We start from the raw sequence: 115,343 nt of genomic DNA on the forward strand, positions 1-115,343 counted from the left end.
CACGCGCAGTACCGATGTCCTGGCTGAGTTTTGGGCGAACCACCTTGGTCAGATGGGTCAACTCTTCTTCCAGGGCGCGAGCGCCCTGAACTGTCATTGGGTATTTGATCATGCCTTCAATCCTGCATGTAGATCCTGCAAGCGACGCACGGTCTTTTCCGGACCGAATTTCAGCGCTTCGCAGATAGCCTCGCCTGCAGCAATAGTCGTGGTGCAGTAGATTTTGTGCTGCAAGGCATTACGACGAATAGAGTAAGAATCAGCGATCGACTGACGCCCTTCGGTGGTGTTGATGATCAGCGTGACTTCGTCATTCTTGATCATGTCGACAACGTGCGGACGGCCTTCGGTCACTTTATTGACACGACGAACCTTCAGGCCCGCCTCTTCAATCAACTTGGCAGTACCGGCAGTGGCAACGATTTCGAAACCAAGGTTGATCAGGTCACGAGCAACGCCAGCCACCAAAGGCTTGTCGTCGTCTCGTACGCTGATGAACGCAGTGCCACCGGTCGGCAGTACTTCGCTGGCGCCCATCTGAGCCTTGGCGAATGCCTCACCGAACGTATCACCCACACCCATGACTTCGCCGGTCGACTTCATCTCAGGGCCGAGGATCGGGTCAACGCCAGGGAATTTGGCGAAAGGGAACACCGCCTCTTTCACGCTGTAGAAGTTCGGGATGATTTCTTTGGTGAAGTTCAGCTCTTTCAGGGTTTTACCAGCCATGACGCGTGCAGCGATCATCGCCAGGGAAACACCAATGCACTTGGAAACGAACGGCACGGTACGCGAGGCACGCGGGTTCACTTCGATGACGTAGATGTCTTCACCCTGCAACGCCAACTGCACGTTCATCAGGCCGACCACACCCAACTCCAGCGCCATCTTCTTCACCTGCTCGCGCATCTCGTCCTGGATATGAGCCGGGAGCGAGTACGGAGGCAGCGAACATGCGGAGTCACCAGAGTGAACACCCGCCTGCTCAATGTGCTGCATGATCGCGCCGATCACCACGTCAGTACCGTCGCAGACTGCATCGACGTCCATTTCAATGGCGCAATTCAGGAAGTGATCCAGCAGCACCGGGCTGTCGTTGGACACTTGAACCGCTTCACGCAGGTAGCGCTTGAGTTCGTCTTCCTGATAAACGATTTCCATGGCACGGCCGCCCAGTACGTAGGACGGGCGAACAACCAGCGGATAACCGATTTTTGCAGCTGCGCGAATCGCTTCGTCTTCGCTACGCACGGTGGCGTTAGGCGGCTGGCGAAGGTTCAGGCGCTCAACCATTTGCTGGAAGCGCTCACGGTCTTCAGCACGGTCGATAGCGTCAGGGCTGGTGCCGATGATTGGCACACCGGCCGCTTCAAGGGCGCGAGCCAGTTTTAGAGGTGTTTGGCCGCCGTACTGAACGATCACGCCTTTAGGCTTCTCGACACGGACGATTTCCAGTACGTCTTCCAGGGTTACCGGTTCGAAGTACAGGCGATCAGAGGTGTCGTAGTCGGTGGACACGGTTTCCGGGTTGCAGTTGACCATGATGGTCTCGTACCCGTCTTCGCGCAGAGCGAGGGCCGCGTGCACACAGCAGTAGTCGAACTCGATGCCTTGGCCGATACGGTTAGGACCGCCACCCAGGATCATGATCTTGTCGCGACCTGTCGGCGCAGCTTCGCACTCTTCTTCGTACGTCGAGTACAGGTAAGCAGTGTCGGTGGCGAACTCGGCGGCACACGTGTCAACGCGCTTGTAGACCGGGAACACTTCCAGCTTGTGGCGATGAGTGCGCAGGTTCTTCTCGGTAACACCCAGCAGTTTGGCCAGACGTGCATCCGAGAAGCCTTTACGCTTGAGGCGGAACATCAGGCTGTGATCGATAGCCGACAGACCCAGAGTCTTGACCTTCTCTTCTTCCTTGATCAGGTCTTCGATCTGTACCAGGAACCACGGATCGATCATGTTCATGGTGAAGATTTCTTCGACCGTCATGCCGGCGCGGAACGCATCAGCCACGTACCAGATACGCTCGGCACCCGGCACTGTCAGCTCACGCTTGAGGGTGCTCATGCTTTCCGGGTTGCTCAGGTCCAGCTTTGGATCCAGACCGCACACACCCACTTCCAGACCGCGCAGGGCTTTCTGCAGCGATTCCTGGAAAGTACGGCCGATAGCCATGACTTCACCGACCGACTTCATTTGCGTGGTCAGGCGAGCGTCAGCCTTGGAGAACTTCTCGAAGGCGAAGCGTGGCAGCTTGGTAACGACGTAGTCGATCGAAGGCTCGAAAGACGCCGGGGTCTTGCCGCCAGTGATTTCGTTTTGCAGCTCGTCGAGGGTGTAACCGATCGCCAGCTTGGCGGCAACGCGAGCAATCGGGAAACCGGTCGCTTTCGAAGCCAGTGCCGAGGAACGCGATACACGCGGGTTCATCTCGATCACAACCATACGGCCAGTATCCGGGCAGATACCGAACTGAACGTTGGAACCACCGGTTTCAACGCCAATCTCACGCAGTACCGCCAAGGAGGCGTTACGCATGATCTGGTATTCCTTGTCGGTCAGCGTCTGCGCTGGCGCAACAGTGATCGAGTCGCCGGTGTGGACGCCCATCGGATCAAAGTTTTCGATGGAGCAGACGATGATGCAGTTGTCCTTTTTGTCGCGGACAACTTCCATCTCGTATTCTTTCCAGCCGATCAGCGATTCGTCGATCAGCAGTTCCTTGGTCGGAGACAGGTCCAGACCGCGGGTGCAGATTTCTTCGAACTCTTCACGGTTGTAAGCGATACCGCCACCGGTGCCGCCCATGGTGAACGAAGGACGGATGATGCATGGGAAGCCCAGCTTCTCAAGCACGGCATTGGCTTCTTCCATGGTGTGGGCGATACCCGAACGCGGGCAGTCCAGACCGATGGATTTCATGGCTTTGTCGAAACGCGAACGGTCTTCAGCCTTGTCGATGGTGTCGGCGTTTGCACCGATCATCTCAACGCCGAACTTGGCCAGAACGCCTTCGCGCTCCAGATCCAGTGCGCAGTTCAGAGCGGTTTGGCCACCCATGGTCGGCAGTACGGCGTCTGGACGCTCTTTTTCGATGATCTTGGCAACCGTCTGCCATTTGATCGGCTCGATGTAGGTCGCGTCGGCCATTGCCGGGTCGGTCATGATGGTCGCTGGGTTGGAGTTCACCAGGATGACGCGGTAACCCTCTTCGCGCAGGGCTTTACAGGCCTGCGCGCCGGAGTAGTCGAATTCACAGGCCTGACCGATCACGATAGGACCGGCGCCGAGAATCAGGATGCTTTTAATGTCTGTACGTTTTGGCATGGGTTTGTCACTCAAATCCGTAGGTCAGTCGGCAAGCCGTCTTGAACTTCTTTGCAGCTGCCGGGCGGTCTTCGCCGGACGTTCATCCAGGTCCAGCCCAGCGCTGCGCGTTACATTCTCAAGGCAACCGTTCAGCGTCGCTTGGCCATGGTTTCGATGAAGCGATCAAACAACGGAGCCACATCAGTAGGACCCGGGCTTGCTTCAGGGTGACCCTGGAAGCTGAACGCGTCCTTGTCGGTACGCTCAATGCCCTGCAGGCTGCCGTCGAACAGCGACTTGTGGATCGCCTGAACATTGGCCGGGAGTGTTGCTTCATCCACCGCAAAACCGTGGTTCTGACTGGTGATCATCACAACACCGGTTTTCAGATCCTGCACCGGGTGGTTGGCACCGTGGTGACCATGACCCATCTTCACTGTCTTGGCACCGGAAGCCAGCGCCAGCAGTTGGTGACCCAGGCAGATGCCGAATACCGGGATGTCGGTTTCCAGTACTTCCTTGATCGCCTGAATCGCGTAGTCGCAAGGCTCAGGATCGCCAGGGCCGTTGGACAGGAATACACCGTCAGGCTTGTACGCGAGCACTTCGCTGGCAGGCGTTTGAGCAGGGACCACGGTCACGCGGCAACCGCGCTCAACCAGCATGCGCAGGATGTTGACCTTGACGCCGTAGTCATAGGCTACAACGTGGTACGGCAATTCGGACGCGGCGATTTCCGGGCAGCTGTCGGTCTTCAACGACCAGACGCTGGAGCGCCACTCGTACGCTTCCTTGACGCTGACGACTTTCGCCAGGTCCATGCCTTTAAGGCCAGGGAAGCCGCGCGCGGCGGCAATTGCAGCTTCTTCAGAAATGTTGTCACCGGCCATGATGCAGCCGTTCTGTGCGCCTTTCTCACGCAGGATGCGGGTCAGGCGACGGGTGTCGATGCCAGCGATTGCTACGACGTTGTTGGCTTTCAGGTATTCATCCAGCGACAGCTTGTTACGCCAGTTGCTGGCAACCAGTGGCAGATCACGAATGACCAGACCGGCAGACCAGACGCGATCTGACTCGGCGTCTTCAGGAGTGGTACCGGTGTTGCCGATGTGCGGGTACGTCAGAGTAACGATTTGCTGGGCATAGGAAGGATCGGTAAGGATTTCCTGATAGCCTGTCATGGCAGTGTTAAACACTACCTCGCCAACGGTTTGACCGTCGGCTCCAATGGCTTCGCCGCGAAAAATGCTGCCATCAGCAAGGGCGAGTATGGCTGGCTTAGTCAAGAAGACCTCCCGTAAGTAAAGCCTGAAAGGGCGTTCGCAGGTTGCAAAAAAGCGGAATGACGTAGTTACGTCACCCCGCTTTCTTATCGAATCATCTGCGCGCTTTTAGTGGACACACTAAAGCTGTAGCTTACAGAAAAAGGCTTTTTTGGTCTACCGCCAATGAGGCGAAAAGACGAGGGAATGCGACAGAAGTTCCCGAGAAAGGATAAAACAGAGGCGCAAACCCTGTATCTCACGGGTTGCGCCTCTCTTGCAGCGGTCAATCAGTGCAGATCAAGCACGTCCTGCATGTCATACAGACCTGCCTCGCGCCCTTCAAGCCACATTGCAGCTCTGACCGCGCCTTTGGCGAAGGTCATGCGGCTGGATGCCTTGTGCGTGATCTCGACGCGCTCGCCTTCGGAGGCAAACAAGACGGTGTGATCACCCACGACGTCACCCGCACGAATCGTCGCGAAGCCGATGGTTTCGCGATCACGAGCACCGGTCTGACCTTCACGACCGTAGACAGCGACCTTTTCAAGATCACGGCCCAATGCATTGGCAACCACCTCACCCAGGCGCAACGCAGTACCAGACGGCGCGTCGACCTTGTGGCGGTGATGCGCCTCGATGATTTCGATGTCGACATCATCACCCAATACCCGAGCAGCGGTGTCGAGCAGCTTCAGGCACAGATTCAGACCAACGCTGAAATTGGCTGCGAAGACGATCGGAATCTCTTTACCCGCCTCGGCGATACGCTGCTTCTCTTCAGCACTGAAACCTGTAGTGCCGATGATCATCGCCTTGCCAGCCTTGCGGCAGAACGCCAGATTCTTCAGGGTCACCGAAGGGTGCGTGAAGTCGATCAACACATCGAATTCGTCAGCCACCCGAGCCAGATCACCCGACAGCGGAACACCGATCCGACCCAGTGCAGCCAACTCGCCCGCATCAGCACCGACCAGCGTGCTGTCGGGCCGGTCAATAGCCGCAGTCAGGCCAGCGCCAGGCGCCTGCTGAACCGCCTCGATCAGAATCTTGCCCATGCGCCCGGCGGCGCCCATCACTGCAATACGTCGCATGTCCTGCTCCCGTTACAAGTCGCCGAAGAAACGCTTCACACCGTCAAACCAGCCAGTGGCTTTCGGGGAGTGAGAGCTATCGCCTTCAAGCGTTGAGCGGAACTCTTCGAGCAGTTCACGCTGACGACGACCCAGATTGACCGGAGTCTCGACAGCAACACGGCACATCAAGTCCCCCGCACCGCCGCCACGTACCGGCGCTACGCCCTTACCACGCAAGCGGAACTGCTTGCCCGTCTGGGTACCCTCAGGAATCTTCAGCTTGACGCGACCATCAAGCGTAGGCACTTCCAGCTCACCACCCAGGGCGGCATCCGTGAAGCTGATAGGCACTTCGCAGAACAGATGCTTACCGTCACGCTGGAAGATCGCGTGCTCGCGCACATTGATTACCACGTAAAGGTCGCCGGTTGGCCCGCCTTGCGTACCCGCCTCACCTTCACCGGAAAGACGAATACGGTCGCCGGTATCTACTCCAGGCGGCACTTTCACAGCGAGCGTCTTGTACTCTTCGACACGGCCTTCGCCGTGGCACGAGTCGCACGGATCGGAAATGATCTTGCCGTTGCCGTGGCAACGCGGGCAGGTTTGCTGCACCGAGAAGAACCCTTGCTGCATGCGAACCTGACCAATACCGCCGCACGTCGGGCAGGTAACAGGCGAGGAGCCTTTCTTGGCGCCTGAACCATCGCAAGGTTTGCAATTGACCAGCGTCGGGACACGGATATTAACCGAGGTACCGCGCACGGCTTCTTCGAGGTTAAGTTCAAGGGTGTAACGCAGATCGCTGCCACGCTGAGCGCCGCCACGACCACCGCCACCGCCCCGGCCACCGCCGAAGAAGTCACTGAATACATCGCCGAAGATATCGGAGAAGTTCGCACCGCCGGCGCCACCGCCGCCAAAGCCGCCGCCGCCCATGCTTGGGTCGACACCAGCATGACCGTACTGATCGTAGGCCGCACGCTTGCTCGCATCAGACAGAACTTCGTAAGCCTCGTTGGCTTCTTTGAACAGCTCTTCCGACGCTTTGTCATCAGGATTGCGATCAGGGTGATGCTTCATCGCCAGACGGCGATAAGCTTTCTTCAGATCAGCCTCGCTGGAGCCTCGCTCCACCCCCAAAACTTCGTAATAGTCACGCTTTGCCATAAATTCTTCCGCACTCTTGAGGACGTCCGGCAAAACCCTCCTGAGCTTTGCCAAACTCGTTGAGCCCCATACAGGCCCGGACCCAACTCACGTCAATTCAACGATCCTGGTCTTCATTTCACCGGCCAGGCTGACCGGGAAAGCGGCAGAACAAGCCGCCATGCAGGAGCATGACGACCTTGCCACAGCAGCTTGCGGTAGATACCGCAGGCCGCAAAAATTTCGTCTGTTCCAGACACGCCAACGCGGGAGCAAGCTCCCGCGCGGCGACATCCTACCAGCGACCGCCCGAAAACGGTCAACTGGCTTGCAAGTGAGCCTGCGCTTACTTGTTTTCTTTTACTTCTTCAAACTCTGCATCGACAACGTCGTCAGCAGGCTTGGTTTCTTCCTTCGCACCCTGAGCACCCGGTTGTGGTTGCTCGGCCTGCTCGGCGTACATCTTCTGAGCCACTGGCGCGGAGACCTTGGACAGCTCTTCGACTTTAGCGTCGATGGCAGCCTTGTCGTCGCCTTTGACGGCAGCTTCAAGAGCAACCAGTGCAGCTTCGATCGCCGTTTTCTCTTCCGCAGTCACTTTGTCACCAGCGTCGGAGATCATTTTGCGAGTCGAGTGAACCAGCGCATCGCCCTGGTTACGAGCGGTGGCCAGCTCTTCGAACTTGCGGTCTTCTTCGGTGTTGGCTTCAGCATCACGGATCATTTGCTGAATTTCTTCATCCGACAGACCAGAGTTGGCCTTGATCACGATCGACTGCTGCTTGCCGGTCGCCTTGTCTTTGGCGCCTACGTGCAGGATGCCGTTGGCGTCGATGTCGAAGGTCACTTCGATCTGTGGAACGCCACGTGGTGCTGGTGGAATCTCGGCCAGGTCGAACTTGCCCAGAGACTTGTTCTGACCCGCTTGCTTACGCTCACCTTGCAGCACGTGAATGGTCACGGCGTTCTGGTTGTCGTCAGCAGTCGAGAACACTTGCGACTTCTTGGTAGGAATCGTGGTGTTCTTGTCGATCAGAGCAGTCATGACGCCGCCCATGGTTTCGATACCCAGCGTCAGCGGGCTAACGTCCAGCAGCAGAACGTCTTTAACGTCACCGGCCAATACTGCGCCCTGGATAGCAGCACCCATGGCAACGGCTTCGTCCGGGTTAACGTCTTTACGCGCTTCTTTGCCGAAGAACTCAGTGACTTTCTGCTGTACCAACGGCATACGAGTCTGGCCACCGACCAGAATCACGTCGTTGATGGCGCTGATGTCGATACCGGAGTCTTTCAACGCGATACGGCAAGGTTCGATGGTGCGCTGAACCAGGTCTTCAACCAGCGATTCCAGCTTGGCGCGGGAAATCTTGACGTTCAAGTGCTTAGGACCGGTCGCGTCTGCAGTGATGTACGGCAGGTTAACGTCGGTCGAATTGCTCGAAGACAGCTCGATCTTGGCTTTCTCAGCGGCTTCTTTCAGGCGCTGCATGGCCAGCGGGTCACCTTTAAGGTTCATGCCGCTTTCTTTCTTGAATTCGTCAACGAGGTAGTCGATCAGACGGATGTCGAAGTCTTCACCACCTAGGAACGTGTCACCGTTGGTTGCCAGCACTTCGAACTGGTGCTCGCCATCAACTTCAGCAATTTCGATAACCGAAACGTCGAAAGTACCGCCACCCAGGTCATAAACGATGACAGTGTGGTCGCCCTTGGCTTTGTCCATACCGTAAGCCAGAGCGGCCGCGGTTGGTTCGTTGATGATACGTTTTACGTCCAGACCGGCAATACGACCGGCGTCTTTAGTCGCCTGACGCTGACTGTCGTTGAAGTAAGCCGGAACGGTGATCACCGCCTCGGTCACTGCTTCGCCCAGATAGTCTTCAGCGGTTTTCTTCATCTTCTTCAGGATTTCAGCAGAAATCTGAGGAGGCGACATTTTCTTGCCGTTGACTTCAACCCACGCATCGCCATTGTCAGCTTTGGCGATTTTATAAGGGACCATCTGAATGTCTTTCTGAACGACTTCTTCTTCGAACTTACGACCGATCAGACGCTTTACCGCGTACAGGGTGTTGTGCGGGTTGGTCACTGCCTGACGCTTGGCCGACTGACCTACCAGGATCTCGCCATCGTTGGCATAAGCAATGATCGAAGGCGTGGTACGAGCGCCTTCGGCGTTCTCCAGGACCTTGACGCTGCCGTTTTCCAGAATGGAGACGCAAGAGTTAGTGGTCCCCAGGTCAATACCGATAATTCTGCCCATCTGTGAATCTCCCGAAATTTTGAATTTGGTTGCCGCAACTGCGTTTACAAATTGCGGTAGCTCTTAAACGCTTGGCCTATAAATGGGGGCCAGACAGCTGATTTCAAGCCTGCTCATCAATTGATGGCTGAACAGGCGATGGTGCCTTGCTGACCACGACCATAGCCGGGCGCAGCAGACGACCATTGAGCTGGTAGCCCTTCTGGAACACTTTCAAAACACTGTTGGGTTCAACGTCTGCGCTTTCCTGCATGGCCATTGCCTGATGGTGCTCGGCATTGAATGGCTGACCATGCGGATCGATCGCTTCGAGGTGGTAACGCTTGAGCGTGTCGCTGAACATTTTCAGCGTCAGCTCGATACCTTCGCGCATTGGACGAATGCTTTCGTCGTCCGGATTGGACAAGTCCAGACCACGCTCAAGGCTGTCCACGATCGGCAACAAGTCACTCGCAAACTTCTCAAGCGCAAACTTGTGAGCCTTTTCCACATCCTGTTCTGCACGGCGGCGGACGTTCTGCAAATCCGCAGCCACACGCAGGGACTGGTCCTGTGCCGCGGCCAGTTGCTCTTCGAGCACTTGCACGCGGGTTACCAATTCTTCACCGGAGACTGCTTCGGCAGCCTGGTCCTGGGTCTGCGCATCCAGATTCTGTTCGTCAGCCATAGATTTCTCCTTTCCAATACGTCCGCGACCTCAAATCGCGCTTCTGCCCCCCTATATGGGAGCGGATTTTTCAGCTTCAAGAGCAAAATTCAGCAGATCGACAAAAGTCCTCACAAAAATTCCGGCCAAAGCCAAGCCCCTATCACGCTTGAACAAATCACCAATTGGACTAAAAAAAGCTTGCCTGCGAACGAATCGAGCTAAATGAGGGCATTGTCACCCACGAATAAAACACTGTATAAATAACCAGACTTATCGCTTGGGAGCCACTCCATGCTGGTGCACCTTTCCGTACATAACTACGCCATCGTTGAACACCTCGATCTCGAGCTGGACCGTGGCATGAGCGTGATCACCGGTGAAACCGGGGCTGGCAAATCAATCATGCTCGATGCCCTCGGCCTGACCCTTGGCGACAGAGCCGACAGCGGCGTGGTGCGCCCCGGTGCGGACAAGGCAGACATTCTCGCGACCTTCGATCTGGTCGACATTCCCGAAGCGCAAACCTGGCTGCAGGAGCGTGACCTCGACAACGACGGCCCCTGCATCCTGCGCCGGGTCATCACCGCCGAGGGTCGCTCGCGCTCCTACATCAATGGCACACCCTGCCCGCAAGGTGACCTGAAAGCACTGGGCGAGCTGTTGATTGATATTCACAGCCAGCACGAGCATCAGTCGCTGCTCAAGACCGACACACACCGTCGCTTGCTGGATGAATACGCCGGCGCGACCGATCTGGCCCGCCAGGTACAACTGGCCGCCCAGCGCTGGCGCCAGACCCGCCAGGAACTGGACAGGCTTGCCAACTCCGGCGACGAACAACGCGCACGCCACCAGTTGCTGAGCTATCAACTGGAAGAACTGGAAAGCCTCAGCCTTGGCGAGAATGAGCTGGAGCAGCTTGAGCAGGAACAGAAAACCCTGACCAACGCCGAAAGCCTGCTGAGCATTTGCCGTCAGGTTGTCGAGCAATGCAGCGAAAATGACTCAGGTAATGTGCTGAACGCACTAACCGCCAGCCTGCATCGGCTGGGCAGCGTCAACGACTCGCCGACCGCTCTGAGCGAAGCGACCAATCTGCTGTCCAGTGCACAGATTCAGGTAGAAGAAGCCGTTGGTGAGCTCAATCGCTTCCTGGATCACTTCGACGCCGATCCTGCGCGCCTGCAGCAGCTCGAAGAACGCCTGGACGCTATCTATACCCTGGCGCGCAAGCATCGCATCCAGCCGACTGAAGTCGCGACACTTCAACAAAAGCTACTGGACGAAATCGAAACGCTTAATGCCAACGACGAGGCAATCGAGCGCCTGGAAAATGAAGTGGCATCGTTCGCCCGTCACTATAAAGAGAAAGCCCGGGAACTGAGCGACCTGCGCCATCGCGCAGCGCCGGAACTGGCAGCTGCCGTAGAACACGAAATCCAGCGCCTGGGCATGCCCGGCGGGCGCTTCAGCATCGAGCTGAAAGCCAATCCGGAGAAAGAATTGCTGCCCAACGGGCTGGAACAGGTCGAGCTTCTGGTTAGCGCAAACCCGGGCCAGCCACTCAAAGCGCTGGCGAAAGTAGCGTCGGGCGGTGAGCTCTCAAGGATCAGCCTGGCGATCCAGGTGATCACCGCGCAAACCTCCAGGGTGCCGACACTGGTATTTGACGAAGTGGATGTCGGGATCGGCGGCCCAACGGCCGAGATCGTCGGCCAGCTATTACGTCGTCTGGGTGATCGCGGTCAGGTCATGACCGTGACGCACTTGCCGCAAGTCGCCGCACAGGGGCATCAACACCTGTTTGTCCACAAAGTCCGCGACAGCGAGGCCACGCGCACCGCTGTATCAAAACTGAGCAAGAACGAACGTATAGAAGAAGTCGCGAGGATGCTGGGCGGGATCGACCTGACCAAAGAGTCTCTGGCCCACGCGAAGAAGATGGTGGTGACAGCCAAGAGCTGAAGGCTGTCGCTTCAGTACAGGGCCAAACTCCCGAAGAGTTCGGTCTCAAAGGTTCACTGCCAGCTACGGGAAATGGACATCCCGTGGGAGCGAATTCATTCGCGAATGAGCCGGTACATCCGCCACATTTGCGTCGGAAGGAATGCCGTCTTCGCGAATGAATTCGCTCCCACATATTCAGCGCCCTCAGCCCCCAACACCTTTTCACATCCAAAACCGCACAAACGGGCCCCAGGGTGGAGGGATCCACCTGACCAAAGATTCCCTGGCCCACGTTAAAAAAATGGTGGTGACAGCGAAGAGCTGATGGCTGTCGCTTTCCGTGTGGGAGCTGCCGAAGGCTGCGAAGCAATGGCCGCCATTCGCAGCCTTCGGCAGCTCCTACATAATTCAGAACAGCTTCAAGACTCACCGACGACCTCAAACCCGTGGAAGGCTGGCCTGTAAGCATAATTCCCGTGGGAGCGAATTCATTCGCGAATGGGCCGGTACATCCGCCACATTTGCGTCGGAAGGAATGCCGTCTTCGCGAATGAATTCGCTCCCACAGATTTAGGCCCCTAACACTTATTCACCTCCAAAAACGCACAAAGGCGACCCTAGGGTCGCCTTTGCTGTTGCAACAAAAAGACTTAAGCCTTTTTATTGCGCACGTACAGCACCAGATTGTGATCCACCAAATCGAAACCGTGCCGCTCGACAATGGCTTTTTGAAGCTTTTCGATTTCTTCGTCGAAGAACTCGATCACTTCTCCGGATTCCACGTTGACCATATGGTCGTGGTGGCCGCCGTCAGCCAATTCGAATACCGCATGTCCACCGTCGAAATTGTGGCGAACCACTAATCCGGCAGCTTCGAATTGGGTCAGGACACGGTAAACCGTGGCCAGTCCGACGTCCTCGCTAGCTTCCATCAGTGCCTTGTAAACATCCTCGGCACTCATGTGGCGCTGCTCGGCGGAATCGAGCATCTGTAGTATTTTGACCCGTGGCAGGGTCACTTTAAGTCCGGCTTTTCGTAGTTCGCTATTTTCAACCATGGTCAGCTTTCTCGCAGACGCTGCTTCGCAGCTTCTCTTAATGCAGGTATGATCGGGGTTTACGTTGTCCCAGCCAAGATAGTGGAAGTCGCCCACCGATGCAAAACACCAAGCTCCTGCTAACCAGTTTCACCCTTGTGGGACTGCTCGCACTCGCCGGTTGTTCATTCCCCGGGGTTTACAAAATCGACATCCAGCAAGGCAATGTCGTCACGCAGGACATGATAGACCAGTTAAGGCCGGGAATGACCCGACGGCAAGTACGGTTTATCATGGGCAACCCTCTGTTGACCGATACTTTCCATGCCGATCGCTGGGATTATCTGTACAGCCTGCAGCCTGGTGGCGGTGAACGTCAGCAGGAGCGTGTCTCGCTGATCTTCAATGGCAACGACCAACTGGTCAGCCTGTCAGGCGACTTCATGCCGGGCGTGAGCCGTGATGAAGCCATCCTTGGCAACGACGGTGGCTCTACCGTCACGCCACAGCAGCCTAAAGAAGAACCTGCCAAGCCAGGGTCGCTGCTGGACCAGATCCAGAAGGACGTCGACAAAGTCGAGACCGTTCCTGTTCCGACTCAGGAACCACTGGAAGTGTCGCCGCAGTAACCCATACTGCAGCTACAAAAAAGCCCGGCATGCCGGGCTTTTTGCTGTCTGCGGGTTACAGAAAAAACAACGCGCCTAGCGCTCGCTGTCCTTTCGAGCCTTTGCGGCTTTGGCTGCCCGCAGGCGTCGGACCTCTTTGGGGTCGGCCAGCAGCGGGCGATAGATCTCAACGCGGTCGCCCTGCTCCAGCACACGCTCATGCCTGACCGCCCTGCCGAAGATACCCACAGGGCAATGAATCAGATCCAGCTCGGGAAACTCATTCCCTACGCCCGAAATCAGCAATGCCTGCTGAACTGTCGACCCCACCGGCACCTCAACAGCACGCAGTGACTGCCGGTCCACACCGGCGTGCACTACCTCGACCGTGATCAGAGCCTCAGCCATGCAATTGTTTCGCTCGCTGGCAGAACGCATCCACCAACGTGTTCGCGGCCTGGTTGAACAGCGGCCCAAGCGTGGCCCGGACGATGGGACCTGCGTAATCAAACGACAGATCGAGGCTGATTTTGCAGGCTTTCTCGCCCAGCGCCTTGAATGTCCAGACGCCATGCAGTTGCTCGAAAGGCCCCTCCACCAGATCCATCACGATGGATTGGCCCGGTACTAGCGTGTTTTGCGTTACAAAATGTTGGCTCAGGCCGCCCTTGGCGATTTCCAGGCTGGCACGCATGTGCTCCTCGCCCACCTCCAGCACTTTAGCTGCAGAGCACCAGGGCAAGAATTCGGAGTAGCGCTCTACATCGTTGACCAGGTCATAGAGAGCCTTGGCCGGGTAAGGCAAAAGAGCGGAACGTTGGATATGCGTAGTCATGTCAGCGTCAATTCCAAAGCTGAGCGGCAAACACAACATGAATGCCGAACGGCGCCACATAGCGCATCAAAAAAACGTCAAAGCAAGGAGCGCCAAGGCCCGTCACTCAACCTGCGGATACTGCAAACACGCCTCACCGCAGTGAACGGCGTGATGAACACATCGACCCTGGCAAGCCAGCATCGGTTCGAATGAAATAAAAGTCACCTTCGCCTCACACCCATAAATACGGCGCACAAGCAGGCGCATTGTCCGGGATTCAATCATCGTGCTCAAGCGTGCAGCTTCCGGACAGACCGTGTGAAAACGTAGCGAGCGAAGGCAGGCCAAGGCAAAACAGGCGAAAAACGGCCGGGGTCGCGTCCGACTCTAGTGTCTAAATGAGCATTTTTCGTCTGTTTTTAACGCAGTAATGTCGAGCGCAGTAGTTTTCGCACGGTCTGCGTAGCCGACTTTGAAGCGAGTCCCTATAATGCGTCGCCTATGGCTAAGCTCAAGAAACACCCTACAGGGACCATCGCGCAAAATAAAAAAGCGCGTCACGATTACTTCATCGAACACAAGTTCGAGGCCGGTCTGGTCCTGGCTGGCTGGGAAGTAAAAAGTCTGCGTGCCAACAAGGTACAGCTGGTCGACAGTTACGTGCTGCTCAAAGATGGTGAGGCATGGCTGATGGGTAGCCATATTTCGCCACTGACGACTGCCAGCACGCACGTCATCGCTGACCCGACACGCACCCGCAAACTGCTGCTCAATGCACGCGAGCTTGAAAAGCTGACCTCATCGGTCCAGCAAAAAGGCTATGCATGCGTCGCGCTTTCCCTTTACTGGAAGCAGCACTTGATCAAGTGCGAAATTGCTCTGGGCAAAGGTAAAAAAGAATACGACAAGCGCCATACCGAGCGTGAACGTGATTCTGATCGCGAGCTGCAACGGGCCGTGCGGACCAAGGGTAAGGATGATTAGGCTTAGCGCCTGATTCCCCTGCCCTGCTGGCTTGAACGGTAGGAGCGAATTTATTCGCGAAGAGGCCAGTACAGTCTAAATCTTCATCGGCTGTACGCACGCTTTCGCGAATGAATTCGCTCCCACTGGTTTAGCGTCAAATCACATCCCATTACGCCGCTCAGCCCGTGCCGTGCGCTGCACTTGCTGCCGAACCTCTTCCAGCACTTCCTGCACATACAACAGGTGACGACTGGAAATATCACGCGCGTCGTCCGCTCGCCCTTCGATAATTGCCGTGTAAAGCTCCTGATGCTGACGGATCAGCATGTCGCGGGTTTCGCTGCGCTGCTTGTACATCCCGCCGATATTGATCACCACGTTGCGCTTGAGCAGGTCGAACAGACCGCGAATGGTGTGCAGCAGAATAGCGTTGTGGCTGGCTTCAGCGATCGCCATATGAAAGCTCGCATCAGCAGCGCCCTCTTCTGCCCGGCTGACTTCCCCCTCACGGCCATAACAGTCCTGCAACGTATCGAAGGCCTGGCGTAGACGCTCCCGGTCTACATCAGTCGCGCGCATGGCCGCGTAATACGCACAAGAGGCTTCAAGCGTATGGCGGAACTCCAGCAAGTCGCGCTGAGCATCCGGGCTGCTCTCCAGCAAATGCAGCAGCGGATCACTGAAGGTCGAGCCGATGTTCTCGACCACATAATTGCCGCCGCCCTGCCGGCTGACCAACAAGCCTTTGGCGGTCAATTTCTGGATGGCTTCACGCAAAGAAGGCCGGGAAACACCAAACTGCTCCGCCAGGGCCCGCTCGGCAGGCAGTCGCCCACCCGCCTTGAGCGTGCCCTCAAGAATCATTCGTTCCAACTGCTCGACAATATCGTCGGACAAACGGCGCTGACGCACCTGATCAAAGCCCATCACTCTCACTCCACATCCCCGATCGCGTTACCGGGCCTGCGTATTCTGGCTGATTGCCGCCACTCGGACACCTGCCAGATGCCCCCTGAAATGGCGTATCAGATGCCGCTTTCATAGGGTTCTCCTACGAAAGTTGCACGACCGCAAATTGACACACCAATAGAGAGGCTTCTACGCTAGCGACTAGACATTGTAAATTGGTATTACCAATTATCCAATGCCAGCGTGAGTGGCTAACCTCTACTGCGCTGCAAGCACCTTTCGCAATGATGAAGGGCTTGAACTGGTGAGCTGTGCGATTCGTTCGTCAGCATCGGCACGACGTCAGCCACCCTGGGCGTCAGCTCGAAGCCTCGCACGTAAGACACGGAATACCGGGCCTATCCAAAAACAATTAGGGGCCACCCATATGCAAACCTGGCAACAGCTCTACACCCCCCTGGGCAGTCTTGGCCTTTCGGCCGCCGCTGCGCTCATACCGATTGTGTTTTTCTTTCTGGCGCTCGCCGTATTCAGGCTCAAAGGGCATGTCGCCGGGAGCATTACGCTGGTGTTGTCGATACTGGTAGCGATCTTTGCTTTCCAGATGCCTGCTGACATGGCACTCGCGGCCGCCGGGTATGGGTTTGCCTACGGGTTATGGCCTATCGCATGGATCATTGTCGCTGCGGTGTTTCTCTACAAACTGACGGTGAAGAGTGGTCAGTTCGAGATCATCCGCAGCTCGGTCATGTCCATCACCGATGACCAGCGCATTCAGGTGCTGTTGATCGCGTTTTGTTTTGGAGCATTTCTTGAAGGCGCCGCTGGCTTCGGCGCACCGGTAGCGATTACTGCCGCGTTGCTGGTCGGCCTCGGCTTGAACCCGCTTTATGCGGCAGGCCTGTGTCTGATCGCCAACACCGCGCCTGTCGCCTTCGGCGCACTGGGCATTCCGGTGATTGTGGCGGGCCAGGTGTCGGGCATCGACCCGTTCAAGATTGGCGCCATGGCGGGGCGGCAATTGCCATTCCTGTCAGTGTTCGTGCCGTTCTGGCTGATGTTCATGATGGATGGCGTCAAAGGTGTCAAAGAGACGTGGCCTGCAGCGCTGGTTGCCGGCGTGAGCTTCGGGATCACCCAGTACCTGACCTCCAACTACATTGGCCCGGAACTGCCCGACATCACCTCGGCGCTGGTGAGCATGGTCGCCCTGACCTTTTTCCTTAAAGTCTGGCAGCCCAAAAAAGCCGGGGAAACCGAAATCAGCCAGTCAGGCGGTGCAGCGGTCATGGGTAGCCCGGGCGGTTTTGGTCAGCCACGCACATCGGTTAAATCGCCCTACACCGTGGGGCAGATCATCAAGGCATGGTCACCCTTCCTGATTCTCACCGTAATGGTCACCATCTGGACGCTGAAGCCCTTCAAGGCAATGTTTGCCGCAGGCGGCGCGATGCAGGCATGGACGATGAACATTCCCATCCCGCATCTCGATCAACTGGTCATGAAAGTTGCACCTATCGTTGCCAACGCGACGGCTATGCCTGCGGTGTACAAATTCGACCTGATCGCCGCCTCGGGTACCGCGATCCTGTTCTCGGCCATCCTCGCGATGTTCGTACTGCGGATCACACCAAAGACAGGCCTGACCACGTTCAAAGAAACCCTCAAAGAGCTACGCTGGGCGATCATCTCCATCGGCATGGTGCTGGCCTTTGCCTTCGTCATGAACTACTCGGGCATGTCCTCGACGCTGGCGCTGGTATTGGCCGGAACCGGCGCGGCCTTCCCGTTCTTCTCGCCATTCCTCGGCTGGCTGGGCGTGTTCCTGACGGGCTCGGATACGTCGTCCAACGCGCTCTTTGGCTCGTTGCAGGCGACCACCGCGCATCAGGTTGGCGTCAGCGATGTGCTGATGGTGGCGGCGAACTCCACAGGCGGCGTGACAGGCAAGATGATTTCACCGCAGTCCATCGCGGTGGCTTGCGCGGCGACCGGACTGGTTGGCAAAGAATCTGACCTGTTCCGCTTCACCCTCAAGCACAGCATTTTCTTCGCCACGATTATTGGCTGCATGACCTACGCCCAGGCGTACTGGTTCACCGGCATGCTGGTGCACTGATGAAACGAGCGTCGGGCGCGCTCAGGTGCGCCCGACCTTCGCCCCACTTACTCGACGTTGTGAGAGCCCATGATTATTTCTGCCTCCACTGACTACCGCGCCGCAGCGCAACGCAAGCTGCCGCCCTTCCTGTTTCATTACGCCGACGGTGGCGCCTACGCCGAGCACACGTTGCGCCACAACGTCTCGGACCTTGCCAGCATTGCCCTGCGCCAGCGCGTGCTGAAAAACATGTCGGAACTGAGCCTGAATACCACGCTGCTCGGCGAAACCATGAGCATGCCCATAGCCTTGGCGCCCATCGGGTTGTGCGGCATGTACGCCCGCCGAGGCGAAGTACAGGCAGCACGCGCAGCCGCCAGCAAAGGCATCCCGTTCACCTTGTCCACAGTGTCGGTCTGCCCGATTGAAGAAGTCGCTCCCGCCATCGACCGCCCTATCTGGTTTCAGCTCTACGTGCTCAAGGACCGCGGTTTCATGCGCAACGCCCTTGAGCGGGCCAAGGCCGCCGGGGTCAAGACGCTGGTGTTCACGGTCGACATGCCGGTGCCCGGCGCTCGTTACCGCGACGCCCACCATGGCATGAGCGGCGCAAACGGCCCGATGCGCCGCATATTGCAAGCCATGACGCACCCTCAATGGGCGTGGGATGTTGGCGTGAACGGTCGCCCCCATGATCTGGGCAACATCTCCACCTACCGCGGCAATCCCACCGGGCTGGCCGACTACATTGGCTGGCTGGGCAATAACTTCGATCCGTCGATTTCCTGGAAAGACCTGGAATGGATTCGCGAAACCTGGGACGGGCCGATGCTCATCAAAGGCATTCTTGACCCCGAAGACGCCCGCGATGCGGTGAAGTTCGGCGCCGACGGCATCATCGTGTCCAACCATGGCGGCCGTCAGCTCGATGGCGTGCTGTCCAGCGCCCGTGCCTTGCCCGCCATTGCCGACGCGGTGAAGGGCGACTTGAAGATCCTCGCCGATTCAGGGATCCGCAGTGGCCTGGACGTGGTGCGAATGATCGCCCTCGGTGCCGATGCGGTGTTGATCGGCCGAGCGTTCATCTATGCCTTGGCCACCCACGGTGAAGCGGGAGTGAAAAACCTGCTCGACCTGTTTGAAAAGGAAATGCGCGTGGCCATGGTCCTGACTGGAGCCAAATCCATCAGCGAGATTTCTCGCGATTCACTGGTCCGTGAGCTGGGCGCTTAAGCCCGTACACCCTGAAGCAGCAAGCACGCGGCACGCCAGATGCTGCGGCACCCTAAAGCTGATTGCATGAGGAAGACCGTGTGAACCTCCCTGCCTCTTTCCTGAATGATGTCGCTCGGCTGATCCCCGCCGAGCGCCGCTTCGACGATCCGCTTTCAACGCTGGCATTCGGCACGGACGCAAGCTTCTACCGATTGATCCCCAAGCTGGTGATTCGCGTTGAGTCCGAAGACGAAGTGGTCAGCCTGTTGAAACTGGCCCAGCGGCAAAACGTGTCGCTGACCTTTCGCGCAGCAGGCACCAGCCTTTCGGGCCAGGCCATCAGCGATTCGGTGCTGTTGGTACTCGGTGACAACTGGAACGGCCGCGAAGTACGCGAACACGGCACACAAATACGCCTGCAACCGGGCGTGATCGGCGCACAGGCCAACGCCTGGCTAGCACCTTACGGGCGCAAGATCGGGCCAGATCCGGCGTCTATCAATGCCTGCAAAATCGGCGGCATCGTGGCCAACAATGCCAGCGGCATGTGCTGCGGTACCGCGCAAAATACCTATCACACCCTGGCCGGCATACGCCTGGTGCTCGCCGACGGTACGCGCATCGACACTGAAGATTTCAACAGCGTGGCTGCGTTTCGCACCAGCCACGCCGACCTGTTGGAGCAACTCGCCAGACTAAGCCGCGAGACCCGCGCCAATACCGAACTGGCCGCCAAGATTCGCCACAAATACCGTCTGAAAAACACCACCGGCCTGTCACTTAACGCCTTGGTGGATTTTGATGAGCCGCTGGATATCCTCAGCCACCTGCTAGTGGGTTCCGAAGGCACGCTGGGCTTTATCAGCGCGGTGACTTACGACACCGTCATCGATCATCCCAACAAAGCATCTGCCCTGATCGTCTTCCCGGATGTGGAAACCTGCTGCAACGCCGTCACCGTTTTGAAAAGCCAACCTGTAGCCGCCGTCGAACTGCTCGACCGACGCAGCATGCGCTCGGTGCAGGACAAACCCGGCATGCCCGCTTTCGTACGTGAACTGTCGGCGAACGCCTGCGCGCTACTGATCGAAGCCCGCGCCGCCTCGCGACCTTTATTGCACGAGCAACTGGCGCAGATCATGGCTTCTATTGCGTCTTTTCCCGTAGAGAAACAAGTCGATTTTACCGAAGACCCGCTGGAAAACGCCCGCCTGTGGGCCATCCGCAAAGACACCTTTCCGGCGGTCGGTGCAGTGCGGCAGACCGGCACCACGGTGATCATCGAAGACGTCACCTTCCCCGTTGAGCAACTGGCCAACGGCGTGCGCCGCCTCATTGCGCTGTTCGACAAACACTACTACGACGAAGCCATTCTGTTCGGCCATGCTCTGGAAGGTAATCTGCACTTCGTGTTCACTCAGGGCTTCAACAACCCGGAAGAAGTCGCCCGTTATCAAGCGTTCATGGAAGACGTTGCGCAACTGGTGGCGGTCGAGTTTGGCGGCTCGCTCAAAGCCGAGCACGGCACCGGCCGCAACATGGCCCCCTTCGTCGAACTGGAATGGGGCCACGATGCCTATCAACTGATGTGGCAACTCAAACGCCTGCTCGACCCCAACGGCATTCTCAACCCTGACGTGGTCCTGAGTGAGGACCCGCAAATCCATCTCAAGCACCTCAAGCCTTTACCCGCAGCCGATGAAATCATCGACAAGTGCATCGAGTGCGGCTTCTGCGAACCGGTCTGCCCCTCCAAAGGCCTGACCCTCAGCCCGCGACAACGCATCGTCATCTGGCGAGACATTCAGGCGCGCAAACGAGCGGGCACCATTACCGATGAGCTGGAAAAGGCCTACCACTATCAAGGCATCGAAACCTGCGCCGCCACCGGTCTGTGCGCACAGCGCTGCCCGGTAGGGATCAACACCGGCGAACTGGTCAAGAAACTGCGCAGCCAGGAAGCCAGTCATGCACAGGCTGCGGGCTGGATGGCCAATCATTTCAAGACAATGCTGCAAGGCGCACGCTTCACCCTGCATGCCGCCAATGGCGCACGCATGCTGCTTGGTGCGCCGCGTCTCGCCAAAATTTCCGCCGCGCTGAGCAAAGCCTCGGCCGGTCGAGTGCCGCAATGGTCCCCCGCCATGCCGCAGCCTGAACAAGCGATACGCTTCACCCCGCCCATCGAAGACCAACGTCCGCGAGTGGTTTACCTCGCAGCCTGTGTATCCCGGGTGATGGGGCCCGCAGCGGGTGATAAAGAACAAATGTCGCTACTGGATAAAACCCGTGGCCTGCTCGAAAAAGCAGGCTACCAAGTGGTATTCCCCGAAGATCAGGACAACCTGTGCTGCGGTCAGCCTTTTGCGTCAAAAGGTTACAAGGAGCAAGCCGACAGCAAACGGGAGCAACTACTCGCCGCGCTCGGCAAAGCCAGCCGGGGCGGGCTCGACCCCATCTATTGCGACACCAGCCCCTGCACCTTGCGCCTGGTTGAAAACCTCAAGGAAACCGGCCTTGATCTGTACGACCCCGTGCGCTTTATCCGCACCCATCTGCTCGACAAACTGACCTTCACGCCACAGCAAGAACCGATCGCCGTGCACGTCACGTGCAGCACTCAGCATCTGGGTGAAAGTCAGGCGCTGATCGAGCTGGCGCGCCTGTGCAGCATCAACGTCGTCATCCCTGAAGGCATTCATTGCTGCGGCTTTGCGGGCGACAAAGGCTTCACCACACCCGAGCTGAACGCCCATTCGCTGCGCACCCTCAAAGAGGCAGTCCAGCACTGCAACGAAGGCATCTCCACCAGCCGTACGTGTGAGATCGGCCTCTCACAACACGGCGGTATCGACTACCACGGGCTGGTGTATCTGGTAGATCGGGTCACACAAGCCAAAACTGCCTGATCGCGACATAACAGCGGTAATCGCCCCATTTTGGTGCCCTTATCGCGAAATATGGCTTTTTCACATGAGGATGAAAAAAAATAGAACCCCTGCGTTTGTGAGCAGTCAGTTTCTGTGAGCCCGCCAACTCTGTAGTCGGGCTTACTCACAGACCTCGGCGACAGGCCTCATCGACCGGCCACACCGAGTCCACAGGCTTAAAAGGAGATACACATGAAGCGCACAGCACTTACTGGATTGTTCCTCACCGCCGCCCTGTTGGGTTCCCCGGCTTTTGCCGCCGATGATCTTTGTGGTGCCAACTTGCAGGCCCTGAAGGATGCGCAGGTTTCGTCCGGTACTAACCTGGCCGCTGATACCAAAAAGGAAATTGCCGAAACCGAGGCTGCCGCACTGAAAGCGCAAAAAGCCGGTGACGACAAGACCTGTATCGAGCTGACCACAAAGCAGATCACTGAGCTGAAAAACACCGGCTCGGCCAGCGACAGCGCCAAGTAATTCCCTGCCACGGCTAGCCGCAAGGCTGGCCGTAGGCGGGTTGCGTCAGAAGGTCGACGCGAGGAACTCATTGGAGTACACTCCGCGGCCTGACTGCGAAAGCAGTCACCTGGGGCCGATTAGGATTCGACGCCGGTGATGAAACTTTAGGTGCATGCCGACTTGGTAACAGAAGTCGTAAATCCACTGTTGCAACTTTCTATAGTTGCCAATGACGATAACTACGGTGCTCAACTAGCTGCGTAAGCAGCCTAGCCCGCACTTCTGGTAGCTTCGGCTCCAGCAATCACTAGGGGATGTCTGTAAACCCGAAGTGATTGTCATATAGAACAGAATCGCCGTGCAGTACGCTGTGGACGAATCGGCTAAAACTTACACAGCTCGCCCAAAGCACCCTGCCCGTCGGGTCGCTGAGGGTTAACTTAATAGACACGGCTAAGCATGTAGGACCGACAGCGGAGTACTGGCGGACGGGGGTTCAAATCCCCCCGGCTCCACCAAATGATCAATCAAAGACGTCCACGGACGTCTTTTTTTGTGCCTGCAATTCAATGAATACGGGGCTTTCAGCGCCATCAGCGTCCACGGACTTCCAAGAGCAGCCACGCTTTATGGCATTCCAAATGGCATTCCAAGCCCAACAGTGCTAATTTTTGGAATGCCAACCCAATCCTGGAATGCCAATGTGCGCACAAGCGGTTCGCCTCTCTGAACTCAAAATCAAATCCGCCAAGCCTGCTGAAAAGGACTACGTCCTGTTCGACGGTGGCGGACTTCAAATGCGAGTGAGAAGTAATGGCTCCAAGCTATGGAACTTCAACTATCGACACCCCGTGACTAAGAAGCGGATCAACATGGGCCTTGGTACCTTCCCTGAAGTCTCGCTAGCGCAGGCACGAAAGGGCTCCATTGCAGCGAGGGAAATACTTGCCCAAGGCATTGATCCCAAACAAAAACGAGATGCAGCGCTGCAAGCAAAGCAAGCTGAAACCGAGCACACATTCCTGAGTGTCGCGACGGAGTGGTTTGAACTGAAAAAGGATGCGGTCACACCAGCTTATGCCGAGGACATCTGGCGCTCGTTGACGCTGCATGTGTTTCCGGATTTAGCCACCACACAGATTTCAGCCATCAGCGCCCCACAAGTCATCAACCTTCTTCGACCACTCGAAACCAAAGGTAGCCTTGAAACCGTTAAACGGCTGTCACAGCGACTCAACGAGATCATGACTTACGGGGTCAACTCAGGACTAATACACGCAAACCCACTCAGCGGGATTCGCTCCGTATTCAAGAAGCCGAAAAAGAAAAACATGGCGGCACTTGCTCCCGATGAGCTGAAAGAGCTCATGGTGGCAATTGCCAATGCCAGCATAAAAAGGACCACGCGCTGCCTGATCGAATGGCAGCTCAACACAATGACTCGCCCAGCCGAGGCTGCAACCACGTGCTGGGCCGACATTGACTTCGAGAAGCGTATCTGGACGATCCCTGCCGAGCGGATGAAGAAACGACGCATACATATCGTGCCGCTCACAGATCAAGCACTGGCATTGCTGGAGGCAATCAAACCCTACAGCGGAAACCGGGAGTACGTATTCCCCGCAGACAGGGACCCTCGAACCCATTGCAATAGCCAGACCGCCAACATGGCGCTGAAGCGCATGGGCTTCGAAGGTCGGCTGGTAAGCCATGGCATGCGCTCAATGGCTAGTACCATTCTCAACGAACATGGTTGGGAGCCGGAGTTAATAGAGGTCGCACTAGCTCACGTCGATAAGGATGAGGTACGCAACGCCTACAACCGAGCAGAGTACATCGAACGCAGACGCCCGATGATGGCCTGGTGGAGCGACCACATCCAGGAAGCTGCTACCGGCAACCTATCTGTGTCAGCCATCAGAGAAAATAGAGATAAAAAAGTCGTTTCAATACGATGACCCTCAGGGCGACTTGCGACCCAAAGCGGCCCTACGCACTGCGTTCGGTCTTTAGGTAGAATCCCAACTTCTAACCAGTACGCGCCAGGTTCAGGGAAATGCAGAACGCCTTGAGTGTGAAGATTAGCTTCAACAATGAACTGGCAGTTACCAGCATCCCGCTGACCGATTGGGCTCCGCCGCTGGTCGAACACCTGGGACGCTACTTTGACGTCAGCGAGGGCATACTTCAGCTGGACTACGCCCACCTGTCTGCCGAGAACACCAGCGATACGTACAATTGGCTAGGGATGTGGCTAACCGGTTGTGAGAACTTTGCGTTCGAATTCAAACACGCTGCACGGCTGGGACCCATAGCACTGCCCCTCGCAATCCTCGGGCACGGATCCACCGGGAATCAAGGGTTCATCGTCCATCCTGGACGAGGATGCCTATGGGTCTGCCGAGGAGGCCTTCAGGAAGGACGTGCTTCAAGGCGACTCCCGGGCCTTGCGCGAAACCATCATGTCGGTGATCGCGCCCCGTGAGATATGGGTGAGTTGGTTGCTTGACGCCCATTCATCTGAACGGTCTCGCTTTTTGGACGATCAGGAGATCATGGCGGCGCTGGTGGCCAGTACATCGAAGGATGATTGCATCGATAGCCTTCAACTAGTCGCGCCCAGTCACGGTCAGAATAACTGGGCCTTCGAGCAGATGGTCGAGCATCATTGGCAGCATGTAAGCGACTACTTGGAGACCCATGTTGGGTATTCAGGCTCAGCAGTGCCTAAACTCGTCTTCTCGCTGTTTGCGAACTCGCCGACGGTGCAGACGTCCCGGTGGGCCTGTGAGCAGGTTCTTGAACGAGCCGATCCGACGGTCTTTCCTCATCTGATCCAACATTGCCGCACGATCGTGGCGGACGATGTGCGCAACCTGATCCTACGCTGGCACATCCGTTCGAAGACCGAGAAGAAAGACAATTTTAAGGAGTGCGTTGCCAAAGCCTGCTCGACGTTTGCTACGTTGTTGGCGGACACCATGCCCTCAGACCTCGCGCTTGCAGCGGTCTGGCACGATTTCGGGAACTCAGCGCAGTCCGGCCAGCAAAGCGTCGCTGCAGGCCTAAGAGAATTGCCTTCCGGGGCGTGGGACCGAGAGGCAGGTCAACTAGGCCCCGCTGCACGCGAGGCTTGGCGGCAGGATCTTTTCGACCAGGCACCGGCTCACCGAAATGACACGTTTGCCAAAATCAAGGATGTGCTGACTCGGTTTACGACGCATGTCAGGCTCAGAATCTGATATCACCCAACAGCCGGATCAAGCCTCCGTTAAAGAGGAAGTCCTCGGTCCAGGCCACATTCATGGGCATGAAGTGGCCTTCAAGCCCCGGAAGATAGCGCTTGCGCGACCAGTTGTTGACGATATACCCCGGTGATCCATCGCCACCTACCGCCATGCCTCGCTCCAGGGTGAGCATTTCACCACCCACCTCCTGAGCCGGTGAAGAAAGACGGCTGGAGGCATCCTGCGCAGCAGGTTTGCGAAAATCACGCAGGGCTGGCGCGAACCAGTCGATAAAGCGTTGCGGGAAGTCACTCTGCTCGATCCGATACCCGCCATCGGGCCGTGCATAGGCGCGAAGAATCGAAAGGCCGCCGTTATTGGCAAAGAACAGATAGTGCTCGCCAGGCGCTTGCGGATTCTCGATCTGATTCAGCAGGCGTACGCCAGCCGGCGGGCTCTGCGGATCATCAATCAGCGCCAGAGGCGGTTTGAGAGGGTAACGTTCAGCTCTTTTCCACATGACTCACCCCTGGACAACGTGAACCGCACCGGCGCGCAAATAGGCGTCGAGCTCGAGTTTCTTTTTGTCGAAGCTGAACAATTCGACCACCCCGTACTGTTGCTGACTGCCTTCAATCAGATTCGCAGTCATGCCGTCTCCTCGAAAGTATTCGTTATTGCCCACTTGCATATGCATGCGCAGACGCTCCAGCAGAAGAATCCGGGTCTCGGGCTCCACGCTCCGGGTCACGAGAAACTCGTCGAATTGAATGTCGCTCAGGCGCCAGGCACCATTCCAGTGTGCTCTGGCCTCTGTGTACAAGGTCCGATATTGCTCCTGAAACTCCAGGGTCAGGATTTCATGAGTCAATTGCGGCGGATACAGGTCAGGCAATTCCTGATTGACGAACGCGCCGATTTTTTCAAAGGTTGCGCTCACACTGGTGGATTCGCAGACAGCCTGGGCCTTTTCCGAATCGATGACCAGCAGCATATATTCGCGGCCTTCGTCATATTCCAGCCCGAGCTTGTTGGCGATCAGTCTGTAATCGCTGTCAGCGTCCTCAATCTGGCCGAAGCTGGTGTTCCAGTATTTGACGCCAACCCCGGACGCCCCTTCAAAGGCCATACCCATGAAGCCGCCTTTGCCGTTGTCGCCAAAATATTTGCGCTCCATAAAACGCACCTTGTAACGCGACTGGGCGACCGTATCGGTGTGAGACAGTGCGCGAAGGTCCTCATCGCTGAACATCGGTTGATAACCCTTGTCGTCGATACGCTGCCGGGCATCCTTGATGCGGTCATGCACGCCCTCCACGGTCAGCGGTTCCTGATCGCGGCGGGCTTCCCATGGGCAATGTGCAATGAGGCAGCGATCCATTTGCTGCATCATCATGTGCAGTTTCTGCTCAGCGAGTCGGCCTGCCTCATCCCTGGCGTCATCTCTTGACCGTTGCTGACGCTCCAGTTCCCGGCTTTTCTGCGCCAACAACCCCAGATAACGAATCCGCAAAGCCTCGGGCAACTGATCCCAGCCGACCAGGGCGATGAGTGTCAGAATGCCTTCGAGGTTTTCCACATTCAGGGTTTGCTCGATCTCCACAATCAAGGCTTCGATGCGCTCCAGATCACGCTTGAACCGGTCGCTGCCATCGGTACGCGGATAGCTGATGACACCGCTCAAGACTCACCTCCGGCACGGTGCCTGATCAAGCCTTGCAGTAGCGCTTGAGGTGCTTCGTCGAGCGGGCGGTAAAGCGACTCGATATCGTCCCAGACGCCCACGGCCAGCGAGGCGGCATTCGTGCGCTGGAGCAGATCGGGCAGCAGCTCGGCCAATGCGGCATCGACGCTGATCGCATCACGCTCAAGCTGTTGCTGGAGCAAGGCCAGGCGCGTCGAGAAGCCTTTGCTCGCCATGGCCGGATAACGCTGCTGCATGCTTTGCAAGGTCTGATAGGCCCCTGCGGTCAGACGCACCTCATCGCCCTCGATGATCAGCATGCCGCCCTCCTCCATGGCTTCAAGGGTTGCACCCAGCGTCGAAGGCCGACCGATCCGCAACTGGTCAAGACTGTCCATCATCTGCCCAAACGCCGGATGCCCCGGTTCAGGCAGACGAAAATCAAGCTCGAAATCCGACTCTTTCAGCGCACTCAGCACGGCCTCATAGTCGCCAGGTTGCAGATAGTGCGAGCCTTCATGGGGCAATTCATCGAGCCAGCCCTGCTGTTCCACTACCTGCATGTCGAACTCTGCCCATACCGGCAGGCTAAAGTGCTTCAAATGCATACTGGCTTTCTGCAATCGGGCATCCTCATGCTCTGCCGCACGACCGATCCGAGCAATAAGCTTCAATAAGCTGGCGGCATCGCCTCGCTGTCCAACCGGGCAACTGTCCAGCCGCTGCTGGTAGAGACCGATCTGTTGTTGATCGATGGTCAGGCGAATATCGTCGTGCGCACTGTTTCCCATCAGAAGCTTCCTTCATAAAGTTTCTGCAGCAATTGCATGGTGATGCCGGGCTTTATCCCCAGGGTCATTTGCGCAAGCTTGAGCACATCAGAGGTGGAACCACTTGGCGCAGAACGAGTGATCACCGTGCACGACGGTTCAGCCATGCTCCAGCGGGTTGAATTTCCTGCCGTCGAGTTGCTTTCAGCGCTTCGCATCTTCTTCAGCAGCTTGTCTTTGAAAGAGGCCAGGCTTTCGCTCGAGTCGCCTGCAATGCGGCCCTGGAACTGCTTGCCGGCAACCGTCAGATGAGCGCCAAGGTGCTCAGCCTCCATGGCTTGATGACGTCGTTTGACCGAGTCGGACAGCACGTCAAGAATGCCCATGCGGACACGCCCCAAGGCCGCGCTGGACAACGACTCTCCTCCTGGCACCAGCAACTGCGAGTTCAGCAACGACTCAAGTTCAGGCGGCACGGCATGAGGCTGCAGCGAATCGGCCTGGCACTGGATGCGCACCAGAACATCCACCAGTTCACGAAACAGTTCGGCTCGCACTCTGGAAGTGTCGATGCCTGCACGCCGCTTGCGAAAGGACGCCCGCTCGGCCTCAATCTGCTCGACCACATCGGCCTTGAGCTCGTTTTTCAGCTGTTTGAGCAGCTTTTCATGAGCCTTGACCGCCTCTATCTGAAAGCCTTCTTCAATGGCTTCACGAGTAATTGCACTCAGGCGCACACGACTCATCCTGGCTCGCACAAGAGGCTCGTTGCGAAACTGCATGCTCAGGTGCCAGGCAATGGTTTCCCCGACATAATCGTCATCCGTCGCCAGAATAATCTCTTCAAACAAAGGCGCTTGCTGGCGGATTCTTTCGACCAGAGCATGGGCATCGGGCTTGAGTTTATAGCGCAGCCTGAAACCGGAAGCGATCAGCTTCTGCAAGTCATAGCAGGAAGCCTCCACCTCCGTGATGCTTCCGCCAGTCACCCACACCTCATAGTCAGTGCCCAGGTACTCGGCCAGTGCTTTCTGCTTGCCACCGGCCTCGATAATCACCAGCCGTTTCGGGAACAACCGCTCACAACGGCGCATGCCATTACTGCCCTCGAAACTGGCATGCCCCAGGTAGTACCCCATGTAGCGAGCCGAGTTCTTGCGCAATTCCTGCAGATCGACCTGACCATGATCAGCATTGACGCCATAGGTGTGCTCGCAGATAAACGCGAGAAAGCAGTCCTGCGCACGGGAAATGGCCACGTTAAGCAGATAGGGCTGATCCTGGAAGTAAGGCTGCCCCTGACTTTTTGAACCATGTACACCACTGAAAATCACGACTGGCTTTTCAGCGCCTTGCAGGGAATCGACAGTGCCGATGGTGACGCTCTCGATATCCGCGACAGTAAAGCCCGGCGGCTGCCCAATCTTGAGTGACACGTCCAGCAATGCCTGACGCAAGACCCCTACCTGCGGCTTGAAAGGCGTGACCAAGGCAATCAACTCGGCTGCGCCACGCTGGGGCTTGTTCCTGGCCTCATCCTTCCGGCGGTAGAAATCGAAAATTTCCGACCAGCGATCAGCCAGAAAACCCGCAAGCAGACGGGCCTCATCCCTGCTTATCCGAGAGCCTTCAGACGACTCGTTGATAAAGTCCGAATGCACCCAACTGAATGACGGCAACGGCCCACGCTCGATGGCATCGTGAGGCATGAACATCAGCTTGCTGTTGTAAACCATCTCGTTGCAGCACTGAATGATGTTGGTCTGGCAACGATAATGACCGCGCAACATCAAGCCTTGCCCTTGGTGGGAATAGCGCGAAGCCCGGCGAATCAGGGCCAGCATGCTGCCGTTGCGAGTCGTGATCCGGCGCTGGAGTGCATCGATGAACGCTTGGGGGCGATAGCCGAAGGCGTGATAGGCATGGGCCTCATCCACCATGCTGATATCGGTGATGACCGGTTGCAATTGGTCGACATCGCCCACGACCAGTGCCTTGCGGGTCAGGCTCAGCAACGGCAGGGCCAGCCGCTGCTGGGCCTGGCCACTTTCATCCATGATCAGGAGATCGGCCCTGGCCAGCAGAAAACGCTTGCCCGACTGAGCATTGCCTTCCAGCCCGAACAATTGCGGCAATTTGTGCAGCGTCGACACCAGGCAAGGTGTGAGCATGCATAAACGCCTCAAGCCTTTCTCGACATTTTTGGCCGTACGGGTGATCAACAGCTCTTCGGAGCACTCCTGCAAATAGCGACCTTCCCAGTAACGCGCCGCCATATGGAAGGCGTACGGACGCAAGGTCAGATCCAGCAGGCGGTCGATCAGCAACACTTTCGCATCACTGGCCAACTGCTCGAAAGCCGCATCGTCCAACTCATCGAGGTTCAGGGCCTGATCGGCAATCCGCTCGCGCAGTACTTGCCGTAGCAATGCGCTGCGTTTTTCACGGGATACACCAAACAGCTCATGCAACTGGGCGGCAGTCATGAATGACTGATCACGCTCAAGCTCCCGGTTATCGGGATAACCCGGTACCAGATCGGCCAGCAACGCATGCAAGTCGGTCAGCTTGCGTGCTTGAGCCAGGGTGTTTTCCACTTTCAGGGTGGTGGTAGCGATATGCGCCCGGCAACGCTCGATCGCGTCCTCAAGCTGCAGGCCTGGCTGGCCAAAAAAGCGTTCGGCATGCCCCACGTACTCGTTGATATGAGCCTGCAAGCGCGTGATATCGGATGCAGGCTTGTCCTTTTTATTGCTCCATTCAAAGACTGTCAGGTCGTTAGGAGCGCTGAGCTTGCCGAGAACAAAGTTCTCAAGCTGCCCTTTGGCTTCAAGGTCTTTGTAAGCTTTGCCAGAAGGGAAATAGGTGCCATAGCTTTGCGGTGCCGAAAACCAGCGCTTGAAATACAGAAGGTGCGCAGGCGGATCGGATTCAGCGCGATACAGCACGGCGGGGAACGCCCCGATCACGTTCGTCACCGACTGGTTGGTCGACCCTACCGCCACGGTGATCGGACACGACTCACCGTCCAGCGCAGCCTGCACCCATTGATGGGCAACCACGCCCTTGAGCATGGCGGTCTTGCCTGAGCCAGGAGGACCATTGACCGCCAGAACGTCGCCCACCTGGCAGCGAGCCAGCTTTTCCAGTACCAGCCGCTGGCTGTTATCCAGCGCAAACATTTCCCGATGCGACAGCCTATCCAGGCTGACCGCCTTCTGCTCATCCATATGACCCAGCAGATAACGGGTATTGCTTTCGATATCACTCGCCAGCCGGTCTTCTTCACTCGCCGTAACGCCTGGCAGGCCGTCATGAATGGCCATGACATGCGCCAGCGGCGTCTCGACCAGCATGTCATCGGGAATCTCTTCCAGAGCGTTGTAAAGATCCAGAATCCCGCTGATCGCGTTATTGTCTGCTTCGTTGTAGGTCGCCAGTTGCGCACTCAGGGTAAATGAGCGCTTGTAGCGGGCCTTCAACAAAGCGAGCAACTTATTCAGTTCACAACCTGTAGTGGCCAGACAAAGTTCAAGGGCATATTCGTGCCAGACCGACCAGGCATCGGTAATCGGAGGCAGATTCTGCTGTTTGAAATCGACGCAATCCTGCTCCTGTCCCAGCACGATATCGGGTTCGGCCTTACTGTCGTGCTCAAGCAGTTGAGTATTGAACAGCACCGGCCATTCCAATACTGGCCTGAGCGTGTAGAACTCCGAACTCGCTGAAAAAGGCCCGCTGCCAATGATCCCCGGCACCGCCAGAAAGGGTAATGACGGATGCCCGGCGGTTTCGAGTTGATAAACCAGGTACACCGGCTGAAAAACCATGCCTTGGGTATCATTTTTTTTGGCGGGTCTGGTTACCGCTGTGACGAACCGGTCATAAAGATCAGGCTCGGTCGGGATCTCGAAAATAGCCTCCGACAATTGATCGGAGCGCTCGATATCGCGGATGCGTGTACCGGTAACCGGCACAATCTTGTCAAAGCCGGGTAGTGCACACAGGTACTTGAGCAGATTCAGATAACGGCGCGAATCAGACATCGACACTTAACTCCACATTCAATACCTTGCTGACCTGATGCTCAGCGTTGAAACGTTTGAGGCGAACGACAAACACAGCCCCCTCAAGGTTCGGGACCCTTTTCAACTGGTGTTGCCCCGGATACTCGCGATAGCGGACCAGTGTGCCAGGCGCAACACCCGGCGGTGCTGGCTTCATCAGCTCCAGCTCATACTCACCCTCGGACTTCTGACTAACGTATCGAGCGCGATACTCTTCACTCTGTTGACCGGCAGGCCGCTCGTACAAGGTGGTACACACCAAGGCAAAGCCATATGGGTCATCGGACTGACGTACAACGTAATCAAGCGTCAGGCTGCCGCCTTCGCTCAGGGCCAGGTAGCCTGCCTTGCTCAACAGGCCAGGCGACAGAAACAGCGCCAGGGATACCTCGGATGTGGGTTGGGCAACGACAATCGCACCGCTGCGGTAGAAGTCCGGCAAGGCGTCGGCATAGGAAGACTTTTCAAAGCAGGACCAGCTCCAGAGCGCCTTGAGCGTCATTTCAAGGCCCTGGCGCATCATGATCTTGCGTGTCAGGTCAGTGTTGATTGCCTGTAAATGCCAGTGCGGGAACGATTTCTTGCCCATGCTGCGTTGCTGGTTTTCGATGACGCACTCCAGGCTGAAACCCTCGCGCAAACCGGCAATCCCGAAACGCAGCCACTCCTTGAGCTCAACCCGGTAAAGCAGGTCACTGACCGCCTTGCCGCCCTCAAACAGTTGCAGATACAACGCCTGAGGATCAGCGCCGACACGGACCTTGAAAAGGCCTTCAAGCCGGGCTCCCGTTTCGTCTACGGCATATTCAAAAGCACATGTCTTGGTGCTGAACACCAGCGGCACACGCTGAGGCTCTGTGCCTTTATATGCGACGTGATACATGGACTGCTTCTGCTTGAGACTCTGCTCGACAATCAGCTTCCCCCGGCCTCTGACCTCGATACGGACCTTCTGCTCCTGAGCCGCCGCGTCATCGTCAGAGCACCCGTCCTCGACAAGCGCCACATCCGCCCAGTACGGCCCTTCGGTATCGGGCTCGAAAACCCTGGCCTTGAATTGGGACTTCCCATCGCCTTCACTGACCTCGATCCTGACCCTGAAGGGCCTCAGCGCTGAAGGCTCAAACTCGACGAAACTCGCCCAGGTCTGGCAACTGAATACCAGACCATGACAACCCGGTAACGGGCTTTCCAGCAACAACAAGGGTTTCGCGTCGGCGCGCGTTTTCAATGCAACCAGTTGCAAGCTCTGCTCACCCGTCGGTAGCAAAGGATCAATTCCGGTTACTTCGTAACGCTGCTGCTTGGCCGACCATTGCGCGGTCACCGGCAGGCTTACCTGCCCTATTGCAGAGAAATGATCGATGCATCGAGTCCATAGCTTCGGGCGTGGTAACAGGCAGGGCAATGAGTAGCTGCGGCCCGTATTGGCATCGAGGTACTTGAGCGTGCCCTGATAATTCCCTTTGTCTTCATTCAAGTCACTGAGCACTGCGCCGGACAGCTTGAATCGGGTGAAATCGCCAGGCTTGATCTCGAACTCGCTCTTGCCTTTACTCAGGCTCACGGTTTGCAGCAAGTCCTGATCAATGGCCCAGGCAAACTCGGTGGCGAAGGAAGAATCCTTGAGGAACTGCAGGGTGCGTTGCTGCCCCTCGAAGGCAAGCCTGAGCAGCAGACAGGAATCCGTATACGTGCTGCTGATAACATGTAAAGGTTTATCAAGTGGCAAACAGGCGGGCAACAGATCGGTGACCTTGTAGTGCTCGCCCTGACGATTGCGTAGCGCCAACAGTGGTTCCTGATAATCGTCCTTCACCAGCTTTGCTCCACGCAATGTCTGCTGATCGATCATTTCAGTGGACTGCCGGTCCTTGTAACGCCATTTGAATACCGCTCCCGTTGCATCGACTTGCAAACGGGCTTCATCCTGAATCAGCATAATGTTCCTCTTTGTACCAACCCTCCCATGAATGAGGCGCGACAGGCTGGATAGTATTTTCCAATTCAGGTATGAGCCTGAAGCGAAGCCAGTTTGGCCTCAATCGTCAGACAGGCTGATCGGGTTAAAAGAGGCAGTGTAAACGGCGTGAATTTGCCTTGATGCCTTTGTGAATTTATTCTTATCAGGCCCCTGCCAGGGCCGCCGGCAGCCCCCCCGATCGTGCCATGTACTCATGCATGATCCTGTATTCAGGCCACACAGCGTCCGTTCAAGATACCGTCTGAGAGACTCCAGTCTGCTGGCTGCCTGGCCTCAAGATCAAGCCCGCTTTTTGACCTCAGGCTTGTTGAACATGGCAAACAATGCGGCCTTGGCTGTCCGCATTTCCTGGGCCGCCTTGAGGTCAGTTTTCTGGCGGGCTTGGACCTCCAAATCTTTGAGCGTGATGCCCTTTTTGAACGTCACCAAACGCTTCTTGCTGAGGACTGCCAGGCAGTCCAGCAGGGTCTTCACATCGGCGTGTTTGTAGACCTTTTTGATCTTGCCTTTGTCACTCACCACCTCGGTGGCAAACAGACATGGGCGGTGCATGTTGAGCCACGAATTGAAAGTGTTGGCGAAGAACTTGTTGATCGGTTTGGCATACTTTTGCGGGATGTGGCTGTAGCCCATATGTTGCCTTACCACGCTGTTGTTTTTTCTCTCGGCCAGGGCGTTATCGTTGCTCTGTCGGGAGCGTGATTTGGTCTGCTCGATGTTCAATTTGTTGAGCAGTTCGGCCCCCTTTTTGTTGACATACTCCGATCCATTGTCAGAGTGAAATCCTTTGATCACAAAAGGAAACTGGCTCAGGAAAAATTCCAGCACCGGTAGCAAAAATGCCTTGCTGATGCCCTCTACACAGGCCTCGACCTGCCACTGGCTCACAGCATCTACGCAGGTGATGTGGTAGACACCCTTTATGCCGTCCAGGTCCCCCAGGTGAACGCTGTCAATACGCACCCAGCCAGCGCGTCAGTTGGGACGTGGCGCCTTGCGTACACCGATCGGGTTGCAGACCGTTCGGGTCTTGGTCAGGGTGACGCGCAAGGCCTGATAGCCACTGCTTTTGCGCAGGTTGTAAAGGTGCGACACGGACAGGTTCAGACTCTTGAAAACACTGGACATGATCGAACTGCGTCGAGGGCGATAGCTGTCTGACGCGACCGTCTGCTTGGGTTGGTTGCTACCAGCGTGTCACTTCGGTTTGATTGGCCTAACGGTGTGTAATGGCATCGCACTTGACCACCCATTTGCATTCCTCCTGCCCAGCCGCTTGCATCAGAATTGACCAGCACGGCACTGATTGACGAACGGCTGCAAGGTGCCAAAACTGGACGTCTGATCAACGGTGTCTTAGCCGATAGCTGTCTGTCACGAAGAGCTGCAGACAACCAAAACGGGTGACTATTCCGAGCATTTGCGCCTTCTTGTGGCTAGGTAGGTACTGCATTTGTTTGAGGCTGTGAGGAGATGGCGCCGCTGCTGGCGGGCGCGCCCCCCCTTACATTTTTTTCATTGCGGCTCAAAGCGAGTACTCGGCCTAGCTACCCTCTTGCCGGTCGGCACCTGAGGTATTACCTTCCAATGGTTTTGGGCATGGCATAAAGCCTCTATCGTAAGGATTTTAACGAATTCGCGGATTCTGCGGGGAGGAGTGGGATAAGATTATCGTCATGCCAAGCCAGTGCTGCTCTATGTAGTGTGCGACGGTCTTTTCGTTTGACTGCCACCCATTAGGCACAACCCAATCTTGGCCGGTGGTATTGTCATGGGACCCAAAAGCCTGAGTGTGAAACACTCATGGGCAGCCCTTAACATGACGTTAACGGCAATATTTAACAGCCTATCAATGGATGGAGATGCTGGATTGTTTGATTTTCTTTCACGACTGCTGAACGTGCTTGAGCCTTCTCATACAGAGCGTAACTCTCGGCCGGAGCGCCCAAATCGTGCAGCTACTCCCATTCGTCCAGCGAGAGAAAAGAGTACATCGATTGGCAGGGAAAATTGCGGCAGGGTCGTCGTAGGCAGCGTGGTAAAGATTTTGCCAAAATCCGTGCTGGTCAAGTATCAGGACACATCTGTCTTGATTCCTCAGCATGAATTACTGAGCACAAACGCCAAGGTCGAAAACCCGATAAGCCTATTTAGCGTGGGCGACAACGTGGAGTTCGTATTAACCAGCCTTGATGAGAAGGGCTGGAAGGGAAGTGTCCATGCGCTTGCCGAAGCTCGGCTACGTAATGCTTTGGGCAGTCTGCAACCAGGCGCAATCGTGAGTGCACAGGTAGAGAATTTTGACGATCGAGGAGCCTGGCTGATGGCCGGGCAACTGCGTCTTTGGGTGCCACTCGCCGAGATCAGTTGGAGCTGGATTGATCATCCTTCTGAGGCTCTGAATTTCGCTCAAGAGCACAATGTGCAGATCAGCAATCTTCTGCTCGAGGGGAATTGGCTGACTGACAAACGCGCCCGCAAGGGACGTGTTACCGCGAGCATCAAGGCTTGCTTGGTACGACCTGAGTCGCCGCGCATCACGTTGTATTTTAAGGCAATGGAATTTCTGGTACGCACATTTGCGCGGGTGCCCAGACGTTGTGACGCCGTAGGGCTTTTTGTCCTTGAGGCACTGAATCAACAACTTAACGTAAATGAAATCGCCGAGCTGACTGGCTTGCCGTTGATTTCGGTCCAAGACATCGTTGAGTTGCTTGTAGAGGAAGACCTGGTAGAAGGTCAAATCATCACCCGGTCCGGCGAACGATTGTTGGCAGGCGTGGCTATCTCAAAACTGCTCAATGACTCTGACGTCGGTGGATTGTTTGCAAGCGCAGCGCCTGCAGATCAGCAAATTCACCCAAGTCATGCAGTGGCTCAGACATACCCTCGCCATCTTCCAGCGCCTGTATTCAGCCACAAACAGCAGAAGCGCTTCATGCGCTTAAGAGGCGACGAACTGCCGGATGGTTTGCTGGCGCGTGCTCAAATCAGCGAGGCGCAATGCGAGCAATTGACTGCCATGCTTCGAAATCCTCACGTTCGTGTGTTCCTATCGCAGACCCCAAACTGGAAAGCCCTGGAACTTGATGTGCCGCTGCATTGGGTGCTCGCAGGTCTGTGGAAAAACTTTCAACCGGTTGGAAGACCACCTTTCAGGCCTGCACCCAAGGAGAAGGGATGCGATGCGCTGCTTATGGTTCGTTATCTGGAAGCAGGGCAACAACTTTTTTGGGAGCCTGCAACCCGCACCGTATGGATACCAAGGGATGGTCGCATTAAAGCCCAAGAGGCTGACGTGTGTGAGGAGGACTTCACTCAACACATGTCCCCTGACATCGCCCAGCGCTTGGCAAAGTCAGGTCCTGGGACATGGTGTTGGGTACAGCTTTGAAATGGGAAAGTTATGAGCACTCAGATACCAAGACATGCGTTCTACTTTACAAAAACCTTCATATCCGCTGCCAGCCGACATGGCATTTCAGAAGGCCTGAAAAAAGCGTCGGCCGGTGCCAATCCGGTTTTGATGAGCATCGAAGCAGCATCAGCGGTATTGGGAGCTATCGACTCTTACTTGAAATTGCGCCAAGCCCGGGCACACCGAGACGGTCTTAAAGCTTTGATTCCCAGGGAAGAAAAACGACTCGAGCTTGAGCGCGAAGCGCTGGCCCAAGACATTAACCTGGCTCGAAAGGAGATGGAGCAAGCAGCAAAGGTTCGCCAGGTAGTGGGGCGGATGACGCTTCGATGCGTGCAACTGACACGTCATTGTTTGGATGAGTTGTCGTTGATAAGGAGTAGTGATTTGCCAGATGCCCGGTCATTTGACTCAGCGTTTGAGCGTTTGATGGAAGCAGACCAAGGGCTGCGCCGCAGTGTGGAATATTTCAATACCAGTGTTAATTGAACGGAGTCTTAGCCATGTCCAATGAGCGATTCAAACTGCCGCCCAGCCTCGCCAAACCCAGCGCGGGTAGTAAGTCGAGCGATGCCCTTGACCTCGCCAAGGAAAAAACATTGCAGGAACAAATCAAGCGTGAGACCGCATTTAGTGGGGATCGCGCCCAAGTGCTGACTGAAGGCATTGGGCTACTTCGCGACCTAGTTGGTGTGTTGCAATCAGCTGTGGAACTTAAAAAGACGTCTACTGAGTGGAAGCAACGCGTCAAGTTAGCTGAAAAAGAAGTGCAGAAGGCTCAGGCAGACCTCGAAAAAGTCAAAGCGCAGCAAGCGCCTGAGCTCCAGCGATTGAACCAGGTTGACGGTGTCCTCACGCCGGTTCTGAAAGCCTTCGAGAAACTCGAAGCGGTCATGGACCCCTCGTTGATCGACGACGACCATCAACGACAGATTCGGGCAAGCATTGAGGTCATGGTCGGTCGCATGGTCGACTTGGTCCAGCCAGGGAAGCGTTAATTAATGTTCATGCTATTGCTGGCGGGCATCACCTTAACCTCCACTGCCATCAGCTGGTGGAATGGGAAACGTCTGGACGACGTTAACACCGAGATTGAAGCGTTGGAGGCTGAACTGGCCGCCATTCACGCGATGCATGAACGCAAAAGCGCTGCCCTTATTCGCCCGTACCTGGTTCAGCTCGTAGAGATGTTTGAAAGTGAGTTGGCGATGCGCGTGGAAATCGCCAGTGAGCTGGAGCGGGCACACGCTCGTGCAAGGTACATATTGAGAAATCAGTTCGGCGCTCGTGAGTCCGCCAATTTTCGTCGGATGATGCTTGAAATCGAACTCGCCCGCGGGCGCATTACAGCTGAGCGCGCCTACCTCCAATTCACAGCACAATATATTCGTACCCTGTTTGGTGAGGTGCCAGCGCAGTTGCCGACCGTTGCTTGGCTCGAAATGCCTGCGGATTATCCCTGCGAGGGTGCAGTAGTTTCGCTGCCACAAGGTTTGCCTGGACGCCTCCAAAATTACATCATTGAGTCTGAAACATTTGACGGCCGAGGGGTATTTTACGCGGTTGATCATGAGACACGCTTCGCCCGCATTGGCAGCGACAAGGTGAAACTCTTGGATGCGGCGACAGCAAGCGGTGGCGAGACGTTGACAGGTACGGTCGTGCGCCTGGACAACAATGAAGCCCAGTTGCAGATGGATGATGTCATCCTGCGTTTGCCACTTGGCAGACAAGAAGGACAATGGATAAGACCCGGCATGGAGCTGCAAGTGTTCGCTGATGGCTGGACACTTACTGACGTACTCGGCGACTCGCAGTCCCAAAATTTGCTCGTGAGATTGCACCCCCGCATATCAGGGCTGGAGGAGTACTGGTGGCCGGTCGCGCTTGGCATCAAAGATGATCAGATAGCGCTGATCCAACACATGTGGGGCTATTTTCAAACGCCAGCAATCCAGGATAGGCCTTGGCATATTTATGAGAACGATGACGGCCGTCTCGTCTTTCAGCTGGGGCGCTATGCCTTGGTCACCGAAACCGATGCTCAGCAGCGATGTTTTCGATTGCTGCATGTACTAGAGGATTGTGAGTCGCCTGAAGAGGTTTTACGCAGCTACGTCGCCCTTTCCCCTGTTTTGATAGGGGGCGAGGATGACGAATTGACCAAACGCAATCGCTTCCAGTCTTTTGTGTGTGCCTTGAATGAAGAGCGGCTTGGCCAGCGAAACGCTGCTCGTCAACGAGAGGTCGCCTTGCATTTACGCAAGCTGTCATTGGTGTACCGTGAGCAGCAGCTTTACCTGGAGCAGAGCGCAAGCTGTGGTTTTCTTCCCGGCCAAGTCGAGGAGAATGGACGCAAAGTGACAGGTTTGCTGAGTTCGCAAGGCATTCCCATTTGGTTGAAAGCTGCACTGAGCGAGCAAGGTGCACCTCGTTTGCGGGCCGTCGGACGAGACCGTGTATGGCCTTTGCAATCGTTCAAGCTTCTAGATCCCCAGCTTGGTATTTGCGAGTTTACGCTGGCCCCGTATAAGCGGATGAATGAAGCTGAGATCAATCCCTTCGATTTGTTTCGGCTTGAACTAGTCAGGGAAGGCAGTCAAAAGGAAACACTCTCCAAAGCACTTGAAAAGGCGATTTCCGGCGATTTTGTAGCACCTTCAGTACACAGTGCAATCTTTACACTTGACCCTGAGCCCGTCGAAACGTCGAACCTGGGACAGGAAGCGGTGCTCCAAATCTTGGCGTCAAATGAGCCCGTACTGGCAGTCTGGGGCCCCCCGGGGGCTGGGAAGACCACCACTTTGGTGCAGTGGCTCAAAACCCTGTTTCCAGAACAAACACCACATCTCTGGCCACGCATACTGATCACCGGCCCTACTCACGTAGCGGTAACCAAGCTGATTGAAGATCTACTCAAGGCCGCAGAGTACTTGCGGCCTGTCACGGTACGCTACGGCAAGAAGGACAAGATCAGTGAAGCGCTCGAAGCCAACTGGCATCAAATCAACATCGATGCACTGAGCGCAGGAGATGCGCAAATCAATCCCCAGCTGCACGATACCTGGTCGTCCCTCCTGAAATCTCGCAAGGGGCGCGAAGCGGCAAGTCGCTGGACGTTCCGCGACAAGTTGATCCACGGTGCCACCTGTACAGGGATGGCGCGTACTGACTTTGCTTTGATCAAGGAACCGTTCGATTGGGTGATAGTGGATGAAGCAGGCAAAGCCTTTGCTGCCGAGCTGATGATCCCGGCTGCCATTGCTCGGCGGATAGTCCTTGTCGGGGATCACAACCAGCTGCCACCCACAGTGACTACCGATGTGTTGGATGAGCGCATTGGCTATACATTGCCTCTGTCGGAGGTGGAAACGCTACTGCGCAAAAACTTCTTCCAGGAGCTGTATGAAGGGTTGGAACCGCAGGCCAAGGGAATGCTGACCGTACAGTACCGGATGCATGAAGATATCGGTGACTTGGTCAGCGCGCTATTTTATGAAGATCAACTGCAATCGCACCGCAAGGGTGGTACCTGGGCGCTGACGGCTGCCCGCGCATTATTTGTAGACTTTTCCAATATGCGGAATTATCGGCACAAGAAGGCAGGTACAGGCGACTCTCCTTCATCTCTGGTCAACTCCACCGAGCGCGCTGCGCTCTACCAACTGCTGAATGCGCTGCACAAAAAGGTAAGAGCAGCAAAAACTCCCTTGAAGCTATTGGTTGTGTGCCCTTACAAAGGACAGTTAGAAATCATCTCCCAAGATACGGAAGGCAAGCAATACGCATTCGAATTGTCTGTCGCGACTGTCGATGCCGTACAAGGGGGAGAAGCCGACATGGTGATGCTGCTGATGACCCGCGCAAGCGGAGACACTCAGTTTCTCCTGGATCGCCATCGCCTGAATGTGGCGTTATCAAGGGCTCGTGATTCAGTCATTATCCTAGGTCACCTGGATTGCCTGGCCGGCGATGGTCAAGGCCCGGTTGCGGAGCTGGTCGCGGTGGGACGAGCAAAGAAAAGCTTGAAAGTCATTTCGTTGCCAGATGAGGCAAAATTTCACAAAGACCTAGTGCCGGCGGTATTTCCGAGCGCAACAGCTTAGGCGATTTATTTCATTTCCAAGGGATCTCGCACTGCCTAAGCAACAGCAATGCCCCCAGTCAATTCGTTCGACCTTGTGGGGCGTGCAAAAGGGTTGTGCCTGCAGATTGGATTGGCGAAAACGAAGAAACACGAACTAGGTGACGCAATGGCACTACAGCGGGAGCAACGGATCTTTACTGCTGAGGATTCACAATGGCATGCCCGCGAAGTCGTTCACCACGACCCCGCAACGCGTCGTGCCTTTTCGTTTGTTCCTCTAGATGGACTGGCTGCCGACGCTGGTGTCGCAGCACTTTCGACCCAACTCAAGACGCTACCTGCAAGCATCCGGAATGCTCTGGCCAATGCTGAATCGAGCGCTGCTCATATCAGCGAGGATCGGTTGCAAGGTCTTGCTGAGCTCATTCAAAATGCCGACGATCTCGGTGCAACATCTGCAGAGTTTGTAGTTGATGTGAACGGGGCGCGCCTCATGTTTCGGCACAACGGGGCCGGGCTTACTCTTCACGATGTGTGGGCACTCGCGATTCCCTGGCTAAGCCTCAAACTCGACGATCCGAACCAGTTGGGTCGATTTGGAATTGGCTTGAAAACGCTTCATGCGCTGTCAGATATCCTTGAGGTCCATCAGGGCTATTTTCGCGTTCGTTACCAGGCAAACGATCTGTCGGTTGCCAAAAGCGATGTGACGTGGCCGGACGAAGAGCCAACGGACGCCATGACCACGTTCGTGATCCCATTGGAGGCTGACGTATCAACCGCAGCGATCGTGACCCAGTGGCTGAAGCATTGGAGTGATGCCGGATTGGTTTTCTTGTCCTCTCTGAATACTGTGACGTTGCGAGGGGCTACTGGTGATGTGCTAGCCCGACTTCACATGGATCGCACCGCTCCTGAGACTGTAAAGAGCACGGGTGGTGAGATGACTCGGCGTATTGCCAAGGCCTCCGACTCTCGCGAGTGGGTCATCTATTCGCGATCAGTCCCTGTGCCCACAGGCTATGCTAGGGCACGCAAAGCCCACACGCGTTACACACCCATCGCTGTTGCGTTTTCTCTCGTCGGGTTAGACGCCGGACATTTGCATGTTGGCCTTCCGGTACGTCCAATCGGCCTGCCATTTCGAATGATGGCCCAGTTTGACCCACTGACCAGCCGCCGAGACATCTCTGATGATCCCTGGAATCACGCATTAGTTGAGCCGCTGAGTGCGCTGTGGCTTGACGCTGTGCTGGAACACTTTGAGCGTAATCCTGCTGCCGCATGGGCTGCGATTCCCCTGAACAGCGACTTGGATGACGACGGACAAACAATTGGACGACTGCGGGCTGAAATTGACCGTCATTTGATGGAAAATGCAAGAACGACATTTGCCAATAAAATTACTCTACAGGATGGTCAGCAGCGCTATCACCTTCATGAGCTATCGTACGAAGTCCCTGAACTTGAGCATGTCTTGACCCCTCACAATGTCAAGACCGTCGCAGGCACCGCTGGAACAGTTACCGCGGCAGTAAGATCAGGCGACAAGCGTTGGCGAGATGCCCTTGAAGAGCTCCGCGACATCGGAGCGCAAGCGCCAACACTCGTCGAAGTGGTCGACGCCCTTCAACTACTCGACGACGTCCATTGCGATCCTGCATTCGTGGCCGACCTTGTCGCTATTGCTGTAGAGAAAAACTCCACAAATGAACTGGAAAATCGTTCCTGCCTCGTTCTGAATGACTCCGCCCGAATCACCCCCATAGACGTCATTGGACTTGGCTTGCTGTTGCCTGAAGAAGCCGCGAATTTGTGGGACATTCTCGACATCGGTCGACGACTTCATCCGGCATACAGGGAGCGGCCGGGATGGAAGAGCGTGCGAGAATGGCTTCACAGAAGTGGCCGGCTTCTGATCGAGGCCACCGATAAGGTGGCATTGGGTGTGCTCGCGAAAGCAGGCAACAACGACGTTGAACTCAATACACCACTAACCGACGAACAGGCTGACGGGCTACGAAAAGCGTTTGAGCAACTGTCAATTGGCGATCGCCAAACGTTGGGAGAGGGTATCGGTCGGGCGGTCCGATTCGCTGCTATCACCTACGACGAGGCCGGAAAGAAAATACTGACGGCGGCGAGGCCGAGTGAGGCCTACATCATCGAGCGTGAGACGAACGCATGGAAAGTGGCCGCGGGCAAAACTCCCGGCCTGATCTGGCTCCACAGTCGATATGCGGAGCAGTTTCGCGCCGAGTCCGGCCGTGAAGGGATCGGGGCTCAGCGTCTGTTTCGTTACTTGGGGGCTGAGACTGCTCCCCGGCTGGCCACGCATTCAGCGCACGTTCATCGTTATGCATACACCGAACCGGGAGTCCGTCACATCAGCACGAGCTCACCGCAACGCAGAAATCTCCAGATGAAGGATGCCGGGGCAACCTATACGCTGGCGGATCTAGTGTCACCCCACCTGGATGCAGTGCTTTCGAATATTGCTAGTGAAAAGAAAACCACCGACAGGGTACGGCGCGCAAGCGCCGTCTTGAACAGCCTTAATCGAGCTTGGGACCGTCTCGTCTCAGATACCAAAGTGCGCGCGGCCATCGATTACCGCTCCTGGCAAATTAAGGGTCATGTCGATGCGTGGTGGGTGGCGAAGGCCGCTTCGATTCCTTGGCTCACCTCGGCCAGCGGGGCCGCTACCGCACCTGATCATCTCCGGATTCGGACGGCAGCTACAGAGGCCTTTTTCGGAGCTAACCCTGCTGGATACCTAAATGGCCAGCTCGACAATGTCGCGTACCAGGAAGTACTAACCACTCTAGGCGTTGCGGGTGATCCGCGTCCGGACCAACTCCTCGATAAACTACGCGCGATTCGGGACGAGTATCCTAATGATGCAACCGCCACTGCGGACCATGCAGCACCTCTATATCGCGCGCTTGCAACTCAGCTCTCCGGTCGAGGATCATCCCGGCGACCTGGCCAATTGACCCTCAGCGCACTGCGCTCAGAGTTCGGGAAGGGTGAGGGGCTGATTGCAACCAATGTCGGGTGGCGGCGGCCGTCAGTCGTCCGAAGTGGGCGCGCAGTGTTTGGACCAATGCTGCCGTTCGTTCCGGCCATCGACGGTACAGATCCGCTGTGGAAAGTGCTGGAGATCCGCCCACCGGATGTAACAGACGCAAAGGAGACGCTCCGTAAGTTAGCCAAGCGAAATACTCTTACGGAAGACCAACGGCTCGTGATGCTAGAAGCATTGCGCATTCTTGCTGGAGCAGCGATAGATCAACGAGGAAAGCTAGCTAGAAGCCCTGTGTGGGTAGGCGATCGCTGGTTGTCGGTGCGCCCCATCTTCGCAGTTGAAAATCCGCTTATCGCTGGCGGTTTGGCGGGCCAGATACCGGTCTGGAGCCCAGGCGGGGCGCTGGCGCAACTAGAATCGTTGGTCGAACCATACGGGCTTACGCGTATCGACGCCTCCCAAGCTTGGGTCAAAGGAGCCGAGTATGCGGAATACGACCCCGAACTCACCCACTTATTCTCTAATGCGGTTTCCAACCTGCGTAGAGACCTGGCGTTGAGCGACTCCTGCAGTGAAGCCAGCATACGGGTTTCATGGGACGCGCTATCGCGATTCAATGTCTGCGTTAAGCACGACCTAACCGTTGAATTTGCCGATCTTCTACCCGGTAAAATCTTGTCCTTCAAACCGAAGGCTTGGATTGACAAGGATGCAGCGACGTTTTACATCTCCAATCCGGAAGATCTCGGTGATCCGGACTCAGGTGCGTATGCAATCGCAACAGTCTTTGCCAGCGATATGCGGCGGATGGCCCATGATTGGCTCGCTGCTTGGGCAGCTTCGAAAGCGGGGCATCGAGCGGAAGCGATCAAAACAGCCGCGAGCCTCGAGTCTGAGCAAAAGCAAGCGCGGGCCGAGCGAGAGGATGCTGCTGGTGTCGTGCTTTTAAAAATGTCAGAACTGTCGGAGAGCCGTCGTCAGAAGAAATTGAGCACAAAGCTGGGAGGCAAGCAGGCTGAGAGTGCGGAAGAAGAAAACGCACGCAAGCAGTCTCCCAAAACTCTGGTAGATCTCTCGAAACTGAAACTGAAAAATCCTGCCGGGCAGATTGTCGAAGGATCCAACTCGAAAGGCGATGTGCCCCCGGACAACCAGACAAAGGACAATCCTTTGCTGCAGGATGTCGACAGAAACAGGCCAAAGGCGAAGCGAAAAGCAGGAGCTGGGGCACCTGCGCGTAACTATACGCAAGAAGAGCAGGAGAGCCTCGGTGCGGATATCTGTCGCTGGGTTCTTGGGCTCGATGAAACCGAGATCGTCGACATTCGCAATCAACATAACGTCGGAGCAGATGCGATCGACATGTTTAACAATTTCTATGAGTACAAGGTGTATGCGGGCGCCATTCCGGACGTGATTCGACTCGAGCCCAGCCAGATCGAAAGGGCTCGGACTACACCAAATTTTTTTCTCGTCGTGATTGGGAATCTTCAAGCTGGGGTAGGTGATCCTGAGGTGCGCATAATCACAAATCCTTTGGACAAGCTCGCATTGCGGCCAACCGCATCTGTTCAGTTCGCCGGCGTGCTCGCTGCTAAAGCGCTGACTTATCGATTCACATCAGAAAATAGCGGCGAGGAGTAGGGTACGCCGTTGAATCCGCACTTCCGCATATCCCAGAAGTCGTGACCTTCGTGACAACACATGTCATGAGCCTTGTTCATTGACCGCCAAAACTACATATCTTTGACACTATTGTCCGACGATGTTGCGATCACTTCTTGCAACATCGTCGAGCATTTATGCCGACGCCCACTTCCGAGGCTGGCTATCGAGCGTGAGCAACCCAAACTGGAATGACTGCTTTTGGCCGTTTTCTGCCTGTCGCCAGTGATCGCTTATGACCAAGGCAGGCATACAAACTTACAAACAGATGCAGCGCTCGAAACAGAGCAATATCTCTTCCTCATCACACAGCCCAAGTCTATTCACTAAGCGAAAGGGCACGGATTTGACGTAAAAGTATGACTTCAAAAGGGCATCTGCGTTTTTACATAGCCTGGGCCGACTTCTGCTGATAAATCATCGCTACGATAAGTCGCTTTATACCGTACCGGACGCATATTCGACTCGAAAAAATCTCAATCACACATCACTGCATTGACATCCCACCATGGAGCTTCGAACCATGTCATTGCATTGCCCGCGCTGTCACTCCCTCAAAGTCGCTTCTTTCCATCACGCAAGGAAAATCGGCGCAGCCATTGGCACCCTCGGCGGCGCAGCTCGGGGCGTCAGCGCCGCACTTGCTGCCTGCCAGGCAGGGGCGCTAATCGGTACTGTCGCCGGGCCTGTCGGCATAACCCTCGGCTCGGTATCAGGCGCAATCCTCGGTGGCCTGGCCGGCAGTGTCGGCGGCTGTGCACTCGGCGCTCAACTGGGTGACTCGCTAGATCGTCACGTACTCGCCCACAACCTCTGCTTGCTCTGCGATCACCGCTTCAACCTACCTGCCTAAACCATTTCACCTCACTCATTAATCACGTCCGGAAAGTGCTGCGCGATGCGCAGCATCTATGCCGGCTTGCACCCTAAGGAATCGTCAACATGGCTCACCAAATCGAAAACATGGCTTACATCGGCACGACTCCTTGGCATGGCCTGGGCAGTCGTCTCACCGAAAAACAACCGCTGGAAGTCTGGCAACGTGAAGCTGGGATGGACTGGCAGATTCAGGAAAGCCCGGTTCATTTCAAAGCGGACGCTATCGGCCATATGGGCAGCATTCACTCCTTCCCGGAACAGAAGGTACTTTTTCGTTCTGACACCAAAGCCCCTCTGTCCGTCGTGTCACAGCGCTACCAAGTGGTCCAGCCCCGTGAGGTGTTGGAATTTTACCGAGACCTGACCGAGCGCTCAGGCTATGAGCTGGAAACCGCTGGTGTGCTGAAAGGTGGCCGCAAGCTCTGGGCACTGGCCCGCACCGGACAATCGACAGCGCTCAAAGGCAATGACGTGGTGAATGGCTACTTGCTGCTGGCCACCTCCTGCGACGGCACACTCGCCACCACCGCAACGCCGACCACCATTCGCGTGGTCTGCAACAACACACTGACAATTGCCATCAATGGCGCCAGCCAGGCGATCAAGGTGCCACACAGCACGCGCTTCGATCCTCGCACCGTCAAACAACAACTGGGCATCACAGTCTCGCAATGGGACGACTTCATGTACCGCATGCGCACACTCGCCGCCCGCCCCGTAAAAGACCATGAGGCCAAGGCGTATCTGCGCAGTGTGTTATGTGAAGTGCAGACCGATAAGCCTGAGCACACCGGTCTTTCGAATGAACGTGCCTTAAACAAAGTACTGAGCATGTATGAAGGACATGGCCGAGGCGCCGAGTTGGAATCCGCCAAGGGCACCGCCTGGGGTTTGCTCAACTCAGTCACCGAGTATGTCGATCACGAGCGACGGGCGCGCAGCAATGAGTACCGCATGGACGCGGCGTGGTTTGGTCAAGGAGCTGTTATCAAACAACGCGCACTCGAAACTGCTCTTCGATTGGTAGCCTGACGCTGCTCTCCACCACTGCTGCTTGGGCACTCTCCGCTCAAGCAGTTTTTTGCCTGAAGGAAATCACGATGAATGTAATTCGCTTTATCGGCTTACTTTTTCTGTTTTTCGGAATACTGGCCAGCTGCGTCTTGGCAGTTTTGCTTGTGCTCATCTTGGCGCGATTTTGGCCATTGCTGATAGCTGTGGTGCTCTCGTGCCTGATATTTGAAGTAGTCGCAAGGAAGGCCGGGGCAAGGCACCTACAAAATTAGTTTGAGGGCTCAGCGAAAAGCAACTCATTCAGCCGACTCATTAGCTCCACGCGCCTGAGCGGATCAAGCTTATGAAACTTAGCCAGCAACTCCGCCTCATCATCCTCAACGGCATAAAAAAATGCTGCCGGTACGTTGAGCACCTTGCTCAAACGCTCGACAAAATCAGGAGCCGGGACCCGCTTTCCCAGCTCATAGCGATTCATGCGAGTACTCGCAGACATCTCATCCAGACCAGCATCCAAACCTAACCGCTCCTGCGATAAGCCTGCCTGCACGCGGGCCTGCTTTATGCGCTTTCCCAAGACTGACATGCACACAATCCATTTACCAAAGCGGCATCGTGATTGCTTGTCTTTCGCTCGATACTACCGTTTTGGTAGTATTGGGATGAGCTTCGCAGCTAGCGAGTCTCTGAGACGAGGTAAATCCCTCGAATATGCATCCAGACTTCGCTGATTTTTAACTTTGCAAGGAAGGCCCCATGAAACGCTCAACGCTTGCCCTACTCCCTTTTTTGATGATTCTTGGCAGCACGGTAAAAGCTCAAGACGATGTAGCAGCGTGCTCTCTAATTCGGATAGATCAGTACTACGGGCTGAAAGAGTGGGATTGCCGCGTTCCAAACACTCCAGTCCGAATTAGCAACATCTACACGGATAAGGAAGGTCAGAAACGTGTAGAGAGCATCAGCAGCCAGCAAAATGCTATGTGTGATGACCATGGAGTTTGTTCAAATTCGGAAAACTTTGCGGGAAATTCACCAGCGGGAAGTTATCACTACACTTTCGGTTGGTATCTGGGTACGGACACTCAAGGTAATCCAGTGTCGTATAGGAGTGGAACAGGGCCGGGATTTGGCGGAAAACACTTTGCAGCTGCTGAGGAATCTAAAGATACTAAATCAGTTAAGACTCTTCCCGATGTAATTTGCATGCCGACTGCGAGTTTTAACTGCTCAATTGATGGCACAGAAATAGAAGATAAAGATCTACCTAAATATCTTCCGACATTAGAAGAACAAGACGTCAAAAACGCTGGCGGAAGCTGCCAAAGCATCCCGCTGTGTTACGACAAAAGCATGATTCTTCTGGGACTAAATAAAAAATATTTCAACTAGCCCAGTTTAAAAAAACCAAAACTATACTCAGCGCTTAATAACGTCTGCTTGGCAGCCGTTATTAAGCGCTGAGTGATTTTTTCTTACTATGATGCCGTCTTTATCGCTAAGGGTAGTTTAAAAGTAGTCATAGACTTCTGGTCTGACCTTGGACACAGCTGGTTTTGAAAGTGGCGAGTCGACCAAACCACTCAGATCCAGAATTTGATTTACTTTTTTAACCTCAGCAAGCATACCGCAGCGGCTATTACCCCAATTACAGGCGCACTGCTCTATAAATACTTGCGAGCCATCCAAGGTTGGACAACGCAAACAGAGTCATCTACTGCCCCGTGTTATTGACCAGGCACGCGGAAGCGCATCTCCACAATACTGAACTTGCGCTTGATCACCCGGAACAGGTGCTCGACCGCTGCTTTACCTACGTCTTGGCTTTCCACGTGTACCTGACTTTGTACAGAACGCTGCGTTTGCCCAGTTTCGAGTATGTGCTACAACGAACGGCAATCTGTCATATGACCTGGAGATCTACATGCTTGGAGGCTTTCTCCACGCCAGCATGGGCCTTCATATCGAAACTTCATTGATTGCCTTTTTTCACCTGATGCATTTCCGGATAGCGCCTGCCCCCCCTGGCACTTGGCCGAACCCGGTGCATGAGTCATGCGTGACTTTGAAACTACTGACCCAGCGCAGCGACAGGCCGCAATCATCCTAAAAGGTATTAATCATGCCCTGAACTCCTACCGCCCGTTCGTGCTTTCCAGCAGGAGATGAAGTTGAAGATAGTGATTTCATCGGAAATGCGCTCCAGACTCAGCCCCGCAAACTGACGCAGAATAGTGGTCTCGTAAAGTGCCTCTTCCATCGTTGGATCGCAGCAGCCCAACCAGTTCTGCATCAGATGAACACGCAGCATCGCCACCAGCGGATATAGAAGTCGAATTTCCACCAGCGGCCGGCGGGGTGAGCCAATTCAAATACCATCAAACGCCCCTCCACACTGAAGCTGAGCTTGACTCCAGCTGATCATTCGACATCGCCATTCAAAAATGCGAAACATATTCACGCATCAGTCAGCGCCTTGCCAAATCGCTAAATACGGAACAGTTCGGGCAATCAGCACAACGGCATTGTTTTGGAAAACGAAGCCCGCGAATGATGGCTATAGCAGATATCGTGCTCGATCTTTGCAAAGGTTCCAGCTAGAATACCTTCCGCTAGGAGGACCTATCCCAATGATTGATGCAGTTGACCTTTTCTGTGGCGCTGGTGGCCTCACCGCTGGTATGCGCAACACCGGCATTACCGTGCATGCAGGGTACGACATCGAAGGCCAATGTGCGTACGCTTATCAGGAGAATAACCAAGCTGCCTTTGTCAAAAAGGACGTGCAGGAAGTAACAGCAGAGGAGCTGCTTGCCTGGTATCGCCCGGACCGCTACAGGCTTCTAGCTGGCTGCGCGCCTTGCCAACCGTTCTCGACCTACAACCAAGGCAAAGATACTCGGAATGACCGTAAGTGGCCGCTTCTCTACCACTTCAGCCGCCTCATCGAAGAAACTGAGCCACACCTTGTAACCATGGAAAACGTTCCTGACGTCACAAAACACGAGGTGTACCACGACTTCGTACAAAGCCTCAGGGAGCAGGGTTACGAGATCTGGGACGGGCGAGTGGCTTGCGTCGAATACGGCTTGCCACAGCAACGACGTCGCCATGTTCTGCTCGCCTCCAAATTGGGAATGCCTATAAGCATCATCCCTCCCACGCATCTGGATGCCCCAGTCAATGTCGAGGACGTCATCGGTGCACTGCCTCGCCTAGCGGCCGGAGATTGCGACCCGAACGATCCACTTCACCGGGCAGCAACACTCACCCCGATCAACATGCGACGCATCATTCACTCAAGGCCGGGCGGCACCTGGAAAGATTGGCCGCCAGAGCTAGTCGCCAAATGCCATCGCAAAGCGAGCGGCAAAACGTATCCGAGCGTATACGGACGTATGCGCGCAGATCGCCCCAGCCCGACGATGACCACCCTCTGCTATGGTTTCGGGAATGGCCGTTTCGGCCACCCTGATCAGGCCCGCGCTCTATCACTGCGTGAAGCAGCGATCCTACAGTCCTTTCCTAGAAACTACGTGTTCATGGAGCCAGAGCGGATCACCTTCAAAGCCGTCGGCCGCATGATTGGCAACGCAGTTCCGGTGCGATTGGGAGAAGTGATCGGAGAAAGCCTGATGCAACACATCAGGGACTATGAGGCAGTTCGCCAAGCGGAAGATCGAATTCAAGCCTGAGGCGCACCTCCAGCGCCTCAAGGCTCTTAGTTTCACATTCCCACATCACCAGCACACGCCAGCCTAATTCTCGCAATTGAGCTTCCTTCCGCGCATCACGCTCTACATTCGCTTCGAACTTGGGTAGCCAATACTCCTGCCTACTTTTAGGGGTAGTCGCGTAGCGGCAGTCAGAATGTCGGTGCCAGAAACACCCATGTACGAAGACCACCGTCCGGAATTTCGGTAGGACTATGTCTGGCGAACCGGGGAGATCTCGGCGGTGCAGACGAAACCTAAACCCTAAAGCATGTAGTGTCTGACGAACGATGATCTCCGGTCTTGTGTGGGCACGCTTGACTGCCCGCATGATGTCGCTTCGCGACGCGCCTGAACCCACGTGTACCCTGCCTCATATCGACTAGATGCGTCAGCATCGCAAGTTGAATAAGCACATCACCCACCAACAGGAACTATTACCCCTGTTATCGCCAAGGCCTCCAAATGTCGATGAAGCTGCTCGGGTAATAGATCACCAGAGACCAAGACCCCAGCCTCCATGTTCTGATCCATTGCGTATCCGGTCAAATTGGCACTGGTGATGAAGCAATATGCCCCATCTGCCACTGCGACTTTCGCATGCACACTGCCATTAACGAACGCAGCATCTTTGTCTTTCCAGACATAGAACAGTGCATCTGGAACTATCTTCTGCAGTTTACCGATAGGGTCGATGCTAACCTTGCCACCTTGCGCACTCGAGAGCTCCATCAGGAACTGGATCTTTACACCTCGCTTTGCCGCTGATTTCAGAGCCTTGGCGATCGACTCAATGTCGTACGCAACATAACTCGTGACGAACAATCGCTGCTGAGCGGCATCAATTACCTGGATCAAAGCCTGCTCGGTTCGCCGAGCAGGAACGAGCCCGGTGGTCGGCCCAGTCCAAACGAGCTCGACCCTTTGCCGATTCTCCGCATGGCGAAATGCATGAGCTGCGGCCAAGAGCATTGCAGCCAGGGTCTCTCCACTTGAGGGTGACGCCTTCCAAGCACTGATCATCACCTTGAGCGCATTGCTCGCCTTTGCAGACAACACTCCAGCTCCAAGATCCCCAGCTTTAGTTGCGTCAATTCCCCTGACCTTGGTCGCCAAAGCGGCAATACGGTCAAAGGAGACGATGGAAACCAACTCGGATATCGCGATAAGTAATTCGCGCACCTCAAGCACCCTCAAAGAATGCCGCCTTGGCATTCTCAAAAGTAGGTACAACCATCGCTCGGTCCAGATAACGGTTGCCACACTCGCACGAGGTTTCCGCGACGAAGGAACATGCATGGCAAGCTGCTGCATGGAGACTCCGGTCTTTCTGCGGATCATGCTCAGCGCACAGTGGATCGGAGGAGCAAATACGCGCACGCCGCAAAGCCTGGACCAGTAGACGTTCCAGATTTTCTGGCTTACCCAGCTCGACCAAGCCGCCCAAGGTTCCATCAGAGTCCGCGGCTGCCGTGTAGATGATGAAGCCGCACTGATTACCCTCTTCACTCACTTCAGCATAGATCCGCTCTCTAATGCTGGCTGCGTTGTATCCGCACTCCAACGCCAGCTCTCGGATAAGCAGATGGGCCAAGGTATGCAGCATCACGTAGCGGGCACCTGGGTATCCGTCTTCTGGCGGACGTAGGTGTCGGGAGTTCCGCCAACCTTTATGTCCGCCTCGCAGACTCACATCAGCAGCCTGAACCTCGGCACCCTGCTCCCACTCGGCGATCGACTGCTCATCGAACTGAATGAAGATACCTTCGCCGTGTACCTGGTTGGCTGGCACCCAATCAGGCTTTGTGCGTGACAGCGGTGCTTGGATCGGTCCAGTTCCACTACCGCCAGAGTCGTCAGGCGCCTCGACTCGCGTAAAGCCGAGCAAAGCGTTGACCTCGCGCAAGCGCTTCAGCAGCAACACCCTGGAGATCTTGCCTTGAAAACCATTGGGAACGCCTACCGCCTCGGACATGAAGTGCGGATAATCATTCACCGGTGACTGTTCAATCAGCACTCGCCATTCAGGCCCTTTGATATCAGCCTCGGTGACACCCTCATCTCCACCGGAACGGTACGCCTCAATGGCAGCCCAGATAGCCTCCGCGGAATACTGATCGATTCCAGGCAACGAACCAGTCTTCTTCAACAACTTGATGGTCAGGAGCACCTCTTCTGGCTCATCCAGGTCACCAAAGAAACTCCAACCATCTTCTACCAACTGCGCCAGCCCGTCTTTCGCCTGAGGTATCGCCAATGCAGACAAAGAAGTAGGAAACCAGCTGTTGGTAGCCCCCAACAGCACAGCTCGAGGTTCCGCATCGCAATCCAGCTCGAACTGATCAAGATGAGGATGTCGACCCCGGCAACCTGGCAAATTCTCCTTACCAATCCGCCCGAACGCTTGGGCCATGTTACGCGCGGCACCGCAGGTATCGCACTTCACCCAAAGATTCTCGGTCTGAAGGGACGCACCGCTTTCGTAGAAACGCAATGTCCCTATGCAATCACGAGGGCCACTGTGGACGAACCACTGCCAAGGGAAGTCATCCAGGTGGCCATTCTTACAAGCCAAAAGGAAACGTGCCGGAACGGCATCGGCATCTTTCGCAGGTTGATCCCCTTTGGAGCCTCTGCAACCCTGATGAACGAAACGCGTCGCCTCTGGGCGGTACCGACTTTCCTTGAGCTCGAACAGACCACTGTCATAGGGAGACAGCAGCCCACACTTCACACAACGCAGCCACCGGGGGAAAGGACGAACCGGCACCCCAACATTCGCTTCTGCAGAAAAAGGATCGACGGAGTCGCCCTTAGTGAATGGCGGCATACGTAGCGATTCGACCTGAGGGCCAAGCACCTTCTGCACCGCTGCGAGCAAGCGATTTTCGATCAACGGCTGACAGCGGTCCTTCTCCCAGACGTCGATTCCTGAGGTTATGACCGACACGTTAGGCAAATCGATTAGGGCACCTGGGCCATAAGTCCACAGAAGCTGACTCGGTCGTACCGAGCCAACAGGGGTCTTTTCGTTTGCCATACTCATTCGTCCTTATCGGCCGCCGCAGGGCGAGGCTTCCATTGAATATCGTCTTTTATTTTTGCCGAGTTCATGACCAAACGAACTCCAGGTTCGACCTCACGCATCGACATTGGTACCGTCCAGTTATCCCAAGTCTGCGCCCCTGGTGCCTTGATCAAGGCAACAGTTCTGTCCTTATCTGGCCCCCGCTTCTCATATGCCAAAATACGGTTACCCTGCATTACTTCGTTCACCCACTGATCTGCACGCTGCTTGAGCATGTCCCCTGCGAGCTTCTTCGCAGGAGCTTCCGCAATGTTGTCGGCACGCGTTTCGAGCACCTTCATGGCATCCAGCATTTCGGCCTGATTCGGCTGTTTGAGGCTCTGTGCTCCGTCGTTCGGCGCGAACTCATCGCTCTTGGCGCGGATAAGTGAAAGCATCGCTCCAGTCAAACCGCGATCCATGGCTCGCGGGGAAAATGGTGTAACCGATTGCGCTTCAACATGCTTGTAAAAGGTCGCGTGATAATGTTCGAAGGTCTCATAGTGCGATAGGTCGCGAGGCCTGGCCCATGTCAGCACAGTGCATACCAAACCAGGGAATTGACGCCCCACACGACTCGTCGCCTGGATATATTCCGCAGTCCCTTTCGGCTGGCCATTGACTGCCATAATTCCCAGCCGGTTAACGTCGACCCCGACAGACAGCATGTTGGTGGCCAGTACAATATCGATGGCTCGAGAATCTCCTTCCTCCCAACGGGTTACGAACTTACCTTTAATAGGATCCCACTCGGACTTGAACATCACCTCGAGCTGGTCGAGATACTTTGGAATGTCCTGGTTGGAAACACGAGAAGTCAGCTCACGGATGTTCATAACGCTGCGCTGGGCCAGACCAGGCCGCTGCACCATGCTCATTTGTACGCGGTACGCACGAGTCTGCACGTCATCCTCGGCCAGACGCTTCATACCACCCAACTCGCGTAGCGAGTTGAAGTACCCCACCATGGTCATGAATGGATCAGCAGCCTTGCCGAAGCGATCGAACAGTGCCTGGGCAGCAGTCAGAGCGGCTGTGTAGACCCGGATCAGCATCGCTGGCCGCGAGCTACCTGGAGAACAAATGCCTAAATAACGTCTCCCTGGTTTTTGCTCGATGGGGCGCTGCACCGAGAAAAAGTTGTCCTCGACATCCAAGCCATGCGGCGGGAAAACCGAGACCTGGCGCATGAATACATTGTTGACCTGTTGCTGCGCCTTACGCACAGTAGCCGTGGAGGCGATCACCTTCGGGCGAATCGAATCGTCACCCAGCTGCCAGGTGCACAATTCATCGACCGTACTCTCATACAGCCCAACCATGGTCCCCAACGGCCCACTGATCAGGTGGAACTCGTCCTGGATAATCAGGTCCGGCGGCCTTACTGGAGCGATAGCTCTGACCGACGCCGCTGCTCTACCGGCTACAGCCCTATGGCCGGTATTGCACTCAGAGCCCGGCCAGAGTAAGCCATGACGGGAGCACTCCTTCGAGACACGACCGAACAGGTTCCGTACCTGTCCACGCCACGCCATCATGGCGAACTTGTCGACAGTGGCGATCATCATGGACGGTGGGCGACGATACATCTCCTCGTCTACGACCATAACCGGCAAGCCAGGATGCGCCAGCTTGCTTGAGCGGCCACGGGAGAAGTCGCAGACACTGAGCTTGTCGCCACAGTAAATTGTCGTCCGCCCAACGATCTTGTCGACCTCAATATCTCTGCTCGGATCAATCTCCGTTCCGCACCATGGACACCCTGTAAGCTGTGCCGGCGATGCCATACCAGTCGGATTTCGGCCAGGGGTACGAATGGCTTCGATAAACTTGTGGCTATCCTCGGTGGTGCCCGGCGTCACCTTATTGCCGACCCAAAGGCCAATGGTGAACGCGCTATTACCTAAGGAGTTATCACCCGCTGCAAGCGCTTCTCTGCGAATATGCTCCATCGCACAGATCAACGCAGTAGCCCGCTGAAACTGTTGCAGAGTCAGCAGACGCAGGGTGTAGCGCATAATCACAGCCAGACCGCGAGATGCGTCGTAGCCACCCATATTTCCTTGCAAGCGGCGAATCGCCATGGTGAAAGCAGCGACACCAAGATACGCCTCAGTCTTGCCACCACCGGTGGGGAACCAAAGCAGGTCGGCATAGGCCTGTAGAGGCTGAGTACGATCCGTATGTTTCGGATCGGCCAGTCCAGGCAAGGACAGCAGGAGGAAAGCCAATTGGAAGGGACGCCAAGAGCGGTTCTTCGAAATGTCGAACTCTTCCAGCTTGACAGTGCGACCACGCCGACGCTGCAAGGCGAACGCACTATGCACACGCTGGATGGCCATCGCACGGTTGGCGAAACGAAATGCCGCCAAGGCCTTGTCATCTGTTGCCAGCAGACTCACACCCTCGCGCAGTCGAATCAGGATCAACTCACATTGTCCCAGAGCCTCATCGGCCTGCTGAGCATAGCCAATGGCATCGGTATCAATACGTGCTCGCTGGTCTTTGATCCAGGCAGCATAATCCTCAGTCAGTATTCCGAGTGCAGCAACGAGCTCGCGAGTCTCCAGTTCCGCTAGATGTTTCATATCCAGCAATTCTTCGTCGACCAGCCGACGCATAGCCGGGCGATCTTGCGAATCCAAACCCGGCGTTTCGGTGACCGGCACTTCATATTGCGGCATCACCACAGTACGTAGTTCGACTGCCCTCGCTACATCAGCACCGGACAACGCATGCACTGCAACACCATGACCTACCGCGAACTCGACTCGGTCGCGATAGATCATTTCCAGCGCCAGGCGCTCTCGCAAGTCGTCATCGTCCGCAGCGCCAACATTCGCTTCGAGGGCAGGACGACGGCGGAATATATCTTTCACCGAACCTACCTCATTGGCCCGCACGAGGATTTCCGGCTGGAACACCCAGGCTGTATCACGATTTTCCGGAGGCTCTTTCTGACCATTGACCAGAAACAGCGTAACCAAACGTTCTCCCTTCTCGTTTGGTGATCGCACCGTGCCCTGGATACGTACTTCCGGGCATGCAGCGTCCGGAACAACGGGGGAGATCACGCCATCGTTCAGTGCCAGCAGGAAGGCTCCACCAGAGGGTTTTCGCCGCCATACTTTGGCTTTGAGAACTTGCTCAATGGTCTTGATCACCCGGCCTTCGGTATCACGGAGCGCCTTCTTGACTACCTTTGCATGCACGGGATCATCAGAATTGAACCGCTCATAGCGGCCCCAGCTCGCCACGACCTCAAGACTTTCCGCATTGCTATCGATGCAGAAGGTGAACCCTAAACTAGAAGGTGCTAGCGATTGGTTCGAAGCAGTGTCCACTTCTTCTTCGGCTTCGGAATCACCGCCACCCGATTTCGGGGGAGAGTCGACTTTGTTCGACTGGGCCTTCGGTTCCAAGTCAGTAGGCTCGTCCTCCTCATTCGTCTCAGGAGGGGCTACATCCTCACCACGCTCGGCGTTTTCCATCGGCGCAAGCTTGCCGACAAGATAACGATCGCGGACGCTCATATCGACAATGAGCTCTTCCGGTCCACCGGCCGGCCCCAAAAGATCGTCCATGATGGCGCACTGCAGTAATTCGCGAACGTAAGCCTCGTTCTCGATCAGAGGTATCTCGGCAAGGGTGATGCCGAGGGCACGCGGAATAGCCTCAGCGAACTCGGTCCAAGGAGCTCGCACGACGCAACCAGTGATCGGAGGTAACAAACCAGTGCTGCCGACCCCGACTGCAGACTCGATAGTTTTGGCCTTGTCGAAGTATAACGAGGTGCCAACCGCATCGACTCGGATGCGCAGTACACGACCGATACGCACGATGCCACCAGCAGGGTTCAGAACCAGCACCCAAGCTCCCTCATGCAACGCGAGATGGCGTCCCTTCAGATAGACTCCCTTGTCGGCCAGGCGAGCATCATGCGCCAAACCACGATCAACGACGATCCAAGCCTCATAGCTACTCTCGTCCTTTCGCTCTTCCATGCTCACGCCTCAAGTTCTACTTCATCAATCTTCGATTCATCTCCGACACTCACGTCCGAAGCTCTACAACGACATAGTTCGACAGCGTAGCGTTGCTCCGTCAATTTTCATCTCCCGAACACCGATAACGCATACCACGTCGCTCACCTTGCCGCTCGACCAGACCGCGTGAAATCAGGTCATTAATCGCTGCATTCCATTGACCATCTGAAATACTGGCTGCCGTGATGATTTCGAGCTTGGCCAGCCAAGTTAATTGCCCACGCAAACACTTAAGTATGGCCTCAGTAGCACACTCTTTATCAATTTCTGAACGCACTGTAGTGACGGAGTCACCGAAATCTAAACCCCGTTGAGCGGTCGGCTCATTTCGGATACGGATAGCACGTGGGGCGCGGGGCGCAGTGGTACTCTCACGCAGGGCTATTTCCTCTTCGTAGCATTGCCGGTTTAGCTCTGAGAGGCGGCTTAGTATCTCAATGCGCGCTGCCTCGGAGACGGTGAAGCGCGTGCGGTCGTTTACGGGGAGGTAAGCGACCGCATGAAATCCATGCTCAAGATTTAAATCTTCCCAGCCGTAAGCTCGCGCAACAGCGAAATCAATATGCTGATGAAGGTCCCGCAATGCTGAGATTTTTGGATCTTGCTCAAGGGGATCATGGTACCGGTTGTACAGCTTAGTGAGACCACCCGAAATTTCCTTGCATAACTGGCGGCGCTTCACGTGAAGCGCGACCCCAAACTCTTGCAAAATCCTTACGTGCTCACCGGTTAGATTCGGGAATACAAATGTTTCAAGCAAGTCAGTCTGAGAATAACGCAACCCCACAACGCCGACCCCTCGCGTAGATCGGTAATTCCACGCCCACGCGTGATGAAACACTGAGTCTAATATTGCCTGCCAACTTAGATCTGGAGCTGCGACCACAACAACCTGATCTGACGCAATAAACCCTTCTTCCAACTGCGAGAAGGTCAAGAACTTTGATAACCGAGCAGTGCCTAATGGAATTGCTGTTTTTTGGCCTTGTAACCAGCCGTCCGGGTGACGCTCAAACAGATCACCCCGCCCCACTGCATGGTAAAGCGCAGGCCTTTTATCTGCGTATTGCCACCACCGCTCAGGCAGAGGCTTTCTAAGTGAAAAGTCCCCTTGTTCATTAACACGCTGGCGCTCGGGCTTAACTTTTTCAAGTATCCACTCGTAAGGGAGAGAATAAGTTTTCGCACGTTCTTCAGGCCAATCCCAAAAATTTATAACCCATCGACTGGGCTGCTGCTCAGTGTCGGAGTTCAGATCATCGCCGTTCAAGTAAGGAAAAATGACCTTTGAGTTGTTCTGGTCAGCTTCAAGCATGTGCAGCGCATCGCTACTTTTTAGAACAAACCCCATGCCCAGGACATAAGATCCAACAAATGCCTTGCCTTCGTTTATTTTCAGACGTTTCGGACTCCATTCCTCCCTGCCCGAGAGAAATGCCGAAATGTAGGTGGCCGGTTTACCAAGCAAAGTACGAGATCCGAGCCATCCCCCCTTAATTACATGCACGCGACTGGTCACTACCGCTGCTGCACCAGGCCAGGGTTCGTTAGGCCATGCGGCGTGAATTGTCGCTCCACTTTGGACAAGAGCCTCTAGCCCAATTTTCCGAGTATCACCCTCCGCAATAGTGTTAACGGCCAGCAATCCAAAGGAGCCCCCCTTCCTAAGGATGGCGTATGCCCGAAGGAAGAAATAGGCGACCAAATCTGCAGATCCGATTCTTCCCCCTGCAATCAACTGAACGAGCCAGTCTCTATAGAGTGCTCCAAAAACACCTGAAATACGCTTTCCGCCTAAAAAAGGAGGATTTCCTACAATTGCATTGAATCCACCATCCGCACTACGAAATACTTCTGGAAACTCTAGAGGCCAATGAAAGGGGGCGCGTATGGTACCTGCTGGCAAGTCAACAGAAAGAGATTGAGCCGCACGATCGACGAGCGCCTCAACAGGGGCTATATCACCATTAATGGCCTGAGCTGCCTGAATCGCCAGAGATGAAAGCTTATTCTCTTGGGCAGCTCCGCTGATGTTATTTGCAAAAATCTCTCCAATAAAAGCATCAGCGATTCGCTCAGGCACCTCAAGTTGGCGGCGGGCATCCGTATCCAGCTGTGCCATTGCTTCGACATTATGAATATCGCGTATCGGTATCTCGCGTAGTTGTAGTCTCCTCTCTATGGCTTCGTGTACCGCCTGCTCAATGTTCTTACCGAACAGGCGCTGCTGTCCCTTGCCATTGGGAATCATGCTCAGTTCGGTTAGTTGATCCAACTGGTGGATACCCAGCAGACTATCGCCACATTTGAGGTTATGGTCGAGGAAACCAAAAGGCCGGTCTTTGGCCAGTGTCACCAACCAGATAGAGAGTTTGGCTAGTTCCACCGCCAAGGGGTTCAGATCTACGCCGTAAAGGCAACGCTCGGCGACCAGGCGACGAGCGATTACCAACCTATCTTCGGGATTTGCAGGTATGCCTTCTAGAGCAGCAAGGTCATCCACGGCCACACCTTCGCTGGTGATATGCCGGCCGGCGCCCTCCTCCTCAAACCAGGCTTCGACGATCCGCTCGGCGAGCCAGCGGCAGACCTGTACCAAAAATGCCCCCGACCCCATGGCCGGATCGCAGATTTTAAGATCCAGTAGTTCCGTCGCCGACTTCAGACTCCATTGCTCGCGCGGCATACCTTCGGCGGGGCCTATATACGCGACCGGCTCAAGAGTGGTCTCGACGATGCATTCGGTCAGGGACTTGGGCGTGTAGTGAGTCCCGGTCTCGCGGCGGTCACTACCCGTGGTGACAATGAAGGCACCTTCTGGGTAGATCAGCGGATAGCCCCAAGGATCGGTGCGCAGCAGATTAAGGAACGGCAAAGCACGATCACGCAGCTCTTCGTCTCCAGCGCAGGCTGTGAGCAGGCGGTTGGCCTGGGCGGCATCAACCTGGTGCTCAAGATCCTTACGGATTGCCCCTGCGCCCCGCTTGATCGCATCGGCACCGGAAAGCGCATTGGTCAACGCCCCGTCACCCCGAAGGTGCAGCGCTTCGAGTTCCTCCAACCCATAGAGGGTCTTCTTCGCACCCTTTCCACCCTTTAGTTCGATAGTTATCCGCTCTGTGCGAGAGACGGTGCGCTCCAGTAGGCCTTCGTAGACGTAACCGATCTGCTCGACGTCCAACGCACGGTAAGACAGGGTGCGGCCTTCGTACTGCTGGATCGCCTCCAGCAAGAGCAGCACGGTACGGTTGTCGATAGGCAGCGGTCGAGCATCATTGAGTTTCCATTTGGAACCTTTGGCCCTACCTTCGAGGAATGGGAAACGATCGGGATCGAACAGCGAGCCACCTAAGGCTGGCAGACGCAGAGTTTCATGCTCAATGCCGCCGTATACCGCACGGAAGGTCGCCAGCAACCGTGACCAGGCATCATTGCGCCGCTCCAGGACCTCCTCGGTTTCCTGGCGCAGTTGCATACGCAGAGTGGAGATAGCGTAGTTGCTCTCGTACGCCTCCTCCCCCATCAGCAAGAGTCCACGCTCCTCTGCCGAGAGGATGAACACCAGACGCATCATGATGGTCAAGCCTGCTTCGTAGAGCTCGGTCGGTTCGACACCTTTCAGCAGTGCCCGCGAGCGCTCGCGGTCTTCTTTGTCCAGCGCCTGGATCAGCACCTCGACTGCTCGACGGACCTGCTCCCCCAGGGCATCGGTGACTTCTTCCTGGTGCTGAAGGGAGTCATCCAACATTGAGGGCAAGGTCTCATCGTCCGGACCGAAAAAGCGTCTGATACCCAGCAAAGTTAGGAAGGCCTGCAGCGTTAGCCGCTCCTGCCCCCAGAGGCGTGCATACCAACTGGCGAAAGTCGATACCGCTCCAACGGGAGCATCGACCAGCATCCAGCGCTCGCCATCGGTGACTAGGCCGAGGCGGCAGCCGCTGGCCCGGCAGAGCCGCTCCATGCGCTCAGCTGGGCTGGCGATCCAGCCATCGATTTTCAGGGCAGTTTGAAGATCCGTTCCTGCTGGGTATATCTGGACTAGCAGCTGACTTTTATCCCCCGAGACCAGCGCATAGTCAGGCACCAAGGTGACACCATGCTCAGGCAGAGTTACACGTAGTTCCGCAGGTATACGCTCACCACGAAGGAGATACTCACCGCTATCGGACTCGTCGTACTCCAGGCCACGGGCGAGCACTTCGTGAATCCAAGCTCGGTGCAGTTCGGCGAACCTAGGATCATCGTTGTCACGAGCCTCGCACCATTCGTCATAGGCCTGACACAGATATTGGCGAATACGCGGCTCGGCTGCCGGCAGACCGGTAGAGAAGACACGCTTCAGTACGGGCGTGGCGAGAAAAGGACCAGAGACCTCGATCAGCGACAACCATTCATCGTGGATATCGAGGGGTTTCATTGGCGGGCTCCCTGTACGAATGATGCGGGCACGATGAAAATGACGGCGACCGGGAAGGTGCGATCCTGTGGTTCTGCATAGCGTGCTTCGATGGCACTGGTTTCCTGCTCCCGCTCGCCTGGAATACGCGCAAGACGTGCCTGCAAGGCCGAATTGTCTCGGCGGACTTGGGTGCGCTCATCTTCACTGAACAAGGAAAACTGCTCAGGCAGCTCGTCCTTACCTAGCTCTTTGCGTATGGCGCTATCCAGTTCGTCAAGCACCGCACGAATATCTTCCGTTTCTTTATGCTTACGGGTTTCCAGAGTGCTGCCCAGATGCTCAAGGCGGTTGCGTGAGCGCGTCTTGAGGGTTTGCTGGATGGCTTCTTCGGCAGCGGCGAAACGAGAGCGCAATGTGTCGAACGTCACAGCATCAAGTAGACACGGCTGCGCTTCGCCCAGCCAAGATTGCACCCGAGTGACGCCATCCTCGCGCTTGAAGCCTTGCTCGCGCAGATAGCCGCCAGATACAGTCAGCTCTTCATGCAGGCGATGATGGTTACCCCCCGTGATCACCAAGCGTGACACAACCACGACAGCCGGGACCTCGAGACGATCGTCAGGCAACACTCGCACCGTCACACGGTGCAACCGCTTGTTGTCCTCCTGAGCCCAGACCTCGGCGCGGAGCAAACGCAAGCACATCTGTACCAAGCGATGATTTAGATGGATGAGCACCAGATCATCTCGTCCCTTGGCGACTTCATGGTCGAAGGTCACTGGGCGGGTCTTACCGGTAAAGGGATGTTCAAGCCCTTCGCGGCAACGCTCCCAAGCACCTCCCAGCGGTGGCAGTTCGAAGATGCTCCCCGGAGCGATACCTTCCACAGTCAAGGGCTTGAGAGCTGGCTTCTCGGCCAGCGCCAAGCCAGTCTCGACTGCTTTCAGGATGTGCTCGGGTGACAGATGAAAATCCTCCCGCGTCTCGACTAGGCGCTCATGCAGCTTGGCCACTCGATTGGTAAGGTCTTTTTCGGTACGGACGAAACGACGAGCCTGGGCGATCTTCGCGTCCGCCAGGCGGGTATCCAGATCGCGCAGAGATCCTTCGATAAGCCCGGACATCTGCGGTGCTATCACTGGGTTCACACTGCCCATATCGGCGCGCATGGAGTCAAGCTTGCGCAGCGCACGAAGGATGTCTTCCTTGTGACCACCGACAGCCCCTTCGTCCTCGCGAGCATCGACCGGGTGCCAGATCAACACCTCTTTTTCGCGTTGACCGTGACGGTCGATACGACCATTACGTTGCTCCATAACGTTGGGGTTGTACGGGATTTCCAGATGGATGAGGTAGTTGCAGTGATTCTGCAGGTCAATACCTTCGGAAGCAGCATCGGTCGCCAGCAGAATTCGCACGGGGGAAATATCCGGAGCAGCCTGAAATGCAGCCTTCACTTGCTCTCGATCTTCATGATCCATGCCGCCGTGCAGGATCATCAGGCGATCCCCACCCAAATCATGAGTCGCCAAAATCTGGTGCAACCAGTCGAGCGTGGTGCGGTACTCGGTGAAGAAAATCACGCGCTTGCCGTTCCAAACTCCATCGGTCTTGAGATACCGATTGATCCAGGCGAGCAGAGCTTTGGCCTTGGAGTCGGTCTGATTCATCGCTTGCTGAGCCCAATGCCTGAGTTCGTCGAGCAGGATGCGCTCTTCCGCGTTCAAGGAACGCGAGTGGCGCGTGGCTTCCTCGACGGCCTCTTGCTGCGCAACTTCGACATCCGCGTCGTTGGCGTAATCCTCTTCAGCACGCTGAATAGCCTTGAGCAAGATGCGCTCGGACAAGTCCGTCCGTGCCTTGCCGCTTCCGCCGTTCTCCAAAGTTGCGACATGTTTTTCAAGGGTCGACGCGAAGGCAGCTGGCGATGAGAACAAGCGCTTGCGCAGCAGCTGATTGACGAAGGAGGCTCCTGTCACGCCGCCCGATTCTTCATCCACAGTCTCCCGGCTGGCACAGAACTCTTGCAGCTTGCGGTGGATCTCTCTTTCTTTGGTGGTGTAGCTGACAGGCAATGCTTCCAGCTTGCGCTGGGCGTAGATCAGTTGCCCATCTTTGTCGGTAATTTCACTCTTGAGGCGGCGAATCATCACCTGGGACAGCTGTTTCTCTTCCGGGATGATGTTACGTGCGAAGCGCTGGTCATCAAGCAGTTCCAGCAACGAAGTGAAGGACTCGGTGTAGCCGTTGTGCGGCGTTGCGGTCAGAAACAGGTGGTGCTGAAAATGCGGGGCAATGGTGCGAATTAAACGAGTGCGCTGACTCTCGATGGCGTATTGCGCACTCGCTGCCGGCGCGACGTTGTGCGCCTCGTCGACAACCAGCATGTCGAACTTGCGTGGGTAGCTGACATGTGCCGGCAAAATATCGCGGAACGCACGCAGACCATCCCCTGCTTTGGCCCAATCCATTGACGTGATCAGGCGCGGGAACGAGGACCATGGATTGGCATGAATTCCGCGTTCACGTCGCATCTCCTTAATGTAAGTACCGTCGACGATGCGGAACTCTAAGCCGAACTTTTCCATCATCTCCACGCGCCACTTCTCTTGCAGCGACGCGGGACAAACGATCAATACACTACGAATACGATGGCGCAACAGCATTTCCTGGATGACCAGACCTGCTTCGATCGTCTTGCCGAGACCCACGTCATCGGCAATCAGCAAGTTGACGCGAGCCATGTCGATCGCGCGCACCAGAGGATCCAACTGGAAGTCCTGAAGGCTCACACCGCTACGAAACGGTGCCTGGAGAAAACCGCGATCGGCATTAGTAGCGGCTCCCCAGCGCACGGCATCGAGAAACGCTTCTAGCGTATTCGAATCGTCCTGCCCAGTGATTGCAGGCAAACCAGCACGTTCGATGACGTGCGCCCCCGGCTCGATTTCCCAGATGACCTGGAGCTCTTCGCCCAAAGCATCTTCATCAATGGAGGACAGAGTGATGGCGTTCTGTTGCACGATGCCCAATTTGGAAGCACTGACCTCCGCGACAACCCACTGCCGACGCCTGACCTCAACGAGCTGGCCTGGCTCCGGCAGACCGCAATGGCTGATGCTTTCTACAGGTTCGAGCATTCTAACTCCTCATACAGCGCTGCTGATTCAGCATCGCCGCGGAAAATCGCAAAACTCAGCTCAGATGAGCAACAAAGTCATCACGTTGGACATGATCAATTTTTAATGGAACACATTTTTTCAGGCTGAAGAATCGGCCTCACCCCGAGGAATGCAGCCCTCTGCAGGGCCCACCAATAGTGGCATTATGGATGATTTGTGATGAGGACTGTAAAGGAAGGGGCCATGCTTTATTATTCTGCTGCAAGCGTGGACTGTTCAGCCTGTCTCAATGCATGGCTCCGCACGCGACAAGTCATACCTGAAATGCGTTGAGAGAAAAAACTGAAATTCACTAAGGATTATTGATGATCACCTTAGCCCCCAAAGCGACGCCCCAGCACCTTTCGGGGCGCAGGATTGAAATCCTCGGAGTATTTGGCTCCGGAAAGACAACGCTTGCTAGACGGCTCATCACTGACGTCCAACTGCTACTGGCCGAACAACATGAACAAAACCCATTTTGGGGCACTGAGCGTCCGAACCAAATTCTGGGTTATCTTGCTTACGATCTTTCTTTTTTGATGCAGCATGCACATTTGGTAGCAAGTGCAACTGCTGAAGAAATCTATTTTTGTGATTGGTCTTTTAAGTCCGATCGGATTTGGGCGTCAATGCGGCTGGATAGTGATTTTTCCGCATACGACGCCGTATATCAAATCATTCAACAACGGCTTCCTTCACCTCTCGGATATCTTTATCTCAAACAACCAGCTGAAGTAATCGTACAGCGTCTTGGAGTACGCGGGAGGATTCCAGAGCAAAGCTTCATCGATTATGTACAAGCGGCTGTAGAAGAAATGGAAAAATTTATCTGCACTATGCCAACCGCTCAAGTACTAGAGGTCGCAGATGATACCCCGCTTAATGAGATTTTGGCCTGGCTCGAAAAATCCAGCGAAAACAAGGAGGTATGACGCGATGAAAAGCGCCGCTAGTGAGGCATTGAAATCCTACAGGGTAGATGGCCCACCTCTATACTTGATCGGCACATTCGATACGGGGGTGACTGTATTTAGCCAGCAAACGCGAGCTTTGAATCTGGCCTGGGCAGCAATCGAGTCGGACCTTGTGGGGACAACTCCAAATGATCCAAGCATCTCTGCCTGCAGAGGATATAAAATTGCAATTGTTGGGGCTGGATTTGCCGGGTTATCCGTAGCTGCCGGATTGATTTCAAAAGGAGCCGCCGCAGATATTACAATATTCGAACAGAGAGACACTCTCTTGCCACTTCAGCAAGGAAGCGATTCGCGCTGGCTGCATCCTCGCATCTACGATTGGCCTAGGGAGGGCAGCCAAGCAAGTGTGGCTATGCTCCCCGTTTTAAACTGGACAGCTGCTCGAGCCTCTGATGTCGTAGTTCAAGTTTTGGCTGAGTGGAAAAAGTTACTTTCGGACCCCAAACGAATAACCCCTACACTTTACTGCAATACTCGCCACCTACAGATTCACGAAATTGGAGCCGATACAACCCGATTGAAACTTGAATGGGTGGGCGAAAAAAGAACTGCAAAAGATGGAACATCTTCTCAGGAAAACACCCCAAACACGGTGGGACTGTCTGACGACTTCGACATGGTGATATTAGCAACGGGATTTGGGGTTGAGCGAGATGGAGCACTTTCTTATTGGCGCAATGAAACCATTGGCCAACCAAGTTTAGACCAATCCCGCCGTACCTTCCTGGTTTCTGGACAAGGGGACGGCGCCATGATTGATGTGTTACGCCTCCGAATTTCACAATATCGACAAGACCGAATTTTAGAAGAGCTTTTCAACGACAAAGTAAATCTCTTCAGCCTCATACAACAGCTACATATTAAATTCTCCAGCGCCGAACATAAAATCGGTCTTTTCTCCGATCTTGAAAAGCTAGCGCATGAAGAGAGCTCAAAAGATGAATTCAAAAAAGTAACAGAGGAGCTGTCACAGCGTTTGCGCCGAGACACGGATGTAATCATGCATCTAAAAGTTAAAAACCTATCCCAACTACTTGACCCCTCAACATCTAGAATTTCTTTTCAGAACAAATTACTTGTATTCTTTCTATACAAGTGCGGCGGCTTTGTTCCATCTACGTTAGCAGAAGAAAACCTTATAAAGCAGCACGGCATCCACGAGAACAACATAGTACGCCGCCACGGAACCTATCGGGATGAACAACTTAGCGCGATCTTATCTGAGGGCCTATACTCGAAAATTATAAATCACCGTAAAAGCCCTGAACCTGCACCATATGCTCAATCGGATAAGCCGCGCTGGCCAGGAGGTTATTTTGATATACCTGGCAAGATCGAAAATATTGATAAGGTTGACGACTCTCAGCGTGCCCACTGGCGCAAAGAGTATTTACCTGGACCAACGGAATTATTGGCTACCACCTTTTGCGCTGCGCTCGCAGGAGTCATATGCTCTCGTCACTCAGAAGCGGGGCGTTTACGTGTTACGCTACACCGCGCTATAGCCTTTGGAGATGAGGAGCTATTACAGCAGGCATGTGATTATCAGGGGTCGGATAGCGCGCGCGGGGAAAAAACGGCTGCAGCTCGTACATTTCCAGCAAACAACGGAACTATCGGACTTGCTTACAAGTGCCGCCAGATTGTTAGATCAAAATTATTAACTGAGTCAAAACAACTAAGCAAAAAAATGGAGTCATTGCAATTACATGCAGCCTCTAGAACAATGTCAAACAAGGTCAACTTTGTACTTGCGATCCCACTATTAGAGCCTGAGCAGTCTTCAGGATATACTTCACCATCGCCTGTAGCGGGGGTCATTTATATTGACAGCGAAGCTCCAGGATTTTTCATAGATGACAACGAACTAAAAGATCTAGTACGTATGACAACAGAGCTTCTCAACGCATTGATTCGGGCAAAAAAAAGGCCGTTCGATCGAATACGCAACATTGCAATGACAGGACTTAACACTCCAATCAAGGCCGCAGAAAAGTTACCGGAAAATGTTAGCGACACCCTCCAGCTTGTATCTGCTGTGAGACCGCCGCAAACTCTAGAGCCGCTAGATTTAAACTACGACCATTCAGATTTCTTTCCTGTTTTAGAGGCTAAAAAAATTGGACACTCATGAGCTCAAGAGCTGGCCTAAGTTTTTCAATCAAATAATTGCTGGACTCCGAATGCATGAGCTGCGCCGAAATGATCGCAACTTTCAAATCGGAGATCGAATTAAACTTTGCGAATTCGATCCAGACTCCCAAGCATATACTGGCCGGACATACGCAGTTGAGATCACCTCAATCACCTCGACCAAAGAGTCTTGCGCTGTATCTAAAGAGGCTCTACATCCTGAGTTTTGCATCATGAGCGTGAAGGCAGTATAAAATCTTTAGCTTTTATGCCCCTTGAAAGGCAAGCAACCTAACTTGCCTTTCGAGAAAAATCTGATACCGACACTTTTTTCCGTTATATATCGTGAGATTTTAATTTAGTCGCTAGCCAGCCACGACCGGATACCAACCATTCGTAGGCATCGAGCCCCCTGGGGCCTCAGGCGCAACAGCTGATTATCCTTTACCAAATAATGCATCGCGCAGTGAAGATGCAAACGGATCTTCCGATCGTTGCGAAGAATGACGCCGATTCCCAGTTTTTCTCCATATCTGTCCTTATCTTGGTTACAACTATCGAAATAGCCGTGCCCCTGCGTCACACGCCCCCATAGCTCACCAATCAGCCGCGCCTTGTAGATATCCCGGCAAACCTTGGCGCCATTGAAGAAAAACGCCGCGTGGATGTGATAGCCCCGATCCTGCCCCTGCTCCACTGCGCAGATATAGCCGGTCTCATGATCAAAGATTGGATTGCGCTCACGCTCGGCGATTAACCTGTCCAGATCATTAAAAATGTGCTCAACACGCAGCCTAGCTTGAGACTCCTTGTGGTAATACAGATTGACCCTGACCACAACGGTACGTGCGTAACGATCCAGCACGGCATCCGTGTAATCAGTGACCCTATCTTCCTGCTTCCTGGACTGATACCGACGATCATCCTTTCTACGGCGATACCGTTGCTCCCGAGTCAACTGATGGATCATCACGACCAGCAGATTCATGCTGCGGTGATGGTCCAGATAGGCCGTTCCCGCTTCATCCAAGCAGACAGGACCAGCAGGACTACGTTCCAGCCCAATATGCTGACAAGCCTCCCAGAAGGCTTGCAGGTGCTCGCTGTAACGGTATTGGGAACGATCATCAAACAAGTCGATCATTTGCTGGATGTAATCGAAGTATCGGGAGAGCATGGTCGGCATCATCTGCTCGAGACCCGAGCATGTACCTTTAAACCGGAATGCTGGCGTGTCGCTTTGTTCGACCGCCTTGACGAGTCGCTCGATCTGGATGGCAATAGCGGATTGTGAGAGATGGGTGTAAGCGTTGGTGCTGATCATGATTGTGTACCTGGCGGTTGTTCCTATACCAGATACCGCCTATGCATTTTTTAACCGGTGAGTTACTCCTAGGTAAGCCGTGATCACGGGATCGGAGGTTGATTGCTTTCTGTTCGCTTGCTTACTGATTGCTGATGACTTGATGACTACTTATTGATTACCTAGAAGCTATATAACTAGATGCAGCTCTGTCGCTAGTGAACCCTCCCGCCCAGACGGCCAAATCAGAGAGCTATTGCCAAGCCAGGCAGGAGATCGACCAATCGGCGCCATGGGGGAGTTAGCTGAGAACCGCCTGTTCATTATTCGGCATAAAGGCCAGGACCGTCTCTTTGGCGGTCCCGGCCTTTATGCTTGATAGTCCAACCCCTTCTCAAATCTCACACGCCCAGATCACGTGCCTCAATCCTGGCCAAGATCCAGTCGTACACTTCTCCTTCGACCCAGCCAACGCAGCGATCTCCCAGCGAGACTGATTTTGGGAAAGTACCTTCATCGATGTATTTGTAAATGGTAGACCGGGCCAGACCGGTCGAATTTATGACGTCTTTCAGGCGGATGATTCTCATGAACGGGGCTCCTCTGTTCGTTCAGAGGATTGGCAGGGACTGTAAAAAAGTACCGCCCACTGCCCTGCTATTTCGCCAGTAGCACCTGCCCGCGCACATCAACAGACAATTCACCGCCTGGCGGAGTCAGCAAGCCATACAAACATTGTTCTTCCTTAGATACCGCCGCTAAATCAGTAAATCCTCGAATCTCCACCCGATTAGAAGGCCCACGCTCGACTACATGCAGCGCTTCCGAAAACACTACGCCATTCCGAGGCAACACAAGAACTGCTCGCGAAGGGTAGAACCCCGCCCGCCCGAATTCCTTATTAGTCGCCTTCTGCACGGGAAGAAGTACGTAGTCCATTGCCTTGAAATCAATACCCGTGACTGGTGCAGATTTGCGCACAAACCAGTTAGCTCTGACACTTTCCGCCACGTTCCTTACCTGCTCACACAAATAGCGGACTAGCAACCGAGAGCCTTCAGCATCGACGGCGCCACCAAGCAAATCGAGCTCTATCAACCGAGTGAGCTGCGATTCGCCTTTACCGAACTCATCCCAATGACGAGAAAGCAGGTCTCCGGCGTAAAAATCGAGCCTACTCCTCAAAAAATAGGCTAGCCCTCGCTCGTGCTTATCCTTAAAAAATTTACGAACGCCGACACGACGTTGAATTTCCGATTCCGATTCCGGCACTGACTTGAGGATGTAATCCACCTGATCACTTGTGTCCTCCGGAGTCGGTACCCGAGTCACCGACACCAGTAACATAGGCAAGCTCTGCCCACAGCTCAATTCCGGATGGTGTAGGTTGAGGTAGTAAACGCTTTTCGTCTTCTTGAAAATGACTGACCCCGTTGCCCCCGGTGTGTATGCCCGAATCAAGCCATCGTCGAGCAAGGTTCTAACTCGGTTTTTCAACCGTACTGGGCTCAGCCCGGTTATCCGCGCCAGCTCTGCGCTTCCCAGATCCCTTACAACGCCAAATCGGTCTGCGCGAATCAACAGTGCAGCAAGCAGTACTCGATTTACCACGCTCACTCGCCCCTGCCCTCTGCTTGCTCGCACCTGAGCAAGAGGAGCAGTTGCTCTCTGTTCATCTTGCTGTGTGGCGATAGCTGATCGTTGATCAGCCACCTTGAGCTCATGCTGTAGCAGGTGGCGAATTACCTTTTCGTGAACAACCTCTGTCACGTCATGTTGAGCAACCTGCGCTGCGTAGCTTGCGCCTAACTCATAGTGCCTTTTGGGACGACCTTGCCCGCTCACCACATCTCGGCGAACCAATACCCCAGCAGCAACCAGCGAATTCAAAGCCGCGCCAGCCTGGGCATCAGAGATTCCAAAACGCACCGCCAGCTCCTTAACACCCGCACTAATACCTCTAGCAACCAAACCGAGCTCAGCCAGACGGATCAGCAAATATTTCGCCTCAGGGCTGATTCCCTTCGCCTCACTGCGCAGCACCGTAAGCAGCATATCGTTCACAAAGTCATCCAATGCCCATGAGTATTTCTATATTTTATCTCAATAATTACAGACTGTTTAATTTCAAATCTAATACTCAGTAATTTACAAAGTAGACTACTGTAGTAAATTACTAAGTAATTCATTGAAAAACCTCAAGCGGACGCATATGAGCATTGGTATGACGAACACCTCCTGGTTCGACCTCGAAAACGCAGATCAGCGCAGGTGGGCTTTGAATTACCTTCGGACATACCGACGCGCGCTCGTCACAGAGAGGGAGCTAGACGATTGGTTCGAGCAGGAGCGAGAGCAAGACTCTGCAGTCCTGGCGAGAATGAAATCGGCTTGGGGCCAGGTTCAGAGAAGGAAAGAGAGCAAGCGAGCAGGAGAGAAAGCATGCAGCTTCGTACTTTCATCCAAGGCAAAGCGTCACTTGGATACGTTGGCAAAGCAGAACGATTCCAGCATTAAAGATTTCCTTGAGACCTTGCTATCTGACGAGTACGAGGAGGCAAACCAACAGAAAATCGCGGCCAGGGACGCCGCCAAGAAGGCCGTCGAAAAGGAAAAGCTGCTAAGGAAGAAACTCGAGGCAATCAACTCAGCTCTCCATGAGTGCATTACGGAACTGACGCAGCGCACCATAATGATGGAAGCCGAAAACCTCTCAATCGACGACATCTCTGAAGAGCAAAAGAGCCGAAGCGCAGCGCTTCACTCGGAAACACTAAAGAAATTTACTGCCAAACGGCCAATGCTCCATCGGGATGAAGTGTTTCCTCGCGGCATGGAAAGACCAACGTAGCGGAGACCCACGATGCGCACAGCACAAGTTCTGTTAGCGATGCTGGCCGCCCATCATGCCCCCCAAGGCACCAAGCAAATTACATTGGCATTCCAAATGGCATTCCAGCAAAAAAACAAAACCAGACTTTTCTTTTTAAATCATTATCTTGAAAGCTCTGTTCAGATTACCCCGGCCACCAATCAGCAGCACAAAAAAGCACCTCGCGGCGACGCAGGTGCTTCTTTTGTGCCTTTTGGGCTGATTTGGCGCCGTCATGACATCTACATAACAGCCAGTGCGCGAATTCGCGAACAGCAACACCACAGTGTCCTAGCAATTGTCTGCCTAGTCCGATCAGCCGGCATGCGCTTGCGGGGTTGAAGGGACTTCATGATTGCGAGCGGCCTATTCTGTGCAAGCGTTACGCACGCATTACTGGCCCCGCACCCTCCGGCAACGGTGGACGATGCTATTGCATAGACCGCTTACTAGACCCAAGGCACGACGGAAAATCAGTCTTGAGCTTAGGCATAATCGAATCGATGCCTGTTCAGACTACACTGGGGGCACAGCGCGAATAGGAGCTATGCCTAAGAGGCGTACTGGCCGGCTCACCAGCCACGCAGCAAAGGCGTGTGCGGCAAGCACAAATCACGGCAAGCTGCCATTCAATAATGACGACAGCGATATACTCCTTGGACTTGGCAGCTCAAGCATGTGCGCTGCTCTCCCTCTCAACACCTGAAAGACCACTCCGACGCCACCCGTATTACTACCGGCTACCGCTGTAATGATCTGGAAGCTATCGGAAAAAAACGGAAAAGCACCGACCTGACGCTCGAATCGCGAATAGGCAATCTGGCATAGTTGGAGATTGATACTGAGTTTTGACAAGAACTCTGCTTTCATTAAAATTGCGCACCTCGCAATGCCACATCGACCAAATGGCATGCGACTTCAAGGAAGGAGCGCTATCCGATGACCGATGTCCCCACCGCGCCAACCCCACCCGAAACGCCAACTGAGACATCGGGGCCTACTAGCTACCGGCAAGCACTGTCTGGACTGCTTGCTGATATCAAATGGTGGTTTCCCCTCGCGGCGACATTAATTTCGATTTCACTTCTAACCAAGTATCTGTGGCTTATCCACCACCCAGAGTTGATTCTGAGCTCTCTGGGAAACCCATCAAATCTCGTAGCTTGGTTATTTTTTGCTTTACTCGTCTTAGCTTCGCTGCTGCTAATCGTGTCAGTGCCGTCTCTGGCCTTCATGATGTGTATTACGCAATTTTCGCCTGGGAGGGAGTTGGAAAAAACACTTGCCTTTCGATTTAGTCTTATTGTCGGTGCGGGGTATGGACTCCTCTCGCTTAACCTACTGGGATCAACTTTTGATATAACCTTTGCTCATGGGTACTTTTTTATATTTGTGGCATTTGCTGCCGCGTGGGCGGCGTGGCATGTACTCAGCAGCGAAGCGTCACTCAAGAGAAAGGTACTTGAGCTGTCACCTGGTCCTCGTAAACCTTGGCATAGAAAGGTCTATTGCACTGCCCGGCTTGGCTGGCTCGGTGTATTGCTCGCTTTTACCTCAATGAGCGGAGTGTTTCCGGCTCAACTAGGCATCATGGCTTGGCGTGGTGGAGAGAACGGCTGGGAAGCACGTGGAGCGATTGGAGTTTGCTTATTGATCATGTGTCTTTACCTAGCTCCCGTTATGTTTTTCTATTTATCGGAAGGCACCGTGCTCCAACGCACAGGTCGAGCGGCTCTTGCTTTGCTAGTATGCGTTTTTGCCAATGCCGTTTTACTTCCTGCCATCTTAGATGTGTGGGTTTATTCGGCTGGCAATCTTATAAAGATCAGGGACAATACCGAGCTGAGCTATGTTTTGGACGAAAAGGACTATCCACAAGAGATCTTTAAAAAACATCACTGGCAGCTGGAGAGTTATGAAGGGCCCAATGGTCTGTACAGCGTAAGGGCATTCCGTCAGTTTCGCTTCGGGGATACATTGTTGATTTGCCCTAGCCGGTACAGAAATATCAGCCTGAAGCGCATCTGTGTGTGACGTTGTCTGATGCCAAGGTGAAAGTGGCGGCACCGGTGGTAGGCAAGGACATGGCATTGTTTCCCAAGCCGGAGTGTATTTTGGCGGTTCAAACGCCCACACATCCTCCGCGGCTGATTAAAAATACAGGAACGTGCCTGTACAGAAGTTATTGAAGGCCGCGTACCATCGCATTTCATGGTCTTAGACCAAAACACCCCATTTACAATCAGGCACTACAACACGAATACTCCGATAAATATCGCCAATACTGTACCCCGAGCAATAATGCGTCCTCTTAATTGTAACGGGAGCGTGGCAGAGCGCGAGACGCGAGCCCTTCCCTAATAAAACGGCTCTGCTCAAGGTTCGTTGAAGCGTTGAATTTCTCCCATTCTTTCTGGAGTAAAGGAGAGGAGTTGTTCGATCCGACCTTGCACGCTATAGCGAAGAACAATCTCTTCGACAACGCCAATCTGACACTAGCTGAGCGGTGTTTGTAGTCGAGCGGCGTGATAAATAGACATTACAATAGCGCTGCTCAGATCCGGCAAGCGTGATGCAGCGAAAGAATACCGACCTCGCTTTCTTCCGACAATACAGCCTTTCTCTCGATTATAATCAGCCAGCCCCAGTGTTAAAATAAACTAACCTATAAGTCGGCAACGACATCGCGGCGCCAAAGTTACGGTTCCTTCATGCCATCTAAATCACTCGATTAAAGTTGATCACTACTGATAATTTGTGCTCAGACTGAAGAGCACTGGGTAGGTAATAACAAGCGTTATGTATTAATAGTGGGGCTGGCTTTCATAAGATGAGCGGACTTCAGCAAAAGGCAGTGCCTCAGGCGGAGAACAGCGTCGGATGACGCTGGACTGGCCGCCCGTAAAAATCTTGACAGGGCGGCTTATGTATTCCCAAAATTAGCTCGCAGCTTTCTCCTCGCGTACAGCCAAGATATGCAGACACTCTTGAGTGGACCTGAGTTTATCCTGCGTAATTAAGCTCGGAGCTGCTTTCAACATATTCCAGTAAGTTGCTTTTATCCAGCCGTCGTAGCATTGCGCAGTCTGGCTCGCCTGCACACCCACTGCATACATTTTGGAAAGTGTGATCGTCATGACAAAAAACACGGGGGCCAGCAATAGGACTTCTAAGGCGGCTCTGCACTTAGGCTTCAAGCGTCTTGCGTACTCGCGCATTAGGAAATAGATCTGTTCTTGGTGCTGCACATGCTGGATATCCAACGTACGAATGGCGGCAACGTCTGAAACAGGGACGAGAGCTTCTCGCTCAACTGAAAACGGCGCTTTACGAGCACCCTCTAACCGCTGCAACTCGGCAAATGAATCTCGCAATACGCGCACGCTGCCTTCACGGTCGATTAGGTCACGATACGAGGAATACTTGAAGACTGTTGGTGCCACGATCCTATACACCAAGATAAAGCCAAAAAAAGATAAGCCACTAACCCAATACAAGTAAAGATCGAAGGGAAGAAGATCTTGTTTATTCACGGCCTGAGAAGCGGACAGGGCTAAAGGCACAACAGTTAACGCCACAGAAATTAGCATCAAAGCTTTGCTATAGGCTACCGCAGACAGCACTTGCCAATCGAGCGTAAAGTTCAGCTCCTTTGCGGTCCACTCCCGGGCAATCAATGCCACCGTAACTAAAATACCGGGAACTACATAAAACGGCCAAGAGATGCTTACCCCCAGGACATAGTCGAGCAAAATTTTTGCGAGATAGGTTACGCCCACCCCTACAACCAGACCCAAGACTATTGGAGCTAACAAGCAGTAATTTTGTTTTAGGCGCGTCATTGGAGCGGGGTTTAAGTCGGGTTGCAGATCGCTAGGGTTTAACATTACTTATTCCATATTAATTGTTAGGCAACCAAGTATCCCGAGGAAGCCGTGAGAGTCGCGAATGGTGACTCTCTTCTGAGAAAGACAGGGATAGGCGAGGTAGCATTATGCCACTTATCGAGCGAGATGACACCTCACCGGATGCGCCCGCATTGCCGCATCGGGGCGCTCGTATTGGCACGTAAATCCGAGGATGTCGCAGTAGAAATACTTCGACGCACGCCAGTCAGAAACTGAAAACTCCGGAAGAAGAGCACTGCCCAAGGTGACCCTCTCTCGCTAACCGCCTCGATTAAGCGTCTGAAAGGCTGCCTTATAAAATAATAAAACCGGGGTCAGTTCACCATCATTTCAAACATGGTTTGAACCCGACTTTACTGTACCGCAGGTACATAAACTTAAAATCACTAACTCATTTCGCGTCCGGCTTTAACGCTTCTATTTCCTTTAGCACTCTCAATACATCTACAGGATCCTTATTAGGCCCGCTCACTGCTTCCGTTGCTGCTTGTTTGTATAGATATGGCAATTCTGCTTTTATTATTACAGCCGCAGCGTCAAACACCTGCTTTTGATACGCAAGAAGCTCTTGTGGGCTGATTGCATTATTCATATACATCTGACAAACAAAATATGAATTAGCCAAAAACAACTGCATGCCCTGAGAGCGATGATTTAAAACAGAGTTACTACTTGAAATCGCCGCTGCCATACCTACGTTCGCCTTAACCTCAGCAGGTATATCGGCTTCCGCCACGACCTTGAAGGCCCTCGAAAGATCGCTCCCAACCTCAGTTGGCGCTTCAGCACAAAATCTACCACTGTCGAAATTAACTAACACCACACGGCGGTCCGGCGTGAGAGAGAGCGTGCCCACTTTGGCCTTCCATAAAAAGCTGGAATTGAGTTTTTCCTCAATAACTGGCTGTTCTTGCGGCGGCGTAAATAGCGAACAGCCAGATAGACTTACAACCCAACCTACGGCAAAGACCTTCCAAATCTTAACCATAATTCTACCTATATTCGGATCCTGCAGGAGAGGAGCAACAATATGAAATTAGCTCAACTACTCTTAAAAGTTTATTTTAAATTTATTAATTTTGTAACAATATAATTCTTTAGAGCAACCCGCTGATATATATGCTTTTGTGGCGGAGAAAAGGCTAGTTTTCCATTTTCTTTTTCGATCTCAATCGCCAGCGCCCTTCTGTACGCCCAGGTCAACGCGCGAAGTGCTGATTACTCCATGCGACATCTGCTATGTCGATATACATGATCCTGTGAATAAAAATTCGCGGGGTTTCGCCATGCGGTAAGGCCTCAAACAACCCAGCTCCCCAACCGCTCATAAAACCGCAACAAATACCCTTCCGGAACAGCCACCACGAACTGCCGATTCCCGTTCTCCTCTCCGCCCACCCGATACGAGCAATCCTCCACCGGCAGGAATCATGTGATTTCGTGTATTGCCCCCACCCTCCACCCCTGAAAGAAGCTCTGTTAGGCTTAACCCGACTTCCCAAGGAATAGCCAATGAAATCCTGCTTTAAAACTTTGGCCATTGTGCTGTCGGTCGTGCTTGCCGGATGCGAAGAGCGACCTGAAATGTCCTGCCCCGATAACGGTGAGCAGTTCTGGCTGCAATCACTGGATGCTTATTTCTTACGACATCCTCAGCAGGTTAAAACGACACCCTATGAGCTGCAGCCGGGGGCGTCGTATGACTCCAGAACGAACTGGTGGATTGTCCCGTTCGACATCGGGCAAAAGAAGCTTCTGGCTTTGATGAGTTGTGATGGTCACCTGGAGATCAGCGGGCGCCAACCCTGAAGACACTCACAAAACGATAGAGCGAAAAAACCCCGCCGAAGCAGGGTTCAAGTCAGGCTCGCCGGGTGGCGGCCGCGTAAACTTCGTCGTCGCGCCTGGCGCCCATACACAGCACCAGAACAATCTCTGTGCCATTGATGCGGTAGACAATGCGCACATCACCAGTCCGAATCCTGCGGTAACCGGTGAGCATTCCGCGCAGTGGCTTGCCGATTTTGTCCGGCTCCCCTCCAGCGATACGCTCGCGAATGACTTTTAGGATTCTCCTCGCTTCAGCCGTTCCCAGCTGTTTGAGGTCTTGCTCTACTTCGGGGTGGAAGCGGACGCTCCATTGCATTGGCTGATGCCTACTTGAAGCGAGCCTCCATATCCTCAAGGCTCACTGTATTCTGGTCGTTCAAGGTGGACAGGCGTTCAATGGCCAGGCGTTCAGCGCGAAGGTCCTCAAGCTCGTCCTGCAAGGCCTGGTAGGCGTCTACACCTATCAGCACTGCTGCGGGTTCGTTGTCCTTGAAAATCACCAAATGGGTTACCAATCCACTGGTCACTTCCTTCAGTTTCGCACTGAAGCCACGCACCATTGCTGTTGCGGATACCGCCTGCTCAGCTCGGTCTAGGAGTGCACTCATGCGCTCAATGCCTCGGTATGTTCGTGGTTGAATACGTTCGCAGGATGAGTACGCGCGTAAATTCATAATGTTCGTAGATTGAATGCATCTGCACGTTGAACACGTGCTCAGATTCATAACGTTCGCAGGTTAGCAGGGCTGTAAATTGGCCCTGATCGTAGGTTGAGTATGTTGCAGCGCTTGCCGATTATACGCACTATCATGCGTAAAACAATACGCATGAATACTGTGTATGTAGCCTGCTTGAGAACGCAGCATCAGGCAATCTCCAGGCAGTATCGAGCTACTTCATCAACACACCTGCGGGTTAGGGTCTTCTCGACAAGAATCCCTACAACCGCAATGGAGTGAATGGTCATGACTGCATGGGTGAAAACGTTTTTTCGAGTTCAGGCTGCTGCTCTGCTTGCTGTGCTTTTGACGAGCGCAGCATGGGCGACGGAAAAATCAGCTGCGCATTCAAACGCCGAATTGGTCCGCCAATCGTTTTTGAACTGGCAGCAAGGCAAGGGCACGACTTTCGATCTGTTGACGCCTGACGCTGAGTGGACCGTCGCCGGGTCCAGCCCAGTCTCTGGCGTGTACCAAGGTAAAAAGGACTTTCTGGAGCGAGCGGTGAAGCCGATCAGCGCCCGACTGGCCAGCCCTATCAAACCGACCGTTTTGAGCATCGTGGCCGAAGGCGATGTGGTGGTCGTGTTGTGGAATGGGGAAGCCACTGCGCGTGATCAGCAGCCATACCGGAATAATTACCTGTGGCACCTGACGTTCAAGGACGGGCAGATCACGCAGGTGAAAGCTTTTCTGGACACGTATGTGCTGAATGACTTGATGGAGCGAGTGAAGCCGGGGGCGTAGCAGACACTCCTACGGTCACTCATGCCAAACAACACTTGATTATCTGAAGCTACACAGAACCGGTGGGACCGGATTCATCCGGGAAGGCTGCATTCCACACAACGATGATGTGGCGCATGCACTGGCCTCTTCCCGGATGAATCCGGTCCCACCGGTCCTGTATCTGCCGCCCGACAGCGCGTTGCCATGGGCACAAAGACAGCAACCGGAGAATTTGCGCTTTGGGGCTGCCCCAACATTACGTCGCTTTTTCTATCCTCTTCCCGGCCGTTTTGGCCCACTATGGTCGGCTTACTAACCGCCCTTGACCCCGTCGACGGCCTGGAGAGCGAAATGCCACAAGAACGGCTGGACCTGTTAAGGCTGCCAAAGCCTATTCGTGGGCCGATTGATAAGCTGCTTCGCTCTCTGGATGCTGCCAGTACGCGTGAAGATATTGAAAGCGAGGGCGAGCTGCAGATCGCTTTCATCCTTGGGCTAGAAACGGCCAAGCGCTTGCGCCCCAGTGATGTTGAAGCGCTTTACATGATCTTCGACGATGCGGTGCAGGCGCGGCTTGAGGCGTTTGAGCCACAGAAATAGGTGATGGCCGCAACGAGGTCGTTTCTTCGCCCCAATGCAGCGTGCAATCAACACCCTATATCCCTGAATTGAAATGCTTTTCCCCCTGTAGGAGCGCGCTTGCCCGCGATTCGGTATGTCAGTCGATAAACACATCGCCTGTGCCGACGCCATCGCGGGCAAGCGCGCTCCTACACGTCAGAAGTCGGCCTGTTACTTAACCAACTCAATCTTCTTCACAAAGACCAGCTTCTCGTCTTCTGCAGGCCCGGCGATTCGGTCTTTGTTGGGTTCACTCGCCACGGTGACTTTGACGTTGCGGCCCACGATATTGGGCAGCAAGGTGGCCTCCCCTTCGTCTTCGGCGATAAACCACGAGCCGCATTTGCCGTCGCAATAGGCGGTGAAACGGCGGCCGTCGTTGAGCAGCACGGTGACAGTGTGGTCCTCGATTCCGCTGCCGGAAATTAAGGCGCCCTGGAAGGTTTCGGGTTTTGTGAGCGCGAACGTGCAGAAGTCCGGCGCGCTGGCGTCGTCGCTCAACATACCGCAGCCGCGTTCGACTTCGCTGTTGATCATTTCGCAGCTGTTGGCCGCGTTGCACGGCGGTCGGGTCGCGGGCGATACGCTGATGCATTGCTTCACGAGCAATGCCGAGCGCTTGTCGCCAATGGCCTCAGCACAGGATTTATCAGCGGCGTTTGCCTGCAAAGCTGCGAGCACACTGAACAGACACAAGAACATCAGGCTTTTTGTTTTCATGATTTTTCCTGGTGGCAGGTCGGGTGACGATTTTCCAGAAGTATTGCAGAGGGCAGCGGCTTTCACACCGCCTGACCGAGCGCGCTTAGCCTTTCTTTTTATTCAGGCTTTTGAGCCGCTGACTGGCGCGCTGCACGGCGGCCATTTTCTCGGGACGGTTCATGCGCCGCCATTTGCGGATGTCTTCTTTGTTGCGGCCGCAGCTCACACATAAGTCGCCACTCAACTGGCAAACAGAGGTACACGGATTCTCAATGTCCTTGGCCATGTTTCAGCCCCGAGCCAGGCGTTGTTGCCAGTTGCCGCCGTTGGCGCGCTGGCATTGCTCTTCGCTGTCGAATTGCACCCGTTTGCTCACGTCGGCAACGACGATTTCTGCGTCTTCCAATGCCTGGGCAGTCAACTCAACCATGCGCTCACGCAGGCCAGTGGCGAGGGCCTGATCTTTTTGCGCTTGTGTATCGAAGATCCACACCACGCGCAGGCTGGCAGGGAATGCCGCGTAATCCACTTCGTGGGTCAGCCAGGAGAACCCGACTATTTCCGCTTTTGCGGTTTCACATGCTTCGGTCAGGGTAGACGCCAGGCGACGCTCGATGCGGGCCTGATCGCGTTTGCTCAACGTCGGCATGGCTGGGTCCTTGGGTGATTTCGATAAGACGGCAATCATACGTTACCTGTACGCATCATCCATCAGCGGGAGGCTTGTAGGATCGGTCTCGATCTCTGCCAACGCCGTCCGCGGGCTTGTTTACAGGGGGTCACCTCTCTAACCTCCCGCCGTCGCTGTTAGTCAGCGACCGGGTTTAGTCGCCTGACCTCACAGAAAATCTCAAGCGTCCCGTAGCAGGGACTCAGTAGCCTGCTTAATGGCGGCTGTATGCGGGGCACTTTCGAGTGCGCCGATTTTCTGTGATCGGTCGACTAACCCTCATACAGCTGCCACCCATTCATGCCCCATGAAGTCTGCTTTGTCCGTCTGAATTTTTACCCCTGCCCTGTTTTTAGCTATCGTGTGCCCATCGAAACCCTCGGGTGCAAACCTCCATGGCCACACACAACAAACGCGACTGGCTGGTGCGCGCGCCGCAGTCGCGGAAGATGGAGCGGATCGAGGCTTACTTCGGCGGGCACGGCTACACGCCTCATCGGCATGACACCTATGCGATAGGGCGCACGCTGGCCGGAGTGCAGAGTTTTCATTACCGCAACGATTACCGCCACAGCCTGGCCGGCGGCACGATGGTTTTGCACCCGGATGAAGTCCATGACGGTGAGGCCGGGACCGATGCAGGCTTTCATTACCGGATGTTCTACATCGAACCCTCACTGATTCAGCAGGTGTTGGGCGGCAAGTCGTTGCCCTTTGTAACGGGTGGTTTGTCCAGCGATCCGCGTCTGTTTGCAGCCACCAGTGCTTTGCTGCAAAGCATGGATAACGCGCTTGATCCACTTGAAGAAGAGGACGCCATTTACGACCTGGCGCAGGCGCTGGATGTGGCTGCGGGCAATAAGCGTGGTCGGCGAGCGCTGGACTATGCAGCGGCAGAGCGGGCGCGGATTTACATTCATGACGCGCTGGATCAGGTCATTACGCTGGACGATCTGGTGCAGGCCAGCGGCCGTGATCGCTGGAGTCTGTCGCGGGATTTTCGTGCCTTGTACGGCACCAGTCCTTACCGCTACATCACCCAGCGCCGACTGGCCGAAGTGCGTCGTTTGCTGGTTGCAGGCCATCCGTTGAGTGAGGCTGCACTGGCCTGTGGTTTTTTCGATCAGAGCCACATGACGCGCCAGTACAGCCAGGCGTTTGGCATCTCGCCCGCCCGCTGGCTGAAGATGCTCGGCCGTAGCTGACAGCGCCCGCCAAAGCTGCACGATCATGCAATACGGGTTATGTGTGGCTCGCTAAGGTTGTGGTCTCTCAATCAACCGTGAGCACCGACCATGACCAGCACCTGTTCTGCCCCGCCCTACACCCCGGTTAACTTCGCCGCTAAATATGCGCTGTTCAATGAGCAATGGACGCCGAAAGTCGTGGCAGAAATGAACGACTATCAGTTCAAAGTGGTGAAGATCCAGGGCGACTTTATCTGGCACTCCCATGCCGATACCGATGAGACGTTCATTATTCTGGAAGGCGAATTGCGCATCGATTTTCGTGACGGGTTTGTCACGGTGGCGGCTGGTGAGATGTATGTCGTTGGCAAAGGCATCGAGCACAAACCCTATGCCGAACAGGAAGTGAAACTGCTGCTGATCGAACCGCGCGGGGTATTGAATACCGGGCACGAGGAGAGCGACCGGACGGCGGTTAATGATGTGTGGATTTGATTTAAATCGTTGATAACCGCCATGGCACTGCAGACGAAGGACTTGTGGGACCGGATTCATCCGGGAAGGCGGCATTCCTGACGATGCAGATGTATTGAATGTACTGGCCTCTTCCCGGATGAATCCGGTCCCACAGGTTTGTCGTTTGCCGCCCGATGGCGTCGTGTCAGTGACGCAACCCCTCAACACTTCCCGAATTATTGGAATAACGCCGCGAGTTTATTTCGCTTGTGAGTGATTGGCTTTACTCGCTTATATAGGCGCAATCTCTCCGGGCAGACATTGATAATGAGTCGCGAAAACATCAGTCAGTCGATTTCTCATGTTCATCCTCTGACGCTCTCCCACGGTAAAAACGCCGAAGTATGGGACACCGACAACAAGCGCTACATCGACTTTGTTGGCGGCATTGGCGTGCTCAATCTAGGGCACACCAATGCTCAGGTGGTGGCCGCCATTCAGGATCAGGCCACCCGGCTCACGCACTACTGCTTCAACGCCGTGCCTCATGAGCCCTACGTCAAATTCATGGACAAGCTGGAGAAGTTTGTCCCGGTGTCTTACCCGCTGAGCGGCATGCTCACCAACAGCGGTGCTGAAGCGGCCGAAAACGCGCTGAAGATCGTGCGCGGTGCCACGGGTAAAACTGCGGTTATCGCCTTTGATGGCGGTTTTCATGGGCGCACGCTGGCCACGCTGAACCTCAATGGCAAAGTCGCGCCATACAAGCAGAAAGTCGGCGTGTTGCCTGGCCCGGTGTTTCACATCCCCTATCCGAGCAAGGACAACGACGTCACTACCGGGCAGGCGCTCAAGGCGCTTGACCGGCTGTACAGCGTTGAAATCGACGTCAACGATGTGGCCTGTTTCATCTTCGAAGCGGTTCAGGGTGAAGGTGGCTTTCTGGCCATGCAGCCCGACTTTGCTCAGGCGTTGCGCAGGTTCTGTGACGACAAGGGCATCCTGCTGATCGCTGATGAAATCCAGTCAGGCTTCGGCCGTACCGGGCAGCGCTTTGCTTTTACGAGGCTGGGCATCGAGCCCGACTTGATCTTGTTGGGCAAAAGCATTGCGGGCGGCATCCCGATGGGCGCGGTGGTCGGGCGTCGGGCACTGATGGATACGCTGCCTAAAGGTGGCCTTGGCGGTACGTATTCCGGCAACCCGATTGCCTGCGCGGCGGGTATCGCCAGCCTCGATCAGTTGAACGACGAGAACCTGTCGGCCTGGGGCGAGATGCAGGAAAACATGATCGTCAGCCGTTACGAAGCATGGCAGGCCAACAAATTGTCGCCGTATCTTGGACGGCTGACGGGCGTTGGCGCCATGCGCGGTATCGAATTGATCACCGCCGACGGCGCACCCGGCACGCAGCAGTTGGCACAATTGCTGGAAGCGGCTCGTAACGCGGGGCTGTTGCTGATGCCCAGTGGCAAGTCGCGGCACATCATCCGCTTGCTGGCACCGCTGACGATTGAGCCTGAAGTGTTGCGCGAAGGGCTGAATATTTTTGAGCGGTGTCTGGCTGGGTTGGAATAACGTGTGAACTGACACCAGCCCCGTGGGAGCGAATTTATTCGCGAAGACTTTTATACAGACAAAACCTGGCTATCGAATGTACCGGCCCCTTCGCGAATGAATTCGCTCCCACAGGATGGGACCAGGCACAGATTTCAATGACCCCTGAGGTGGAGAATCCCCGCAATGACAGCTTCAAGCTTCGCTAACCGTGACGAGATCCGCGCCCGTTTTTCCCGCGCGATGTCGGACATGTACAAAACCGAAGTGCCGCTCTACGGGACGTTGATGGACCTGGTCGCAGAGACCAATGAAGGCGTGCTGACGCGCAACGCCCAGGTTGCGCAGAGCTTGAAGCAGACCGGCGAAATCCAGCGGTTGGACATGGAGCGTCATGGCGCAATCCGCGTCGGCACCGCGACCGAACTGGCCACACTAAGCCGCCTGTTTGCGGTCATGGGCATGGAGCCCGTGGGCTACTACGACCTGACGCCTGCCGGCGTGCCCGTGCATTCCACGGCTTTTCGCGCCGTGCATGAACACGCCCTGCAAGTCAGCCCGTTTCGGGTGTTCACGTCGCTGCTGCGCCTGGAGCTGATCGACAATGCCGAGCTGCGGGATTTCGCCAGCCAGGTGCTGAGCAAGCGCAACATCTTCACCCATCGCGCACTGCAGCTGATTGAAAAATCGGAACTGGACGGCGGCCTGACTGAAGCCGATGCACAGGACTTCGTTGAGCAGGCGCTGGAAACGTTCCGCTGGCACAGCACTGCAACCGTTAGCCTGGAGCAGTACAAACAGCTCAACGCCCAACATCGACTGATTGCTGACGTCGTGGCGTTTCGAGGCCCGCACATCAATCACCTGACGCCACGCACACTGGACATCGACACGGTGCAGGACGGCATGCCGAAAAAAGGCATCACGCCCAAGGCCGTGGTGGAAGGTCCGCCGCGTCGCGAGTGCCCTATTCTGCTGCGCCAGACCAGTTTCAAGGCGCTGGAAGAGGCCATTACGTTTGTCGGTCAATCCGCCACTGAAGCAGGCAGCCACTCGGCCCGCTTCGGTGAGATAGAACAACGTGGCGCAGCGCTGACGCCTAAAGGCCGCGAGCTGTACGACCAATTGCTGAACGAGGCCCGGGACGCGCTGGGTGAATTCCCCAACGAAGGCAACGCGGTGCGCTATGCGGAACTGCTGGGGAAAACTTTCACGGCGTTCCCGGACAGCTACGAACAGATGCGTGCGCAGGATCTGGCGTACTTCCGCTACTTCGCTACCGAGAAAGGTGCTGCGATGGGCGCGGGCGTACAGCAGAGCGCCGACCTTGAGCAGTTGATCGAGGCGGGTTACATACACTTCGAGCCGCTGGTGTATGAGGATTTCCTGCCCGTTAGCGCGGCGGGGATTTTCCAGTCCAACCTGGGCGACGACGCGCAATCCCATTACGGCACCAGTTCGAATCAGCAGGACTTCGAACGCGCACTGGGGCGCAGCACCATCAACGAACTCAAGCTCTACGCCGACACCCAGCGCCGCTCATTGCTGGAGTGCTCGCAAGCGCTGGGGATCGCGCCGCTGGCGTGATTCGTACACGTTGCCCTGTTGCCCTGTAGGAGCTGACGAGCAGCGCGAGGCTGCGATAGCGGTCTGTCTGACACGCCACCATCGCAGCCTCGCGCTGCTCGTCAGCTCCTACAGAAATCCGTTATCGATCAGGGAGTGATGTGGTGTCTGACGACCTATCCTTGCTCAAGCGTTCCCCGTCTGCTGCTTAAGCAAAGGTGACGAAACATGAGCAAGTTATGGAGGCGGTATCTGGATCTGCTGGACCACGATCTGAATACCAAGGTGTTCGACAACGTCAAAAACCTGCTGGTCTGCGCATTGCTATTTGCCGCAGGCAGCAGCGCCCTGAACGGTAATCACCAGGTTTTCATGGGGTTATGGGGATCGCAGATGACGGGGCTGGGGCTGATCGTGGTATCCACCGTGCTGATGTTGATGAACATCAGCGACGGTCTGCATCGGCTGGCCAAACTGCGCTACCACGTCCTGCTGCAGGTGTTCTTTTGCCTGCTGTATTTGATTGTGGCGGTGCGGGTGGTGGAAATTGTCTGGGGCTTCCGGGCGGACTGATCAGCCCTGCCGACGGTGCCACTCATCGGCAACATCGCCCATGGTCTTGGGGGTTTCGTTGCGAATCCAGGCCATGAAATCCCGATCAAACTTGAAGGCCGCACCGCACTGCTCAAGCATGAAACGCCGCACGTTCTGGGTGTTCTTGTAGGTCTTGTCGACAGGGGTGGCGCGGGTGATGGCGTTGCTGTGCCAGTCGGTAGGCATAGGGAAGTCCTGAAGTCGATGGAGAACCTGTGGGAGCGAATTTATTCGCGAAGGATCGAAAATGTATCGGATGTAATGGCCCTTTCGCGAATAATTCGCGCCTACAGAACCGCTACTCCGGCCTTAAAGAATCACCCGCAAACACTGCCCCGCATGATACAGGTTGAAGCCGGTTTCATAGGCCAGCGCGCGCACGCCTGCGCTTTTCAGCTCATGGGCTGGCGCGAACGGGATGGGCAGCACGCTCGGGTCATCCTTGACCAGAAAGTCCGCGAAGGCTTTGCCCATGACCGTCCCCGTGGTGTTGCCGCGACCGTTGTAGCCATTAGCCGCAACCAGCCCTGGCGCAGGCTCGAAGAGTTTGACCATGTGATCAGGGGTGAAGTCGATGCAGCCCGTCCAGTGCATCTCCCATTGGACGTTGCCCAGTTGCGGGAAGTAATGGCCCTGAATGCGGTCCGCCCAACTGCGGATGAACCAGTCAGGTTTGTTGTTCATCTTGCCCATGCTGCCGAGGATCAGACGCCCCTCGTCATCACGCCGAATACTGCTCAGCACCATGCGCGTGTCCCAGGAGCCCTGACCGTGCTTGAGCACTTCATCCGCGGCGCTTGAGGTCAACGGCTCGGACGCGACGTTGTAGTAATAGCCCTTGAAGAAATTCTGTTTGATACCGGCCCACTCGCCCTCGGTATAGGCACCGGTGGAGACCACGACCTTATCAGCCGTGACCGCACCACCGACGGTGCTGACGATCCATGCCGAGCCTTCACGAGTAACGGCTTGCACGGGCGAGGTCTGGAAGATCCGCCCGCCAAGCTTGAGCACGGTCTCTGCCAGGCCAACGGTATAAGCCATCGGGTTAATCGTGCCGGCACGCCGGTCGAGCAACGCAGTCGGGATTTTATCGGTGCCGCAGTACTCACGGCACTTTGCGCCGGTCAGCAACTCGACATCGGCACCACGGCGCTTCCATTGATCGTGACGCGCTTCGATGTCTTTGGCGCCATTGGCGTTGTGCGCCATGTGCAACGTACCGTCGTGACGCGCCTGGCAATCGATGCCGTATTTTTCGATCAGGTCAAAGACCAGCGCGGGCGCCAGGCCCATGACCGTATTGAATTTTTCGCCTACGCCCGGGCCGAGAATCGCAGCAGCGTCATCAGGTGCAATCCAGCTACCGGCATTGACCAGCCCGACGTTGCGCCCCGAGCCACCAGTGCCAATACGCGTGGCTTCGAGCAGCGCGACAGACTTGCCGCTTTCCAGTAGATGCAGTGCGGCGGACAAGCCAGTGATACCGCCGCCGATCACGCACACATCGACCTTGAGCGACTCACTCAGGGCAACAGGTTGAATCTGACGAGTCGTGACTTGCTCCCACAAACACTGTTCACGCAACTGATCCATCTCGACTTAATCCCCGCCCGAACTGAACACGAAAAAACCTGACTCATTCTTGATCCGATGCAAGGGCAATACCAAACGACCTTTACTCCGGATATCAGTCGGTTTCGGCATGATCTCGGAGGATTTGCAGCGGTGAGGCCTACCGAGATGTGTAGGAGCAGAGCTTGCTCTGCGATGAGGCTGGACGCGGTTCACTTCAGATCGCGTCCAGCCTCATCGCGAACAAGCTCTGCCCCCACAAAAACACACCTCACAATTGTCCCGTCTTAGTTGACAGTAAAACCGTTTACAGCCGATTTATCACATCTCGCTGCATCTCTACTATTCGCTCCATGGTGCTGACACAGACCCCAGCACACAAATCTGACTGATTCGACTTTGGAGCAACAACCATGAACACCAACACTCAAGCAGCTTTCACTTCTCTGGCTGGCCGCGCACTGCTCGCCTCTTTGTTTCTGTTCAGCGGCTTCGGCAAGCTGGCCGCACCGGCCGCCACCAAGGGCTACATCGCCGCCAGCGGCATGCCTTTTCCGGACCTGGCGTTCATCGCGGCACTGATCGTTGAAATCGGCTTCGCCATCGCTCTGGTGCTGGGCTACAAGGCGCGCCTGATTGCGCTGCTGATGGCTGGCTTCACCGTGGTTACCGCAGTGGTCTTCCACAACAACTTTGCTGATCAGGGCCAGTTGATCAACTTCCTGAAAAATATCGCCATCGCCGGTGGCCTGCTGCAGATCGCTGCGAACGGCGCAGGCGCTTTCAGCCTGGATGCCCGTAGCCGCAAAACACTGGCTATTGCCTGATCAACATTCGAACGACTTCTGACCATTAAGCATTCAAAGGACCATTGCCATGAACATCATCAAGAAAGCCACTGCACTGACCGTACTCGCTCTGTCTATCAACACCGCTTTCGCAGCCGACACCCCGTACATCGAGCACCAGACCCAAGGCTTCCTCAACGCCCTGGCCGCAGGTGGTGGCAAACCGCTTGAACAGTTGAGCCCCAAAGAGGCACGCGCCGTGCTCACCGGCGCACAGCAATCGGTAAAAGTTGATCTGTCGGGTGTGCAAGTCAGCGACCGCAGCATCAAAGTGGCAGGCGAATCGATCGATCTGAAAATCGTCCGCCCGGCCAATGTCAAAGGTGATCTGCCGGTGTTCATGTTCTTCCATGGTGGCGGTTGGGTACTGGGCGACTTCGCCACTCACGAACGCCTGATCCATGATCTGGTGGTCAACTCCGGCGCGGTAGCGGTGTACGTCAACTACACGCCGTCTCCCGAAGCGCACTACCCGACTGCAATCAATCAGGCTTACGCCGCGACTAAATGGGTGGCTGAGCACGGTAAGGAAATCGGCGTCGATGGTTCGCGTCTGGCGGTGGCCGGTAACAGCGTCGGCGGCAACATGGCAGCCGTGGTCAGCTTGATGGCCAAGGAACAGAACACCCCGAAACTGCGCTTCCAGCTGTTGCTGTGGCCGGTGACCGACTCGAACTTCGAGACCGGTTCGTACAACGAATTTGCTGAAGGTCACTTCCTGACCAAAGGCATGATGAAGTGGTTCTGGGACAACTACACCACCAGCGCTACAGAGCGTGCGCAGATCCACGCTTCGCCACTCAAAGCGACAATCGAGCAACTGCGCGGCCTGCCGCCAGCGCTGGTACAGACCGCAGGTGCCGATGTGTTGCGTGATGAAGGCGAGGCCTACGCCCGTAAACTGGATGCTGCCGGTGTTGCTGTAACCACCGTGCGTTACAACGGCATGATCCACGACTACGGCCTGCTCAACCCGCTCAGCCAGATTCCGCAAGTACAAGCCGCGATGCGTCAGGCCGGTACTGAGTTGAAGGCACACTTGAACTAAGCATCTCGTTAAATCTGATACTAAAACGCCGCTACTGCAACACGCAGAGCGGCGTTTTTGTCGTTTGAACAAAGGGCGTTTTGGTCAATAAATACGGGCACGTTACGTTCATCGGTTTGGTAATTTTTGTGTAGCTCATTTGCCATTTTCGGTGCAGGATTTTCCCGACGTTTTCAGCCGCCGTTGATCGGCGTTTCGTTCACCTCACTGATGGAGATGCTTGCTTATGCTTATCCAAATAGAAGAAGGGACTCACGGCGCCAATTGGGTCGTGAAGCTGGACAATTACCCGGTTAAATGTCGCAGCCTGGACGAAGCACGTGAATTTGCTAACAAAATGACATCACGCATTAATGCCCCTCATACATTGCCGGGACAGTTCAGTGCTACTTCGGTTAAACAAGCGGCGGCACATGCGCGCTAATGATCAAGTTATGACCCGGAAAATAAAGAGCCCGGCTAATTGCCGGGCTTTTCGTTTCTGCGACATCCTTTTCACATGATTTTCACGGGATCGCTTTTAACCTAGCGTCACTCCTGTTGAATCTCCTGACCCGCCTCGTAGCGGGTCTTTTTTTGCCTGCGATTTGGAGTTGCAACCGAAAGCGAGCCAATATCACCGTCCCGTGGGAGCGAATTCATTCGCGAAGACTTCTCAGCAGGCAGCAAATCTTCAGCGGATGTAACGACCTCTTCGCGAATGAATTCGCTCCCACAAAGCTTGCGTCCCGCTTTGGATTTAACACCTTAGAGAACAAGGCTTTGCACGCTAGAGGAGCTATGGAAGTCCCAATAGCAAATCTACTGAACGTTGCTTGCAGCCTCATTGCTGACAACCGTTTTTTCGCTTATCAGCGCACCTTCAGCCACTATCGCAAGCCGGTCCGAGCGAGTGCCATCCATAATTTTGCTGCTCCACTGCCCTGCCATCGCCGCCATCCAGGCAAACAGGAACAGTGCGATCCCTTGCAGGGCCCATCTCGCGATCATCGGCATAACATCTCTCCTGTCACTCACTTGATGAGGGGATGTAAACACTTCAGCGTTGCAAAACAATTTCACTGTAGATGAAGTTTTCGCCGTCGGTCTGGATGAAAGTATTTGTAAGAAGAAATTTCAGGATTCATGTGTGGTCTCTAATGAACAGAATCCATGAAAGGCTGCACAGCATGAAGTTTTCCCGATTTGCCCAAGGTCTCTCCAAGTGGGCTGGAAGCGCACGAACATTCATCGCGGCCATTGCCCTGATCTGCCTGTGGGCCATTTCCGGTCCCTGGTTTCATTACAACGACACCTGGCAACTGATCATCAACACCTCCACCACCATCATCACGTTCCTGATGGTATTCCTGATCCAGAACACCCAGAACCGCGACAACGATGTGCTGCACATCAAGATTGATGAGTTGCTGCGTGTGACCAAGGACGCACAGAACGCACTGCTGAGCCTGGACAAGCTGGACCATAAAGAGCTTCGGGCGCTGCGTAAGGAATACAGCGCCATTGGCGATAGCGAATCGCTGGGAGCAACACCCAAAAGCGAGCTTTGATCAGGTTCCGGTGGTCCGCCGCCGGGAACTCTCGGGCGCCACAGCGATTCAGAGTTCATGAAGCCGACACATAAAATCTCGTAGCGAGGCATTGGCCTACACAGGGAGTCGTCCATGAGCGGATCCGGAACGAGCACTGAAAAAGCTGCAGTAGTTCTCCTGCCCACCCATAAAAAACTCGCGACCCACGAAGTGGTTGTCCATCAAAAACTGGCAGAGAAAATCGCGACACTATTAGGCTGCGAGTTTCTCGGTCTGTACGACAGCGCCATTCACAAGGGCATGAACCTTTACTACATCCCGTCTGACACGTTGATTGGCAAGCAGGAAAACAGCGCGCTGAATATTCAGTCTGCCGATGATCTGTTCGGTGGTTTGATTGCCGAGCCTTTCATGGCCACCAAAGCCATCTCCCACCCGCTGCTGGACGATGCCACGGCGCAGCCGCCAGGCTGGTCACGGCAGATTCATGAGGAGGCCGCCGACTCGGTTCTCGCAGGCTTTACCGTCTTCAATGAAGCGGACGCGATGCGCGCAGGCAAACTGGTTCTGGCCAACGGCTCTGCGCGGATCAAGCCGGTGCTGGCAACCGCAGGACGCGGGCAAATCGTTGCCACCGATCAAGGTGAGCTCGACGCCGCTCTCGCCGAGCAAGACATGGAAGAGGTCGCAACGTGGGGCCTGGTGATTGAGGAAGATCTCACTGACGTCATCACGCTGAGCGTGGGCCAGGTTCAGGTCGCCGGGATCACCGCCAGTTATCACGGCACCCAATGCCTGACCGAAGACAACAACGGCGAGACGGTCTACGGCGGTTCTACGCTGTGGGTGGTGCGCGGCGGTTATGACGCGTTGCTTGCGCTGGAGCTTGAGGAGCCGGTCCGCCGCGCTGTCAGCCAGGCCATGCATTACGAAAATGCCGCCCTTGAGCACTTCCCGGACTTCATCGCCTCTCGGCGCAACTACGACATCGCACAAGGCACCAATGCCAAGGGCGAGCGCTGCTCGGGTGTGCTCGAACAGTCCTGGCGAATTGGCGGTGCGAGCCCTGCCGAAGTAGAGGCGCTTCTCGCCTTTGCTGCAGACCCGGCGTTGCAACGCATCTGTGCGTCGACTCACGAAATCTATGGCGAGACCACGATCCCGGCGGATGCCAGCGTACTTTACGAAGGCGACGACCCAGACGTTGGTTTCATCAGCAAATTCACAAAGGTCAAACCTTATGAGTGTGAGCAGTGAAAGCATTGAGATTGCCGTCGATGGCCAATCGATTTCCGGGACAATTCTGACCCCCGGCGCAAAAATCCCCGGCATTCTGTTCGTCCACGGCTGGGGCGGCAGCCAGCAACGAGACCTGGCGCGAGCCAAGAACATCACCGGCCTGGGATGTGTCTGCCTGACCTTCGATTTGCGCGGGCATGAGCGCACCCATGAAATGCGCGGCAAGGTATCGCGAGAGCAAAGCCTGGCCGACTTGCTCGCGGCCTACGACCGACTGGTCAGCCACCCGGCGGTCGACAGCGAAGCCATTGCCGTCATCGGCAGCAGTTACGGCGGCTATCTGGCAACCATCCTCAGTTCCATGCGTCCCGTCAAATGGCTCGCCTTGCGGGTGCCTGCGCTGTACTGGGACGCCGATTGGCAGATGCCCAAACAAGAGCTGGACCGCGACAAGCTCGCTCACTATCGCCGCTCAGCCGTGACCGCCGCAGACAACCGGGCGCTGGCGGCCTGCAAAGAGTTTCAGGGTGACGTGCTACTGATCGAGTCCGAGCAGGATGACTACGTGCCGCACGCAACGCTGATGAGCTATCGCGGCGCATTCGAGCTGGCCCACTCCCTCACCTATCGCCTGGTGGATGGCGCGGACCATGCGCTGAGCAGTGATCTTAGCCAGAGCATCTACAGCTCGATGCTGACTAACTGGATCAGCGAAATGGTGATCGGTGCCCGTCTCGTGGATTACCCGCACCATTCGGCGAAGTATTCCTGAGGTATATACACCTTGCTCACACAGATGTGATGAACCTCACGATTGTGGGGACATTGTGGGACCGGCTTCAGCCGGGAAAGCGGTATTTCTGACGAGTCATTATCTGTTGCGGCCTCTTCCCGGCTAAAGCGTGAGGCCGCCCAGCCGGCCCCACTTCAGCATCTAGGCAAACAGAGAATCCCCCGCAGAATCAATCGCCCTGCCGACCATCAAGCCCCGGCACCAGAATCACCTTGCGGCACTCCTCCTGCTTCTTGTCAAACAGTGTGTAGCCCTCGGCGGCATTTTCCAGCGACATGCGATGGGTAATTATCGCCTCTGGTTCCAGCGCGCCACTTTCGATGTGCTCCAGCAGTTCAGGCAGATAGCGCTGCACGTGGGTCTGGCCCATCTTGAACGTCAGGCCTTTATCGAACGCGTCGCCGAACAGGAAGCCATGGATAAAACCGGCGTAAACGCCCGGCACGCTCACGACACCGCCCCGACGTACCGAAGCGATGCACTGACGCAAAGCCTTGCCGCTACTGCCTTCCAGTTTCAACGTTGCCAGAATGGTTTCGGTGGTGCTGCCTTTGGCCTCGAACCCGACCGCGTCGATCACTCCATCCACGCCGCGCATGCCACGCGTCTGCTGGATGATGGTATCAGCCGGATCATCGTCCTCGTCGAAGTTGATCGGGATCACGCCGTATGTACTTTGCGCGTAGCTCAGGCGGTATGGGTGGTGATCGACCATGAAGATTTTCTCCACGCCGAGCATTCGCGCACACGCTGCACTGAGCAGACCTACCGGCCCAGCCCCGTAGATTGCCAGACTCGAACCCTGACCTACACCGCTGTTGAGCACCGCTTGCCAGGCAGTAGGGAGGATGTCGGAAAGGAACAGCACCTTTTCATCGGCGAGCGTGCCCGGCACTTTGAATGGGCCGGTATTGCCTTTGGGCACCCGCACATACTCAGCCTGCCCGCCCGGAATGCCGCCGTACAAATGGCTGAAACCGAACAATGCCGCCCCCGGTGGAATGGACTTCTTGTTGAGGATCGCGCCACGCCCGGTGTTCGTGGTTTCGCACGCTGCGAACTGATCCAGCTGGCAGAAGAAACAACTGCCACAGGCAATTACGAATGGGATCACAACCCGGTCGCCAGGCTTGACCGTTGTCACCTGAGAGCCGACTTCTTCGACGATGCCCATAAATTCATGGCCGAAAATATCGCCCGACTCTGTTGCAGGGATCTTGCCGCGATACAAGTGCAGATCCGAACCACAAATGGCCGTTGCGGTGACTTTCAGCAAAACGTCATCGACTTCTTCAATGACCGGATCAGGAACGGTATCGACTCGAACATCGTGAGCGCCGTGATAAGTCAGTGCACGCATTTTTCTCTCCTTGCAGGCATGAAAGCAAAGCGGGCAGAAATACCCGGACCTAACAAGTGAGAGCGAGGGGAAGAAGTAAGTTCAGAGGGTCTTGAAGCAAAGATGACCAGTGGCTAATCTCGTCGCCGCCGGGCTGGGGGCTTGAACCTAGCGGGGAGGATTTATCCAAGCTCGCTTTCGCGAGGCAGGCACAGTTCCTTGTGGGAGCCGGGCTTGCCCGCGATAAGGACGACGCGATTCATGCGAGACCGAGTTACCCTTATCGCGGGCAAGCCCGGCTCCCACAGCAAAGACAGCGCTGATATCAGGTAATCGGCGCCGGGTTGAACAGGGTGATGTCGTTGTGCAAACGATAATGCTCGGTCCAGGTCTTTTTCTTGCCGCTGGCCACGTCCAGGTAGAAGTGGAACAGCTCCCAGCCCAGGTCCTCGATCGAAGCACGGCCGGTTGCGATACGGCCAGCATCGATGTCGATCAGGTCAGGCCAGCGCTGCGCCAGTTCTGTACGGGTCGACACCTTGACCACAGGTGACATTGCCAGGCCATAAGGCGTGCCACGTCCGGTGGTGAACACATGCAGGTTCATCCCGGCTGCCAGCTGCAAGGTGCCGCAGACAAAGTCGCTGGCCGGTGTTGCGCAGAAAATCAGGCCTTTGCGCTTGAAACGCTCGCCAGGGCCAAGCACGCCATTGATAGCGCTGTTGCCGGATTTGACGATCGATCCCAGGGACTTCTCGACAATGTTCGACAGCCCGCCCTTCTTGTTGCCCGGCGTGGTGTTGGCGCTACGATCTGCCTCGCCTTTTGCCAGGTAACGGTCGTACCAGTCCATTTCCCGAACCAGTTCCTCGGCCACTTCCTGCGTCTCCGCGCGGGAGGTGAGCAAGTAGATGGCGTCGCGCACTTCGGTCACTTCCGAGAACATTACCGTTGCGCCTGCGCGCAGCAGCAAGTCCGAGGCATAACCCAGCGCCGGATTGGCGGTAATGCCCGAAAACGCATCGCTGCCGCCGCACTGCATGCCCAGAATCAACTCCGAGGCAGGTACGGTTTCACGGCGACGCAGATCCAGCTTCTTCAAGCGCACTTCGGCCAACTCCATGATCTGCTCGATCATTTCATTGAAGCCATGGCTGGAGTCCTGCAGGCGATACATCCACTGATCACTGAGATCGACGGACAGGTCGTCTTCATGCATGACTTGCCCGGCCTGCAGTTTTTCGCAGCCCAGACCGATCACCAGCGCTTCGCCACCCAGGTTCGGGTTACGCGCAAGGTTACGCACGGTACGGATCGGGATGTAAGCGTCAGTTGCGGTAATAGCCACACCACAACCGTAAGTATGAGTAAGTGCCACCACGTCATCGACGTGGGGGTACTTGGGCAACAGCTCTTCGCGGATGCGCTTGACCGCATGGTCAAGCACCCCGGTCACGCATTGCACAGTGGTGGTAATGCCCAGAATGTTGCGCGTGCCGACGGTACCGTCGGCGTTGCGATAACCTTCGAAGGTAAAACCTTCCAGCGGTGCGCCTCTTTCCGGCACTGCGTCTGACATCGGCAGGCTGTCCAGAGCCGGTGCCGATGGCATACGCAGTTGATCTTCCCTGACCCAACTGCCCCGTGGAATCGGCTGCAGGGCATACCCAATGGTGTGCCCGTAACGAATGATCGGCTCGCCTTCAGCGATATCGACGGTATTGACCTTGTGGCTCTGCGGAACGTTATCGACGGTCACCAGACCATTATCAAATTCAGTACCGGCAGGCACACCTTGATCGTTAACTACTACCACCACGTTATCCAGCTCATGCAGCCGGATGTAACGCGGGGAGTCGGCATGTTGAATCAGGTTCATCACGGTTTCCTCAGGATTTAGCTTGAGAAAGTTCGCTGGCGTCTTCGCCAGTCAGTGGCCCCTTGGTTGGAGGCTCTTTCAGTTCAACGCGTTTGATCTCGCCAACAATAAAGATATAGCTGAACACCGCTACCACGGCGTTGGCACCCACGAACACCAGAGCCCATTTGAACGAGCCCGTGGAGCTGATGATGTAACCAATCACGATAGGGGTAGTGATCGAAGCGATGTTACCGAAGGTGTTGAACAGGCCACCGCTCAAACCGGCGATCTGCTTTGGCGAAGCGTCGGACATAACAGCCCAGCCCAGCGCGCCTACACCTTTACCGAAGAATGCCAGGGCCATGAAGCCAACGACCATCCATTCGATATCAACGTAGTTACAGGCAACGATAGACGTCGACAGCAGTAAGCCGCCGATGATCGGAGCCTTGCGAGCGAAGGTCAGCGAGTGGCCTTTGCGCAGCAGGTAGTCGGAAATCACACCGCCCAAGACACCACCGATAAAACCACAGATCGCTGGCAGGGACGCAATGATGCCCGCCTTGAGGATGGTCATGCCACGTTCTTGAACCAGGTACACCGGGAACCAGGTCAGGAAGAAGTAGGTGATGCCGTTGATGCAGTACTGGCTCAGATAGATACCGAGCATCATGCGGTTGGTCAGCAACTGACGGATGTAGTCCCATTTAGGGCCGCCGCTCTTGCCTTTACCTTTGCCCTGGTCTTGATCCATGTCGACCATGCCGCCGTTGTTGGCGATGTGATCAAACTCTTCCTTGTTGATGCGCGGGTGCTGGCGCGGGCTGTAGATGACTTTCATCCAGATCGCCGAGAACACGATACCAATGGCACCCATCACGACGAACACATGCTGCCAGCCGAACTTGTAGACGATCCAGCCCATGAGCGGAGCGAACAGTACGGTGGCGAAGTATTGCGCGGAGTTGAAGATGGCAGATGCTGTGCCGCGTTCAGCGGTCGGGAACCAGGCTGCCACGATACGCGCGTTGCCAGGGAAGGAAGGCGCTTCGGCCAGACCGACCATGAAACGCAGCATGAACAGCACAACGACGGCAGAGCCGACGCCGAATTCACCTACATAGCCTTGCAGCAAGGTGAACAGCGACCAGGTGAAGATGCTTAATGCGTAGATTTTCTTGGAACCGAAACGGTCGAGCAGCCAGCCGCCTGGAATCTGACCAGCCACGTAGGCCCAGCCGAAAGCAGAGAAGATGTACCCGAGAGTGACGGCGTCGATACCAAGGTCTTTTTGCAGGCTGGAGCCCGCGATAGCGATGGTGGCGCGGTCGGCGTAGTTGATCGTGGTCACCAGAAAAAGCATGAGCAGGATCAAATAGCGGACGTGAGTCGGCTTGGACTGTTGCATGTGTGTGAACTCCCACTAATTATTTTTTTTACGCGGGTAAATCTATTTTTTTACGCTGCTTGCGCCTGCCGGCCCCTTGGAAATAGTCGTGTGTACGACGCTCCCCACCCACAGTTAATGCGCTTCCTTACAAGCCGATGCAGACTTCATCAGCCTTGTGTTGCTGGCAAACCGCCCATGGCACAAAGCCGCTGATCGCTCAGCGGCTTTGTTTCCGTGGTGTGTTACTGCTTACCTTGCTTGTCCATCAGCGCGGCGAGCATTTCGTACTCTTCGGCAGTCAGGTCAGTCAGTGGTGTACGCACTGGACCTGCGTCGTAGCCGGCGATTTTCGCACCCGCCTTGACGATGCTGACGGCGTAACCGGATTTACGGTTACGGATGTCCAGGTATGGCAGGAAGAAATCGTCGATGTATTTGCCAACGGCAACGTGATCGTCTTTGGCGATAGCGTGGTAGAAATCCATCGCCAGCTTCGGTACGAAGTTGAAAACTGCCGAAGAGTAAACCGGAACGCCCAGCGCTTTGTAGGCAGCAGCATAGACTTCAGCGGTCGGCAAACCACCCAGGTACGAGAAGCGATCGCCCAGACGACGGCGGATCGAAACCATCAGTTCGATATCACCCAGGCCGTCTTTGTAGCCGATCAGGTTAGGGCAGCGCTCAGCCAGTTGCTCCAGCAGCGGGGCAGTCAGGCGGCAGACGTTACGGTTGTAAACCACCACGCCGATTTTCACCGACTTACAAACGGCTTCAACGTGGGCAGCAACGCCGTCCTGGCTGGCTTCAGTCAGGTAGTGCGGCAGCAGCAGCAGGCCTTTGGCGCCCAGACGCTCTGCTTCTTGAGCGTATTCGATGGCTTGACGGGTCGAACCGCCGACGCCAGCCAGGATCGGCACGCTGGTAGCGCAGGTATCGACCGCGGTTTTGATTACTTCGGAGTATTCGCTGGCTGCCAGGGAGAAGAACTCACCTGTACCGCCGGCAGCGAACAGAGCGCTTGCGCCGTACGGGGCCAGCCACTCAAGACGTTTAACGTAGCCAGCGCGATGGAAGTCGCCCTGCGCATTGAAGTCGGTAACCGGGAAGGACAGCAGACCGTGGGAAAGGATGGACTTCAGTTCTTGTGGATTCATTATTCGAACACCCTGGGAGCATTTATTGTGAATGGATCACCGGTCGTCTGCCGATGTCGTAAGTCATCGTACAACTGATAATAAAATCACTCAACAGGGATTTTCGGTTTTTTCCGTGAGCGGTAGCAGATGGTAGCGCAGGCCCCGGAAGAATGGGCCTTGGCGGGAAATTGAATAGACTAAGGTCGTATGATCACTGGGGCAAATAAGCCCGGATAGAAGGCTCGGCGCGGTATTTATATGTGGGAGCGGTGCTTGCCCGCGATATGGCTGGATGCGATCTGAAATAAACCGCATCCAGCCTTATCGCGAGCAAGCTCTGCTCCCACAGGTATTGAGGCGCGCCATCCAGCGGTACTCAATCAAGCTCTTTGCGATTCTGCCTCTTCATGGGCATGGCGCAGGCGTTCGCGGCTGTTGGTCAGGTGCAGGCGCATCGCGGCGCGGGCGGCGTCGGAGTCCTGGCGGGCGATGGCATCATAGATTTCTTCGTGCTCGCGGCTCAGACGGTTCATGTAATGCTGCTGATCGTCATGAGCAAGGCGCGCCGAGTTCAGGCGGGTACGAGGGATGATGCTGGTACCCAGGTGGGTCATGATGTCAGTGAAATAGCGGTTGCCTGTCGACAATGCAATTTGCAGGTGGAACTGGAAATCCGAACCAACTGCATCAGTTGCATGCAAAGCACTTTCATTCAAGGCGTCCAGCGCCTGACGCATCGCCAGCAATTGCTCATCGGTACGTCGCTGCGCCGCCAGCCCGGCCGATTCAACCTCCAGGCTGATACGCAACTCGAGAATCGCCAGCACATCACGCAAGGTGACAATGGTGGCTGGGTCGATACGGAAACCACTGGGGCTTGGCGTATCCAGCACAAAAGTGCCGATACCGTGACGGGTTTCTACCAGGCCGGAGGCCTGGAGACGCGAAATGGCTTCACGCACCACCGTGCGGCTGACGCCCTGCTCTTCCATGATGGCCGATTCAGTGGGCAACTTGTCGCCACGCTTGAGCAGCCCGCTGCGAATCCGCTCGGACAGCTCAGTAACCAGCTCTTGCGCAAGGCTGCGGTGCTTGCGGCGTGCGCGAGGCAGTGCGCTTTGATTTTCCATATCCAACGTCAATCTCAAGCAATGAAAGAAGTGATGATAGCTCACCGGGTTATACGATCACATTCGTAAAAACGACTGAATAGTACGAACCGATCATACAACAGGCAGAGAATGCGGCTGTTCGCGCAAATCTCCGCCCTCTATACGCAGCAGCCGCCTGTGAAAACGCTTCAGGCTGCTGCGATGGCCGATGCTGATCAGAGTTACATCTGGTAACTCATCAATCAGCGCCTGATACAGCAAAGCCTCGTCCTCTTCGTCCATGGCCGACGTGGCTTCATCCATATAGAGCCAGCGAGGCTTGAACAACAGCGCACGAGCAAAGGCCACCCGCTGCTGCTCACCTGGAGACAACATGCGTTGCCAGTGATTACTCTCATCAAGGCGCGACACGAGATGCTCCAGCCGACAAGTCTTCAGCACCTGCGCGAAGCGCTCTGCCGGGTAAACTTCCACAGCCTGTGGATAACTCATGGCCTCGCGCAAGGTGCCAATGGGCAGATAAGGTCTCTGCGGCAGGAACAGATAGCGTTCAGCGGGAAGCTGAATATGGCCTTTGCCGTCCTGCCATAACCCACCCAGTGCCCGCAGCAAGGTACTTTTGCCACTGCCGGAGCGGCCGCCCACCATGACCCGCTCACCGGCTCCAACTTTCAGACTGGTGTTATTCAGCAACTGACGGCTTGCGCCCAGTTGCAGCGCCAGCCCGGCCAGACTCAGCGAGTCACCGGCATGGCTGATTTCAATGGCTGAAACATGAGCTTCATTCTGATCCAGGGCCTGCCGAAAGCTGAGCAGACGATCACATGTCGCACGCCACGACGCGAGCGTGGCGTAGGCGTCGATGAACCAGCTGAAGTTCTCTTGAACGCTGCCGAAGGCGGAGTTGATTTGCATGAGTTCGCCCAACTCGATCTTGCCGGCAAAGTAGCGCGGTGCGGCCACGACAAAGGCGAAGATGATTGCAATCTGTGAGTAACCCGCTGTAAAGAACGTCAGGCGCTTTTGCACGCGCATCATCGACCAGAAGTTGCTCCAGACCATGCCGAAGCGTGAACTCAGGCGCTGGTTCTCGTTGGGCTCGCCATCAGACAACGCGATGCTCTCGGCATTTTCCCGCACGCGAACCAGTGAGAAACGCAGGTCAGCTTCATAACGCTCCTGCTGGTTGCTCAACGGAATCAACCGGCGACCGATCACGTGCGTGAGCCAACTGCCCACCACCGCGTAGAGAAACGCAGCCCAGAACATGTAGCCCGGGATCGTGACGCCGAGCACTTCGATGCTGCCGGAGACACCCCACAAAATGATCGAAAAGGACACCAGACTGACCACCGTCTTCATCAAGCCCAGCCCAAGGCTCAACGTGTTGCTGGTGAATTGGTTAAGGTCATCGGACAAACGCTGGTCAGGGTTATCGGTGTAACCGTTCTGCTCCAGCTGGTAATAGCTTTTATGGCTCAGCCATTTGGTGAAATGTTGCTCGGTGAGCCAGCGCCGCCAGCGAATCGTGAGCATTTGCGTCAGATACAGGCGATATACAGCACCGAGAATCCCGACGGTGGCGATGCCGCAGAAATACAGAATCGACTGCGTGAAGGCCGCGAGGTCTTTATTTTCCAGCGCGTTATAGAAGTCCCGATACCAACTGTTGAGCACCACGGAAATGGCCACGCTGAACAGCGAAAGGACTATCACGGCAATCAAAAGAACCCAGGCCAGGCGCTTTTCTTCGCTGCGCCAGTAAGGGGTGATCAGTTTCCAGACGCGGGAGAAGAACTTCTCCCGCACGCTGTCATTGACAGTGGAGTACTCGGCATTGCTACTCATGGTGACGACTCGACTTCTGGTGAAGTTCAGCGTCCGGGCATTAGCGGCGGACGCACTACGCGATCATCCATGACAAACAGTAACGGTTAGCGGCGCACGGGGCGTTTCTGCAATTTGCGCTGCAAGGTGCGGCGGTGCATGCCCAGCGCCCTGGCGGTAGCGGAAATATTGCCTTCGTGCTCGGTCAGCACCCGCTGAATGTGCTCCCACTGCAAACGGTCAACCGACATCGGGTTGTCCGGCACCAGCGTGTCCAGGTCCGAATGCTGCGACAACAGCGCCGCCAGCACATCGTCGGCATCGGCGGGTTTGCACAGGTAGTTGCAGGCACCGCGCTTGATGGCCTCGACCGCCGTGGCAATGCTCGAATAACCGGTGAGGATCACCACGCGCATGTCAGGGTCCAGTTCCAGCAGTTTGGGCAGCAGCACCAGACCGGAATCGCCATCCATTTTCAGGTCCAGCGCAGCGAATTCAGGAATGTCCGATTGAGCCAGGATCAAACCTTCTTCGGCGGAACTGGCCGTACTCACACGGAAACCGCGACGGGACATTGCCCGTGCCATCACGCGGGTGAAAGTGGCGTCATCATCAACCAGCAACAGATGCGGCAGCTCTTCGCCTTCAACCTGGGTTTCATCGCTCATACATCATCTCCTCGGGCGTCACGGGGCAGGCGCAACTCGGTGAGTGTGCCGCCATCCTCATGACTGTAGAGTTTTACCGAGCCACCTGCGCGGGTCACGCTGGCCTTGCTCAAAAAAAGGCCGAGGCCGAAGCCTTTACCTTTGGTCGTAAAGAAAGGTTTACCGATTTGTTCGGCAATTGCCAATGGCACGCCGGGCCCATGGTCGCGGATGCTGATACAGATTTCTGTACTGTCCCAGTTCAGGTTCACTTCCAGCCCTTCGGGGCAGGCATCGGCAGCGTTATTTAGCAGGTTGAGCAGCGCCTGGGTCAGGTCGGGCGGCGGCGCAAGCATGGGCGCCGAATCTTTGCCCAGCAACTGAAACCGATAGCTGGCCTCAGGGCGCATCAAATGCCAGCGATCAAGCGCTTCATTGAGCCAATGGCTGACAGTCTGCATTTCCACTGCCAGACGACGGTTGGCCTCTGCGGCGCGCACCAGTTGCTGCAGGGTCTGCTTGCACTGTTTGACCTGTTCCTGAAGAACTTCCAGATCATCCTGCAATGCCGGGTCCTTGTGGTCCTGGCGCATTTCCTTGAGCAGTACGCTCATGGTCGCCAGCGGTGTGCCCAGTTCATGGGCCGCACCGGCTGCTTGAGTCGCCACCGCCAGCAGTTGCTGATCGCGCAGCCCCTCTTCACGGCGTTCGGCGCGCAGTTGCTCCTGACGCCGCAACTCCTCGGCCATCTTTGCCGCAAAAAAAGTGATGACTGCCGCCGCCAGGGCAAAGCTCAGCCACATGCCATAGACCTGCATGTTTTCCCGGGAGATCGGATAGGTGTCCAGCGGGAAGGAATGCCCCATCAGCCAGCTGTACAGCGCCAGCGCGATGCCCGACAGCATCAGCGAATAGCGCCATGGCAGCGTCACAGCAGCAATGGTCAGCGGAACAAGGTAGTAAGAAACGAAGGGGTTGGTCGACCCACCCGAGTAATACAACAGCGCGCTGTGGATAAACAGGTCGAAAGCCAACTGCACGGCGTACTCTTGCTCGGTCACCGGCAACGACGTGCGCAGGCGAACGGCCGTCACCGCACACCAGATCATCGAGAAACCAAGGGTGATCGCCAGTTGCATCCACGGCAGCGGCAATAAATGAAACAGGTACGCAATACCCACAGAACCGGCCTGAGCAGCCAGTACCAGCGTACGGATAAAGGTCAGACGCCAGAGGTTCTGGCGCGTAGCGGACAACATTTGAACGGGGGCGAGCATGAGCTCTCCTGATGAGTGCTCCAGGCGAATCGAAGCGAGTATAACCAAGCAACAACAAAAACTGCGCAAACTGCGTCAAACCACCACAGGTTTCATGAATAATTTACCTTTCGTTTCGGCGATTAGGTGGCAGGCAGCCATGACGCTGCCGGAACCACATTCTTTATTCACAGTCTTAAGGCTTTGCGCCGCACCAACCTGCGGTGCTGGCCTGTTCGACAACGACATGCCTCATAACAAGGAGTTTTCAATGTTCAGCCTTCGCCCCACCGCCGCCCTGCTCGCCCTCGGCGCCGCTGCCCTGACCAGCGTCCCAGCCCTGGCAGACAGCGTTAACTACAACCAGGTTTCTGTACATGCGGAGGTCAATCAGGAAGTCACCCGTGACCTGATGAACGTCACGCTTTACAGCGAAGCGCAGAATACCGACCCGGCCAAACTGGCTGCCGAAATTACCGAAACCCTCAACAAGGCACTTGGCCAGGCCCGCCAGGTCAAGGATGTCACCATCCGCCAAGGTAATCGCAACAGCTACCCGATCTACGACGACAAAGGCCAGAAGATCACCGGCTGGCGCGAGCGCGCCGAGCTACGCCTGGAAAGCGCCGACTTCGCGGCACTGTCCAAGTTGACCGGCGAACTGCTCGGTGACATGAAGATGGGCGGTATGGACTTCTCGATCTCCAAACCTACACGCAAGGCCAGTGAAGACACGCTGCTCAAGGAAGCCGTTACGGCATTTCGCGCACGCGCCCAGTTGGTCACCGAGGCATTGGGCGGGACAGGCTACAAAGTGGTCAACCTGAACTTCAACACGTCCGGTTACCCACAGCCCTATCTGCGTGCGCCCGTCATGATGATGAAAGCAGCTCGCGAAGATGCAGCAGCGCCGACGCCTGACATCGAAGCGGGCACCAGCGATGTAACGGTGACTGCCGATGGCGTGATCGAAGTCGCCATCCCTTGATGGCCGTCGCCTGATAAGCGGGCGGCAGCCCCAGGTTGCCGCCCACTCTGAAGATCATCGCTCACCGCTCGTACCCCGCTTGAATCCCCCGCCTACAGCAATTGAGGGCGTCTCCTGCTTTTTCGGTCAGGACTCGTCTGTAAACTTCATCCGGCCTCACCCACATCATTTCAATACGACGCGACCTTATGCGTCTGTACACCTCCAAGGACTCACGGATGAATCCTCAAACTGCCTCACCGAAAAAAAACACCCGCTACATTAATCACCTGATGCATGGCAGCAAGGCGGTCGACAAAGACACATACGCCTCTTCATCAGGCACGAGCCGCCAGCGGCTGGACAGCACCTTTGCCCTGACGCTCCTGACCCGGCTGGCCCTTACGCACGCTGCGCCTCGATTCATCATGGAAATGGCGACTATTTTTGGCGTGGACATCCACCCCAGGGTGTACCTGGAACTGCAAAAGGCCCTGATCGCAGAGACCATCCCCCTGCCTCGTTACGAGATCGTCTCGTCGGGTACCTATCCGGCCGATTACAACAACCGCGACCGGACAATCAGGATTCATGCGGCGGCGATGCAGCACATCGTCGAACACCCCGACGCCGCCTGGGAGCTGCTGGCCGTGTTGCTTCATGAGTTCGGCCACCACATGGACGATGTAATCCGCCGGGACATTGCCCCTCGTCACACGGCCAACACACCGCCCCTGCGTTCGGATTCCGCCGGCGAAGAAGGCGCCCGCTTTGCGTTGCACATGGCAGGTGCCGGGCTGCCGGAAGAAGACGATCTGATCCTCGGCCTCTACATCGAGGAAGATAAAGCCGAACACGTCATCAAAATCAATTACGCCCAAGGCATGCAAGCGGTACGGGAGAGACAGAGTGACATCGTGCGACTGGAGAGCGACACGATGGATCCCGAGCACGAAGCATTTGAAGCAGATGGCAGCGGCAACGGCCTCTTCAGTCACGAACGAATCGAAGCGGGCCTGGAGGCGATTGGCTTTGCCAAAGAAGACCTGCGAGCCATGTATTTCGGTAACTGGCTTCGGGATCATGCGCAATTACTGGATCCCAAGATCGTCCGGGGCAAAGATCAGAAGAAAGACTTCCCCGCTGTCATGTCGCGCGAAGCCCTGACCGCGGTGGTCGATGTAATGGCCGCCAGAAAATTTCCCGAGTTAAGGGCCCAAGACAGTTCCAGCTACAGAGTGACCGAGCAGAAACTGGGGGTCTACCGTCCGAGCCATCACATCGACAACCCGAAAGTCAAAAATCCCTATCCGGCGGATCCCACTGAGCGCGATCCGGAGTTTGAAGCCTGGGTGCTGGAAGATGATCCACTGCTGGAAGTCGACTACGACACATCGATGAAGTCCTACATACATCGCTCGGCCGCGAAGATGTACAGGGAGCTGTTCGCCGCCATGAAAGAGGGTTACACCCCGGAAGGTTTACGCAAGCTGGGCGGAGCGCTGCATATACTCGAAGACTTTTTTGCTCATTCCAACTTCGTCGAGTTGAACCTCATTGCCCTGAATCATAAAGGCGTACTGCCCTGGACGGGGCCGGCTGACTGCAAACACAAGCTACCAGTGGTAACCGGTACATTTGGAGGCACTGACATAATCGCCAGCCTGGCAGGCCCCATTGCCAAGATCCTGTCCCCTGCCGAGATATGGACATTTACCCCGACTAAACCCGGTGCTCGCTCCGATTCGGAGCAAATGCTGCTGATTCTGCTCAATGAACACGACGAAGCGTGGTTGCTGGAAACGTTTCAAGATTTCCTTGCCGCCCGGGACAAGGCCAGCGCCATTCCCGGCTTCAATCTGCTTGAGCTCTACTACTGGGTCATCTCCAGCCCCTTGCGTTTAGCGGGCAATGCCTACAGCACGATCTTCCAGGGAATACTGCAAATCATCGGCAACAGTATCGACGATATACAGACCCATACCGGGTCGGACCCTCATCAAACCGGCTCCACAGACCCCACGCACTCCCAGTTATCCAAAGATCATGCTGATCATCCGCTGCACAAACTGGCAGCTAGCTGCGCATCGAGCGCCATAAGGCAGGTGGCGGGCGCCATGCTCAATTACTGGCGATTTGGCTCGGAGATGAAACCGACCGATATCGCCCTGCGCTATTTCGTGCACCCGGAAGACACCTACCTGCTGGACGATATTTTTCTCGACTGGGCGAGCAAAAACCCCGAGCTCATAAAACGCGCCAGCTCTTTGACCGACCTCGAAAGAGTGCATCAGGAACTTCTGGAAGTAACACACAAGAGGTTCCAGGCCTTCGCGAAAGACAGTCTAAATTCGTGGGACTATCTCAAGGAGCTCGGGGGCGCCATCGGGCTCAAAGATGGCGCAGAGATAAAACAGCGTCAAAGCGTCAAGACGATGGGCAGTAGCACAGAGGCTTAAAACAGTTACCGGGAGCAATTTCGACTCTCGACATGCGACGCTTGTGAGCAACCGGACAGTACGACATCCTGCGCTGTCCAACTGCCTGATGAAAGTCAGGCAGCCACTGCCGCACTCGCGAGGGTTCCATGGGAAAACATGTATTCAAACCACTGCTTTTGACCTCCGCCCTTCTGGCCTGCGCGCCATTGGCTCACGCTGCCAGCACGCTGGTCTATTGCTCCGAAGCCAGTCCCGCAGGCTTTGACCCTAGCCAGTACACCAGCGGCACAGACTTCGATGCCTCGGCAGAAACGGTGTTCAACCGCCTGACGCAGTTCAAGCGCGGCGGTACCGAAGTCGAGCCTGGGCTGGCCACAAAATGGGATGTTTCAAGCGACGGCCTGACGTACACCTTTCACCTGCGTCCCGGCGTCAAGTTCCACACCACTGATTACTTCACCCCGACCCGGGACTTCAACGCCGACGACGTATTGTTCACCTTCCAGCGCCTGCTGGACGCCAACCACCCGTTCCGCAAGGCATACCCGTCTGAGTCTCCGTATTTCACCGATATGGGAATGAACACCACGATCAAGAGCGTCGAGAAAATCGACGACCAGACCGTGAAGTTCAACCTGAACAACGTCGATGCAGCGTTCGTGCAGAACCTGGCCATGAGCTTTGCGTCGGTGCAGTCGGCTGAATATGCGGGCCAGTTGCTCAAGCAGGGCAAAGCCGAAGAGCTCAATCAGAAGCCGATTGGCACGGGCCCCTTCGTCTTCAAGCGCTACCAGAAAGATGCACAGATTCGCTATGACGCCAATACCGCCTACTGGAAACCTGAAGATGTGAAACTTGATCACTTGATCTTCTCCATCAACGGCGATGCAGCGGTTCGCCTGCAGAAACTCAAGGCAGGCGAGTGCCAGGTCAGCGGTTATCCGCGTCCGCAGGACATTGAGCAGATGGAGAAGGATCCAAACCTCAAAGTCATTAGCCAGCCGGGCTTCAACCTCGGTTTCCTGGCCTATAACGTGACCCATCCGCCCCTGGATCAACTCAAGGTGCGCCAGGCGCTGGACATGGCCATTGATAAACCGGCGATCATCAAGGCCGTTTACCAAAGTGCCGGGCAACTCGCCCAGAACGCCATTCCCCCGGGACAATGGAGTTATGACCCGACTATCAAGGATGCACCGCACGATCCGGTAAAAGCCAAACAGCTTCTCAAGGAAGCCGGGATCGCGCCGGGTACGCAGATCAATCTGTGGGCAATGACCGTGCAACGCGCGTCCAACCCCAACGCACGCATGTCGGCCCAGATGATTCAGGCCGATTGGGCCAAGGTCGGCATCAAAGCCAATATCGTCAGTTATGAGTGGGGCGAGTACATCAAGCGCGCCAAGGCTGGCGAGCACGATGCAATGATCTACGGCTGGACGGGTGACAACGGCGACCCGGACAACTGGCTCGGTGTGTTGTACAGCTGCGCAGCCGTCAAAGGCAGCAACTACGCGAAGTGGTGCGACCCCGCCTACGACAAGCTTGTACAAAAAGCCAAGCTGACCACGGACCGCGACGAGCGCATCAAGCTGTATCAACAGGCGCAGCAGATCCTCAAGGCACAAGTACCGATTACACCGATTGCCAATTCCCGGGTCTTCCAGCCGATGCGCAAGGAAGTACAGGACTTCAAACTAAGCCCCTTCGGCCTGACACCGTTTTATGGTGTAAGCCTGACCAAATAACCGGACCATTCGAAAAATTGGTAACACTGCCGCGCCAATCGAGTGCATTCAACACGTTTGACTGCGCACGATTGGTGCGCAAAACCTTCCCGAATGCGACGCGCAAACGATCAAATGCGTCAGAAATTACACTTATGCGACATTCCTGTACGGTCGTGCCACACTTTGATACTTCTCTGACGTCAACGTGTTGCTTTGGGTATGGCCCCTGCATAAGTATCGGCAAGATCGGCTCACAAGGTCAGATCCTCTATTTTAAAAATGACAACAACCTGAGGCCACCATGCTCAAACACGCGGTCATTCCGTTTCTACTCAGTGCAGGCTTGATCACTGCAGCTCCTTTCGCTCAAGCGGCATCGAACCTCGTGTTCTGCTCCGAAGGCAGCCCGGCCGGTTTCGACCCAGGCCAATACACCACTGGTACTGACTTCGACGCAGCAGCGGAAACGGTTTTCAACCGTTTGAGCCAGTTCGAACGTGGCGGCACCGCTGTCGTACCAGGCCTGGCCACCAGCTGGGACGTATCCCCGGATGGCCTGACTTACACCTTCCACCTGCGTGAAGGCGTCAAGTTCCACACCACCCCGTACTTCAAGCCAACCCGCGAATTCAATGCTGATGACGTGCTGTTCACGTTCAATCGCATGATCGACAAGGATATGCCGTACCGCAAAGCCTATCCGACCGAATTCCCGTATTTCACCGACATGGCGATGGACACCAACATCACCAAGATCGAGAAGGTTGATGCCCACACGGTCAAAATGACGCTAGGCACAGTCGACGCGGCTTTCATCCAGAACCTGGCCATGAGCTTCGCCTCCATCCAGTCTGCTGAATACGCTGACAAGCTGCTCAAGGAAGGCAAGCCGGAGCTGATCAATCAGCAGCCTATCGGCACCGGTCCTTTCGTATTCAAGAGCTACCAGAAAGACTCCAACATCCGTTACACCGGCAACAAGGACTACTGGAAGCCTGAAGACGTCAAAATCGACAACCTGATCTTCGCCATCACTACCGATGCTTCGGTTCGTGCGCAGAAGCTCAAGAAAGGCGAATGCCAGATCACCGCTTACCCGCGCCCTGCCGACCTTGCTCCACTCAAGGCCGACAAGGACCTGAAGATGCCGGATCAGGCAGGCTTCAACCTGGGTTACATCGCCTACAACACGATGGACAAGATCAAGGGTAGCGATCAGCCAAACCCACTGGCCATTAAAGAAGTTCGTCAGGCGCTGGACATGGCCGTGAACAAGCAAGGCATCATTGATGCGGTGTATCAGGGCGCGGGCCAACTGGCTGTAAACGCCATGCCGCCAACCCAGTGGTCTTACGACACCACCATCAAAGACGCACCGTTCGACGTTGAAAAAGCCAAGGCCTTGCTCAAGCAGGCCGGCATCAAGGAAGGCACCGAAATCACCCTGTGGGCGATGCCGGTTCAGCGTCCTTACAACCCGAACGCCAAACTGATGGCCGAGATGCTCCAGTCCGACTGGAAGAAAATCGGTATCAACGCCAAGATCGTCAGCTATGAGTGGGGCGAGTACATCAAGCGCGCCAAAGCCGGTGAAAACGGCGCAATGCTCATTGGCTGGAGCGGTGACAACGGTGACCCGGACAACTGGCTCGGCACCCTGTTTGGCTGTGACGCCATCAACGGCAACAACTTTGCCAAATGGTGTGACAAGCCGTTCGATACCTTGATCCACCAGGCCAAGGAAACCACCGATCAGGCCAAGCGCACTGAACTGTATAAACAGGCACAGCACCTCCTCAAAGAGGCCGTGCCAATGACGCCTATCGCGCACTCAACGGTTTACCAACCAATGCGCACTACCGTACAGGACTTCAAGATCAGCCCGTTTGGTCTGAACTCGTTCTACGGCGTTAGCGTTACCGGCAAGTAAGGTCAAATAACTGCGCTGTAGTACAGCGCAGTTATTTCCATTCGTCGGTTAAATAAAGTTAGTTGCACAAGTTTTGTAGGAGCTGCCGAAGGCTGCGAATCGCGGTGCGTCAGATATAGCGCCATCGCAGCCTTCGGCAGCTCCTACATAAACTGCGCTAACTACATACAGAAGTTTCCTACGCACTTTTAGGCATCAGGTACTACATACAGTCTCGCCCAACGGACATACCTTCGAGGGCGCGGACCAAGCTATTTCATTTTGTTACTGAGCAGTCGAGAAGGCTTCCAGCTTGCAGGTAATGCTTTGCCTGGCAGTTGTTGGGCATTTACTACTCACTTGAAGGATAAGGATCATCATGCGTAAAACCATTGCCATGTCGTCGTTGTTCAGCCTTGGTTTGCTGGCCATGACGCCTGCGGCTCAAGCCGCAAGCAATCTGGTGTTTTGCTCGGAAGGCAGCCCTGCAGGTTTCGACATCGCCCAGTACACGGCCGGCACCGATAACGACGCCGCCGAACCGATCTACAACCGCCTGACCGAATTCGAACAAGGCAGCACTGCAGTCATTCCGGCACTGGCCACCAAGTGGGATGTGTCCGAAGACGGCCTGACCTACACCTTCCATTTGCGCGAAGGGGTGAAGTTCCATACCACGCCGTACTTCAAGCCAACACGCGAATTCAATGCCGATGACGTGCTGTTCACGTTCAATCGCATGCTCAAACAGGATCACCCGTTTCGTGTCGCTTACCCGACCGAATTCCCGTACTTCAACGGCATGGGCCTGAACAAGAACATCAAGTCGGTGGAAAAAACCGATCCGCTGACCGTGGTCTTCACCCTGAACAAGGTTGATGCTGCGTTCATCCAGAACGTCGCGATGAACTTCGCCTCGATTCTTTCCGCCGAATACGCCGATCAGTTGATGAAGTCCGGCAACCTGCACGACATCAACCAGAAGCCAATCGGTACCGGCGCGTTCGTATTCCAGCGCTACCAGAAAGACTCGCAAATTCGCTACAAGGGCAACAAGGAGTTCTGGGACCCGAGCCGCGTGAAAATCGACAACCTGATTTTCGCGATCAATACCGACGCCTCGGTACGGATGCAGAAGCTCAAGGCCAACGAGTGCCAGGTTTCGCTCAACCCACGCCCCGCCGATATCCAGAAGCTGAAAGAAGACAAAGACCTGAAGGTAATGGAACAGGCTGGCTTCAACCTGGGTTACATCTCCTACAACGTACGCCATGAGCCATTGGGCAAACTGGAAGTACGTCAGGCGCTGGACATGGCCGTCAACAAGCAAGCCATCATCAACGCCGTGTATCAGGGCGCTGGCCAACTGGCAGTCAATGCCATGCCGCCGACCCAGTGGTCTTACGACGAGACCATCAAGGACAACCCTTACAACCCCGAAAAAGCCAAAGAACTGCTGCGCGCTGCGGGCATCAAGGAAGGTACCGAGCTGACCCTCTGGGCAATGCCGGTACAACGTCCTTACAACCCTAACGCGAAACTGATGGCTGAAATGCTCCAGGCCGACTGGGCCAAGGTGGGCATCAAGGTCAAGATCGTCAGCTACGAGTGGGGCGAATACCTCAAGCGTACCAAGGCGGGCGAGCACGATATCTCGCTGATCGGCTGGACTGGCGACAATGGTGATCCGGACAACTGGATGGGCACGCTGTACAGCTGTGCGGCCATCGGCGGTAACAACTACTCGATGTGGTGCGACGAGAAATACGATGCACTGGTCAAGGCGGCTGTCGCCACCGCAGATAGAGAGAAGCGTACCGACCTGTACAAACAGGCCCAGCAATACTTGAAACAGCAAGTGCCGATCACACCGATCGCTCACTCCACGGTCAACCAGCCGCTGCGTAAAGAAGTGCAGGGTTTCAAAGTCAGCCCGTTCGGACGTAATACTTTC

At 55.4% G+C, this 115,343-nt stretch carries 90 protein-coding genes and 1 other RNA gene (2 of these 91 cut by a window edge); 44 read left to right on the plus strand and 47 right to left on the minus strand.

The window, feature by feature from the left end; translation table 11 throughout:
• The 7 genes from greA to grpE all read right to left on the minus strand — a co-directional run.
• Nucleotides 1-112, minus strand: the beginning of a protein-coding gene (greA, locus tag EE949_RS24665) for a transcription elongation factor GreA (RefSeq protein WP_122666694.1). It extends 365 nt beyond the left edge of the window; the window shows 112 of its 477 coding nt (coding positions 1-112); it begins with the start codon at nucleotides 110-112; its stop codon lies off the left edge, out of view.
• On the minus strand, nucleotides 109-3,330 hold the full coding sequence (carB, locus tag EE949_RS24670) for a carbamoyl-phosphate synthase large subunit (protein ID WP_122666695.1): 3,222 nt from the start codon (nucleotides 3,328-3,330) through the stop codon (nucleotides 109-111). Before carB ends, greA begins: the two co-directional genes overlap by 4 nt.
• A gap of 131 nt (nucleotides 3,331-3,461) precedes the next feature.
• Complete coding sequence (carA, locus tag EE949_RS24675) at nucleotides 3,462-4,598, minus strand: glutamine-hydrolyzing carbamoyl-phosphate synthase small subunit (protein WP_122666696.1); 1,137 nt, start codon at nucleotides 4,596-4,598, stop codon at nucleotides 3,462-3,464.
• A gap of 266 nt (nucleotides 4,599-4,864) precedes the next feature.
• The gene (dapB, locus tag EE949_RS24680; RefSeq protein ID WP_122666697.1) at nucleotides 4,865-5,668 is read right to left on the minus strand and encodes a 4-hydroxy-tetrahydrodipicolinate reductase; all 804 of its coding nucleotides are present in this window, start codon (nucleotides 5,666-5,668) and stop codon (nucleotides 4,865-4,867) included.
• Between the two features lie 12 nt (nucleotides 5,669-5,680).
• Nucleotides 5,681-6,820 carry a molecular chaperone DnaJ gene (gene dnaJ, locus EE949_RS24685; RefSeq protein WP_027900311.1) on the minus strand — a complete coding sequence of 380 codons (1,140 nt, stop codon included), beginning with the start codon at nucleotides 6,818-6,820 and terminating at the stop codon, nucleotides 5,681-5,683.
• Between the two features lie 325 nt (nucleotides 6,821-7,145).
• Nucleotides 7,146-9,065 (minus strand): molecular chaperone DnaK, encoded by a 1,920-nt coding sequence (gene dnaK, locus EE949_RS24690; RefSeq protein WP_122666698.1) that lies wholly within the window; start codon nucleotides 9,063-9,065, stop codon nucleotides 7,146-7,148.
• Nucleotides 9,066-9,168: 103 nt separating this feature from the next.
• Nucleotides 9,169-9,732: a nucleotide exchange factor GrpE gene (gene grpE, locus EE949_RS24695; RefSeq protein ID WP_027900309.1), complete on the minus strand. Its 564-nt coding sequence runs from the start codon at nucleotides 9,730-9,732 to the stop codon at nucleotides 9,169-9,171.
• Nucleotides 9,733-10,005: 273 nt separating this feature from the next.
• Between grpE and recN the strand changes: the two genes are divergently transcribed.
• On the plus strand, nucleotides 10,006-11,679 hold the full coding sequence (gene recN / locus EE949_RS24700) for a DNA repair protein RecN (protein ID WP_122666699.1): 1,674 nt from the start codon (nucleotides 10,006-10,008) through the stop codon (nucleotides 11,677-11,679).
• 632 nt (nucleotides 11,680-12,311) lie between these two features.
• Here the strand turns inward: recN and fur are convergent.
• Complete coding sequence (gene fur, locus EE949_RS24705; protein ID WP_002555142.1) at nucleotides 12,312-12,719, minus strand: ferric iron uptake transcriptional regulator; 408 nt, start codon at nucleotides 12,717-12,719, stop codon at nucleotides 12,312-12,314.
• 98 nt (nucleotides 12,720-12,817) lie between these two features.
• On the opposite strand from fur, the gene EE949_RS24710 reads away from it, so the two are divergent.
• Nucleotides 12,818-13,327: an outer membrane protein assembly factor BamE gene (locus EE949_RS24710; protein WP_122666700.1), complete on the plus strand. Its 510-nt coding sequence runs from the start codon at nucleotides 12,818-12,820 to the stop codon at nucleotides 13,325-13,327.
• A 75-nt stretch (nucleotides 13,328-13,402) separates the two neighbouring features.
• On the opposite strand, the gene EE949_RS24715 is transcribed toward EE949_RS24710, so the two are convergent.
• Nucleotides 13,403-13,714: an RnfH family protein gene (locus tag EE949_RS24715; RefSeq protein WP_122666701.1), complete on the minus strand. Its 312-nt coding sequence runs from the start codon at nucleotides 13,712-13,714 to the stop codon at nucleotides 13,403-13,405.
• Nucleotides 13,707-14,141: a type II toxin-antitoxin system RatA family toxin gene (locus EE949_RS24720; RefSeq protein ID WP_122666872.1), complete on the minus strand. Its 435-nt coding sequence runs from the start codon at nucleotides 14,139-14,141 to the stop codon at nucleotides 13,707-13,709. Before EE949_RS24720 ends, EE949_RS24715 begins: the two co-directional genes overlap by 8 nt.
• A 483-nt stretch (nucleotides 14,142-14,624) precedes the next feature.
• Here EE949_RS24720 and smpB point away from each other — a divergent pair, with 483 nt between their 5' ends.
• Nucleotides 14,625-15,107, plus strand: coding sequence for an SsrA-binding protein SmpB (smpB, locus tag EE949_RS24725; RefSeq protein WP_122666702.1), 483 nt, complete (start codon nucleotides 14,625-14,627; stop codon nucleotides 15,105-15,107).
• Between the two features lie 141 nt (nucleotides 15,108-15,248).
• Here smpB and EE949_RS24730 read toward each other — a convergent pair whose 3' ends face one another.
• Nucleotides 15,249-16,016, minus strand: a complete 768-nt coding sequence (locus EE949_RS24730) for a GntR family transcriptional regulator (protein WP_122666703.1) — start codon at nucleotides 16,014-16,016, stop codon at nucleotides 15,249-15,251.
• 409 nt (nucleotides 16,017-16,425) lie between these two features.
• Between EE949_RS24730 and EE949_RS24735 the strand changes: the two genes are divergently transcribed.
• The 7 genes from EE949_RS24735 (at nucleotide 16,426) to EE949_RS24770 (ending at nucleotide 25,945) form a co-directional block, all read left to right on the plus strand.
• A complete protein-coding gene (locus tag EE949_RS24735; protein ID WP_122666704.1) occupies nucleotides 16,426-18,117 on the plus strand; it encodes a lactate permease LctP family transporter in 1,692 nt (563 codons plus the stop codon).
• 69 nt (nucleotides 18,118-18,186) lie between these two features.
• The gene (gene lldD / locus EE949_RS24740; RefSeq protein WP_122666705.1) at nucleotides 18,187-19,332 is read left to right on the plus strand and encodes an FMN-dependent L-lactate dehydrogenase LldD; all 1,146 of its coding nucleotides are present in this window, start codon (nucleotides 18,187-18,189) and stop codon (nucleotides 19,330-19,332) included.
• An 80-nt stretch (nucleotides 19,333-19,412) separates the two neighbouring features.
• Entirely contained in the window at nucleotides 19,413-22,223 is a 2,811-nt protein-coding gene (locus tag EE949_RS24745; RefSeq protein WP_122666706.1) for an FAD-binding and (Fe-S)-binding domain-containing protein, read from the plus strand.
• A gap of 213 nt (nucleotides 22,224-22,436) precedes the next feature.
• A complete protein-coding gene (locus EE949_RS24750) occupies nucleotides 22,437-22,721 on the plus strand; it encodes a hypothetical protein (protein WP_122666707.1) in 285 nt (94 codons plus the stop codon).
• Between the two features lie 111 nt (nucleotides 22,722-22,832).
• Nucleotides 22,833-23,221: a transfer-messenger RNA gene (ssrA, locus tag EE949_RS24755) on the plus strand.
• Between the two features lie 183 nt (nucleotides 23,222-23,404).
• The gene (locus EE949_RS24760; protein ID WP_122666708.1) at nucleotides 23,405-24,661 is read left to right on the plus strand and encodes an integrase domain-containing protein; all 1,257 of its coding nucleotides are present in this window, start codon (nucleotides 23,405-23,407) and stop codon (nucleotides 24,659-24,661) included.
• Between the two features lie 489 nt (nucleotides 24,662-25,150).
• On the plus strand, nucleotides 25,151-25,945 hold the full coding sequence (locus EE949_RS24770) for a hypothetical protein (RefSeq protein WP_162874005.1): 795 nt from the start codon (nucleotides 25,151-25,153) through the stop codon (nucleotides 25,943-25,945).
• Here EE949_RS24770 and EE949_RS24775 read toward each other — a convergent pair.
• The 7 genes from EE949_RS24775 to EE949_RS29685 form a co-directional block, all read right to left on the minus strand.
• Nucleotides 25,935-26,450 carry a hypothetical protein gene (locus EE949_RS24775; RefSeq protein ID WP_122666711.1) on the minus strand — a complete coding sequence of 172 codons (516 nt, stop codon included), beginning with the start codon at nucleotides 26,448-26,450 and terminating at the stop codon, nucleotides 25,935-25,937. The two genes, EE949_RS24770 and EE949_RS24775, sit on opposite strands and share 11 nt — an antisense overlap.
• Nucleotides 26,451-26,453: 3 nt before the next feature.
• Entirely contained in the window at nucleotides 26,454-27,614 is a 1,161-nt protein-coding gene (locus EE949_RS24780) for a hypothetical protein (RefSeq protein WP_122666712.1), read from the minus strand.
• A complete protein-coding gene (locus EE949_RS24785; protein ID WP_122666713.1) occupies nucleotides 27,611-28,405 on the minus strand; it encodes a hypothetical protein in 795 nt (264 codons plus the stop codon). The genes EE949_RS24780 and EE949_RS24785 overlap by 4 nt, the downstream gene beginning before the upstream one ends.
• On the minus strand, nucleotides 28,405-32,430 hold the full coding sequence (locus tag EE949_RS24790) for an AAA domain-containing protein (protein ID WP_122666714.1): 4,026 nt from the start codon (nucleotides 32,428-32,430) through the stop codon (nucleotides 28,405-28,407). Before EE949_RS24790 ends, EE949_RS24785 begins: the two co-directional genes overlap by 1 nt.
• Nucleotides 32,423-34,393, minus strand: a complete 1,971-nt coding sequence (locus EE949_RS24795; RefSeq protein ID WP_122666715.1) for a hypothetical protein — start codon at nucleotides 34,391-34,393, stop codon at nucleotides 32,423-32,425. Before EE949_RS24795 ends, EE949_RS24790 begins: the two co-directional genes overlap by 8 nt.
• Before the next feature lie 321 nt (nucleotides 34,394-34,714).
• Complete coding sequence (locus EE949_RS24800) at nucleotides 34,715-35,398, minus strand: DDE-type integrase/transposase/recombinase (RefSeq protein ID WP_205504788.1); 684 nt, start codon at nucleotides 35,396-35,398, stop codon at nucleotides 34,715-34,717.
• 12 nt (nucleotides 35,399-35,410) lie between these two features.
• The gene (locus EE949_RS29685; protein ID WP_205504786.1) at nucleotides 35,411-35,563 is read right to left on the minus strand and encodes a hypothetical protein; all 153 of its coding nucleotides are present in this window, start codon (nucleotides 35,561-35,563) and stop codon (nucleotides 35,411-35,413) included.
• Between the two features lie 691 nt (nucleotides 35,564-36,254).
• On the opposite strand from EE949_RS29685, the gene EE949_RS24805 reads away from it, so the two are divergent.
• The 7 genes from EE949_RS24805 to EE949_RS24835 all read left to right on the plus strand — a co-directional run bounded on the left by EE949_RS24805 (nucleotide 36,255) and on the right by EE949_RS24835 (nucleotide 48,544).
• Nucleotides 36,255-37,829, plus strand: coding sequence for a hypothetical protein (locus tag EE949_RS24805; RefSeq protein WP_162874004.1), 1,575 nt, complete (start codon nucleotides 36,255-36,257; stop codon nucleotides 37,827-37,829).
• Nucleotides 37,830-37,841: 12 nt separating this feature from the next.
• On the plus strand, nucleotides 37,842-38,342 hold the full coding sequence (locus tag EE949_RS24810; RefSeq protein WP_122666717.1) for a hypothetical protein: 501 nt from the start codon (nucleotides 37,842-37,844) through the stop codon (nucleotides 38,340-38,342).
• A gap of 14 nt (nucleotides 38,343-38,356) precedes the next feature.
• Nucleotides 38,357-38,851, plus strand: coding sequence for a hypothetical protein (locus EE949_RS24815; protein ID WP_122666718.1), 495 nt, complete (start codon nucleotides 38,357-38,359; stop codon nucleotides 38,849-38,851).
• A gap of 3 nt (nucleotides 38,852-38,854) precedes the next feature.
• Nucleotides 38,855-41,959, plus strand: a complete 3,105-nt coding sequence (locus EE949_RS24820) for a DEAD/DEAH box helicase (RefSeq protein ID WP_122666719.1) — start codon at nucleotides 38,855-38,857, stop codon at nucleotides 41,957-41,959.
• Nucleotides 41,960-42,007: 48 nt separating this feature from the next.
• Nucleotides 42,008-46,612, plus strand: a complete 4,605-nt coding sequence (locus EE949_RS24825) for a sacsin N-terminal ATP-binding-like domain-containing protein (protein ID WP_122666720.1) — start codon at nucleotides 42,008-42,010, stop codon at nucleotides 46,610-46,612.
• A 544-nt stretch (nucleotides 46,613-47,156) separates the two neighbouring features.
• Nucleotides 47,157-47,486, plus strand: coding sequence for a hypothetical protein (locus EE949_RS24830; protein WP_122666721.1), 330 nt, complete (start codon nucleotides 47,157-47,159; stop codon nucleotides 47,484-47,486).
• 89 nt (nucleotides 47,487-47,575) lie between these two features.
• Complete coding sequence (locus tag EE949_RS24835; RefSeq protein ID WP_122666722.1) at nucleotides 47,576-48,544, plus strand: DUF932 domain-containing protein; 969 nt, start codon at nucleotides 47,576-47,578, stop codon at nucleotides 48,542-48,544.
• 250 nt (nucleotides 48,545-48,794) lie between these two features.
• On the opposite strand, the gene EE949_RS24845 is transcribed toward EE949_RS24835, so the two are convergent.
• On the minus strand, nucleotides 48,795-49,112 hold the full coding sequence (locus EE949_RS24845) for a helix-turn-helix domain-containing protein (protein WP_122666724.1): 318 nt from the start codon (nucleotides 49,110-49,112) through the stop codon (nucleotides 48,795-48,797).
• Nucleotides 49,113-49,282: 170 nt separating this feature from the next.
• Between EE949_RS24845 and EE949_RS29560 the strand changes: the two genes are divergently transcribed.
• Complete coding sequence (locus tag EE949_RS29560; protein ID WP_162874003.1) at nucleotides 49,283-49,918, plus strand: hypothetical protein; 636 nt, start codon at nucleotides 49,283-49,285, stop codon at nucleotides 49,916-49,918.
• Nucleotides 49,919-50,642: 724 nt separating this feature from the next.
• On the opposite strand, the gene EE949_RS30375 is transcribed toward EE949_RS29560, so the two are convergent.
• Nucleotides 50,643-50,870: a transposase gene (locus EE949_RS30375; protein ID WP_162874002.1), complete on the minus strand. Its 228-nt coding sequence runs from the start codon at nucleotides 50,868-50,870 to the stop codon at nucleotides 50,643-50,645.
• A gap of 286 nt (nucleotides 50,871-51,156) precedes the next feature.
• Here EE949_RS30375 and EE949_RS24860 point away from each other — a divergent pair, with 286 nt between their 5' ends.
• Entirely contained in the window at nucleotides 51,157-52,221 is a 1,065-nt protein-coding gene (locus EE949_RS24860) for a DNA cytosine methyltransferase (RefSeq protein ID WP_430735913.1), read from the plus strand.
• Here the strand turns inward: EE949_RS24860 and EE949_RS24865 are convergent.
• The 6 genes from EE949_RS24865 to drmD form a co-directional block, all read right to left on the minus strand.
• Entirely contained in the window at nucleotides 52,172-52,600 is a 429-nt protein-coding gene (locus tag EE949_RS24865) for a very short patch repair endonuclease (protein ID WP_275898973.1), read from the minus strand. The genes EE949_RS24860 and EE949_RS24865 overlap by 50 nt on opposite strands.
• 56 nt (nucleotides 52,601-52,656) lie before the next feature.
• Nucleotides 52,657-53,421: a DISARM system phospholipase D-like protein DrmC gene (drmC, locus tag EE949_RS24870; protein ID WP_122666874.1), complete on the minus strand. Its 765-nt coding sequence runs from the start codon at nucleotides 53,419-53,421 to the stop codon at nucleotides 52,657-52,659.
• Between the two features lies 1 nt (nucleotide 53,422).
• Nucleotides 53,423-55,279, minus strand: a complete 1,857-nt coding sequence (gene drmB, locus EE949_RS24875; protein WP_122666728.1) for a DUF1998 domain-containing protein — start codon at nucleotides 55,277-55,279, stop codon at nucleotides 53,423-53,425.
• Between the two features lie 2 nt (nucleotides 55,280-55,281).
• Nucleotides 55,282-59,310 (minus strand): DISARM system helicase DrmA, encoded by a 4,029-nt coding sequence (gene drmA, locus EE949_RS24880; protein ID WP_122666729.1) that lies wholly within the window; start codon nucleotides 59,308-59,310, stop codon nucleotides 55,282-55,284.
• A 100-nt stretch (nucleotides 59,311-59,410) separates the two neighbouring features.
• Nucleotides 59,411-63,769: an Eco57I restriction-modification methylase domain-containing protein gene (locus EE949_RS24885; protein WP_122666730.1), complete on the minus strand. Its 4,359-nt coding sequence runs from the start codon at nucleotides 63,767-63,769 to the stop codon at nucleotides 59,411-59,413.
• The gene (drmD, locus tag EE949_RS24890; protein ID WP_122666731.1) at nucleotides 63,766-66,891 is read right to left on the minus strand and encodes a DISARM system SNF2-like helicase DrmD; all 3,126 of its coding nucleotides are present in this window, start codon (nucleotides 66,889-66,891) and stop codon (nucleotides 63,766-63,768) included. The genes EE949_RS24885 and drmD overlap by 4 nt, the downstream gene beginning before the upstream one ends.
• 347 nt (nucleotides 66,892-67,238) lie before the next feature.
• On the opposite strand from drmD, the gene EE949_RS24895 reads away from it, so the two are divergent.
• Genes EE949_RS24895 through EE949_RS30380 form a run of 3 tightly spaced genes read left to right on the plus strand, consistent with a single transcriptional unit; the run spans nucleotide 67,239 to nucleotide 70,279 of the window.
• On the plus strand, nucleotides 67,239-67,847 hold the full coding sequence (locus EE949_RS24895) for a deoxynucleoside kinase (protein WP_122666732.1): 609 nt from the start codon (nucleotides 67,239-67,241) through the stop codon (nucleotides 67,845-67,847).
• Between the two features lie 4 nt (nucleotides 67,848-67,851).
• Nucleotides 67,852-70,026: an FAD-dependent oxidoreductase gene (locus EE949_RS24900; RefSeq protein ID WP_162874001.1), complete on the plus strand. Its 2,175-nt coding sequence runs from the start codon at nucleotides 67,852-67,854 to the stop codon at nucleotides 70,024-70,026.
• Between the two features lie 49 nt (nucleotides 70,027-70,075).
• A complete protein-coding gene (locus tag EE949_RS30380) occupies nucleotides 70,076-70,279 on the plus strand; it encodes a DUF3850 domain-containing protein (RefSeq protein ID WP_369683798.1) in 204 nt (67 codons plus the stop codon).
• Between the two features lie 104 nt (nucleotides 70,280-70,383).
• On the opposite strand, the gene EE949_RS24910 is transcribed toward EE949_RS30380, so the two are convergent.
• The 3 genes from EE949_RS24910 to EE949_RS24920 all read right to left on the minus strand — a co-directional run bounded on the left by EE949_RS24910 (nucleotide 70,384) and on the right by EE949_RS24920 (nucleotide 73,392).
• Nucleotides 70,384-71,349 (minus strand): YagK/YfjJ domain-containing protein, encoded by a 966-nt coding sequence (locus EE949_RS24910; protein WP_122666735.1) that lies wholly within the window; start codon nucleotides 71,347-71,349, stop codon nucleotides 70,384-70,386.
• 380 nt (nucleotides 71,350-71,729) lie between these two features.
• The gene (locus tag EE949_RS24915; protein WP_122666736.1) at nucleotides 71,730-71,918 is read right to left on the minus strand and encodes a helix-turn-helix transcriptional regulator; all 189 of its coding nucleotides are present in this window, start codon (nucleotides 71,916-71,918) and stop codon (nucleotides 71,730-71,732) included.
• Between the two features lie 67 nt (nucleotides 71,919-71,985).
• Nucleotides 71,986-73,392 (minus strand): hypothetical protein, encoded by a 1,407-nt coding sequence (locus EE949_RS24920; RefSeq protein ID WP_162874000.1) that lies wholly within the window; start codon nucleotides 73,390-73,392, stop codon nucleotides 71,986-71,988.
• A 160-nt stretch (nucleotides 73,393-73,552) separates the two neighbouring features.
• On the opposite strand from EE949_RS24920, the gene EE949_RS24925 reads away from it, so the two are divergent.
• The 3 genes from EE949_RS24925 to EE949_RS24935 all read left to right on the plus strand — a co-directional run bounded on the left by EE949_RS24925 (nucleotide 73,553) and on the right by EE949_RS24935 (nucleotide 76,234).
• On the plus strand, nucleotides 73,553-74,179 hold the full coding sequence (locus EE949_RS24925; protein ID WP_122666738.1) for a hypothetical protein: 627 nt from the start codon (nucleotides 73,553-73,555) through the stop codon (nucleotides 74,177-74,179).
• A 12-nt stretch (nucleotides 74,180-74,191) separates the two neighbouring features.
• Complete coding sequence (locus EE949_RS24930) at nucleotides 74,192-74,542, plus strand: hypothetical protein (RefSeq protein WP_122666739.1); 351 nt, start codon at nucleotides 74,192-74,194, stop codon at nucleotides 74,540-74,542.
• 597 nt (nucleotides 74,543-75,139) lie between these two features.
• Nucleotides 75,140-76,234, plus strand: a complete 1,095-nt coding sequence (locus EE949_RS24935) for a hypothetical protein (protein ID WP_122666740.1) — start codon at nucleotides 75,140-75,142, stop codon at nucleotides 76,232-76,234.
• Between the two features lie 905 nt (nucleotides 76,235-77,139).
• Here the strand turns inward: EE949_RS24935 and EE949_RS24940 are convergent.
• Both EE949_RS24940 and EE949_RS24950 read right to left on the minus strand, forming a co-directional pair.
• Entirely contained in the window at nucleotides 77,140-78,087 is a 948-nt protein-coding gene (locus tag EE949_RS24940; protein WP_122666741.1) for a hypothetical protein, read from the minus strand.
• A gap of 412 nt (nucleotides 78,088-78,499) precedes the next feature.
• The gene (locus EE949_RS24950) at nucleotides 78,500-79,096 is read right to left on the minus strand and encodes a hypothetical protein (protein WP_122666742.1); all 597 of its coding nucleotides are present in this window, start codon (nucleotides 79,094-79,096) and stop codon (nucleotides 78,500-78,502) included.
• 524 nt (nucleotides 79,097-79,620) lie between these two features.
• Between EE949_RS24950 and EE949_RS24960 the strand changes: the two genes are divergently transcribed.
• Nucleotides 79,621-79,917, plus strand: coding sequence for a hypothetical protein (locus tag EE949_RS24960; RefSeq protein ID WP_122666743.1), 297 nt, complete (start codon nucleotides 79,621-79,623; stop codon nucleotides 79,915-79,917).
• Between the two features lie 52 nt (nucleotides 79,918-79,969).
• Here the strand turns inward: EE949_RS24960 and EE949_RS24965 are convergent, their stop codons facing one another.
• Nucleotides 79,970-80,254: a type II toxin-antitoxin system RelE family toxin gene (locus EE949_RS24965; protein WP_122666744.1), complete on the minus strand. Its 285-nt coding sequence runs from the start codon at nucleotides 80,252-80,254 to the stop codon at nucleotides 79,970-79,972.
• A 10-nt stretch (nucleotides 80,255-80,264) separates the two neighbouring features.
• Nucleotides 80,265-80,498, minus strand: a complete 234-nt coding sequence (locus tag EE949_RS24970; RefSeq protein WP_122666745.1) for a type II toxin-antitoxin system Phd/YefM family antitoxin — start codon at nucleotides 80,496-80,498, stop codon at nucleotides 80,265-80,267.
• 405 nt (nucleotides 80,499-80,903) lie between these two features.
• Here EE949_RS24970 and EE949_RS24975 point away from each other — a divergent pair, with 405 nt between their 5' ends.
• Together EE949_RS24975 and EE949_RS24980 are read left to right on the plus strand one after the other, a co-directional pair.
• Nucleotides 80,904-81,404, plus strand: a complete 501-nt coding sequence (locus EE949_RS24975; RefSeq protein ID WP_122666746.1) for a nuclear transport factor 2 family protein — start codon at nucleotides 80,904-80,906, stop codon at nucleotides 81,402-81,404.
• Nucleotides 81,405-81,737: 333 nt separating this feature from the next.
• On the plus strand, nucleotides 81,738-81,986 hold the full coding sequence (locus EE949_RS24980; protein WP_122666747.1) for a hypothetical protein: 249 nt from the start codon (nucleotides 81,738-81,740) through the stop codon (nucleotides 81,984-81,986).
• Nucleotides 81,987-82,178: 192 nt separating this feature from the next.
• Here EE949_RS24980 and EE949_RS24985 read toward each other — a convergent pair whose 3' ends face one another.
• The 3 genes from EE949_RS24985 to EE949_RS24995 are packed head-to-tail and all read right to left on the minus strand — an operon-like array spanning nucleotide 82,179 to nucleotide 83,358.
• Entirely contained in the window at nucleotides 82,179-82,793 is a 615-nt protein-coding gene (locus EE949_RS24985) for a hypothetical protein (protein ID WP_162873993.1), read from the minus strand.
• A gap of 19 nt (nucleotides 82,794-82,812) precedes the next feature.
• Nucleotides 82,813-82,995: a DUF1289 domain-containing protein gene (locus EE949_RS24990; RefSeq protein ID WP_027901417.1), complete on the minus strand. Its 183-nt coding sequence runs from the start codon at nucleotides 82,993-82,995 to the stop codon at nucleotides 82,813-82,815.
• Between the two features lie 3 nt (nucleotides 82,996-82,998).
• The gene (locus tag EE949_RS24995; protein ID WP_122666749.1) at nucleotides 82,999-83,358 is read right to left on the minus strand and encodes a hypothetical protein; all 360 of its coding nucleotides are present in this window, start codon (nucleotides 83,356-83,358) and stop codon (nucleotides 82,999-83,001) included.
• Nucleotides 83,359-83,774: 416 nt separating this feature from the next.
• Between EE949_RS24995 and EE949_RS25000 the strand changes: the two genes are divergently transcribed.
• From EE949_RS25000 to EE949_RS25020, 5 genes are all read left to right on the plus strand, one after another.
• A complete protein-coding gene (locus EE949_RS25000; protein ID WP_122666750.1) occupies nucleotides 83,775-84,584 on the plus strand; it encodes an AraC family transcriptional regulator in 810 nt (269 codons plus the stop codon).
• 90 nt (nucleotides 84,585-84,674) lie between these two features.
• Nucleotides 84,675-85,061, plus strand: coding sequence for a cupin domain-containing protein (locus EE949_RS25005; protein ID WP_122666751.1), 387 nt, complete (start codon nucleotides 84,675-84,677; stop codon nucleotides 85,059-85,061).
• Between the two features lie 288 nt (nucleotides 85,062-85,349).
• Complete coding sequence (locus tag EE949_RS25010; RefSeq protein ID WP_122666752.1) at nucleotides 85,350-86,600, plus strand: 2-aminoadipate transaminase; 1,251 nt, start codon at nucleotides 85,350-85,352, stop codon at nucleotides 86,598-86,600.
• Between the two features lie 165 nt (nucleotides 86,601-86,765).
• Nucleotides 86,766-88,166 carry a 2-oxoadipate dioxygenase/decarboxylase HglS gene (gene hglS, locus EE949_RS25015; protein WP_122666753.1) on the plus strand — a complete coding sequence of 467 codons (1,401 nt, stop codon included), beginning with the start codon at nucleotides 86,766-86,768 and terminating at the stop codon, nucleotides 88,164-88,166.
• 207 nt (nucleotides 88,167-88,373) lie between these two features.
• On the plus strand, nucleotides 88,374-88,718 hold the full coding sequence (locus tag EE949_RS25020) for a hypothetical protein (protein ID WP_122666754.1): 345 nt from the start codon (nucleotides 88,374-88,376) through the stop codon (nucleotides 88,716-88,718).
• Here the strand turns inward: EE949_RS25020 and EE949_RS25025 are convergent, their stop codons facing one another.
• Together EE949_RS25025 and amaA are read right to left on the minus strand one after the other, a co-directional pair.
• Nucleotides 88,719-88,925: a DUF6434 domain-containing protein gene (locus tag EE949_RS25025; protein ID WP_122666755.1), complete on the minus strand. Its 207-nt coding sequence runs from the start codon at nucleotides 88,923-88,925 to the stop codon at nucleotides 88,719-88,721.
• Nucleotides 88,926-89,048: 123 nt separating this feature from the next.
• Nucleotides 89,049-90,335, minus strand: coding sequence for an L-pipecolate oxidase (gene amaA / locus EE949_RS25030; RefSeq protein ID WP_122666756.1), 1,287 nt, complete (start codon nucleotides 90,333-90,335; stop codon nucleotides 89,049-89,051).
• A 392-nt stretch (nucleotides 90,336-90,727) separates the two neighbouring features.
• On the opposite strand from amaA, the gene EE949_RS25035 reads away from it, so the two are divergent.
• The 3 genes from EE949_RS25035 to EE949_RS25045 all read left to right on the plus strand — a co-directional run bounded on the left by EE949_RS25035 (nucleotide 90,728) and on the right by EE949_RS25045 (nucleotide 92,634).
• Nucleotides 90,728-91,141, plus strand: coding sequence for a DoxX family protein (locus tag EE949_RS25035; RefSeq protein ID WP_122666757.1), 414 nt, complete (start codon nucleotides 90,728-90,730; stop codon nucleotides 91,139-91,141).
• Nucleotides 91,142-91,190: 49 nt separating this feature from the next.
• The gene (locus EE949_RS25040) at nucleotides 91,191-92,210 is read left to right on the plus strand and encodes an alpha/beta hydrolase (RefSeq protein ID WP_122666758.1); all 1,020 of its coding nucleotides are present in this window, start codon (nucleotides 91,191-91,193) and stop codon (nucleotides 92,208-92,210) included.
• A 226-nt stretch (nucleotides 92,211-92,436) separates the two neighbouring features.
• Entirely contained in the window at nucleotides 92,437-92,634 is a 198-nt protein-coding gene (locus EE949_RS25045) for a hypothetical protein (RefSeq protein WP_122666759.1), read from the plus strand.
• A 377-nt stretch (nucleotides 92,635-93,011) separates the two neighbouring features.
• On the opposite strand, the gene EE949_RS25050 is transcribed toward EE949_RS25045, so the two are convergent.
• Complete coding sequence (locus EE949_RS25050) at nucleotides 93,012-93,206, minus strand: hypothetical protein (RefSeq protein WP_122666760.1); 195 nt, start codon at nucleotides 93,204-93,206, stop codon at nucleotides 93,012-93,014.
• A gap of 173 nt (nucleotides 93,207-93,379) precedes the next feature.
• Between EE949_RS25050 and EE949_RS25055 the strand changes: the two genes are divergently transcribed.
• The 3 genes from EE949_RS25055 (at nucleotide 93,380) to EE949_RS25065 (ending at nucleotide 95,753) form a co-directional block, all read left to right on the plus strand.
• Nucleotides 93,380-93,760: a low affinity iron permease family protein gene (locus tag EE949_RS25055; RefSeq protein WP_122666761.1), complete on the plus strand. Its 381-nt coding sequence runs from the start codon at nucleotides 93,380-93,382 to the stop codon at nucleotides 93,758-93,760.
• 114 nt (nucleotides 93,761-93,874) lie between these two features.
• The gene (locus tag EE949_RS25060) at nucleotides 93,875-94,999 is read left to right on the plus strand and encodes a DUF3182 family protein (RefSeq protein ID WP_122666762.1); all 1,125 of its coding nucleotides are present in this window, start codon (nucleotides 93,875-93,877) and stop codon (nucleotides 94,997-94,999) included.
• Nucleotides 94,983-95,753 (plus strand): alpha/beta hydrolase family protein, encoded by a 771-nt coding sequence (locus EE949_RS25065; protein WP_122666763.1) that lies wholly within the window; start codon nucleotides 94,983-94,985, stop codon nucleotides 95,751-95,753. Before EE949_RS25060 ends, EE949_RS25065 begins: the two co-directional genes overlap by 17 nt.
• A 190-nt stretch (nucleotides 95,754-95,943) precedes the next feature.
• On the opposite strand, the gene EE949_RS25070 is transcribed toward EE949_RS25065, so the two are convergent.
• The 8 genes from EE949_RS25070 to EE949_RS25105 all read right to left on the minus strand — a co-directional run bounded on the left by EE949_RS25070 (nucleotide 95,944) and on the right by EE949_RS25105 (nucleotide 106,363).
• Nucleotides 95,944-97,134 (minus strand): zinc-dependent alcohol dehydrogenase, encoded by a 1,191-nt coding sequence (locus EE949_RS25070; protein WP_122666764.1) that lies wholly within the window; start codon nucleotides 97,132-97,134, stop codon nucleotides 95,944-95,946.
• Nucleotides 97,135-97,438: 304 nt separating this feature from the next.
• Nucleotides 97,439-98,992, minus strand: a complete 1,554-nt coding sequence (garD, locus tag EE949_RS25075; RefSeq protein WP_122666765.1) for a galactarate dehydratase — start codon at nucleotides 98,990-98,992, stop codon at nucleotides 97,439-97,441.
• A gap of 10 nt (nucleotides 98,993-99,002) precedes the next feature.
• Nucleotides 99,003-100,382 carry an MFS transporter gene (locus EE949_RS25080; protein WP_122666766.1) on the minus strand — a complete coding sequence of 460 codons (1,380 nt, stop codon included), beginning with the start codon at nucleotides 100,380-100,382 and terminating at the stop codon, nucleotides 99,003-99,005.
• Between the two features lie 224 nt (nucleotides 100,383-100,606).
• A complete protein-coding gene (kdgD, locus tag EE949_RS25085; protein WP_027901126.1) occupies nucleotides 100,607-101,518 on the minus strand; it encodes a 5-dehydro-4-deoxyglucarate dehydratase in 912 nt (303 codons plus the stop codon).
• Between the two features lie 362 nt (nucleotides 101,519-101,880).
• The gene (locus EE949_RS25090; protein ID WP_122666767.1) at nucleotides 101,881-102,630 is read right to left on the minus strand and encodes a FadR/GntR family transcriptional regulator; all 750 of its coding nucleotides are present in this window, start codon (nucleotides 102,628-102,630) and stop codon (nucleotides 101,881-101,883) included.
• Nucleotides 102,631-102,723: 93 nt separating this feature from the next.
• Nucleotides 102,724-104,460, minus strand: a complete 1,737-nt coding sequence (locus EE949_RS25095; RefSeq protein WP_122666768.1) for an ABC transporter ATP-binding protein/permease — start codon at nucleotides 104,458-104,460, stop codon at nucleotides 102,724-102,726.
• Nucleotides 104,461-104,546: 86 nt separating this feature from the next.
• Nucleotides 104,547-105,107 (minus strand): response regulator transcription factor, encoded by a 561-nt coding sequence (locus tag EE949_RS25100; RefSeq protein ID WP_122666769.1) that lies wholly within the window; start codon nucleotides 105,105-105,107, stop codon nucleotides 104,547-104,549.
• Nucleotides 105,104-106,363 (minus strand): ATP-binding protein, encoded by a 1,260-nt coding sequence (locus tag EE949_RS25105; protein ID WP_122666770.1) that lies wholly within the window; start codon nucleotides 106,361-106,363, stop codon nucleotides 105,104-105,106. The genes EE949_RS25100 and EE949_RS25105 overlap by 4 nt, the downstream gene beginning before the upstream one ends.
• Nucleotides 106,364-106,613: 250 nt before the next feature.
• Between EE949_RS25105 and EE949_RS25110 the strand changes: the two genes are divergently transcribed.
• The 5 genes from EE949_RS25110 to EE949_RS25130 all read left to right on the plus strand — a co-directional run.
• On the plus strand, nucleotides 106,614-107,330 hold the full coding sequence (locus EE949_RS25110; RefSeq protein ID WP_122666771.1) for an SIMPL domain-containing protein: 717 nt from the start codon (nucleotides 106,614-106,616) through the stop codon (nucleotides 107,328-107,330).
• Nucleotides 107,331-107,548: 218 nt separating this feature from the next.
• On the plus strand, nucleotides 107,549-109,768 hold the full coding sequence (locus EE949_RS25115) for an HET-C-related protein (protein WP_162873998.1): 2,220 nt from the start codon (nucleotides 107,549-107,551) through the stop codon (nucleotides 109,766-109,768).
• A gap of 128 nt (nucleotides 109,769-109,896) precedes the next feature.
• Nucleotides 109,897-111,498, plus strand: a complete 1,602-nt coding sequence (locus EE949_RS25120; RefSeq protein ID WP_122666773.1) for an ABC transporter substrate-binding protein — start codon at nucleotides 109,897-109,899, stop codon at nucleotides 111,496-111,498.
• A gap of 283 nt (nucleotides 111,499-111,781) precedes the next feature.
• A complete protein-coding gene (locus EE949_RS25125) occupies nucleotides 111,782-113,410 on the plus strand; it encodes an ABC transporter substrate-binding protein (protein ID WP_122666774.1) in 1,629 nt (542 codons plus the stop codon).
• 358 nt (nucleotides 113,411-113,768) lie between these two features.
• Nucleotides 113,769-115,343: the 5' portion of an ABC transporter substrate-binding protein gene (locus tag EE949_RS25130; protein WP_122666775.1), read on the plus strand. It continues 24 nt past the right edge of the window; the window shows 1,575 of its 1,599 coding nt (coding positions 1-1,575); its start codon is at nucleotides 113,769-113,771; its stop codon lies beyond the right edge, outside the window.

Origin of the sequence: Pseudomonas viridiflava (assembly GCF_900602065.1) — a bacterium.
Taxonomy (GTDB): domain Bacteria; phylum Pseudomonadota; class Gammaproteobacteria; order Pseudomonadales; family Pseudomonadaceae; genus Aquipseudomonas.

Excerpts from the sequence above, each read along its gene's own strand:
- EE949_RS25100 (WP_122666769.1), bottom strand. The coding sequence starts at position 105,107 with ATGAGCGATGAAACCCAGGTTGAAGGCGAAGAGCTGCCGCATCTGTTG.
- EE949_RS24975 (WP_122666746.1), top strand. The coding sequence starts at position 80,904 with ATGACTGCATGGGTGAAAACGTTTTTTCGAGTTCAGGCTGCTGCTCTG.
- EE949_RS24710 (WP_122666700.1), top strand. The coding sequence starts at position 12,818 with ATGCAAAACACCAAGCTCCTGCTAACCAGTTTCACCCTTGTGGGACTG.
- drmB (WP_122666728.1), bottom strand. The coding sequence starts at position 55,279 with ATGGCAAACGAAAAGACCCCTGTTGGCTCGGTACGACCGAGTCAGCTT.
- EE949_RS24930 (WP_122666739.1), top strand. The coding sequence starts at position 74,192 with ATGCGCACAGCACAAGTTCTGTTAGCGATGCTGGCCGCCCATCATGCC.
- EE949_RS25110 (WP_122666771.1), top strand. The coding sequence starts at position 106,614 with ATGTTCAGCCTTCGCCCCACCGCCGCCCTGCTCGCCCTCGGCGCCGCT.
- fur (WP_002555142.1), bottom strand. The coding sequence starts at position 12,719 with ATGGTTGAAAATAGCGAACTACGAAAAGCCGGACTTAAAGTGACCCTG.
- EE949_RS24785 (WP_122666713.1), bottom strand. The coding sequence starts at position 28,405 with ATGGGAAACAGTGCGCACGACGATATTCGCCTGACCATCGATCAACAA.
- EE949_RS25070 (WP_122666764.1), bottom strand. The coding sequence starts at position 97,134 with ATGCGTGCACTGACTTATCACGGCGCTCACGATGTTCGAGTCGATACC.
- EE949_RS24775 (WP_122666711.1), bottom strand. The coding sequence starts at position 26,450 with ATGTGGAAAAGAGCTGAACGTTACCCTCTCAAACCGCCTCTGGCGCTG.
- amaA (WP_122666756.1), bottom strand. The coding sequence starts at position 90,335 with ATGGATCAGTTGCGTGAACAGTGTTTGTGGGAGCAAGTCACGACTCGT.
- EE949_RS24830 (WP_122666721.1), top strand. The coding sequence starts at position 47,157 with ATGTCATTGCATTGCCCGCGCTGTCACTCCCTCAAAGTCGCTTCTTTC.
- EE949_RS24900 (WP_162874001.1), top strand. The coding sequence starts at position 67,852 with ATGAAAAGCGCCGCTAGTGAGGCATTGAAATCCTACAGGGTAGATGGC.
- EE949_RS29685 (WP_205504786.1), bottom strand. The coding sequence starts at position 35,563 with ATGTCCAGTGTTTTCAAGAGTCTGAACCTGTCCGTGTCGCACCTTTAC.
- EE949_RS24735 (WP_122666704.1), top strand. The coding sequence starts at position 16,426 with ATGCAAACCTGGCAACAGCTCTACACCCCCCTGGGCAGTCTTGGCCTT.
- EE949_RS24915 (WP_122666736.1), bottom strand. The coding sequence starts at position 71,918 with ATGAGAATCATCCGCCTGAAAGACGTCATAAATTCGACCGGTCTGGCC.
- EE949_RS24730 (WP_122666703.1), bottom strand. The coding sequence starts at position 16,016 with ATGGGCTTTGATCAGGTGCGTCAGCGCCGTTTGTCCGACGATATTGTC.
- EE949_RS25095 (WP_122666768.1), bottom strand. The coding sequence starts at position 104,460 with ATGAGTAGCAATGCCGAGTACTCCACTGTCAATGACAGCGTGCGGGAG.
- EE949_RS24935 (WP_122666740.1), top strand. The coding sequence starts at position 75,140 with ATGACCGATGTCCCCACCGCGCCAACCCCACCCGAAACGCCAACTGAG.
- EE949_RS24960 (WP_122666743.1), top strand. The coding sequence starts at position 79,621 with ATGAAATCCTGCTTTAAAACTTTGGCCATTGTGCTGTCGGTCGTGCTT.
- EE949_RS24970 (WP_122666745.1), bottom strand. The coding sequence starts at position 80,498 with ATGGTGCGTGGCTTCAGTGCGAAACTGAAGGAAGTGACCAGTGGATTG.
- lldD (WP_122666705.1), top strand. The coding sequence starts at position 18,187 with ATGATTATTTCTGCCTCCACTGACTACCGCGCCGCAGCGCAACGCAAG.
- EE949_RS30380 (WP_369683798.1), top strand. The coding sequence starts at position 70,076 with ATGCATGAGCTGCGCCGAAATGATCGCAACTTTCAAATCGGAGATCGA.
- EE949_RS29560 (WP_162874003.1), top strand. The coding sequence starts at position 49,283 with ATGAAACGCTCAACGCTTGCCCTACTCCCTTTTTTGATGATTCTTGGC.
- EE949_RS24995 (WP_122666749.1), bottom strand. The coding sequence starts at position 83,358 with ATGCCGACGTTGAGCAAACGCGATCAGGCCCGCATCGAGCGTCGCCTG.
- EE949_RS24790 (WP_122666714.1), bottom strand. The coding sequence starts at position 32,430 with ATGTCTGATTCGCGCCGTTATCTGAATCTGCTCAAGTACCTGTGTGCA.
- EE949_RS24715 (WP_122666701.1), bottom strand. The coding sequence starts at position 13,714 with ATGGCTGAGGCTCTGATCACGGTCGAGGTAGTGCACGCCGGTGTGGAC.
- drmA (WP_122666729.1), bottom strand. The coding sequence starts at position 59,310 with ATGGAAGAGCGAAAGGACGAGAGTAGCTATGAGGCTTGGATCGTCGTT.
- EE949_RS25010 (WP_122666752.1), top strand. The coding sequence starts at position 85,350 with ATGAGTCGCGAAAACATCAGTCAGTCGATTTCTCATGTTCATCCTCTG.
- EE949_RS24885 (WP_122666730.1), bottom strand. The coding sequence starts at position 63,769 with ATGAAACCCCTCGATATCCACGATGAATGGTTGTCGCTGATCGAGGTC.
- EE949_RS24990 (WP_027901417.1), bottom strand. The coding sequence starts at position 82,995 with ATGGCCAAGGACATTGAGAATCCGTGTACCTCTGTTTGCCAGTTGAGT.
- EE949_RS25050 (WP_122666760.1), bottom strand. The coding sequence starts at position 93,206 with ATGCCGATGATCGCGAGATGGGCCCTGCAAGGGATCGCACTGTTCCTG.
- EE949_RS24910 (WP_122666735.1), bottom strand. The coding sequence starts at position 71,349 with ATGATCAGCACCAACGCTTACACCCATCTCTCACAATCCGCTATTGCC.
- EE949_RS24845 (WP_122666724.1), bottom strand. The coding sequence starts at position 49,112 with ATGTCAGTCTTGGGAAAGCGCATAAAGCAGGCCCGCGTGCAGGCAGGC.
- EE949_RS24980 (WP_122666747.1), top strand. The coding sequence starts at position 81,738 with ATGCCACAAGAACGGCTGGACCTGTTAAGGCTGCCAAAGCCTATTCGT.
- EE949_RS24925 (WP_122666738.1), top strand. The coding sequence starts at position 73,553 with ATGACGAACACCTCCTGGTTCGACCTCGAAAACGCAGATCAGCGCAGG.
- EE949_RS24825 (WP_122666720.1), top strand. The coding sequence starts at position 42,008 with ATGCCCCCAGTCAATTCGTTCGACCTTGTGGGGCGTGCAAAAGGGTTG.
- EE949_RS25090 (WP_122666767.1), bottom strand. The coding sequence starts at position 102,630 with ATGGAAAATCAAAGCGCACTGCCTCGCGCACGCCGCAAGCACCGCAGC.
- EE949_RS25035 (WP_122666757.1), top strand. The coding sequence starts at position 90,728 with ATGAACACCAACACTCAAGCAGCTTTCACTTCTCTGGCTGGCCGCGCA.
- EE949_RS24760 (WP_122666708.1), top strand. The coding sequence starts at position 23,405 with ATGTGCGCACAAGCGGTTCGCCTCTCTGAACTCAAAATCAAATCCGCC.
- EE949_RS24835 (WP_122666722.1), top strand. The coding sequence starts at position 47,576 with ATGGCTCACCAAATCGAAAACATGGCTTACATCGGCACGACTCCTTGG.
- EE949_RS25115 (WP_162873998.1), top strand. The coding sequence starts at position 107,549 with ATGAATCCTCAAACTGCCTCACCGAAAAAAAACACCCGCTACATTAAT.
- EE949_RS25080 (WP_122666766.1), bottom strand. The coding sequence starts at position 100,382 with ATGCAACAGTCCAAGCCGACTCACGTCCGCTATTTGATCCTGCTCATG.
- EE949_RS25000 (WP_122666750.1), top strand. The coding sequence starts at position 83,775 with ATGGCCACACACAACAAACGCGACTGGCTGGTGCGCGCGCCGCAGTCG.
- hglS (WP_122666753.1), top strand. The coding sequence starts at position 86,766 with ATGACAGCTTCAAGCTTCGCTAACCGTGACGAGATCCGCGCCCGTTTT.
- smpB (WP_122666702.1), top strand. The coding sequence starts at position 14,625 with ATGGCTAAGCTCAAGAAACACCCTACAGGGACCATCGCGCAAAATAAA.
- EE949_RS25060 (WP_122666762.1), top strand. The coding sequence starts at position 93,875 with ATGAGCGGATCCGGAACGAGCACTGAAAAAGCTGCAGTAGTTCTCCTG.
- EE949_RS24950 (WP_122666742.1), bottom strand. The coding sequence starts at position 79,096 with ATGGTTAAGATTTGGAAGGTCTTTGCCGTAGGTTGGGTTGTAAGTCTA.
- EE949_RS24750 (WP_122666707.1), top strand. The coding sequence starts at position 22,437 with ATGAAGCGCACAGCACTTACTGGATTGTTCCTCACCGCCGCCCTGTTG.
- EE949_RS24815 (WP_122666718.1), top strand. The coding sequence starts at position 38,357 with ATGTCCAATGAGCGATTCAAACTGCCGCCCAGCCTCGCCAAACCCAGC.
- EE949_RS24795 (WP_122666715.1), bottom strand. The coding sequence starts at position 34,393 with ATGCTGATTCAGGATGAAGCCCGTTTGCAAGTCGATGCAACGGGAGCG.
- EE949_RS24820 (WP_122666719.1), top strand. The coding sequence starts at position 38,855 with ATGTTCATGCTATTGCTGGCGGGCATCACCTTAACCTCCACTGCCATC.
- grpE (WP_027900309.1), bottom strand. The coding sequence starts at position 9,732 with ATGGCTGACGAACAGAATCTGGATGCGCAGACCCAGGACCAGGCTGCC.
- EE949_RS25065 (WP_122666763.1), top strand. The coding sequence starts at position 94,983 with ATGAGTGTGAGCAGTGAAAGCATTGAGATTGCCGTCGATGGCCAATCG.
- dapB (WP_122666697.1), bottom strand. The coding sequence starts at position 5,668 with ATGCGACGTATTGCAGTGATGGGCGCCGCCGGGCGCATGGGCAAGATT.
- recN (WP_122666699.1), top strand. The coding sequence starts at position 10,006 with ATGCTGGTGCACCTTTCCGTACATAACTACGCCATCGTTGAACACCTC.
- EE949_RS24940 (WP_122666741.1), bottom strand. The coding sequence starts at position 78,087 with ATGTTAAACCCTAGCGATCTGCAACCCGACTTAAACCCCGCTCCAATG.
- dnaK (WP_122666698.1), bottom strand. The coding sequence starts at position 9,065 with ATGGGCAGAATTATCGGTATTGACCTGGGGACCACTAACTCTTGCGTC.
- EE949_RS25055 (WP_122666761.1), top strand. The coding sequence starts at position 93,380 with ATGAAGTTTTCCCGATTTGCCCAAGGTCTCTCCAAGTGGGCTGGAAGC.
- EE949_RS25105 (WP_122666770.1), bottom strand. The coding sequence starts at position 106,363 with ATGCTCGCCCCCGTTCAAATGTTGTCCGCTACGCGCCAGAACCTCTGG.
- dnaJ (WP_027900311.1), bottom strand. The coding sequence starts at position 6,820 with ATGGCAAAGCGTGACTATTACGAAGTTTTGGGGGTGGAGCGAGGCTCC.
- carB (WP_122666695.1), bottom strand. The coding sequence starts at position 3,330 with ATGCCAAAACGTACAGACATTAAAAGCATCCTGATTCTCGGCGCCGGT.
- EE949_RS24895 (WP_122666732.1), top strand. The coding sequence starts at position 67,239 with ATGATCACCTTAGCCCCCAAAGCGACGCCCCAGCACCTTTCGGGGCGC.
- drmD (WP_122666731.1), bottom strand. The coding sequence starts at position 66,891 with ATGCTCGAACCTGTAGAAAGCATCAGCCATTGCGGTCTGCCGGAGCCA.
- EE949_RS24720 (WP_122666872.1), bottom strand. The coding sequence starts at position 14,141 with ATGACTACGCATATCCAACGTTCCGCTCTTTTGCCTTACCCGGCCAAG.
- EE949_RS24805 (WP_162874004.1), top strand. The coding sequence starts at position 36,255 with ATGACGTTAACGGCAATATTTAACAGCCTATCAATGGATGGAGATGCT.
- EE949_RS25045 (WP_122666759.1), top strand. The coding sequence starts at position 92,437 with ATGCTTATCCAAATAGAAGAAGGGACTCACGGCGCCAATTGGGTCGTG.
- garD (WP_122666765.1), bottom strand. The coding sequence starts at position 98,992 with ATGAACCTGATTCAACATGCCGACTCCCCGCGTTACATCCGGCTGCAT.
- EE949_RS25120 (WP_122666773.1), top strand. The coding sequence starts at position 109,897 with ATGGGAAAACATGTATTCAAACCACTGCTTTTGACCTCCGCCCTTCTG.
- EE949_RS24810 (WP_122666717.1), top strand. The coding sequence starts at position 37,842 with ATGAGCACTCAGATACCAAGACATGCGTTCTACTTTACAAAAACCTTC.
- EE949_RS24965 (WP_122666744.1), bottom strand. The coding sequence starts at position 80,254 with ATGCAATGGAGCGTCCGCTTCCACCCCGAAGTAGAGCAAGACCTCAAA.
- EE949_RS25025 (WP_122666755.1), bottom strand. The coding sequence starts at position 88,925 with ATGCCTACCGACTGGCACAGCAACGCCATCACCCGCGCCACCCCTGTC.
- kdgD (WP_027901126.1), bottom strand. The coding sequence starts at position 101,518 with ATGAATCCACAAGAACTGAAGTCCATCCTTTCCCACGGTCTGCTGTCC.
- EE949_RS24860 (WP_430735913.1), top strand. The coding sequence starts at position 51,157 with ATGATTGATGCAGTTGACCTTTTCTGTGGCGCTGGTGGCCTCACCGCT.
- EE949_RS25005 (WP_122666751.1), top strand. The coding sequence starts at position 84,675 with ATGACCAGCACCTGTTCTGCCCCGCCCTACACCCCGGTTAACTTCGCC.
- EE949_RS25125 (WP_122666774.1), top strand. The coding sequence starts at position 111,782 with ATGCTCAAACACGCGGTCATTCCGTTTCTACTCAGTGCAGGCTTGATC.
- EE949_RS25020 (WP_122666754.1), top strand. The coding sequence starts at position 88,374 with ATGAGCAAGTTATGGAGGCGGTATCTGGATCTGCTGGACCACGATCTG.
- EE949_RS25040 (WP_122666758.1), top strand. The coding sequence starts at position 91,191 with ATGAACATCATCAAGAAAGCCACTGCACTGACCGTACTCGCTCTGTCT.